Raw genomic sequence first — 113,073 nt, forward strand, 5'->3', positions numbered from 1 at the left:
CATAGCACGCGTGAACCACCTGATCCCTTGCCGAACTCAGCAGTGAAACCGCTTAGCGCCGATGGTAGTGTGGGGTCTCCCCATGCGAGAGTAGGTCATCGTCAGGCACCTATACCACGAAAAACCCAGCCACCCGGCTGGGTTTTTTGTTTGTGTGAAAGAAAAGCAGCCGATAAAAAAGGCGGCTTGCGCCGCCCAGGTAAAGACTTACACATGAAGAGGTTAAACGCAGATCGTCTCTAACGCTTCAATTAGGCTGTCCATTTCATCATCGGTGCCGATGGTGATACGTAGGAAGTTACTGAGGTCTGATGTATTAAAATGGCGCACCAGAATGCCCCGCTCGCGTAGGCCAGCAAATAGCTGCGCGCCCTCGTAGTCAGGGTGTTGGGCAAGCACGAAGTTAGCTTTAGAGGGCAGCACTTCAAACCCTAACGCTTCGAGGCGTTGGCGAGTACGTTCACGAGTAGTAATGACATGCTCGCGGCAGGCTTCGAAATGCTCGACATCTTTCAGAGCGGCGATGCCTACTAAGCTTGCCAGGCTATCCACTGGGTAAGAGTTGAAAGAGTCTTTTACCCGCAGCAGGCCATCAATCAATTCCTCAGAGCCCATCGCATAACCCAACCTCAATCCCGCCAAACTGCGGGACTTAGAAAACGTACCGGTGACAAGCAGGTTAGGGTATCGATCAATCAGCGTTACAGCACTCTCTGCGCCGAAATCGACATATGCCTCGTCCACCAGCACTACTCGATCTGTGACACGCTTAAGCAGCGCCTCTATTGCTGCGAGCGAGTGAGCGTGTCCGGTAGGGGCATTTGGATTAGCGAAAATAACGCCGCTTCGGTTGGTATTCGCCGCCAGCGCATCAATATCGACTTCCCACTGCTTATTGAGCGGATGCTTACGCAGCTCAACGCCGTAAAGATTGGCGTAAACAGGGTAAAAGCTATAGGTGATGGCAGGCACATCAAGCGGCGCTTGATGGCAAAAGAAGGCCTGAAATGCGAACGCCAACACTTCATCGGAACCGTTTCCGACAAACACTTGGCTGCTGGCTACCTTAAGTGTCTCCGCGAGCGCTTCACGTAGTGCTGTAGAGGTAGGATCAGGGTAGAGGCGCAGATGGTCTGTTGCATAATCGCGCAGCGCCTTACCGACGCCTGGAGCAGGTGGGTAAGGGTTTTCATTCGTATTGAGCTTAACAAGCTTCTCTTGTGGTTGCTCACCGGGCACGTAAGGCGTAAGTTCGCGAACGGCCGGACTCCAGTATTGGCTCATGAGGGTAACCTGATTATCCTAGCAAGGTATGCCATGGTCGCTTGAAGGCCAACTCAGCGCAAGCATTCGCGTCGCTAGGGGTGTGCGTCGCACCTTGTAGCGGTTATGCTGTCACAAGTGCGCGTAAATAAATGCCCAACACGAGATGAAGGAGACACTCTATGCAACTTAAGAGTTTGCTAGCCGGTTCGGCTATGTTGGCACTATTAGCTGGCTGTGCAAGCGGTCCGATGGAACAGCAGCAAGAGGAAGCAGCGACCGCACAGGCTAATTACCAAGGATCGCTACCTTGCCGCAACTGCGATGGTATCGATCTGGATGTCACGATGATGGGTGAAGAGATGAGCGCAGCGGAAGAGCGCACTTTCACACTGAACGCTACCTACCGTAATCACCCCCAAACACCCCCGGATGAAAACTATGCGGGTAACTGGGAAGTGCTGACCGGTACGCCGTCTGACCCAGACGCCACCGTTTACGAGCTGACACCGGATGGCGATGGCCAAATCTATTACTTCATGCGTATTGATGAGAGCACGCTGGAATTGATTGACCCAGAACGTCGTCGTTTTGAAAACGGTGAAATGCTGCAGCTAAAGCGCCAATAAAGCGCTAGTCAGCAGTACCAAAGGCGGCCACTGGCCGCCTTTTGTGTTTGTCGAGACAGACCTGAAGGGAGTGGGAATGGGCAGTGGCTTTGAGTGCAGGTGGCAACGTAGTGAATGTTGTCAAATAGCGATAGCAACAGTAGGAGTGTAATGGCAGTGGCCAAAGCTAAAAGCGCTTTTGTATGCACTGAGTGCGGCGCTGAATATCGCAAATGGCAAGGGCAGTGCAGTAGTTGCCAAGAGTGGAACACCCTAAGCGAGGTGCGTTTAGAGAGTATACGCCCTGGTGGCGGAGCAGCCTCTGGGCGCTCAGGCTACACAGGTGATCTCTCGCGAGAAGTGATCGATCTTGGCAATGTTGATCTCAGCGAGGTTCCTCGCATGAGTTCCACGTTCGCTGAGTTTGACCGCGTGTTAGGCGGCGGGCTGGTACCCGGCTCGGCGGTTCTGTTGGGCGGAAATCCAGGTGCAGGTAAATCAACGCTGCTACTACAAACGGCCTGTAAGCTAGCCCAGCAGCGCCGTATCCTCTATGTAACAGGTGAGGAGTCGCTCTCTCAGGTAGCCATGCGTGCGCACCGTCTGCAACTGCCCACCAACGGTTTGAAAATGCTGGCCGAGACCAGTGTGGAAACCATTCTGGCGGTATCTGAGCGTGAAAAGCCGGAAATCCTGGTAATCGACTCGATCCAAACCATGCATCTGGAAGACATTAGCTCAGCGCCTGGTGGCGTTGCTCAGGTGCGCGAGTCAGCCGCCGCGTTAACGCGCTTTGCCAAGAAGACCAATACCGTTCTGTTATTAGTGGGACACGTGACCAAAGACGGTTCGCTGGCGGGTCCTAAAGTCCTTGAGCATATGATTGATGCGTCGCTGTTATTAGAAGGCGGCGCAGACTCACGCTTTCGCACCCTACGTGGTCAGAAAAACCGCTTTGGTGCCGTTAACGAACTGGGTGTCTTCGCGATGCTTGAGCAGGGCCTTAAAGAAGTCAAAAACCCCAGCGCGATTTTTCTCTCCCGCCAAGAGGTGCAAGCGCCCGGCAGCTTGGTGATGGTGGTTTGGGAGGGCACGCGGCCAATTCTGGTCGAGGTGCAGGCACTGGTAGATGAGTCTGCGCTTGGCAATCCCCGCCGGGTAGCTGTCGGCGTTGATCAAAATCGCCTGGCCATGCTGTTGGCAGTGCTCAACCGCCACGGTGGTCTGTTTACCGGTGACCAAGACGTATTCCTGAACGTTGTCGGTGGTGTCAAAGTGCTTGAAACCAGCGCCGATTTGGCAGTACTGCTGGCAGTAGTATCTAGCCTGCAAAACCGCGCGCTGCCCAAAGAGTTAGTGGTATTCGGTGAAGTTGGGCTTTCCGGCGAGATACGCCCAGTACCCAGTGGCCAAGAGCGTATTGCCGAGGCGGCCAAACACGGTTTTCTGCGTGCCATCGTGCCGCGGGCCAATGCACCCAAGCAGGCGCCAAAAGGCATGGAAGTGATCGCCGTAGATAAGCTCAGCGATGCGCTGGAAGCACTGTAGCATGTGCCATACTGCGTTAAACTGAAGATATCCCCTAAGTGCCAAGGAGAGACACGATGAGTTCGATTCGCTTGACCCAATATAGCCACGGCGCCGGCTGCGGCTGCAAAATTGCCCCGGACGTGCTGGATGGGATTCTAGCCAAAGCGGGGCCAGCTGCGGGCCATAAGCGGCTTATTGTCGGCAATCAAGGACGCGAAGATGCTGCCGTGTATGATCTGGGCGATGGTCGCGGCATGATCGCCACCACGGATTTCTTCATGCCGATTGTCGATGATCCCTTTGATTTTGGGCGTATCGCGGCGACCAATGCGATCAGCGATGTTTACGCCATGGGCGGTACGCCGGTAATGGCGTTAGGTATTCTAGGCTGGCCGTTGGATAAGCTTAGCGCTGAAGTGGCTGGTGATGTCATGGCCGGAGCCCAGGCAGTATGCCGTGAATTAGGTGTTGCCCTAGCAGGCGGTCACTCCATTGATGCGCCCGAGCCGATTTTTGGGCTCGCTGTGAACGGCTTGGTGGATCTAGACAAGCTCAAGCTTAATAGCACCGCCAAACCCGGTGATCTGCTGTTCTTAACCAAGCCGCTGGGTATCGGTATGTTAACCACCGCAGAAAAGCGCGGCTTACTGGAAATGGGCCACCATGGCCTTGCCCGCGAAACCATGCTCAAGCCCAACAGCATTGGCGTGAAACTTGCCGATGTGAAAGGGATAAACGCCATGACTGATGTGACCGGTTTTGGCTTGGCCGGCCATCTTGCGGAAATGTGCCAAGCCAGTAATGTGATGGCCCAGATTGATTTTCGTAAGCTGCCGCGCTTAGCCGAGGCAGAGTCCTACCGCCGCCAAGGCGCGGTGCCAGGCGGTACGCTACGCAACCGTGATGCGCTAGGAGAGAGCTTGCCCGCCATGGATGAAGCCCACTGGCAGTGGCTGTGTGATCCACAAACTTCTGGCGGACTGCTCATTAGTGTCGATCCTGCCTGGGAAGATGACGTTGAGCGCATTGGCCGCGAATTCGGTCTGTCGTTACAGTCATTCGGGGTAATGACAGCGCGCCAAGGTAAAGCCTCTATTGAGGTGGTCGGGTGACACTGTCGACCACACCGGCAGTATTAGATTTACTCAAAGAGGAGCGGCCGCTTATTGATGTGCGCGCCCCGGTAGAGTTTGCCCAGGGTGGGCTGCCGGGGGCCGTCAATCTGCCGTTAATGATTGATGATGAGCGTCATCAGGTAGGTATCGCCTATAAACGGCAGGGCCAAGCCGCGGCGATTGCGTTAGGCGAACGCTTAGTCAGCGGTGAGGTCAAGCAAACTCGAATTGCAGCGTGGCAGGCTTATTTAGCCGAGCATCCAGATGCATTGATTTACTGCTTTCGCGGAGGGCTGCGCTCACAAATTGCTCAGCAGTGGTTAGAAGAGGCAGGCATCTCAAGACCACGCTTGGAGGGCGGTTGGAAAGCCATGCGCCAAGCGCTATGTGAGCGTATTGAGACGGCTGCACTGCAGCCGATGTTGGTGGTCGCAGGGCTGACTGGGTGTGCAAAAACCACGCTGATTAATCAGCTCGATAACGGCGTTGATCTGGAAGCCTTCGCGCACCATAAAGGCTCCGCCTTCGGGCGCAGGCCCGAAGAGCCTGCCACACAAATCAATTTTGAGCATGCGCTGGCTAAACGATTAATCAGCTTAACTGAAGGGCTGGTTATCGAAGACGAGTCCCGCCAGATTGGTAGTGCCAATATTCCCTTGAGCTTCTGGCGAGCATTGCAGCAAGCGCCTCGTGTGCGTATCGAAATGCCGCTGGATTGGCGCCTTGCTCAAATTCAGCAGGATTACATTATCGATTTAGAGCAGGCCTATGCTGCTCGCTATGGTGCCTATCAGGGCTGGCAATTGATGCAGGCGCAGTTAAGTAATGCGCTGATCCGTCTGGGCAAGCGCTTGGGTAATGCACGGCTGCAGCGTTTGCAGCGGCTTCAGGCACTGGCGTTTAACGAACATGCCCACGGCAACCCTCAGGCCCATGAAGCTTGGCTCGCGCCACTGCTGACCGAGTATTACGACCCACTCTACCGCTATCACTTAGACAAGCAGCGTGAGACTGCCCCGCCGGTAATTCATGTCGGCGATTGGGAGAGCTGCCTGGCGGTTGCCAGGCAGTGGAACCGATAATGGCTGCATGCGCTGCTGTTAGTCCGTTCTTAACCACTGGGTCATCACGCGGTCAAGCAGCGGTGCTAGATGAATAAAGCGATTGGCATCCTCAAGAATTTCCGCATCGTCCTGAACATAGCGGGCGGCGGCAGGGGAGGCGCTGGGCCGCTCGGTCTTGCTCAGCAGGTGGTTAACGCTGGCAGGCGTGGCTTCCAAATGGCATAGCAGGCTGACGACGCGGCCTCTATCCCAGGTAAACCCCTGTAGCGGTGCTGCTTCACTGCCCCCCAGGGAAAAGGCATCATCGGGCAAGCTGAAGACATAACGATGCCACATAAAGGCGCTGAACGACTCGGGCAAATCCAGTGAGCTTTCCGGTGCCAGGGTGACCGTATGCCAGCCTGTTTCAGCGTAAGTGCCGGGGGCTACCACTGCGCCGAGTGCTTGCGCTATCCAGTGAGCGCCAATGCCAATCCCCAATAATGGTTTTTGTCCATCCAGGTAGCGGTTGATCAGTTTATCTTCAGCTTTAAACCACGCTGGTGGTTGGCTGAGTAGCGTCTCAGGCCCATCAAGTACAATCAATGCATCAGATTCGTTTGGGCGGGGCGTTAACTCGCCAGCATAGAGATGAAAAACGGTGTAACTATGGCCCATACTGGTTAGCCAGTCGGTTAAACGGGCGGGGCCATGGTCAGGGCCGTGCTGTAGCAGATGAATATGCATGGTAATCTCCTCGCCGGCCGTACAATCATCAAAGCGTTAGGGGATCGCCCCAAGCGCAGAGAGACGATAACGTACCCGCTACATTTCACCAATATCCCACGTAAAGCGATCCAGGAAATCAGTATGGTGCCGAAACCTCAGGGCTTTTATTTACGGCTGCAAGAACTCCCACTACCGGCCCAGCAAGCCTTTATGGCGGCGCTGTGTGAGCGTTTGCTGCCTAACTATGTGCTGTATGAGCAAACCACAGGACAGGGCGATAGCCATACGCTGCGTACCGTGCTGAGTTTGGTGTGGGAACGGCTTAATGTGCCCAACGCCAGTATCGACTTTGCCCGCCAGGCGGAGAAGCTCGCCGAATGTGAGCCTTCCGAAAAGGATGACAGCTTTGGTGCTCGGCGTGCGCTGGATGCTGTGGTATCGGTCTCGGCGCTGCTGGACACCCTGCAAGGCGATTCCCCAGAGGCCGTGTTGGATGTTAGCCGCACATCCCGAGCGGGCGTGCGCGCTTTTATAGAGCTCACTGAAGGCGAAGTTGACGCACAGAAACTGGCGCTAATTATTCGCGACCACCCGTTGATGGCCGACGAGAACGACTTTCAGGATGCGGTATTGGAAATGGTCAGCGAACCGTTGGATAAAGCGGCACTAAAAGAGGTGCGTGAATTAGGGCGCAACGGTGGGATCAGTAATCTTGGCTTATCGCTTGAAGATACCGGGGCTTAAAGCCCCGGCAGGCTTACGTCTTAAAGGCTATGTTCTCAAAGACATGCTCTTAAAAACTAAAGCCGCATTTCGATACCGCGTTCGGCCATGTAGCGCTTTGCTTCAGGGATGGTGTATTCGCCAAAGTGGAAAATACTGGCGGCCAGCACGGCGTCGGCACCACCTTTCAGCACGCCATCCACCAGGTGATCCAGGTTGCCTACACCGCCAGAGGCAATCACCGGCACGCTCACTGCTTCTGAAATCGCGTGGGTCACGCCCAGGTCAAAGCCGATCTTGGTGCCGTCGCGATCCATGCTGGTGAGCAGCAGTTCGCCCGCTCCGAATTCCACCATCTTCTTCGCCCACTCAACGGCGTCGAGGCCCGTTGGGCGGCGACCACCGTGGGTGAATATCTCCCAGCGGGGCGTTTCGCCCTCTTTCGAGACCCGCTTGGCATCGATCGCCACCACAATGCACTGGCTACCGAAACGCTCAGCAGCTTCGCGCACAAACTCAGGGTTGGTGACCGCGGCGGTGTTGATGGAGACTTTATCCGCTCCAGCGTTCAGCATGGTGCGAATGTCATCACAGCTGCGAATGCCGCCGCCGACGGTCAGTGGAATAAACACTTCGCCCGCAATGCGTTCAACCATCTCTACCGTCGTATCACGGTCTTCGTGGCTGGCGGTAATATCGAGAAAGGTAATCTCGTCGGCGCCCTGCTGGTTATAGCGCTGGGCAATCTCTACCGGGTCCCCGGCATCGCGAATGCCGACAAAATTAACGCCTTTGACCACGCGCCCGGCGTCTACATCCAGGCAGGGGATAATGCGTTTGGTAAGGCTCATGAACCGCCTCCCGTCAGTTGGTCGCTTAACCGCTGTGCTTCGGCGACATCCAGGCTGCCTTCGTAAATTGCCCGGCCAGTAATCGCGCCCAGTATACCGCTATCGGCAACTTCGCAGAGTGCTTTGATGTCGTCCAGATTGGTCACTCCCCCTGAAGCAATCACCGGTAGACCACCTTCGCGGGCTAGGGCCGCGGTGGCCTCTACGTTAACGCCTTGCATCATGCCGTCGCGAGCAATGTCGGTGTAGACGATGCTGGAGACACCATCGTTGGCAAAACGCTTGGCTAGTTCGGTGGCTTTGATCGTGGAGACCTCTGCCCAGCCGTCGGTGGCGACATAGCCATCTTTGGCATCAAGCCCAACAATCACATGGCCGGGGAAGGCGCGGCACATTTCACCCACGAAGTCGGGCTCTTTTACTGCTTTGGTACCGATAATCACGTAGGAGACACCGGCACTTAAATAGTGCTCGATAGTTTCCGCACTGCGAATGCCACCACCAATTTGAATCGGCAGATTTGGGTAGGCGCGCGCGATAGCTGTCACGGCATCGCCATTAACTGGCTTGCCTTCAAAGGCGCCGTTTAAATCGACTAAATGAAGGCGGCGGGCACCAGCCTCTACCCAGCGTGCGGCCATAGCTACTGGGTCATCACCGTAGGAGGTCGCATCTTCCATGCGACCCTGCTTCAACCGGACACACTGGCCGTCTTTGAGATCAATAGCGGGAATTACCAACATACAAAATCCTCTCAGGGCGTCCAGGTGACAAAGTTTTCAAGCAGGCGAAGGCCCGCGCGGGAGCTTTTTTCCGGGTGAAACTGCACCGCGAAGGTCGAGTCACGACCAATCGCGACATGGGCGCTTACCTTGCCGTATTGGGTCGTACCAAACACCTGGGCGTCGTCGTCCGCATTCACGTAATAGCTGTGCACGAAGTAGAAGTGTTCACGATTATCAATACCTGCCCACAGTGGGTGGTCGTGATGCTGCTCGACCACATTCCAGCCCATGTGCGGTACTTTCAAGCGCTGCTCGTGGGTGTCGCGCATATCACCAGGGAAACGGTCTACGCTGCCTTTAAAAAAGCCCAGGCACTCAACGCCACCATTCTCTTCGCTGCGCTCCAGCAACATCTGCTGCCCCACGCAAATGCCCAGTAGTGGCTTAGCCTGGCGGGTTAAAATATCGTCTACCAGCCCGCGTAACTCGGTGCGCTCTAGTTCACCAACGCAGTCACGAATGGCACCTTGGCCTGGTAGTACCAGACGCGTCGCGCCAAGAATGCGTCGCGGGTCACGGGTGATGACTACATTCTCATGCGTCACATGCTCCAGCGCCTTGGCCACGGAATGCAGGTTGCCCATTCCATAGTCGATCACAGCAATGGTCATGAAGCGCTCCTTGTGGAGATAGAAGGAAAGTTGCTAGAGGCATAGCTCATCACATAGCGCAGCATTACAAGCTCCCTTTGGTGGAAGGCATTTGGCCTGCCATGCGTGGGTCTTCCGCCACGGCCATACGCAGCGCCCGGCCAAAGGCTTTGAAAATCGTTTCCGCTTGATGGTGAGCATTAAAGCCTTTGAGGTTGTCGATATGCAGCGACACGCGGGCGTGATTCACGAAGCCTTGGAAAAACTCCCAGAACAGCTGGGTGTCCAAGCTACCGATGGTATCGCGGGTGAACTCAACATTCATATAAAGGCCTGGTCGGCCGGAAAAGTCGATCACCACCCGAGAGAGTGCTTCATCAAGGGGTACGTAGGCGTGACCATAGCGGTAAATGCCGCGCTTATCGCCAATGGCTTCAAAAAAAGCCTGGCCTAACGTAATACCCAGGTCTTCTACGGTATGGTGGTCGTCAATATGCAGGTCGCCAGTGGCATTGATGTCGAGATCGATCATCCCATGGCGGGCAACTTGATCAAGCATATGATCCAAAAACGGAACGCCGGTTTGGCAGCTAAGACGGCCTTCGCCGTCGAGATTGACGCTGACCTTGATCTGGGTTTCGTTGGTGTCACGGCTAACCGTGGCAATACGCGCTGACATGTTGCATCTCCTGCGCTAAGGCGCACTCTGGGGGATTACCCTGAGGAACGATCCTGTGAAATGGCCGGTGGCTTTGTATCAACTTACCACTGTGGATCAGGGCATAACCTGTGGCGAAGCGACCATTATAGTGAATTGGCGCCCTCATCCGCTACAATGCGCGAAATGTAGCTGCAATCAATTGCGGCAGAAATAGCAGCCAGGCTGCTTTGGCGAAGAGGATTTCACCATGCCGGTGACACTGCACCACGTCGACCAGGCCCGTTGGGAAGCCGATGAGCAAGTGCGCCTTGACCTAATGCGCATTTATGAGGATGCGCCCCAAGAGCGCATGCCCACCCCAACGGTTGAGCCATTTATTGAACAACATTTTAAAGGTCAGCATTTTTTTGCCTGCGCCCATTTCAATGATCGGCTGCTGGGGGCTGTCGCCGTGCAAGAAGGCGAAGACCGGGCGTGGTGGCTATCTGAGCTCTGCGTGCGCAAAACCACGCGCCGCCGTGGCGTCGGTTCGCGCTTAATGGCGCTGCTTGGCGAGCAAGCCAAACAGGAAGGCCGTGTGTTGCGGATAGAAACTTCCACCTTGCCATTGGCTGACCGCGTGCTGCTTTCCAAATTAGGCTACCGGCCTATGACCAATCCAGAAACGCCAGTGCCGGGAATGCCCGCCACCAGCGATTTTGTTGAGTTAGACCCACAAGGGAAAGGGTAAATGAAACAGCTATTACGTATTTTGCTGGCAGCGGTCGGTATTCTTGCCATCGTCGCCGTCGCCGCCGTGGTGTATGTCACCACTTTCCTGGATCCAGAAGATTTCAAACCGCGTTTAACGGCCGTTGTAGAAGAGCAGACCGGGCTTAACCTTGCCCTGGAAGGCCCGATCACCTGGTCATTCTACCCCCGTATTGGCGTGAGCGTGGAGCAGGCCCGCGCCTGGCTGCCCGAGCAAGCTGAAGAGAGTGCCGCCTTCGCCGCCATTGATCGTGCCGAAGTCAGCGTTGCATTCGGCCCGCTACTGCGGGGCGAAATTGCCGTCGATGGCCTAACGCTTGACGGTATGCGCCTTAACCTGGAGCGCGATGCCCAAGGCGAGGGTAATTGGGAACCCTTGCTAGAGCGGCTTTCCGAGCAAAATGAAAGCACCGCAGAAACGGTGCTGGCGCCTGCCAGTGCGGGACCCAACGCCGATGCCGGTAGCTTGGCGGTGGTGCTAAGCATTGCTAGTGTCGAAGTGAAGAACGCTGACATTCGCTTCCGGGACGCACAAACCGAAGCCTTATGGCGCATGCAGCAACTAAATATCTCCGGCAGTAACGTCAACCCAGTGCGCCCCTTCCCGCTTAAGGCCATGTTTACGCTGACCAAGCATAACCGGCTGGATGCCGAAGTGCTGGAGCGCACCCCTGACCTGAGCAGCGAGATCAATCTCGAAACCCGCGTGCGGCTTGGTTTGGCCGATGAGCTTTTCGTGCTGGAAAATATGGCGCTAACCACGCGAACGACGCAAGGCGCAGAGAGCGAACCACAACAGCTCAGCTTAAAAGCGGCTGAACTGGTCGCCCGCATGGGGGAGCAACAGCTTTCGATCACAGAAGGGGTGCTTGAAGCTGGTCTTCGCAATGCCGACAATTGGCAGGGCAGCCTGGCGCTGTCACTGGCCTTTGGCCTGGAGAGTGATTGGCAAGCACAAACGGCGCAGTTAAAAAACCTGCAGCTCACCGGGCCGGATGGCCTAAAAGTTAGTGGTCACCTCAATGTTGAGCAACTGCGTGATGCCCCACGCTATCGCGGCCAGTTAACCGCGGCCCCGTTTACGCTGCGCCCCTGGCTGGCTCGCGCTGGCGTTACGCTCACCACAGCGGGCGAGGCCGCACTTAGCGATGTGGCCATGACCAGCCCTATTGAAGGCGATGTTGAGCAACTCTCTTTGCCGAGCCTCTCGTTGGTGGTCGATGACAGCACCTTTACTGGCGAGCTGACCGCCGCTTTGGATGGCTCGCGGCTGGCGTTCGATTTAGCCGGTGATCAATTGGATCTGGATCGCTATCTACCCGGTGCCGCTACCGCCGAGCAGGCTAGCCGTGGCCTGCTGCGTAAAGCCTTTGCCCAGGATTCCAGCACATTAGTGCCGCAATCGCTTCTTACTCGGTTGTCACTTGAGGGTGATTTAAGCGTCGATAACCTCGTCTTGGCAGGATTAACGTTCAATAATCCTAGCTTACAACTGCGTGGTGACAACGGCATTCACCGGCTAACGGCATTTGAGTCGGGCTTCTACGAAGGTGAACTCAGCGCTACCGGTCAAGTCGATGCCACGGGCTCTATTCTGGAATGGGCGCTTTCGCCAACCATTAACAGCGTTCAGGTGGCACCGTTGATAGAAGCCATCAGCGAAGGAGAGGAGCCGTCGCCACTGCGCGGTCGCTTTAATTTATCTGGCGGCCTTACGAGTCAAGGCAATAGCCGCGAAGCGCTCATCAGCAATCTTAATGGGGAGCTGACGGCTCGCCTGAACGATGGGGCTATTTTAAATACCAACATTTCCCAGCAAATGTGTGAACTGGTAGCCCAGTTAGAAGGCGAGGGCACGCTGCGCGAATGGCACACCGATACCCGCTTTGAGCGTTTCGATGCCACCTTCCAAATCAGCAATGGTTTAGTCGAGAGCGACGATCTAATGATCACTCTGCCCGGTATTGATGTTCAGGGAGAAGGCGAACTCAATCTTACCAGTATGAATTTCAACACCCAGGCGAATGCCCGCTTAGTAGACACCGCCGACGCGGCTTGTGAGGTGAATCCCCGCTTGGAACAACTGCCGCTGCCCGTTCGCTGTGAAGGACATTTAGGCGGTGAACGCACTGAGTGGTGCCGTTTTGATCGTGAAGCATTCCAGGCGGCGGTAGTCGACCTGCTGCGCAACGAAGCTGGCGAGCGCGTCAATGAAGAGCTGGAGGAGCGTTTAGGCGATACATTGGACCAGTTGGATGAGCGGTTAGGTGAAGGCGCTGGGAAGGAGCTGCGTGACGGGCTACGCGGCCTGTTTAACTGAGCATTCTCACCGGAACCGATAAGTGCTGCGCCGGCCTAACCGCCGGCGCTTTTTTATTAGTCCCTTTGATACCCCTTTCTGTTTAAGGAGCGTGCATGGCAGATATGCCCAAACCGCGGCTGGCGGCAGACGAATTTCAACAACGCCTACTGGCTTGGTTCGACCGTTATGGCCGTCACGACCTGCCGTGGCAGTCGCCGCGCAGCGCCTATCGCGTCTGGGTGTCGGAAATCATGCTGCAGCAGACCCAAGTCACCACCGTCATTCCTTACTTCGAGCGTTTTATGGCGCGCTTTCCCACTCTGGAGGCACTCGCTACTGCGCCGCAGGATGAAGTGCTGCATCTCTGGACAGGGCTTGGCTACTACGCCCGTGCGCGCAACTTGCATAAAGCCGCCCAAGTTGCGTTGGTGGAGCATGATGGCGAACTGCCAACAGACAGTATTGGCGAATTGGTGGCACTGCCCGGCATTGGCCGTTCCACCGCAGGCGCTGTCATTGCGCAAAGTACAGGGGAACGGGCCGCGATCCTGGATGGCAACGTAAAGCGCTCGCTCACCCGGCTGCATGCGCTGCCCGGCTGGCCGGGTAAGCCTGCAGTTGAACGGCAGCTTTGGGCGCTGGCCGAGTACTATACGCCAACAGCGCGGCTGGCGGATTATACCCAAGCGATCATGGATTTTGGCGCCACGCTATGCAAACGCAGCAAGCCGGATTGCCCAAGCTGCCCGTTTAACGATGTCTGTTTGGCCTATGCGCGCGGTGAGCCCCAGCGCTATCCGGAATCCAAACCGAAAAAGGCGCTGCCGACCCGGCAGACCATCATGCTGATGCTGCGCGATCCGGAAGGCCGGGTGTGGCTGGAAAAGCGCCCTCCTAGCGGTTTATGGGGTGGGTTATGGGGCCTACCGCAGTTTGATAAGCACAGCGAGCTCAACGACTGGTTGGAAACTCATGTCGTTAACCCCGCGCGCGAACGTGCGGCGCCCAGTTTTCACCATACATTCAGCCATTTTCGCCTGGAAATTACCCCGCAGCCCGTGACCTGCGATAGGCTGGGTGGTGTACGCGAAAGTGGCGTATGGTACGACATCAACCATCCGCCCGCGCTAGGCTTGGCAGCCCCGGTTAAAGCGCTGCTCAGCCAGCTAACGCCATTTACCCTCAATCCCACCCCAGGCCACGCCTAAGCGTTATCTGGGGCTATAAGTAGCCAGTCACTGCAAGAGGAGTACGTTATGAGTAACACGGTTTTTTGCCGCAAGTACCAGAAAGAGCTCGAAGCGCTGCCATTCCCGCCCTTGCCGGGCAAGCAGGGCCAGGAGATTCAGGCGACTGTTTCCAAGCCCGCCTGGGAAGCCTGGCAGTCGCTGCAAACTCGTTTGATCAATGAAAAACACCTCAACATGCTCGACCCTGAATCCCGTGCGTACTTAATGGAGCAGATGCAGCGCTTCCTGGACAATCAGGAAACCGACCAGGCCGAAGGGTATGTACCGCCCACTCAGGCATGACTTTGAAGGTTGGCTGTCGCTTTTCTGCCATGTGAAAAGCAGGACAACTGACTTGTAATGAGTAGGGCCAGGCCTAGGTGGGAAAGGCCCGTAGCGTATGCTTCTCACCGCGCCGGGTGTAGAACAGAACACCCCTAAGCATCCGTATCGCAAGAAAGTTTCACAAAGGTGTTGACGAAAAGCGGCGTTTTTAGTTTAATACGCACCGTTGGCAGCGGCCAGATAGCTCAGTTGGTAGAGCAGGGGATTGAAAATCCCCGTGTCGGCGGTTCGATTCCGTCTCTGGCCACCACACTGCTGGGGTATCGCCAAGTGGTAAGGCACCGCTTTTTGGTAGCGGCATTCCCAGGTTCGAATCCTGGTACCCCAGCCATTGCCAACAAGATTTCTTGTTGATTGCAAAGCCTAACAGCGAAGCAATCATGTTCTCAAGAAAACGTGAAGCGCCGACATAGCTCAGTTGGTAGAGCAACTGACTTGTAATCAGTAGGTCCCGGGTTCGACTCCTGGTGTCGGCACCACTGAAAAGTGGTTAAAAGTTAAGCGTTAGAGAATTAGATTAAGCCGTCCGAAAGGGCGGCTTTTTCGTATGTGCCTACAAAGTGTCTACGCGTAGGTTATCCACACCTTCTGTCTTTATCAGAGTGGGGATAAAGGGCTATACAGCGGTGTGTTTCTGTCAGGGTCTGTGCCTTAGCAGTCGTGCGATTTATAACTTTCAAAATAACACTCGACTTACCGTTCATTAATTTAATAAAGATGCACCGCTTCAAAGCTAGCCAGCAGGTTATTCTTATCATCCATTAATACAAGCCTTGCGCCCTCCACACGCCATGCGGTTGTCTGCTTGAGGGCGGCTAGAAAATTGCGTTCAGTTTCCATTTGAGGCGCCGGGCAGGCTCTTTTGGTGGTGGCGACTTGGTTGAACGTGATGTGTTCGTTCTCTACTTGATAGCTGCCCATTAGTGTATTACAGCCGGTGGCACCTGCTAAGCGCGAAGCATCTTGGTGTAGCACCATGTGCGCTTCTCGAAAGTTCTCTTTGGCGATGACCGGCGCGCCATCAAGTTTCATCAGCTTCCAATACGTATTGATTAACGATTCATCCGGCTGCTCCATTGTCTCGTGGTTGCCAATCGTCCTTGATGAGCAGCCAGCGGCTACAAAGAGAATACTGATCAATACGTAAAGTGTTAGCTGCCGAATCAACGCATTACTCCTTATTCAGGTGGATGTATTTGGGTGTCGCTTGATTAGGTTGATAACCTATTGGGCTGTCCACCCTATGAATCATCGATTTCATTTCAGTCGCTGCATGCGCTAAGCACCCCTTCCATTCTCTGTTTGCCATACATCCTGCCACTGCCAGCCGTCCTTATGAACAAATGCCACCAAGATTTTCTGGTAGGGCAGTGAGGCTAAATAGTCCTGGATCTCGGTGTTCGATGCCTCGACGCCTGGTAAGTCGGCATAGCCATTAAACGCAGGAATATCAGGGATATGTTGGCTAGGATGAATGAAAGCACTACCGAGCGTATCCAGGAATTGCTCAATTGCTTTTCGTGTGATCAATAACTGCTCACGCGAAGTGGGATCTAGCCTGGTGCTGGCAAAGCAGGCAATGACAATAGCTTGGTATAAGCGTGCTATGGCTAGCGAAAGCGCTTTGCTGCTGCTCTCACTGTGATAATAGTGCAGGATTGGATAGGCTAAATGCTGCTGGCCTAAGGTACTGATGGATTGTTGTAACGGCTGAAGTTGGCTGATCAGTGTTGCAAATTTTCCGTCGCCGTTCGTAGACGCGAGTATTTGCCGTGGATTTTCGCCCAGCGCACTGATGGTGAGGGATGTTTGGCGCTTTTGAATAACATTGGTGATGATATTCAAAATATAAGTAATCGATATCGTAAAAAGGAAAAAACCGTTAGCCGCAGCCAAGACAGGTGGAAGACGCCAATTATCATTACCGGCAACAAAGTCACCATAGCCCAACGTCGTGAGTGTGTAGCCCGTATAGTAGGCGCGCTCAACTAAGCTAGCGGTGGCGTTTGAAGAAGACAGCACCACGGCCTGAGGTGAACTACAAAATAGTAAAAACCAACCCAGCCAAGCGACTAGAAACCATGTCAGCAGTAACGTCATCGTTATCCATGGGCCCGTAGAGGACAACATGGTATGGCTCTTTCGTCGCTGATGAATACCTAGCAGCATAAACCATAGCCCACTGACCAACCGGTTAGTCAGCGGACCTGAACTAGATACCGATAAAGTGGTGCGAATAGCGTCGTAAACCACCAGTAAAATAAGTAAGGTGCCTATGACCCCTATTAACGTGCTTCCAATCACTAACAATGCTCCTTTGGTGTTAATGTGCCGCTACCTTGCGGTGGCTAGTTCCCCATTAATCTAGTTCACCATTAATATCGCTATTCCCGCCAAATAGAGGCCGATAATGACCATGCTTTCAAAGCCAATACGGCCAGGCCCTTGCTCTTGGCGATGCAACAGGCCAAGCATTAAAACCCCTGTCATTAACACCGCGAGAGCAACCCATAACATTACCTGATCGGGAATGACGTGGTAAATCGAGCCGCCTCGGTAAGCCACATCTGATGCAGCGGCAAACAGGGTATCAAACGCATTGCCGCCAATAATGCCTGCCACCGCGAGTGTGAGTGCCCCACGGCGCACCGCCGCAACCGTTGTTACCAGCTCAGGTAGTGATGTCACTATTGAGGTCAGCAGAACGCCGACAGCCGCTTGGCTAAGGCCGGTTTCTGCCGCAATCACCGTAGCGCTGCGTTCCAGTAACCAGCCGGTAATGCCGATCGTAAGCGCGAGACCCACAAATAACAGCCATAACCGCACCAGCGTTAGCTTTCCAGGCGACTCATCAGGCTGGTCTTCACGCGTCTCATGCGTACGAGTTGGGGACCACATCGGGCGGGTTTGGGCATTTTTAACCAGCTTTAGCCCAAACAGGTAAGCAATAAATAGCAGCGGTGTGATGAGGTGTACTTGCCAGAAAGTCCATTCGGGCGTAAAGCGACCTAACAACAATAGGCTGAGTAAGCACAGCAATAAGGCGCCCTGAATCAGATTGCCAAGGGAGGCCGCGGCGTGTTCGAGGTTAGCGCGCCGATATACCATGTCAGCGATCGTTAAAAATAGCGTTTGAACAGCGATACCGCCCAGCGCATTACTCATTGCCAGTTCAGGTTTATCGGTCCAGGCGGAAGAGACCGATACCACAATGCCTGAGAGTGAGGTAGCCATCCCAAGTAAGACAGCACCAGCTATCGCCTCACCTAATCCGGTACGATCAGCGAGGTCGTCGACAATCCGCGCAAGCCGGGTGCCAATGATGCCAATAACGACTGCGCAAACGCTGAACAGTGCAAAAGCGGCGGTTAGCGACATATTACTAAGTAATGTGAGCATAAATGAACCCGGTCAGGGTATCTCGTCTCGGGATTTCGATAATGGTGAAAAGCTTCACAATATCGGCAATTCGATTCAGTTTTCACTGGGCCAAGCCGTCACCACTACTTCATAAATACGCCAATCGTAATGGTTTAAAAACTGAGCAGCGTCGCGTAAGTGTTGTGCCAAATTCTCATCGCTATGGGGCACCACAAACGCTTCTCCGCTAAAAATGTGCCCTTCCTCACGTAAGCGCACGGCGGCACTGGCGACCCACCCCATGGCACATAATTGTTCTTCCAGTTCTTCAGCAAGGTGTTCCGGCTCCGCTTTAGAAGTAAAACGGGGTCTTCGGTCGAGAAGGTCACCCACCGCCTCCTTCACATTAGTCACGCCATCCTTGGTGACATCAAGCGCGATAAGCGCGCCCGCCAACGCGTCCGCCCACCATAGGCCAGCGCCAACGCCGACGATTCCGGCGATAGCGGCAAGCCCAGTCATCCAGTCCGCCTTGCTCATCTTGCCATCAACAAACACCGTTTTTTCATGCACTTTTTTGGCGGCTTTCATCTGTAGATGACCGATAATGACGGGAGGTATGACGCTATAAATCAGCGCACCAATCATTAACCACCCCATCCAGAAAGTGGTGCCGAAGAGCTCGACGGCGCCAATGCTGGGATGTTCCATCTTGGCGAGCTTTAGTAGCGAATCAAGTAACAGAATACCGCCGAGTAGCGCCAGGGCGGTGGCTGCACAGAGGAAGGCGATACTCGTGGCACGTTGATACCCATATGGAAAGATCGCATTAGGGGCTCGGTTGCGATAACGCATTGCGATCAGAAAGGCGATAGGAGGGATTAAAGAGAGCATATCTTCAAACCAAGCCACTCTCATGGCCTGACTACTACCCAACACTAATGCCAATACGCCGACGATTGAAATGCGAAACCCCAGGTTCCACCATTCAAGCCGTACCAGGTAATCAAGGTCTTTCTGTTTATCAGGGGGCAGTTGATACACTTGCCTTATTTTCATTGCGCCGCCTCCAGTTGTTGCAGTTGCTGCTCAATGTTGGAGTAGCCATTAAGGTGGCGTTGCAATGCCAGCATCCAAGCGTTCTCACCTTTGGGCAGCGCCATCACATGCTTATCGATAATTATCTCCCAAGGACCGGCAATCAACCCATGGGCCGATAACCACCATGTAGGCGCGGCGATGGGGCTTTCAGTACGAGTAACCTCGGTAACTTTGACCGGCTTGGCATTTTTTTCTTTGAGCGCTGCATGCATGTGATTTACGGGAGGAATGGCGACTTCCAACCCATTTAAAGAACTGGGCAAAGGCACCCCCGAGGGAAAGCCGACAGTATAGCGGCTTTGATAATAAGGGCGTGTCAGCGCCGCCTGTTGGCTCAGGCGAGAGCGATTAGTTAATCCTCCTATCACCAAGTCAAGTTGGTGATGCTGCAGAGCGGCTAGCAAATCATCTTCACTATCCCAGTGCCAGCGGATTTCCGAATTCAACTGTTCAGCCAGTGAGCGGATAATATCCGGTTCGAGTCCAGCAGGGCCATCGTTGGTACGTATCACCCAAGGCGAATTCTCAGTTAGTCCTACTTCCAGCACACCATGTTGAATTCTTTCCATCGTATGTTCTATATCGCTAGGATAGCGGCATCCTAGCAGGGCCAACGCAGGTAATATCCCTAATACAATGAATAAGAGTGCGCGCTTAGACCAAAAAGAGTTCTGATCTTTTTTGGTTTGCATTTGCAGCTCCCTGGTAATGGCGAAGTTGGCCAGCATTGATTAACTAGCAAAGCAGTAGCTTGTGATAATAGGTGGCATGTTGGTCCCGTTGTTAACTAATCACATTAGCTAAAAATAACTGCTAGACTAAGCAATTGGCTTCATTTTATTTAATTGAATCAGCACAAAATGCTTTCTAGCAGTCAATTTAAACTAGTATTCCCTGCCTATTGATTAAGTCCATTTTTTCCTAATGTGAAATCCGGTGGATCGCTTGCAGGAAAGCTTTCATCGCTCAGCTCATCGACATGCTCCTGTTGTTTTTGATAAGTAGACAGCTTTACATACTCACTCAACGGCTTGGCCAGTATCCAGTGGTCATCTTGGCGGGTTAATTCCTGGGTAGGAATGCTGTACGTATTCCCATCGCTTGCTTCAAGCGCTACCCGTTTCAGATATTTATCTTTAACAAAGTGCCCTATAAGCTGCTGTTTATCATCGTAAACTGGGTTTTTCACGGTAACTGCCTCGCAAAATTAAGTTTAATAATAGTGGCCTAAACGCATCAATAGCACGCTATCATTTATGCTATTCACTGCTTTTGGGATCGGCCTTGGCTGATTTTTGATCAATATTGTCTTTATGCTTTTTTTTCTCCTTAGTCAGTTGGGCACCCGGGATAGGTGCTTCCTTAATAGAAGTGTTATGACCTGGTGATGATGGAGACTCCTCAGCTTTCTGATTATCCACATTCTCGTCTGGCCGAAAGGGTTTGGGTTCTTGATGGTGAGAGCTCTTATGGTCAGTATTTTCATCGACATCGGGAATGTCCTTGTCGATGAGCTGTTCTGCTTTTTTGGTTTCGTTACTCTTTATGTCGTTTGATTGATGATTCATGGCTTTTCTCCTGCGTTATTAAAAAAACAATGCCTTAAAAGTGCTCTTCCTCAGCGCTGGGCTGAGAAGAATTAATAGAGCGAATATTAGAAATGATAAAGCCGCTTCGTGGGCGAGCCGGTATTACATTGAGATCGACCGTAAGATCCTGCCACGGTACGTCATAGCGAAGCTGGTGAATGAATTTCTCAATTGCCAAGTCGATTAGTGCCAGTGTGATCCACTCACCGGGGCAGCGATGCTGAGTAGCATGATCGCTACCGCCTTGAGGAATCATTGCAAAGCGATGCACATCAACCTCTTCCTGCTCGAAACGTTCAGGATAGAACTGGTCGGGTGCTTCCCAGCGATGGGCGTCATGATTGGTACCGTAGAGATCAAGAATCGCTTGCCGACCGCGCTTAAAGCGATAGCCTTGCCAAGTAAAGTCAGCGTTAACGCGAGCGGCTAGAAATGGAAAAAAAGGGTAATAACGCCTGACCTCTTGAATGAAGTGCCGACGATAATGGCTTGACCCTTGGTGCTTGAGTTTTTCATAACAGTCCGGGTGTTCATGCATCGCCAATACGGCAAACACCATGTACCTTGCCACAGCCACGATGGGTCGGATTATATTAAGCAACTCCACGGCAACAATGCGATTGGGTAGAGGCTTGCCCTGGGCGTCACGAAAATCAACAAACGTAGCGAATGGTAATACGGGGTCGACTTCATGCAGCCCTTGTCGGTACTGCTTGATTAAATCTAGTAACGCATTTTCAGTTTGACGCCGTGCCCGGCGGCTTGCCCAATGCTTGGGCCCGATAGCAGCGCCGCCTTCAATCATGAGTACTAATTGCTCGGCCATCTCTGGAGCATCTACATTGTGTAGCGGAATACCGCACCAAGCGCAGGCTGCCCGGCATAAAATGTGATGAAGTTCATCAAGCAGGGTGATCGATGCTTGCGCCTCCCAATAATTGAGGCGCAATTGCCAATGCTGCTCGACCAGCTGCATGAGTTCATCAATGCGCGACTGAGACATTAATGAAAGAAACAGGGCTTTGCGTTGATGATGCGCCTCTCCTTCCAGCCCTTGGATTCCCCCTTCACCAAATAGCGTCTTTTTCAACCGTGTGGGCGCCGCATTCTCACGGCTGAAACGTGCATCATCGTAAAAGAGCTCGGCGGCCTCTTCGCCCCTCATAAATAGTGTTTTTTTAAACATTAAGCGTGAGCGGAAGAGGTTTGTTCCTAACCGCTCACATTGCGCCGAAATATAAGGGTAACCACTGCGTGCTAATGGATACGTACACTCCCACCTCGCCAGCGGCGGCTCATCATTGCGGCCCATTAATGCCTCCCGAGGCGAGGCGCTTTAGCAATAAAGCTTTTGGAAAACTGCTTTAAGGACGCTTTAACGGTTTCTAGTGCATCAGGGTCCCCATGCAGCATTGCTGACATATAGGCCTTTGCCTGCTGTTTGGAAAGATGAGGAGGGATAGGGGGAATGTCAGGATCTGTATGAAAATCAATAACGGTGGGGCAGTTATTGGCAATGGCCTGATCCCAGGCACTACCAATCTGCTCTGGATTGGTTACCTCAATGCCTTTCAAGCCAACCAGTTCGGCATACTGAGCGTAGGAAAAGGCAGGCAAGTCCTGCGATGCTTCATATTTAGGGTCGCCATCCTGGACACGCATCTCCCAGGTGACTTGGTTAAGATCGCGGTTATTAAGAACGATCACAATGAGCCGTGGATCTTCCCAGCGTCTCCAGTATTTACCAATAGTGAGCAGTTCAGCATTGCCGCTCATTTGCATGGCACCGTCGCCCACAAAAGCGATCGAAACACGCTCAGGGTAAGCAAATTTGGCTGCTATGGCGTAGGGTACCGCGTTTCCCATGGTTGCCAGGCCGCCTGAAACCGAGCCGCGCATACCCGCGCGAAACTTAAGGTCGCGCGCGTACCAGTTGGTTGCCGAGCCGGAGTCACAACTGAGTAAGCAGCGGTCTGGCAAGCGCGGGGATGCTTCCCAAAATACGCGTTGAGGATTGATGGGGTTTGCGTCGCTCATGGCACGTTCACGCAATAACTCCCACCATTCAGCGACGGCTGCTTCAATAGCCTGCCGCCAATCTCGATCACTTTTATGCTTCAGCAGCGGTATGAGCGCCTGAAGCGTACTGCGGGTATCACCGGTGAGGTTAACGTCCATTGGGTAACGCATGCTGAGCATGCGGGGTTCAATATCTATCTGTACACCGCTTGCTTGTCCCTCTTGGGGTAAAAACTCCGAATAGGGAAAGCTTGAACCAATCATTAATAAGGTGTCGCACTCAGACATTAGGGTCCAACTGGGGTTGGTGCCCAATAGTCCAATCGACCCCGTGACGTAAGGTAAGTCATCGGGCAGTACATCCCGTCCAAGCAGGGCTTTAGCAACACCCGCGCCAAGAAGGTTCGCCACTTCTTCTACTTCTTTTTCAGCGCCTCTGGCCCCAGCGCCGATCAAAATGGCGACCCGCTTGCCAGCATTCAATACGTCAGCGGCATGAGCAAGGGACTGTTCATCAGGCATGACAGTTGCTGACGTATAACCAACGCCAGAGTGAACTGTGCCGTGGGCGTGTGCAGGCGTCTCAACCGCTTTTTGGGACTGTAAATCGTTAGGAACCACAATAGCGGTAACGGTACGCTCACCGGCGGCGATGCGCATGGCGCGATCAATTAGGTGTCGAACTTGCCCCGGGCTAGTCGCCAGATGTACAAAATCACCTGCCACATCCTTAAATAAAGAGACCAAGTCCACTTCTTGCTGGTATTCACCACCTAACGCTGTGCTGGCCTGCTGGCCTACGATAGCGACGACCGGTACGTGATCTTTTTTAGCGTCGTAAAGGCCGTTAAGTAGATGGATCGCGCCAGGCCCGGAGGTCGCCATGCAAACGCCCACCTCGCCGGTATATTTTGCATAACCACAAGCCATGAATGCTGCCATTTCCTCATGCCGTGGCTGTACAAAGGTAATCGAGTCGTCAGCGCGATTGAGCGCGCCCATCAATCCATTATTACCGTCCCCGGAATAACCGAAAATGTGCGATACCTTCCACTGTTTCAGCCTATCAATGATGAAGTCGCTGACTTCTTGTGTCATCCCTGACCTCCTATCTCATGCCGTGGTGGTTAGTTCAGGTAACCGTTATTTAAAAAATGTTTGAAATTAAAAGGCCTTCTTTGATGGTGGTAACAGGCAGAAAGGAAATGATGCTGCTACCTATGTCTTTACACAAACGACAAAATTTTCTCTATACCTTTCTCTATGAAATGGCGCAAGCTAAACAGCCAATATAGTGGTAAATATGCTTTGTTAGTCACCAGCCTCAGCTAAAGAAATATGCGTTATTGTTCAATCCTTTAAGCCGACTATTACACATATTTAAGGTGAGTTAGATGCTAGTTGAGAGCTTGAAGTCATACCTAAAATACTGTAGGCATTAGGTGGGTGTGACGTCCAGTTGCTGGGTAAGTAAAAGTTATTTTTAACATAAGTAGAAGATTTTTTACGGTTTTATTGCTACATGCCTCTCCCTGCCATGCTCCCTCAAGAAAAGTGCTTAACCTTTTACATCGGTGAGCTGGTAGAAGCAGAGGTGGCTTTCCAGGTAGCGGTGCAGTAGGTGAGCAGTAACCCCTTCAGTAACGCTATTATAAAGCTAAAAAACAATAACTAATTAGTTTTGCTGCTAAATAGTTGGTTTATAATGTATGTTATTAAATATTATTTAATTTTAAGTCATTGTTTTTAAATTGAATGAGTGGCACTTTTGTTTGACTTATATTAAATGTTCTTTTTGATAAAAATTAAAAAGCACTATTTAAAGTTCAGGTGGCTTGAAGTGCTCAGCTTGGTGACTATTCTCCATAGTGCTCGGTTAGAAAAGGCGAGTGATTAAGACGAAAGGTTTTAATTGTTCCACTAAAGGAGTTTTATCATGGTTGATAAACGTAAAGACCAAGGAATGTCACGTGAGGAAGCAGGCCACAAAGGCGGCCAAGTAAGCGGCGGTAATTTTGCCAATGACCCGAAACGCGCTTCTGAAGCCGGTAAGAAGGGTGGTGATGCGACTGCTGACTCCCATAGCCAAGAATTTTATGAAGACATTGGCCATAAAGGTGGCCAAGAAAGCGGAGGTAACTTCGCTAATGATCCGGAACGCGCTTCAGAAGCAGGCAAGAAAGGCGGGAAGAACAGCCATGGCGGTAATGGACAAAGCTAACCACTTCTCTTTAATGAAGTGATTTAGTTAAGTTCGCGTTAATTTCGCGACTGTCGTAGGAGACCGCTATGAGCAATCCCATTAAGGATAAAGATTTTGATATGGTCAGTACGCTATATCACGCTTCGCAAGGCGCTAATCTTTGTTCACAGTTTTCTCGCGATGCCGATAGCAGTTCGGATCAAGAAGCTAAGGCGTTTTTTGATCGAGTAGCACGCCAATACGATGACATTGCTCAGGAAGCAAAAAAAGTTGCTTAAAGACAAGCTGTAAGTTGAAAGCCAAGGATGGCGTTTCCTAGCAGCCCAGGCAAAGGACGCAATGAAAGTGCTCAAGGATGAGCGGAAGTTTACCAACAAGGGAAGGAACCCTTAATGGTTATTGCATTGGAAGCTACCCAGCTACTTAAGGAAGAGCCTTAAGCACACTGTCAGGGGAAGGAATTCCTGACAGTTTACCTACAAGGAGTGCAACCTATGTTTCATCATTCCGGTAAATTGCAGTATCCAGTGAAAGTCGATAAGCCAAACCCTGAGTTTGCGATGCTGCTTCAGCAGGCCATTGGTGGTATCGAAGGCGAAATACGCGTTGCGATGCAGTATTTCTTCCAAGCGATGGGCGCGCGCGGTGATGACCGCATTCGCGATATGCTGATGTCGACGGCGACAGAAGAGTTATCGCATATCGAAATGTTGGGACACGCGGTTGCGCTTAATTTAGAAGGGGCACCTGTTTCATATCAAGAAGCAACTGCTAAAGATCCTGTCATGAATGCCATTCTAGGCGGTGCCAATCCACGCCATTTGTTATCTTCTGGCCTGTCCGCGATGCCGGTCAACTCCAATGGTGTGCCGTTTGATATGAGCCACGTATACGCGACCGGTAATATCGGGGCTGATATGTTGGCAAACGCCACAGCAGAAGCGGGTGGCCGAGTACTTGCCTCACGTCTCTATAACTGGACGGACGATCATGGCATGAAGGATTTCCTATCTTTCCTTATTGCCCGTGATACGTATCACCAGCAGCAGTGGCTGGCGGTCATTGAGGAGTTAGGCGGCATGAAATCGCAGTTGCCTATTCCCAACTCGACGCCTGAAGACCATGAGAATATGCAACACTCCTACTACTACCTTAATACGCTGCTCGACAAAGAAGCACCGAAAGGACGGTGGGCTGAAGGTCCTTCTTTAGATGGTAAGAGTGAGTATACAGTGGTTAATCAACCTGCCCCTGAAGGTCAGGAACCAACGTTAGGAAAAGCAAAGCCGGGCTCAGGTGCTCAAAAAGAGCAACTTTGAGTTCAGGAATCGTATGCTAACGGTGGTGTCATAAGGAGAGTCTGCAATGGAAAGCAAGCACTTAGTCGATTGGCTGCGAGATGCGCACGCTATGGAGAAGCAAGCGGAGAAAATGCTGCAATCTCAAGCGCATCGGTTAGAGCATTACCCGCAGTTGCAGCAGCGTATTGAAGAACACATTGAAGAGACAGTAAATCAATCGAAAAAGCTTGAACACTGTTTAACGCTGTTAGGCGCTAATGCATCATCTATTAAAGATATGGGCGCTGAGTTAACCGCATTTGGTCAGGCTGTCGGCGGCATGATGGCTGAAGATGAAGTGGTCAAAGGCGGTATTGCGAGTTTCGCATTCGAAAATTTTGAGATAGCGAGTTATAAAGCCCTTATCAAGGCAGCTGAAATGGCGTCACAACCTGAGGTCGCCCAAGTCTGTAAAGAGATTCTTCAGGAAGAAATCGCCATGGCCGATTGGCTGAGTAAGCACTTGGACGATACTACTCAGCAATTTTTAGAGCGTGATAAGGATGACGATTTGCGCGCTAAGACCTAGCCTTTGCTAAGGCCTAGCTTTTGAGACATGGTTTTTGAAACATAGCTTTTGAGACATAGTTTTATTTGCTCTTTCTCCCATCAGAGCAAAGCCCATTCCCCAGCTATAATGCTGGGGTTTTTTTATGCCAGCCGAGTCAATGCGTCAGAAGGCGGCTCAGGTCGGCCATCACAGCCTCTTTAGGGTCATCTTCGCGAATCAGTAGCTGAGCGTCGCCATCACGGCCGAAAGCGAAGACAGCGTTGGAGTGCGATACATCGTAATTGCCAGCATCGTCTTTCTCACCATAACCGTACGTCACGCGGTAGCGGCGCGTCAGAGCCTGTAAAGCCTCTTCATCACCGGTCAAACCGGTGAACTCAGGGCCGAATGCGTCGGTATACTCTCGCAACGTGGGGGGGTCGTCGCGCTCAGGGTCGACAGACACAAATAGTACTCGCAAGTCGTTTTGGGCTTCTTCCCCCAATTCCTGCGAAATCGCTGCCAGATTCGCCAGGGTGGTGGGGCAAATATGCGGGCAATGAGTAAATCCGAAGAAGAGCAGGGTGACATCACCGGCATAGTCGGCTTCAGTTACCGAGCGGGCTTCTTCATCGACTAGCTCGAACTCCAATGGTGGCATAAGCTCGGAAATATCCTTGGTTTGCCAGCTTGGGTCAGAACAGCCGACCAGCCATAGCATCCCTGACAACAGCGCGGTTTTACATCCTGTCTTATACATAGCGTTACCCATAGCGATACATGGTCGAACGTTTACCAAGCAAACGACCGATAATGATCAACACCGCCAGCACACTCATCATGGTCGCTGGGATCCAGGTGATCAGGCCGCCGAGCCGCTGGTCCGTTAATGGTGCCAGTGGCCAGGCACGGCCACAAACGGCATACACGTCAAACAGCACGTTATGGCTGAAGGTGAGGTAGGCGCCCAGCAACATCTGGGGCGGCACCACGGCAAGCAACAGGGTAATGCGTACGCCATAGCTGAGCCCGCCACTTGCGGGCGACCGGGAATCGAGTATTAACCACCAGAAGAGTAGCCCATCAACCAGCATGCTCCAGTTCATCAACTGGTAGAGACGATGACTCAGCATCGCGTCGAAATGAACCTGGGGAATTAACCAGAAGTAAATCAGGCCCACGAACAGCAGTGGAGCGATTACCGGTTGCTGCAAAAGTCGATAACCGGGCTTGAGCATCTGCGCAGCGAAAGTAACCGTTGGCAAATTTCTCACCCGATGCGGTATACCTGCGGTGAGTATTGCCAGCGGGGCCGACAAGGCGATCAGAAACGGCGCTAAATGATGAAGCACTAGATGCTGGCCGCGGTGGACGAAAAACATGTACTGCGCTAAATAATCGAAATGTGTCTGAGACACCGTATAAATAGCCACGATACCCAAGAAAAAGGCGAAAGGGCGCCAGAATCCTTCATGCAGACCACAGCGCCGCCGATGAAGCAGGCCGCGGACATAGAGACCTGCGCCAGCCAGGCAGGCGAGAGTCCAGCTAGGGGAGAATTCCCAAGGCAGCAGATAAGCAAGGCTACTGTCGAACTCCCCCATTACACCTCCTAAATAGCAGCACAGTGGTAAGGATAGACACTACAGAAAAACTTTCCCGATTCATCGTGGTCAGTCCCCTCTTTTTGTCTAGACTGAAACAAGCCATTTGACGTTTTGCTCGAGCCTTGTATCTAAAGGAGGCAATCATCATGTCGTGTTTTATCAACGGGAATTGAGAAGTCATGCACTCACGGAAGAGTTCCTGGCTGCCTGTCGTGGCTGGCTTGCCTTTAATCTCACTTTTATCCGCCTGTTCTGGCGTTCAATCGTCTCTTGATCCTGCTGGCGCTGCGGCCGAACTAATCGCTGATCTCTGGTGGCCAATGCTACTCGTTGCCAGTCTGGTCACTGTGCTGGTTCTTGTTCTATTACTGATGGCTGTATCCCGGGCGTTTAGGCACCGCTCGGCGCGCCCGCTCAGTAGGCGACAGAGTCGTAATCTGGTGATTGCTGGAGGCATCATTCTCCCTCTCACGGTAACCATTCCCTTTGCGCTATCCAGCTTTACCATTGGCCGTACCCTCTACGCCCCACCCCCTGATAATGCTCTAACCATTGAAGTGATAGGAAAGCGCTGGTGGTGGGAGATACATTATTTGGATCAGAGTGGAAACCGCATTGCCACCACTGCCAATGAGCTCCACGTGCCGGTAGGCGAGCCGATTAAGCTGCTGCTGAAGTCAGATAACGTTATCCATAGTTTTTGGGTGCCCAATATTCAGGGCAAAACAGACATGATGCCGGGTCAAGTCAATGTCACCTCGTTGGTAGCAGATGAGCCAGGCGTTTATCGGGGGCAGTGCGCAGAGTACTGCGGTGCCCAACATGCGTTGATGGCGTTTTTGTTCGTGGCTGAACCCCAGGAGGCGTTCGACGCTTGGTTGGAACAGCAAGCCCAGCCCGCCGTGGCGCCGGATACGGCACAGGCAGTACACGGGCGCGAGGTGTTTTTCGATTCAGGGTGCGCTAGTTGCCATACTGTCCGTGGCACCCGAGCAGCGGGGGATGAGGGGCCGGATCTAACCCACTTGGCTGGTCGCCGTACGCTCGCTGCCGCTACCGTCCCTAATCGTATCGGCCACTTGGGGGGCTGGATCACCGATCCTCAGCACATCAAGCCAGAGAGCTTGATGCCACCGACCGAAATGTCTCCTGATGATCTTCAGTCTCTGCTCCGCTATTTGGGGGGCTTGGAATGACACATCCAACCAGCCTACAACACGAAATACATGACACGCCCGAAGAGACTGAACAGCTAGCGCGCACCTGGCACTCTCCGCGTGGCTTTCCTGGCTGGTTCACCCAGGTGAACCAGCGAATGATTGGTCGGCGCTTTATTATTACCGGCTTTATCTTTTTTCTACTGGCCGGTGTGCTGGGCTTGTTGATTCGGACGCAACTGGCCGGACCCGAGCAGCAGTTTCTCGACCCAGGGCTCTATAACCAGTTCTTCACCATGCATGGCACGGTGATGATGTTCTTCTTCGCTATTCCCGTCATGGAAGGGTTTGCCATCTACGTGGTGCCACTCATGGTCGGCACACGGGATATGGCTTTCCCGAGGCTCAACGCCTTCGGCTACTACATTTACTTGATTGGCGGAATCGTTCTATTCGGCTCGCTTCTGGTGGGCATGGCGCCAGATGCCGGGTGGTTCAACTATGTACCGTTGGCGGGGAAAGAGTACTCCCCTGGCTACGGGGTCGATATCTGGACCACCATGATCACTTTTATCGAGGTGTCAGCACTGACGGCAGCGGTGGAGTTGATTGTAACGATTCTTCGGTTACGGGCGCCTGGCATGGCCTTAAACCGCATGCCGCCGTTTGTCTGGGCGGCATTGGTGATGTCGTTCATGATTGTCTTCGCCATGCCCGCCGTTATCGTCAGTAGTACCCTGCTAATTCTTGATCGCCTAGTCGGCACTCAGTTCTTTCTTGTCGAAAGCGGCGGGCAACCCCTGCTCTGGCAGCATCTTTTCTGGTATTTCGGCCATCCAGAGGTGTACATCATCCTGGTGCCCGCGCTGGGTATGATTTCAACCATTATTATTACGTTTACAGGGCGGCCTATTTTCGGCTATACGGCACTGGTGCTGTCGGTGGTGTCGATCGGTTTTGTCAGCTTCGGCCTTTGGGTACACCACATGTTTACGACCGGGCTGCCGCAGCTCGGCATGAGTTTCTTCACCGCCGCCAGTGTCACCATTGCTATCCCCAGCGGCGTGCAAATATTTTGTTGGATAGCCTCTTTATGGGGAGCCAAAATACGCTTTGCTACTCCCATGCTATGGGTACTAGGCTTCTTCGCCATTTTTGTTATCGGTGGCCTCACCGGAGTGATGATTGCCTCGATTCCGTTTGATACCCAAGTGCACGACACCTTCTTCCTGGTGGCGCATTTCCATTATGTATTGATTGGCGGCGCCGTTTTCCCACTGATCGGCGCGCTCTATTACTGGTGGCCCAAGTTCACCGGCCGCTTGATGAGCGAGAAGGGCGGAAAATGGAGCTTTTGGCTGGCATTCATCGGTTTCAATGTCACCTTCTTTCCCATGCACCAACTTGGGCTGGAAGGCATGCCACGGCGTGTCTACACCTACACGGCGGAGATGGGATGGGGCGATTTAAATCTACTGTCGACGCTTGGCTCCTTCGTGTTGGCGGCAGGGTTTGTCGTCACACTGAGCAATGCGATTTGGAGCCTGTACCGCGGCCAGCACGCGGGAGCGAACCCCTGGAACGCCCCCACTCTTGAATGGTCGACCGATTCGCCGCCACCTGCTTACAATTACCGTCATATTCCCGTGGTGGAAAGCCGTTGGCCCTTGTGGGACTGGCAGCGGCGCGGTGAACGCCGCGTGGTTACCGGTTTAAGTCACCAACGCCGTGAGATCGTCATTACCAGTATTCTGGATGCTGATCCAGTGGGTGTACAGGTATTGCCCCACCCTACTATTTGGCCTTTTATCGCCGCAGTGGCTGCCTCTTCTGGGTTTATCGGCCTTATCTTCCATCCTATCTTTTTTGTAATGGGGTTCTTTCTGGTCTTCTGTGCTCTGGTCGGCTGGTTTTGGCCCAGACGCCCTTGGAAGGAGGCGATATGAAAGTCATCAAAGGGGTCGATGTGACCGATATGCCCCGCTTACACCCCGACCAGCGGGCGCCATTGTGGTGGGGCATTCTCGGGCTGATCACCATTGAGTCGGCGGTCGTGCTGGCATTTTGTGTCAGCTACCTGTATCTGGCTGCGCATGCCGAAGCTTGGCCGCCATCGGGGGAGGCGCCGCCGCTGTTATGGCCCAGCATTAATCTGGGGCTGCTATTACTGAGTTGTATCACCATGTATGCCGCTGGTCAGGGGATCAATCGCGGTAACAAGCGTTGGTTGGCGATAGGCGTCACTACCAGTGTGCTGTTGGCTTCTATCGTACTGGTGCTGCGCTCATTGGAACTGATGGCTTATGACTTCAGTTGGCAGGATCACGCCTACGGCTCCATCGTGTGGACCATCTCCGGTTTTCATTACGTGCATGTCACTTCAATGGTCTTGGGCAGCACCGTTATTGCGATTTTGGCATGGCGCGGCTATTTCACCCGTGAGCGGCAGATTGGCGTGGTGGTCGATACTAATTATTGGTATTTCGTATGTTTTGCCTGGGTGCCTTTTTATCTTTTGCTTTATTGGGGGCCCCGGTTCTATGGCAGTTGAAACGTCTACTAAGCGAACGCTGCAGCCTCTGCTGTTATGGGCTGGGTGGGTGGTCGGCCCGATGGCCTGGGCGTTGCACCTGCTCGGCAGTTATATGCTTGTCCCTTGGGTGTGTGCGACCGGGCATCACTGGACACTACATGCGAGCACTCTGGTGGCCTTGGCGATAAGCCTTATCGGCGGTTGGATTGCATGGCGGCAGTGGGGGGTAGTGGGACGACAGTGGCCGGGGGGAAGTGATCGCCGGACATCACGCATCCGCTTCATGTCAGCCGGCGGCTTAATCCTCAGCGTATTGTCGGCCCTGCTTATCGTGGTCGAAGGCATTCCCAATTTTTTTCTGGGGGCATGCTTATGAACGCAAAGGTGCTTGTTTGCCTAGCACTGCTATTCCCCATTGCTGGGTGTAGCAACGACGAAACGCCAGACTTGCCAGGCGACCCAGTAAAAGGGAAAGCAGCGATTACCGCGTATGGATGTGGCAGCTGCCATACCATCCCTAATGTGCCGGGAGCAAACGGCCGTACCGGACCACCCTTGGAGCGTATTGCTACGCGTACTTACTTGGCGGGGGTACTGCCCAACACGCCCGAAGAAATGGAGCGCTGGATTCGTGCTCCCGAAACGATCGACCCGCGCACGGCGATGCCTAATATGGCTGTCAGCGTTGGCGATGCCCGTGATATCACCGCTTACTTGTATACGTTGAAATGACTATTCGAACCCGGAAACGTTTAATTGAAAGGATCCGCAAGCGGCTGCTGATTCGCCTAGCGCTAGGTCTTGTCGGCGTGGTGGTCGCCATGGCGGCGGGCGCGGTCATGTTCGTCCTCTGGGGGATATATAACGTCTCCGCGTTACAGCAGCATACCGAACCTGTCTATTCCGTTCTTACCACTGCGTTGGATCGCTCCATTAGCCAGCGAGCCGAAGAGGTCGATGTACCACCGCTTGAAGACCCGGCCATGGCGCAGCAGGGGCTATTGTATTATCGCGACAAGTGCGTTCAGTGCCATGGCGCTCCTGGCGTGGCGCGCCATGATGTAGGTAAGGGCATGACACCGGTGCCGCCAAACCTGGCCCATACTGCACGCAATCGCTCCCCCGCTGAAATATTCTGGGCGGTCAAACACGGCATTAAAATGACGGGCATGCCGAGCTGGCAGTTTATTTTCACCGATGAGGAAATCTGGGACATTGTTGCCTTTATGAGACAGATGGCTAACTTATCGCCAGCGGACTATCAGGCAATTGCCGCTAGGGCGGCGGACGGTCAAGCAGAAGCAAGCGAGATAGAAGTAAGCGAGATAGAAGCAAGCAATACGTCCCTCAAGTTTCCCAATGCCGAACGAGGGCGTCTAGCGATGTATGGTTATGCCTGTATTGCCTGCCATCGGATTCCAGGGTTAGTTGGGCCACAAGCCGATGTTGGTCCACCTTTGGCGGGAATGGGAGAGCGCCGCTACATCGCAGGGGTGCTTTCCAATAACAACGATAATATGGTGCGTTGGCTTCGTCATCCCACCCAAGTGGACCCTCTTACTGCGATGCCAGACCTGGAGGTCACGGAGCAGGACGCCAGGGATATAGCGGCGTATCTTGAAACGCTCACTGAATAGGCCTAAAAAATTACGCCGCCCTTTAAGGATGTAATCGGGCGGCGAGGTGGGAAAGCAACGGCTTGTGAGCCTGGCTATTAGCTTTAAATATAAGCTCTTAAGAATAAGCTTTTAAATATCAGCTTTTAAATTCATACATTGTCTCGGGGAATCACACTTTCCCAGTTTTTAGAAAACACGCGATGCTCATTTTCGTAAGCATCTAACTGGGCATGGACAATGAAATTTTCCGTCGTGCAGCTTAGCGTGGTCCTTGTGTACACTTCGGTATTCCAGTCGCCCCTCTTAAAACAGGATTCTGTGAATGTTTCACCCCGGGCGGAAGTGAAATCATCATCAACGGTGCGGTAATACTCGCTGGCGCTGCGATGTATTTCGGTACCTATATCATTAATACGAAAACGGCCCTGGTTGTTAATCACTTCAAGCGTGGACGCTTTGCTTGCCAGGTCGCGATGCAACAGCCAGTTATGTTCGCTAGGTTCCAGTAACGTGGTATCAAGTGGAGGTGCCGATTGTGGTGTATCAAAAGGGGAGAGGTCGGCATCGTTCGTTTGTGGCTCCCTAACGGGAAGCGTTAGCTGACAGTTTTCTAAATGAACAGTGACCTTGGCAGGCTCAGGCGGCAGCCATGCGAGAGGCCAATAAGAGGTGGAGACAGACACCCTTACTTGGTGACCCGCTGGAAATTGCTGAGCGATACCGTTTAGCGGAATGGTAACGCGGTAGCGCCGATGCGGCTCAAGCGGTTCTGGGTGTGAGTCGCCATCCCGATGGGTAAGGTTCAGTAACCCATAGGAAACCCGTGTTGCCTTCCCATCAGGGGCTACGTCTGAAAGGCGAACTGCCAACATTGCCTGGGGCTTGTCACTTGATACCTCTAACGTTAATTCAGGCATGCCGAAGATGCAGAGAGGTTCGGTTAAGCTTGGGCTGCTAAAAATAAGCGAGCCGCCATCCTCTTCTCGTTGATCGCCAGGAAGGTCCGGGGTGGCTGAATAAGAGCACCATTTTCCCGCTTCCAGCCCAACGCTAAGCGGTGACTGTAACTCCATTGAAGCGTATTCATGAGCGTCACTAAGCGCCTGCTGGCTTTGTGAGTCAGCTATTAGCTGGTACGGCAATAAAGCGTAACTGCGCTCTTGAATGTTATTGCTTGGCCATTGGCGCTCGCCTATCCAGCGGCCAGGCCTATCATCATAAGAGTTGTCGGGAGGCACGCTATCTTGTTGCCAAGCACGTAGCATCGGTTCATCCATGATCCCGTTTGGCTCATCTTTCAACCAATAATCCCACCAGCGCAGGGCTTCTTGTAAAAAGCCTATTGCTGGCCCTGGCAGCCCTTGGTGGGGATATTTATGGCCCCAAGGGCCAATAAGCCCCTTACGTGGCACCTCAAGGTGTTCCATTAACCTAAAGACGGTATTGGTAAAGCCATCGGCCCATCCGCCGATTGCGTAAACCGGACACTGGATAGCGGAGTAATATTCACACACCGAGCTGGTTGACCAATAAGCGTCGCGACGTTGATGCCTAAGCCACTGATCAATCCATAAACCACTTTTCTCCATGCGCTCAAACCACATGTCGCGCCAGTCAGCGCCGACAATCTCTGGGTCAGGTGGCAACGCATTAAAAGCAAACATGACGGTTGCTTCGGATAAGTTATCGCCCAGCAAGCAGCCGCCCATATAGTGCATATTGTCCGCGTAAAGGTCGTCGCTGGCGCAAAGGCTGATAATGGCTTTAAGCGCGGCGGGCTGTTTGGCCGCCACTTGCAAGCTATTAAAGCCGCCCCACGAGATGCCCATCATGCCTACTTTGCCATTGCACCACGCCTGCTTGGCGATCCATTCAATAGCATCAACGGCGTCTTGTTGCTCCTGCTGAGTATATTCATCCGTCAGCACGCCATCTGAATCGCCACTGCCGCGCATATCAACACGTACACAAACATAGCCATTGCCTGCTAAATAAGCATGGTTGGTCGCGTCTCTTGCGCGTGTGATATCCCGCTTTCGGTAAGGAATATATTCCATGATGGCCGGTAGCGGTGAAGTATCCGCTTGCTCGGGCAGCCAAATGCGGGCGGCTAATCTTTTTCCGTCCCGCAGGGGTATGAATACATTCTCGATTTCACGGACTGAATAAGGGAATGATTCTACTATTTGCATGATCGCCTCTTATTTGCTCATTCGTCTACGTGCTCGATGTCAAATTTGAGAGCTTTCAAGCAGTACTGAAACTGCTCCTCAATTTGGTCATGATTGTCGGCGGCCAAATAAAGCGTGCCTAACCGATAACAAAAGTTGTCTTGATGCATTAAGTCGCTTAAGCGTTGACCTGTCTCGACATCAATTTTCACTTCTGTGTGCGGGTAGAGCGATTTGATCTCGTTAATCTCCACATCGCTGGGGATTTTTCTAACAATGCCATCCTTGTGTTCATAGGGAATAAAGCACTTGGCAGCGACAGGTGCTACGCCCTGGCGATTAAGCAGAGAAGGGCGATTGCCCAAGGCAATATCAACAGCGACTTCGTGGTTCGACATACCATCGACCATCACGAATATCTCGCTATGCGACTGTGAAATGCGCGTATTGAATTCTACTAACCAGAGCTTATCTTCTGCCTCATTCCACATAAATTCAGCGTTGAAACACCCATTGTTGTAACCGATGTGTTCAAGGAATTTTCTGGAAGCCTCGATCATTTTATGATGCACATGCTCAGGCAAATTGCTTGGATACTCTAAGCGGTCAAACAGCGTTTCTGTCAGTTTGGATTTTGGCTGTGAAATAATGCCATGCACATTGAATTCACCTTGAAACATGGTGCCTTCAGGCGCACCTTGTACACCACTGATGATTTCCTCTGCGATACAAGCATTGCCACCTAATTGCTTAATTTCTTCAGGGGTATCAGCGTATTCCAGCGCCTCATTAAATGGATCGCCTAGCTGGTTAATATTTTCTCTTATCTCTTCTATCGCTGCTTCAAACTGCTCGAAATTTTCAATTTTAAAGCCGAGGTGAGAGGAGAAAGCTTTTACAGGCTTAATCCAGAAGGGGTAGTTCAAGGTGACTTGATCAAATGGCGATTCTGCGAAGGGGTCAACGCCGCAAAAGCGAGGCACGACTTCTGGAATAACTTTTTGCTGCTCTATTCGGCTCCAGAGTTTATGCTCGCACTTTAAAACACTGGTCACAGAAGGTGAGGGAATTCCATACTCTTTGCATAGAATGGGTACTAAAACACTGGTAGGAAAGTCCCATTGTGCAATAATAGCGTCTACAGTGCCTGGAAAACTAGCAAGTTGCTCTCTTGCGGCTTCCAGTACTTCATTAAAAGAGAACTGTTTTGCTTCAACCGCTGTATCGACCGTGAGCAGGCCGTGTATCTCCAGCTCTTTTGACTGGCGCAACGTTTCAAGCATGGCTTTCTGCTTATCTTCTAAGGCTACTATGAAAATATTCCTTTTCATGATGACGTCCTTGAAAGTTAAAAGTAGCAATAAAATAATGATCTAACTAAGCACTAATTCGGTATAAAGAGTGCATAAGGAACCATAGAGCTTCAAGATCATTTCTTTTTGCATCAATAACATATGTTATAAACGACTCGGTTGTTTTTATATTTAATAAACATCAACTCTTACTTGTATTAACAATCCCTAACCCTATATTACTATTTTTATTAGCCTGCTAATATTTTGTGTGCTTTCTATTAATGTATGTTAATAAATGGCCTTTAAAAATGTTGGCTAAGCTTGTGGAAACGCGAGGTGTTAACTATTATTCTACCTCTCGATTAACTCTTTATATGTTCGTAGATTGTAAGGATTTTTTTATAAATCAGGTTTTGTCTAACTACAAGGGAGTGTAGAGAAAATGAGCAACGCATTTGATGTGCACAGTGAAGTTTTTAAAGGGAGCGATCATTATGCTCAGTTGCCCAGCGTGACAGGCTTGCAAGCCAAGGAAGTTAATCTTGGTAATATACTCAGCCATTATGCAGAGATTGGATCTGAATCTATAGATCATTTGTCGAGTGTTAATGTTAAAAGTATGGAGTTAAAAAGGAATCAAAAGCTATACTCTTTGTGCCAGGGAAGGGCAGAAATATTTATTGTAAAACAAGGCTGGGTAAGCTTGTGTCATACTTTTAAAAGTCATGGGCAAGATATATGTAATGTCTACATGCCGGGCGATATTGTTGGATTGCGAGAAAGTTTTTTCGATAATCATGATATTACAATATTGGGGTTGCAGAACTGTCAGTTAGATAAGGTTTCTGTTAACGAAGTGCATGATTCATTTAAAGAAAATGCAGATATAAAAAGAGCTGTCGTTTCTTATATTATGGTGAATGACAATATTACTATTGAAAGGCTTAGAAGTTGTACTCACCATAAGGCTGAAGAGCGCGTTGCGCATTTTTTACTTGAAATATATGCAAGGTATAATTTTAAAAAACTGATTGATTCAAATGTATTTTCTTTTCCTATTACTCAAGAGGTAGTAGGTGAACTGTTAGGTATTACCAGCGTTCATGTTAGCAGATGCATGACTTCTTTAGAGCAAAAAAAGCTGATTAGGAAGAGTAGGAATAGTATTAAGCTATTGGAGCCAGAGTTGTTGGCAGAGTATACTGGTTTCGATGAAAACATTATTTACGGGCATCTCCGCTTGTTTTGAATTCTTTTGTTTTAAATAAGTGGAATAATATGATAGAGAATTATTACGAATTGGTGATGGCGTTTGTTGAGATAGGCACTTTTTTAATCTGGGTGGTTTTTGCCCAGCTATTTTTTCTAACGTTTAAGCGCCAGCGGCGAGCTCGTTTTATCATTCATACGGAAGGCTACGATTGTAGCAGTATGAAGCTTGCATTTACGAATATGGCGGCTGAGCCCGTTTATATAAGAAATGTGTTTTTTAGTATTGAGTGCGGTGAGAATAAAAAAGTTTACAATCTTGATGATTTACATGGAGAAGGGCTTTTTAAAAAAGAAGTTGACGGTATCGATAAGTGGGAATATCAAGGCACTATTCTTCCTGGAAGCTGTGTCAAGCTAGAGGTGGGCGGTATATTTTACCCTTGTCTTTCAAAGGAGAAAGAAAAAACTGAACAAGACGTCATTCAAATTGAACCGGGTGACGTCGTTAATGTTTTCGTTGTCTTTTTTCATGGAGCCGATAAGAGGTTGTTAGGCGCTTCCAGGCATTTTAAGTTTTTTAAATCGTCAGTAGGCGTTTTTTTTAACCCGTTAAGTTGGAATACAACCTCTTGGTCTACTGTTCATGAGCGGAAAAAACTAATGCGAACCTTAAAGCAGGAGAGAGAAGATTACCCAGGGTTTAGCTAACGTAGAAGGTTTAACTAGCGCAGATAAGCGCATATAAAGGAAGCTTCAATTTTTTTCACATAACACACGTTATGAAAAGCGTTATTAACCCTTGCATGCTGATTTTGTTTGTCTACGCTATCCCCAGTAACATCATTCGATCTGAAACCTAATCATACAAGGAGTGGATTAGATGACAGTCAAAAGCACACCGCTAAATGCGGTAAACGCCCATAAGCAATATAGCGAAATGGCCGATACCCCTAGTGTTCAGCGTACACAGGTTCAAAGTAAACAGGTTCAAAGCGAACAGGTACAGGATGCCTACCCGTCGCGTTTAACCAATACACCTGAGAGAACCTGGCTGCCGCGTCAAGAAGCGGTCGTGAAAGGTCGTCAGCTTTCCGGCCCTTTAAGCCAGGCGCAGCTTGATGAGTTCGAGCGCAAAGGGTTTCTGTTTATTCCCAACCTCATTGAAGGCGCGGAGCTTGATGAGCTGCGTCAAGAAATGACGGCGTTGATGAGTAACGATGAGTACCGCAATAAAGAATTCAGCGTGACAGAGCCAGAAAGCCAGGAAATCCGCTCACTCTTTGCGGTGCATTTCCTCTCTGAACGCTTGGGTGAGCTGGCCAGCGACGAACGGGTAGCGGGCGCTGCGCGTCAAATTATTGGCGACGACCCCTACGTGCATCAGTCGCGGATCAATTATAAGCCGGGGTTTGCCGGTAAAGGCTTTAACTGGCACTCCGATTTTGAAACCTGGCACGCGGAAGATGGCATGCCAGCGATGCACGCGGTGAGTGCTTCGCTGATCTTGACCGACAACCACGAGTTCAACGGGCCGTTAATGCTGATTCCCGGTTCACACAACAAGTTTGTGCCGTGCCTGGGGGAAACGCCGGAGGATAACCACAAAAGCTCGTTGAAAGCGCAGGAAGTGGGCGTGCCAAGCCCTGAAGCGCTAACCGAGCTAGTGGCTGAACACGGTATTGAAGCGCCGAAGGGTAAAGCGGGCGGCTTGCTGCTGTTCGATTGCAATACGCTACATGCGTCGAATGCCAACCTTTCGCCTGACCCACGTAGCAACGTGTTCTTTGTTTTTAATCGTCGCGATAACCGTTGTGAGGCGCCCTATGCAGCAGCTAAGCAGCGCCCTGACTTCTTGGCTCACAGCCTTGACCAGCAGGCGCAGCAGTATCGCTAACGAGTGGTGGGGGAACAAATTGATGGCTGAAGGTTGTGGAACCTTCGTCTAGGTGGGGTAAACTGTTGCGCCTGTCGTTGCGAATGCGGCACGCATAATGAGAAGGAGAATACCCGCCATGCGTTTTGTTCTACAGTTCACCGATGGCCAGGAGTTTCCCCACGCGTTGGGCAAAGTTGTCTGCATCGGCCGCAATTATGCCGACCATGCGAAAGAGTTGGATAATCCAGTTCCTACAGAGCCGTTGCTATTTATTAAACCGGCTACCAGCGTCGTGGATCTAAGCAAGCCCTTAGATCCGCCGTTTTCACGGGGGGATGTTCATTATGAAGCAGAGCTTGCTCTGTTAGTGGGCGAAACCTTAACCCATGCCACGATGGATGAAGCCGAGCGGGCGATTGTCGGTATCGGCTTGGCGATGGATTTAACCCTACGTGATGTGCAGACGACGCTTAAAGAGAAAGGCCATCCTTGGGAAATCGCCAAAGCCTTTGATGGCGCCTGCCCGCTTTCGTCGTTTTTGCCATTAAGCCGGGTGCCCAACTGGAATGCGCTGGCTTTCACGCTTGAAATTGACGGTGAAGAGCGCCAGCACGGCGAGGGGGCTGATATGATTTTTGCTATCCCGTCCCTGGTGGCCGAAATGAGCCGCCACTTTACCTTAGAGCCGGGTGATGTGATTTTGACCGGTACGCCATCAGGCGTTGGTAAACTCGTTCGCGGCTCGTCACTGCGCTTAACCTTGACCGGTGGTTTGGAAATTGAAACCAGCGTAGTCGAGTAGTTAAACAAGTGGCGAGACCATTGAGGTATATGTTGAGTACGCCATTACCAAGGTTATTGTAAATTGTGACGACCAAAAGAAGCGCCACCCCGCAAATTCAGGGTGGCGTTTCTTGTTTTAGCCGACAAAAACGTTCGCAGCCAATGTTCGCTATAGGGCCAAGTGGCTCAAACCGCGTTACTCAAGATACGTGTAGCCTTCTAGCCCTTCGCTCAAGCTTGCCGCAAAGCGGGCTTGTTCATCCGCCGTAAAGCCGCTGGCGGCTAGCTGGTCGGTGAGCTTTTGCTTAAGGACGTTGGCATTGAAGTTGACGTAGGCGAGCACTTGGGCCACTGAATCCCCCGCCAGCGGGTTGGAGAGCGTCCACTCGCCATCGGCATTAAGCGCGGCATCGACAGAGTCGGTATCGCCAAACAGGTTGTGCAGATCGCCAAGAATTTCCTGATAGGCGCCTACCAGAAAGAACCCTAACCAGCGCTCGTCATCAGATGCCCACTCGGGCAGTGGCAGGGTACTCTCTACGCCCTGGCCATCGACATAGCTGTCGATGCGGCCATCGGAGTCGCAGGTAATATCTTGAATCACTGCACGGCGCGTTGGTGCTTGATCCAGTCCGCTGAGGGGCAGCACCGGGAAAATCTGCTCAATGCCCCAAACGTCAGGCACCGATTGGAACAGCGAGAAGTTGACGAACAGCTTGTCGGCCAGCTTCTCCGCGAGCTCATCCATAATTTCGCGATGGGCACGGTTGCGAGTGTCAAGCTGAGTGCGCAGCCGCGCGCAGGCAGCCATGTAGACGCGTTCGCCTTCCGCGCGGGCGGTAATGTCACTCAGGCCCATCACAAAACGATCCTGCAGTTCGCTTACTGCCTGAAGCAGGTCGTGCCAGGCTTCCACTAGCATGCGTGGCTCTTGGTGCGTTGCCAACTGCTCAAATACCCGCCAGAGAAGCTCTACTTGGGCATCTTCCTGGCTCTCTTCTTGGCCCTCTCCTAGGGAATAGCGATCAGGCGGCGTGTCATCAATACGCTCTTCGCCAATCACGTTGGTGATCAGCACCGCGTGGTGGGCGGTTAGCGCACGGCCGGATTCGCTGATCAGATGCGGCTGGGGCAGGTCGGCCTCTTGGCATAGCTGGGCAAAGGCATTAACGACATTGCGCGCGTATTCGCGCATCGAGTAGTTGGCCGAGCAGAAGCTGCGCGAGCGGGTGCCTTCGTAGTCAATTCCTAAGCCGCCGCCTACGTCCACGGTATCGATGGGCGCGCCCAGCTGCATCAGGTTTTGATAGAAGCGGGCACACTCGCGCAGACCACGCTGAATATCGCGAATATTGGCGATCTGGGAGCCCAAGTGGAAGTGCACCAACTGCAAACTTTCCAGGGCGTCCTCACGACGAAGGGTGTCTACCACCTCGAGAATTTGGCTGGCGGTCAGCCCGAATTTGGATTTTTCACCGCCGGTATTCTGCCATTTACCTTTGCCCACCGAGGCAAGGCGGGCGCGCAGGCCAATACGCGGGGTAACGTCGAGCTCGCGGGCCTCTTCCAGGATCATCTGCAGCTCGGAGAGCTTCTCGACCACCAAATAGACCTTATGGCCGAGCTTCTCCCCCAGCAGCGCCAGGCGCACGTACTCGCGGTCTTTGTAGCCATTACAAACAATCAGCGAGGAGCCGCCATCGGAAAGCGCCAGCACCGCCAGTAGTTCCGGTTTGCTGCCCGCTTCCAGCCCCACGCGGCCACTCCCGCGCTCGGCGGTGGCCAGAATCTCTTCCACTACGCGGCGCTGCTGGTTCACTTTGATGGGGTAAACGGCGGTGTAACCACCTTGATAGTCGCAATCACTCATGGCGGCATCAAAGGCGCCGCACAGCTGTTCGACCCGGTCATGGAGAATATCGCTAAAGCGAACCAGCACCGGGAGGCGTAGACCGGCGCTTTGTAGTTGACGCACCAGCCCACTCAGCGGCAGCGCCGGGCCTTCTGCATCGCTACCCAGCGGACGGACCAGGGCTTGGCCGTGGTCATCGACATCAAAGTAGCCGCTGCCCCATTGATCGATATTCCAGGTGCGCCGAGCGCGCAGCGCAGGGCTAGTTGTGGCCGTCACACTCATGCAGTTACCTCAGGCAGCGGCAGCGCACCGTGGGCGATGCGCGCCGTTAAAATAGTACGGAAACGCTCCGGGTCGTGGGGCGTTAAATCATGCGCTGGCGGGTCAACGTAAACCACCAGCAGGCGCGATAACCAATAACGCAGCGCTGTCATGCGCAGCATGGTGGGCCATAGCTCGCGCTCATCCGTCGTTAATGGTCGGCGTGCCAGATAGGCGCTCAATAGCGTGCCGTAGCGCTCTGCGTTAAGCGTGCCGTCGTCGTTGGAAGCCCAGTCGTTGATCACAATCGCCAAGTCGAACAGCAGGTCGCCTGTGCAACCGTTATAAAAGTCGATAATACCGCCCAACTGATCACCCTCAAAGAGGGTATTGTCGCGGAAAAGGTCTCCGTGCAGAGCGCCTTGCGGCAGTTCATCGTGCTGAATAAAGGCGCCCTCAAAATCGTCGACTTGATCCTTCATCAAGGTTTGGTCTGCCGGGCTTAAATAGCTCAGCACCTTGTGGTGCATTACATGCAGCCAGTTGAGATCCCGCGGGTTCGGGCGGTGGCCGGGAAAGCGTTTTGAGACCACATGCAGGCGGCCCAGGGTATCGCCCAGGGCGTGGCACTGCGCCAGGTTGGGCGCTTCCGGATGACGACCGGGCAGGCGCGGAAACAACAGCGCCGGTTTACCTTCCAGGCTGTGCAGCGCGATACCTTCGCGGTCATGTACCGTGCCGGGCACCGGCAGGCGGTGCTCGTCTAAATAGTCCAGCAGTTCCACAAAGAACGGCAGCTCTGCGTGCTCGCCCTGTTCGAACAGGGTCAAAACCAGCTCGCGACGGTCAGTGGTCACAAAAAATGTCGAATTTTCTGTGCCGCCCGCCACTCCCTGTAGGGAAACGAAGCTGCCAACATCAAATTTTTCTAAGAACGCGGCGACCTGTGCGTCGCTAAGCGGGGTGAATACAGCCATGAATGTCTCGCCCAGGTTGCTAAGCCCATTATTGTAGCGGCTTGGTAGCTCAGTTGGCAGCGTTGTTGTCACTGTAAATGTGGCAGCACCAGTTTGGCCCTGCAGGCAGCCCGCGCAACGCGTATTATGTGAGCAACTATTTTCAGTACTCTTTTCGACACTCTCTTCAGCACTTTTTCAACAATGGAACTTGGTTATGGCTCGCGCTCCGATCGTTCTCGTCGATGGCTCCTCTTACCTTTATCGTGCGTTTCACGCGCTGCCGCCGCTTACGACCTCTAATGGTCAGCCTACCGGCGCGGTGAAGGGCGTGTTGAACATGCTCAAACGGCTGATCAAGGATTATCCGCAAAGCCCGATGGCGGTGGTATTCGATGCCCCAGGCAAAACCTTCCGCGATGACATGTACAGCGACTACAAAGCGCATCGCCCGCCCATGCCGGATGACCTGCGCAGCCAGATCGCGCCGCTGCACGCCTGTGTAAAGGCGCTGGGCCTACCGCTGCTATGCGTTGAAGGCGTCGAGGCAGACGATGTGATTGGCACCCTGGCGCACCACGCGACCCAGGCAGGGCGCGATGCGGTGATCTCTACCGGCGACAAGGACATGGCGCAACTGGTCAATGCCCACATCACGCTGGTCAACACCATGAAGGATGAAACCCTGGACGAAGCGGGCGTGGAGGAAAAGTTCGGCCTGCCGCCTGCGCTGATTATCGATTTTCTCGCCTTGATGGGCGACAAGGTCGATAACATTCCCGGCGTACCCGGCGTGGGTGAAAAGACCGCTATTGGTCTGCTGCAAGGGATGGGCGGCGGGCTGGATACTATTTATAGCGATTTAGAGCGGGTAAAAACGCTCACCTTCCGCGGGGCGAAAACCCTGCCCAAGAAGCTTGAAGAGCATCGCGATCAGGCGTTTCTCTCCTATCAGCTGGCGACCATTAAGGTCGACTGCGATCTGCCGGTGGGCCTGGATGACCTGGATATTGCTCATCCCGACCGCGAAGCGCTAGTAACGCTGTATAAAGAGATGGAATTCCGTCAGTGGTTGGGTGAACTGCTGGAAGGCAAAGACGAAGGCGTCGATGACGTTAAAGGCGGCGAGCCTGCGCCCGCCAGCGCTGAAGCGACAGAGAGCGATGCCGAGGGTTCGAGCGCTGTTGCTAAAGGGGCTGCTCGTGTAGATCACGTCATTCTCGAACAAGCGGAATTTGAGCGCTGGCTGGAACGGCTACATGGTGCCGAGCGCTTCTGCTTCGATCTTGAAACCACCAGCCTCAACTACATGGATGCGGAAATTGTCGGCATCGGCGTGTCGCTGGAAGCGGGGGAGGCTGCCTATATTCCGGTTGCCCACGATTACCTGGATGCCCCCCAGCAGCTTGACCGCAAAGCGGTGCTGGCCGCGCTAAAACCACTGTTGGAAGACCCAACCAAAACCAAGATCGGTCAAAACCTCAAATACGATATTTCGGTGCTGGCGAACTATGACATTGCTGTCGTCGGCCCGTTTGCCGACACCATGCTGGCCTCCTATGTGCTCAACTCCACCGCCACGCGCCACGATATGGATTCGCTAGCGCTGAAGTATCTGGGCGAAAAGACCATCTCCTTTGAAGACATCGCCGGCAAGGGCGCCAAGCAGCTGACGTTTAATCAGATTGCCCTGGAACAAGCCGTGCCTTACGCCTGCGAAGATGTCGATATCACCCTACGACTGCAACAAACGCTGCGCCCCCAGGTCGAAAACGAAGGGCGCTTGGCGGAAGTGCTGGATCATATCGAGCTGCCGTTGATCAAGGTGCTCTCGCGCATTGAGCGTAACGGTGTGGCCGTGGACGCCGAGCGACTTCACGAACAGAGCCAGCAGCTGGATCAGCGTATTCGCGAACTGGAGCGCGAGGCCTTTGAACTCGCCGGGCGTGAATTCAACCTGGGCTCGCCCAAGCAGTTGGGGGAGATTCTGTTTGAAGAGCAGAAGATTCCGGTACTCAAGAAAACGCCTAAAGGCGCGCCCTCCACCGCTGAAGGGGTGCTGGAAGAGCTGGCGCTGGATTACCCGCTGCCCAAGGTCATCATGCAGCACCGTGGCCTTGCCAAGCTTAAATCCACCTACACCGATAAACTGCCGCGGCTGCTCAATAAAGCCACAGGCCGGGTGCACACCAGCTACCACCAGGCGGTTACCGCCACCGGGCGGCTGTCGTCATCAGACCCGAACCTGCAAAACATCCCTATTCGTACCGAAGAGGGGCGCAAAATTCGTCAGGCATTTATTGCCCGCCCTGGCTATCGGATTGTCGCCGCCGATTACTCGCAGATCGAGCTGCGCATCATGGCCCATCTTTCCGAAGATAAAGGCCTGCTGGAGGCGTTTGCCGAAGGACGCGATATCCATACCGCAACCGCGGCGGAAGTCTTCGGTACCTCCCTTGAAAAAGTCTCCGGCGACCAGCGACGCAGCGCCAAGGCGATCAACTTTGGCTTGATTTACGGCATGAGCGCCTGGGGGCTGGCGCGCCAACTGCGTATCGAACGTAATCAGGCCCAGACCTACATCGATCGCTATTTCGACCGCTACCCTGGCGTGGCGCGCTACATGGAGCGCATCCGCTCCCAGGCAGCGGAAGATGGCTTTGTTGAAACCGTGCTAGGTCGGCGGCTTTACCTGCCAGAGATTCAGTCACAGAACCGCAACCGTCGCCAAGGCGCCGAGCGCACCGCGATCAACGCGCCGATGCAGGGCACGGCTGCCGATATCATTAAGCAGGCGATGATCAACGTGGATGCGTGGCTGGAAGAGGGCGAGTTCGACGCACTGATGGTGATGCAGGTGCACGATGAACTGGTGTTTGAAGTGGCGGAGAAGCAGGTCGAGGCGTTTATCAAGCAGGTGCAAACACGCATGCAGGGCGCAGCTGCGCTAAAAGTGCCGCTGATTGTCGAAGCGGAGAGCGGTGCCAACTGGGATGAAGCCCACTAACGCCCCAGTGTAACTATTGCCATAAACAAAAACCCCGCAGCCAGTGGCTACGGGGTTGGGCTAATCGGGCTGGTTAGGCTTAACGCCAGCCGACGCGATCAAAGATGCGGATAGCTTCAGGGTTATTGGTACCCAGTACGCTGATGTTAACGTCGTCCGTTTTGAAGTTGCCCCAGGATTCCAGCACCGGGTCTTTCTTCACGCCTTCAACCACCGGGAACTCATTGTTGCCGGAAGCAAAGATCTCTTGAGCGGTGTCTGAGGCCAGGTACTCAAGGAAGCGGACGGCGTTTTCGCGGTTAGGCGCGCCTTCCACAACCCCGGCGCCGCCTACGTTCACGTGGGTGCCGCGGTCATCCTGGTTGGGAAAGATGATCCCCACTTTGCGGGCGGCTTCGCGCTCGGCATCGTCGTCAGATTTCAGCAGGCGCACATAGTAGTAGTGGTTCGCGACCGCGATATCGCACTCGCCGCTGGCCACACCCAGAATTTGGTCGGTATCACCACCTTCCGGGTCGCGCGCCATATTATTCACCACGCCCTGGGCCCACTCTTCAGCACCCTCTGCGCCGTGGTGCTCAATCATGGCCGCCAGCAGTGACTGGTTGTAAATGTTATTGGACGAGCGGATGCACACCTTGCCTTCAAACTGCGGGTCGGCAAGATCTTCGTAGCTGGTAATCTGGCTAGGGTCGAAGTTTTCGCGGTTGTAATAAATCGCCCGGGCGCGCTGGCTAAAGCCAAACCACAGGCCGTCAGGGTGGCGCATGGCTTCGGGCAGGCGCTCATTAAGCACATCGGACTCGACGCTCTGGAAGATGCCTTCGTCTTCCGCGCGCCACAGACGGCCTGCATCGACGGTAAGCATCACATCTGCGGGGCTTGCCACGCCTTCGCGCTGAATGCGCTCGATCAACTGGTCGGAGTCGCCTTCCAGGATGTTGACTTCGATGCCGGTCTCTTCGGTGAACGCATCGTAGAGACGTTCGTCAGAGTCATAGTGGCGCGCGGAGTAGAGGTTGAGTTCATCTGCAGCGACCTGACCAGCAAACGTAGCGCCCACCATCATCGCTGCCATTGGAGCAACAAAGCGTACAGTTTTCATCAAGCACATCCTTATTTATTGAATGATAATAAGTTGCATTATTAACATCGTTATTGAAGCGTTTTGACTGCCTGACGTCAAGGCTTAGCATCTACGTAAAAGGTGTTACGTGCATAACCAGTGAATAAAAAATAGAATGCAAACAACTTTCAAACGTATTAAATCCGCGTTTAGGTTTTGACAAGCGCGGTTTGCGTACCTGAATCGTGTTAATTAACTGTGGTGATATATGACAGCAACCCTCAAGGTCGCCCCGATGGCGCCCAGTACAACGGCGTTGTCCCTTCACAATGTGTGCCATGCCTATGACGGCCATGCGGTTGTCAAAGGGGTGGATTTAAGCGTTGCACCGGGTGAAGTGGTTTGCCTGCTGGGCCCCTCCGGGTGCGGCAAGACCACGCTGCTGCGCATTGCAGCGGGGCTGGAAGTACTGCAAGAGGGCAGCGTAGCGCTGGAAGATATGACGATTGCTGCGCCGGGCCAGCGCCACATGCCGCCGGAAAAGCGCAATGTAGGGCTAGCGTTTCAAGACTCGGCGCTGTTCCCCCATCTCACCGTGCTGGAAAACGTTACCTTTGGGCTTAAGCACTTGGCCTCCGCTCAGCGCCGCGAGCGGGCCAAGCAACTGCTTGAACAGCTGGGCATGGCTGGGTATGTCGATGTCTACCCCCACATGCTCTCGGGCGGGCAGCAGCAGCGGGTAGCCCTGGCGCGTGCGCTGGCGCCGTCACCGCGTCTGATGCTGTTGGATGAACCCTTCTCAAGCCTGGACGCGCGCCTGCGCGACCGTATCCGCGACGATACGCTGCACGTATTGAAAAAGGTCGGGGCGGCGACGCTGCTGGTGACCCATGACCCTGAAGAGGCCATGTTCATGGCAGACCGCATCGCGCTGATGCGCGATGGGCGAATCGTGCAGACAGGAACACCGCGAGAGCTTTACTGCGCGCCGCAAGACCCCTTTGTGGTGACCTTTTTCGGCGATGTGAATGAGCTGCAGGGCAAGGTACACAACGGCATGGTGAGCACACCGGTAGGGCGGGTGCCTGCGGTGGGGCTAGCTGAAGGCAGTGATGCTCAGGTAATGATTCGCCCCGAGGCACTGCGTATTGTAGAGCGCGACCTGCCGGCGGATGCTCATCGCCATAGCCATGTGGTCATGGCGAAGCTGCTGGGGCGCACTAGCCTATTGCACCTGTGTGCCCATGGCGAGAATGGCCTTGAAGCCCACCTGCACGCCCGTGTACCTGGGGTATTTCTACCCGCGGAGGGGCAGCCGGTGGATATTCACCTCGATCTTTCCCAGGTGTTTGTTTTTCCGCTCTCTACCTAGGGTTTCGTCAGGAGTTAGCGCCGGGGCGCGAACGTCGCATGGCCATGCTAAGCAGAATCACCGGCAGGATGCCGACAACCACAATCGCCAGTGACGATGTCGATGCCTCGGCCAGCCGCTCGTCGGAGGCCAAATTGTGCGCCCGAACCGCCAGCGTGTCGAAGTTAAAGGGGCGCAGAATGATCGTGGCTGGCAGCTCCTTCATCACGTCGACAAAGACCAGAATTCCCGCCGCCAGCAGGCTGCTACGCATCATCGGCGTATGAATATGGCGCAGCGTGCCACCTGCCGTCTGGCCTAGGGTGCGTGAGGCGGCATCCATGCTCGGCGTTACCTTGCCCAAGCTGGCTTCAACCGCATTGAACGAGACAGCCAAAAAGCGCACCACATAGGCGTACAGCAGAATAAACGCCGAGCCACTGAACACCAGGCCGATAATGTAGCCGTAGTGATTATTCAGCCAGGTATTCAGTGCATTATCCAACCAGGTAAACGGAATCAGAATACCCACTGCGACAACCGAGCCGGGAATCGCGTAGCCCATGGAGGCGACTCTGGCAGCCACCCGAGCAAACGTCGTATCGTGCATGCGCACGCCATAGCTCAGTACGACTGCCAGGCCCACGGCGATTAGCGCAGCGACGGTTGCCAATCCCAGGCTGTTCCAGGCGTAGCCGATAAAGCGCGAGCCCCACAGCGAATCGCCCCCCTGCAGCGCTAGATTAAGTAGAATGCCGCTGGGCAGTAAGAAGCCCACCAGCACCGGTAGCAGGCACGCAAGCGTCGCCGCCACGGCGCGCCAGCCGTGCAGCGCATACTCAGGCAGTTGCTGATAGCGGTTGGTGGTATGGAAATAGCGGCGCTTGCCCCGTGACCAGCGCTCCAGCAGCACTAAAACAATCACGAAGGTAAGCAGGCATGCTGCCAACTGCGCCGCCGCGACTTGTTCGCCCATGCCGAACCAAGTGCGGTAAATGCCGGTCGTAAAGGTATCGACGCCAAAGAACTGCACAGCGCCAAACTCGTTAAGCGTCTCCATCAATACCAGCGATACGCCGCCCACCAGCGCCGGGCGTGCAAGCGGTACGGCGACGCTGGCAAACAGCCTCCAAGGGCCGCGGCCAAGCGTGCGGCCCACATCCAGTACACATACCGACTGCTCCAGGAATGAGGCGCGAGCCAGCAGGTAGACGTAGGGGTAAAGCACCAGGGTAATGACCGTTGCCGCGCCGCCCAGCGAGCGCACATTAGGAAAGTAATAGTCGCCATACTCCCAGCCAAACGTCTCGCGTAGCAGGCTCTGGAGCGGGCCAGCGAATTGGAGGAAGTCGGTGTAGGCATAAGCGATGACATAGGTAGGCACCGCCAGGGGCAGCAGCAGCCCCCACTCGAACAACCGTTTGCCGGGAAAGCGACACATCACCACCAGCCAGGCGGTGCCGGTGCCGATAACCAACGTGCCGAGGCCCACGATCACCACCAGCCAGAACGTATTGTTCAGGTAGCGACCCAGCACCGTGCTAGCCAGGTGCTGCCATACGCCATCGGTAGGCATCGCGATATGGGCAAACACCACCAGCACTGGCAAGGCAACCACGAACGCCACCGCGATCAAGGCTATCGACCAGGGGCTAGCACGACGGCGAAGCGAAGAGGTGGCGGCGGATAGCCCGCGATAGCTGGATCTGAACAAGCGAACACTCCTTGCATTGACGGAAAGCAGTAGTGGAAAGCCGGAAAGTAGCGCAGCAAACATCTAATGCGAATCACTGGCGGGCGTGAATAGTAGCATTGGCGCTGTTCTACTGCAGCTTTGCAGGTCAGTCGCCAATGCAAAAATAAGCCCGCCGAAGCGGGCTCATAATGGTTGAACGTTACACTTTAATGTAGGACGGCTTAGTAACCACCTAACATCATTCTAGGCAGCCCGGTAATTAACCAGGGGAAGAACGCCATCAACGTACACGCCAGTACAATCAACGCCACGAAGGGCACGACCGCTTTGTACAGATCGACGATTTCTACCCCCGGTGGCGCCACGCCTTTCAGGTAGAACAGTGCATAGCCAAAGGGCGGGGTGAGGAACGAGGTCTGTAATATTACTGCTACCATCACTACGAACCAGAGCATATCGACGCCCATGGTTTCGACGATGGGCAGCATGATCGGAAAGCTCAGCAGTACGATGCCGGTCCAGTCCAGGAACATACCCAGCACGAACACCAAGAACAGCATTAGGATCAGCGCGCCCACCGTGCCACCAGGCATCGCCAGCACCAGCTCGCTGATCACGGTCATGCCGCCGCCGCGGGAGAACACGCCGGTAAAGGCGGTGGCGCCGACTAATACCAGCATGACCATGGTGGTGGTTTTGCCGGCTTCTATCATCGTCCAGAAGCAGGTGCTTATTTTGCGATCACCAAAAATCAAAAACAGAATGAACGCGATAAACACGCCGATGGCCGAGGCCTCGGTCGCCGTGGCGATACCGGTAAACAGTGCACCCAGCACGCCCAGAATCAACGACATGGGGGGAACCACATACTTGGCCAGCATGATCAGCAGCTGTTTGGTACTGACTTCGGCGCGCTCTTCCGCTGGCACCTTGGGGCCGTAGTGGGGTTTGAGATAGCAAATGATCAATACGTAGAGCGCATACATGACACCGAGCAGCAGGCCGGGAATCAACGCACCCGCGAACAGCGCACCCACCGATACCGGCGAATAGCTAGCCATCAGGATCAGCATGATACTGGGCGGAATCAGAATGCCCAGGCAGCCGCTGGCCATAATGACGCCCGCGCTCAGCTCCTTGTTGTAGCCATACTTGAGCATCGGCACCAGGGCGATCATGCCCATGACGGCAATCGAGGCGCCGACAATGCCGGTGGTGGCGGCGAGCAGCACCGAAACGATAACCACGGTAAGTGCCAGGCCACCGCGCAAGTTAGCCAGCAACAGCCGCATGGCATCAAACATCTTCTCGGTGACGCCGGAGTCGTTCAGGAACCTTGCCATCAAAATGAACAGCGGTATCGCCACCAGGACATAGTTGTCCATGGCGTTACCGAAAATATTGTTAATCAGGGTGCCGAGGATACGCTCCCCAGGGCCTAGAAAGGCGCCAATAACCGCGACACCACCCAGCACAAATGCCAGCGGATGGCCCATAAACAGGCCCACCATCAGGCCGCCAAACATCACCAGCGTGAGCATTTCAGGACTTAGGTTCATGCTGATGTCTCCTCGCGAAGCTGCATGATGGCACGCAGTACAATGGCAATTGCCTGTAGCAGAATCAGGATAGCGGCGACCACAATCACGCCTTTAATCGGGTAGACCGGGATTGAGACCATGCCATAAGTGGTTTCACCGCGGCTCCACGCGCGTTCAAAAAAGCTCCAGCCCAGGGTGATCAGCATCCAGATAAACGGCACAAAGAAAATTAGATAACCGAGCACTTCAAGCACGGCTTGCTTTCTACGCGATAGCAGCCGTTTCAATACGTCGACTTCCACGTGGGCATGGTGGCGGAGTCCGTAAGCCGCCATCAGCATGAAATGGGCGCCAAACAGCATCTTGGTCACGTCAAAAGCCCAGTCGCTAGGGCGCCCAAACAGAAAGCGTGACGCAATATCGTAAAGAACAATCAGGGTAATGATGGCAATCAATGGCGCGATGACGCGCCCAAAAGCTTCATTGATAGCATCGATCGCCTTGGCAATCGCATTCATGGAAGATCTCCGCGGTCAGCACAAAAAAACCGCCCCGGTAAAAACCGAGGCGGCACAGAAGCGCCTTACAGGCAGGCTTCGATCTCTTCCAGTGAGGGCAGATTGTCCATCACGCGGCTCATATTGTAAGGCGCGGAAACATCGCGCCACGTCGCGTAGTGCTCAAGGTAGGCAATCATGGATTGGTAAACCTTGGCGTGGTCAGGGTCTTCGCAAGCACCGCGCAGAATGACGTCATTGGTGACTTCCTGAATGCGCGCCAAGTCCTCTTCAGAGAACTGATTGATCGTGACACCGGCGTCAATAAACTTCTGCGTGGCTTCGGTGGACTGACGTTCAGACCAGGCTAGCGACCATGCCATGGTGGCGTCCGCCGCAATACGCAGGGTTTCTTGGGTCTCTTCTGAGAGCGCGTCCCACGCATCTTTATTGATCATTACGCCAAATACGCTGGCCGACTGGTGCCAGCCCGGGGTTGCCCAGTAGTCAGCCACTTCGGAAAAACCGGCGTTAAAATCAACACCAGGGGTCGAAAACTCACCCGCATCGATAACGCCGCGTTCAATGGCTTGGTAGACTTCACCACCTGCCAGAGTGACCTGTGAGCCGCCTAGCTCTTCGAGTACGCGGCCCTGATCACGACCCGAAAGGCGCAGACGCTTGCCTTCTAAATCGGCAATGCTTTCAATCGGGGTGCGGCCCATAAAGCCGGACTCATTGTTGGTAATGCCGTAGGGGAGATACACCATGTTGAACTGGCCATAGATCTCTTCATACAGCTCACGGCCGCCCCACTGCTGAATCCAGTTAAGGTAGTCAACGCCATTAAACAGGCTGGTAGTGGTGGCCAGTGGCGAGAAGGCGGGGTTTAAGCCTGCCCAGTAGCCCGGCCAGTCGCCTGCGGCTTCGATGCTGCCCGTTTCTGTGGCGTCAAATACTTCGGTGCCAGGCATTAGTGTGCCGCCTGCGCGGAAATTGATCTGTAGCTCTTCGCCCGCCAGTTTATTGACCAGTTCCACCCAGTGCTGGTCAATCTTGATTAGATCAAGGTTTTCCGGCCAGGTAGTGGTCATTGTCCACTCTTCTTGTGCTTGTGCGGTGGTTGTTAACGTAGCGAAAGCAATACCGGCAGCCAGGCCGGTGAGGGCGAATTTGGTCATTTTTTTCATGATGTATTTCCTGGTTTGGCTTGTGGCGTTATTAGTGTTGGTTACCTGAAGTCAGGAAAGTGCAGTGCTACAGGGTTACGTTTACGTAAACAAGGGAATTTAAGCGCTACAGAGCTAAACTAGCACACCAACCCCGCTGCAGCGCAATATCAGTAATGTAAGAAAGCTCTTCCATAGTTTATTAAGTAAATTTTATATATGTAAATAAAACAGACAGTTATAGGGTTTTTGAATGTTGAGATGAGTCGTAAAGTAGTACAGAAACGTTGAAAGTAGTTAAATTGTTCAACCAAAGTTGTAAGCAGAAGGCTCACCATAAGAGGCTCAGCGGCACACTTTATAGGGTAACGTGATGGGAAACAGGCGCGCCGGAGTAGGCAATTATTTGCTGAATAATCAGCTGTCAAAAAGCCAACACCCACCGCGAAGGGTGGCAGCGTTAGTTCATCATGCACAGCGTCTCAACCGCCGCGGCTGGCGCCAGTTGGTGTGGTTAAGCGGTGAGGCAGCACTGTGTCGCTCAATCGCCCAGGACGTATGGCAGGCCTTCTCCTGGCAGGCGCCTCTGTGGGTGACCAATGAGAACACCGCATTGCAGTTTTCCGCGCCTATTCTCTCACCGCGCAAGGCACGGGCACGACTGGGGGCTGAGCATCAACTGGTCGTGATCGATACACACAGCGCAGGGTTTGACCCTGAAGCGTTGGGGGCGCTGGCGGGAACGATCACGGCGGGTGGTTTACTGATATTGCTCACACCCCAGCCGTGGGGTGAAGCACCTGACCCGGACTACGCGCGTTTTGCTGATCACCCCTGGCACTGGTCGCAACTGAGCTGCCATTACCTAACGCGCTTGGCGCGTCAACTGCAGGCCTCAACTCAGGTAGTGCGCTGGCGTGCTGGTCAGGCGTTGCAGCTGCCTCAATTGCCTCAATTAGCTTCGCGTGGAGCAGGTGATCCCCGCGCTGGTGATAGCGACTGCCTGACCTTAGATCAAGCAGTCGCCGTAAAGCAATTGGTGGGCCTAAAGCGGCGTCGCCCGCTGGTAATAACTGCCGACCGTGGGCGCGGCAAAAGCGCCGCCTTGGGTATCGCTTGCGCCCGGCTGCTAATGGACAAAGCCCAGCGCATCGTGCTGACCGCGCCGCACCTAAGTGCGGTGGAGAGCGTTTTTGAACGGCTGGCTGCGCTCTGCCCGGCAGGCCGTCGGGTCGCCCAAGGTCACTTTGTGCTGGCCGAGGGCCGCGAGCTGATTTTTTTATCCCCGGACGACTTGACCGAACAGGTCAATGCGCAGCTGCAGGGTGGCGATGGCAGTTATTTATTGGTGGATGAGGCGGCGGCAATTCCCGCTACGCTTCTGGGGCAGTGGCTGGTGGCTTTTCCGCGCATTGCCTTTGCCACGACGGTGCATGGCTATGAGGGCTCCGGTCGCGGATTCGCGCTGCGCTTTCGCGACACCCTTGACCGGCTGACGCCCCAGTGGAAAGCGCTGGCGCTTGAGTCGCCCATTCGCTGGCAAGGTGGCGACCCGCTGGAAGCGCTGGTCAATCAACTGCTGCTGTTAAAAGCAGCGCTGCCCATGGCTCAACCGAATGACAGCGACGTAGCTACAAAAGTGGTTGATCGTGCCTGGCTTGCCGAGCAAGACGCGGCATTGGAAAAGCTGTTTGGACTGCTGGTGCAGTCGCACTACCGTACTTCCCCCAACGACCTGCGCCAATTGCTTGACGGCCCCGGTACGGCATTGCGCGTGATCGAGCAGGCGAGCGAGCCTCAGGCGGTTTTGGTGACACGGGAGGAGGGCGGTTTTGAGGCCACCCTTGCCCATCAAGTCGCCCGCGGTGAACGTCGGCCCCAGGGACATTTGTTGGCGCAGTCGCTGGCCACTCACGCCGGTAGCCGTGAGGCGTTGACCGCCCGCTGGCGGCGGGTGGTGAGGATCGCGACGCACCCTGAGCGTCGCCGCGAAGGCTTGGGGAAAGCGCTACTGCATGATGATATGGCCGCCGCCAAGCAGCAGGGTGTCGCGCTGTATGGCGCCACCTTTGGTGCGGAGGCGTCGCTGTTACGGTTTTGGTTGGCGCAGGGGTTTACGCCGGTGCGTTTAGGCATTACCCGTGAAGCCTCCACCGGTGAGTTTGCGGTGATGGTGGCGAAAGCGTTAAACGCACAGGGTGAAGCGGTGCTTGCCGACCTGAATGAGCGCTTTCAGGCGGCATTAGCGGGCCTGTTGGCGTTTGAGTTGAAGGCGTTGCCTGCTTCGGTTGTCGTGCTGTTGCTCGGTCAGATGCCGAGCATTTCGCTTAATGCGCGCGATTGGCAGGATATTGAAGATGTGGCGACAGCTCATCGAGATCCTGTTCTTGCTCGCCCGGCCTTGCAAGCCTTGGCCCGGCAAGCCAGCCACTGCCCCTTAACTGAAGCGCAACAGCAGTCACATCGACAAGTGGCGGCGTGGGCGTTTCAAAATATACCCCTGGCGACGGCACACAATGACGCGTTGAAGGCCCTGCGCCTCGCCGTGAATAACCTCATTGAGGTAAAGTAGGCCGATTGCCGATAACGAAGAGTCTTTAATGAACGAACATCTTGAAGCGCTGGAGCCTTCCTTAGTTTGGCGCCACTTTCGAACCCTTTGTAATACGCCGCGCCCCTCTGGGCATGAAGCGGCGCTTGTCGCCATCCTCGAAGCGTGGGGCGATGCCCAAGGCTTAACGCACGACCGCGATGCTTTTGGCAATTTACGACTACGTAAACCGGCTTCCCCCGGCTGTGAACAGGCACCCGGCGTGGTGCTTCAGGGCCACCTGGACATGGTGGCCCAGGCCAATAGCGACCACGCGCACGATTTTACTCGCGACCCGATCAGCACCTATGTCGCCGACGGGTGGCTGCACGCCGAAGGCACCACCTTAGGCGCTGATAACGGGTTGGGCGTGGCGGCAATTCTCGCCGTATTGGAAGATCCCGATCTCCGTCATGGGCCGCTGGAAGCGCTGTTTACCCTGGAAGAAGAGACCTCCATGGGCGGCGCGCTGAACCTGGCTGAGAACTGGCTGGAAGGCTCGTTGCTGCTCAACCTGGACAGCGAAGACCGGGGGCAGGTCTATATTGGCTGTGCAGGCGGGGCTGATGTAGAAGTCGATGCCCAGCTGCCGAGCGCCGCTGCTGGCGACCATGAACAGGTCATTGAGATTGCCTTGACTGGCCTGAAAGGCGGTCATTCGGGTATCGATATCCACAAGCCGCTGGGCAACGCTAACCGGCTACTGGTTAGGGTGCTGAGGACGTTAGAAGCCTTTGATGCACGCTTGATCAGCTACCACGGCGGCACGTTGCGTAATGCAATCCCCCGTGAAGCCTTTGCCCAGGTGGCGCTGCCTTCCGATGAAGTAGACGCCGCGCTGGTGGCCATCGCCGGGCTGGAAACCATTCTTTTAAGAGAGCTGGGCAGTGGTGATAGCGGCCTTAAAATCAGCGCCCAACGATTGGCTGAGGTGCCCGAAGCAGAACCGCTAACGCTGGATGCAAGCGTCATGCTGCTGGCCGCGCTTCACGCGGCCCCATGTGGGGTCGAGCGGATGAGTGCCGATGTGCCGGGCGTGGTGGAAACATCCAATAACTTGGGCGTATTAAGCCTGGAAAATGGGCGGCTGCATCTCTGCGCATTGGTTCGCTCGCTGCACGACAGTGCCGTGGTCGCAATGGCGGATCGCTTTCAAGCGCTGTTTGGCTTGATTGGCGCGCGGGTAAAAGTGGAAAACAGCTACCCAGGTTGGGCGCCCAATCCCAATGGCAAGTTATTGGCGACCTTTAAAGCGCGCCACGCGGCGCTGCTGGGCCGTGAGCCTGAAGTGAAGGTGGTTCATGCCGGGCTGGAGTGCGGTATTCTGGGTAGCAAGTATCCGCATTTGGATATGATCTCGTTTGGCCCGCTAATTTGCGGTGCTCACTCGCCGGATGAGCGGGTGGAGCTTGAATCGGTTGAAGAGTTTTGGGCGATGCTGAGGGCGTTGATCGAGGATCTTGCCGATCAGCGCTAGTCCTCGTCGTGTGAATGGCCGCGCATAAAAAAACGGCACCCACAAGTGGGTGCCGTTTTTACGCTAAGCGAACGCGCTAGTCTGCTTAACCCTTATTTGCTCAAGTAGGCGTTGAGCATCCAGATGGTTTTTTCCTGCTCGCGGATGTAGTCACCGGCTTGTGCCGCGGTGCCTTCATCATCAGCGTCAGAGGCGAGCGCCAGCAGTTCGCGCTGTAGCTCAATGATCGTTTGATAGCCTTTTAACACGCCTTTAACGCAGGTGGTGCCGTCATGAACGTCTTTATCTTCCTGGATGCGCGATAGCGTGACGTAATCGCTGTAAGCGTGTACCGGTTTGTGCCCCAGGGTTAGAATACGCTCGGCCACTTCGTCCACTTTGGTCAGCAGGTCGGTGTAGAACTCTTCAAACTTGGCGTGCAGCTCAAAAAAGTCGCTACCGCGAACGTTCCAGTGGTAGCCGCGCACGTTCATGTAGAAAATTTGGTAGTTGGCTAGCAGGTGGTTGAGCTTTTCGGCGAGTTGACTAGCGCTACCTTCGTGTAGGCCAATGCTATTAGTGTCAGTCATATCCTGCTCCCTCTTTATGCCGCAACGTGCGGCGGTTAATGCGTTTTCAGCACAAATCTTGAGAATATCTGTTCAGAATAGGGCGTCTTTGGTGCAGTGCAAAACAGGTTTTTTGCATCGCTGCCATAGTGCTAAGACATTAGATGCCTGCCGTTACCCTTTGACTACTGTTTAAATGCTGGCGCTAAGAGCTCTTTTCAAGGCCTGCATGCTTTTCAACGCTTATATACCTCAACGTTTATGCGCCCACAGTCGCAGCAGATTTTCACAGCGCGCTTCGAGTAGCTCGGCGGTGCGCGGTAGTGCATCAGCTAACGTCATGGGGCCGTCGGCTAACGCGAAGGCGGCCGTGACACCTTCATCAAAACAGGCTTGCCAGCCATCGCCTAGGCTGCCTGCTAACACGATAACGGGTTTGTTAAGGCGCTTGGCGGCACGGGAAACGCCGATGGGCGTTTTACCCGCCAGGCTCTGGCCATCCAGGCGGCCTTCACCGGTAATCACTAGATCCGCGTTGGCCAAGAGCGTTGCCATGTCAGCCTGCTGCATAATCATTTCGATACCGGGTTTTAGCGTGGCGTTTAAAAAGGCCTTGGCCGCAAACCCCATGCCGCCTGCCGCCCCGGCGCCCGGCAGCGTTCGGTAGTCGTCGCCGAGTACCTGAGCGCTAATATCAGCAAAGTGCCCCAGCGCGCGGTCTAGCTGTTCGACTTCCTCAGGTGAGGCGCCTTTCTGAGGACCAAATACTGCGGTAGAACCGCGCACGCCCAGTAACGGGTTATCAACATCCACGGCCGCCTCAAGGGCGAGCCCAGCCAACCGCGGGTCTAGCCCATCCAGTGTTAAACGGGCCAGTTGGCTAAGCGCCGCACCGCCAGGAGGTAACGGTTCGTCGTTTTGATCCAAAAAGCGAGCACCCAAGGCCTGCAGCATACCGGCACCGCCGTCATTGGTAGCGCTGCCTCCGAGTAGCAGTAGCGCTTTTTCAGCGCCTTGATCCAACGCTGCCAGCAGCAGTTCACCCACCCCGAAAGTAGAGGTATGCAGCGCGTTGCGCTCGTCGGCGGTAAGGTGCTGTAAACCGCTGGCTTCTGCCAGCTCAATAAACGCGGTACGCTGGTCGCTAAGCCAGCCCCAGGTGGCTTCTCTCGGGCGCCCCAGGGCGTCGTGAACATCCAACTGGCGGCGCTCGGCACCTGTCGCTGCGATCAGTGCATCTAGGCTTCCTTCGCCACCGTCAGCCAATGGGCAAGCCTGCACTTGGGCACTTGGTATGGCGCGCTTGACGCCCCGAGCCATGGCGGCGGCGGCGTCTTGGGCGCTCAGCGCATCTTTAAAGCTGTCGGGGCAAAGCAAAACATTCATTAGCACGATCTCCGCAAAACGGTGTCTTCAATACGATGTCTTTAATACAGTGTCTTCACTACAGTGTCAGTTAAGTATGCCCCCGTTGGCGAGATCAGCGCGCTAGCCTGCGCCAAACCAGCGGCCTCGTCCGTTAGAGGATCTAACATGAAGTCGATACCCATAAGCTTAACCTGCCTGCTAGCGCTTGCTGGCTGCCAAGTGACTCCAAGTAGCCTGCCTCAAGCCGAACCAGCGCCTGCTGCTGCGTGCTATTTTCCTGCAACGGATGCGCGGGCGCTTGAAACCAGTGTAGATATCCTGACCGAGTGGGGGTTTACTCTGACCTCTACCGATACCACATTGGGCTTAATTAGCGCCAGTCGTGAACGTGAACTGCACGGTTATTATGACCCTTACGATAATGCGTATGGCTATGGGAGTGGCATGCGTATGTTCGGTGGCTTGGGCATTGGTGGTGGTTCCAGCATCGGTTTTGGCGGTGGGATAGGTTTTGGTGGCGGAATAGGTCAGCAGCCTGTGGAGGTAGAGCGTGTCTCGATTTTTGTGAACGACGCGCATATACGTATCTCCCGTGATATTCGCCGCTTTGATCACATGGGCGATTTACGCGAATCCTATAGCGCCAGCAATGATGATTTCTGTCAGCGCTTTCAAACCGCTTTCGAGCAGAGCGTGCCTGCCGCTGGGAGCCCGTTATGAATCTTCGCCACTGGGTATTAATAGCGCTACTGGCGGGGTTGGCTGGCTGTGCCACCACAGCGCCTTTGGAACCTCGTGAGTTAGTTTACACAACGCCGTCAGAGGAAACGTTTCGCAAAGCAATAGACTTGATGGTTGAGCAAGGCTATGTGGTGCGCCATGCGGATATTGCCTTGGGGCGTGCGGAAGCATCGCTTGCCCGCTGGCCGGGGTATCAGCTGCAGCTGCAGGTGAGTGAAGAGGGCAGCGGTAGTCGAGTAAGCGTATCGGCCTTGAGGGGTAGCCAGCCGTTGCCACCCTATTTACTCGACCCATGGCTTGTCGCCTTGCAGCATAAGTTGGGAGTCGCGCCATGAGGGGGGCGGGTATCGCCGTGGCGTTTGTCTTGGCAGGAAGTAGTTTGCTGGTTAGCCCGGATGCGCGTGCCCACCCTCATGGCTGGATCGACGTGAGTGTGCGGATCATCACCGATGACCAGGGCATGGTAAGTGGCTTGCATCAAACGTGGCGGATGGACCCTTTTTACAGTCTGGTGGTTTTTGAAGAGCTGCAGCAGGTACAGAATGCCAGCCTTGAGCAGGGCCTTGATCAGCTTGGTAAAGAGATTCGCGATAATCTTTCCGGTCAACACTATTTAACCGAAGTACGCATCAACGACGAGCCGCAGGCGTTGGGCGAGGTAAGTGAATATACTGCCCTGGCGCGCGATGGTCGGTTGACCTTTATGTTTATTCTGCCGCTGGAAACGCCCCAGCCGTTGGCAGATTCTCTGCTTCGCTATCAAGTATTTGACCCCACTTACTACATCGAAGTTGTCCATGAAGAGGAGGGCGGTCAGCCACGGGATGATGCGCTGATACTTAACGGCGAGCTTGCCTGTGAGCTCTCTATTCTGCCCGCAGATCCTGACCCAGAAGTGGTGATGGAAGCCGCGCTGCTTGATAAAGATGAAAGCGGTGAGCCAGGGTTGGGGCGCTACTTTGCCGAGACCGGCCAAGTAGATTGCCGCTAGGCGCTATTTGTTAACAATATTAATTGATAATTTTTACACGATGGAGCGACAGATGGCCTTAACGCGGCCTTTTACACGTCACTTAGGACTAATGCTGGGCCTTCTGTTAGCCGCGGTGGTGCTCGTCATTGTTTGGCAAGGTGGGTTTCAGGGTGTGAGTTACCAACTGCTCGGCTGGCAGCGTGATCTGCATCGCTCGCTGGCGCTGGCGATTACCGAACTCTCCCGTACTCCCAGTATGGCCACGTGGGCGACCCTGCTGAGCGTTAGCTTTGCCTATGGCGTGTTTCATGCCGCTGGGCCGGGGCATGGTAAAGCCGTACTGGCGACCTATTTGGCGACGCATGGCGGAGCTGTTAAGCGCGCCTTAGGGCTCTCGTTTGCCGCCTCCTTGCTTCAGGGTATGACTGCCATAATATTGGTCGTGGTGCTGGTATACGGCCTAGGCTGGATAACCCGGCAAGCCATGGGCAGTGTTGTTTGGGTAGAGCAAGCTAGTTTTCTGTTGGTAGCGGCGTTAGGCGCGTGGCTATGCTGGCGAGCAATCAAGCAATTACGCGCAGCCTATCAGGCCCACAGCCACAGCCACGATCATGACCATAGCCACTGTTGTGGCGGTGCTCATCATATTGAGCCGCAGCAGGCGTTAGATTGGCGCACAGCGATAATAACGGTCGGTGCTATTGGCATGCGGCCCTGTAGTGGGGCGGTATTGATGCTGGGGGCTGCCAGCCTGCTGGGCCAGTTCGAGGTGGGAGTGGCATCCGTGGTGGCGATGTCGCTGGGCACGGGCATTACCGTCTCGGCGCTCGCGCTGGCAAGTATCCTCGCCCGTGGTTGGGCGCAGCGGCGCTTGTCCAAGCAACAACATAGTCAGCGCAGTGTACAAAAAGCCACCGGCTGGCTGGCCTTGGCCGGTGGTGCGCTGATTGTCATGCTGGGTATTTCGCTGTGCGTCGCGGGCGTTGCGCAGCCCGCGAGTGGGCCGCTTTTGAATGAACCACCCACTCGGCAAAGTCATCCTCTGACGGGGTAACGCCCAGGCTATACATCAATACTATCAATAAGCGCTAAAAGTTGGTGACGTAACTGCGCTTGGCCATCCAGGTCGTAGGGTTCGGGGGAGCCATTGCCCCATACCGGTGCAGGCCAGGTGGCATCCGAGTGGCGCCGTAAAATGACATGGACATGCAGTTGGTTGACGACATTACCTAGCGCGGCAATGTTGACTTTGTCACCTCCTAGTGCTGTTTTCATGGCCTCGCCAAGCTGGGTGGCTTCCCGCCACAGCTGCTGCTGATCGTCGAGGGAAAGCTCAAACACCTCGCTGATAGCGCCATAGCGGGGTACCAGAATAACCCAAGGATAGCGCGCATCGTTCATAAGCAGCACGCGGCTGAGGGGAAGGTCGGCGATAGGAAATGTATCAGCCGTTAGGCGTTCATCTAGCTCGAAATTGTTCAAGTCATGGACTCCAGACAGCAGTTTAAATAATTGCTAGCATAGCAGTCGCAAAGTGAAGTAGGGAAAGCGAGCATGATCATGAAAACGCTGTTACCCTGAAAAAACTCCCAAGCGGCAATGAGAGTTGCCAGTGGAGTTTCCCGATGTTGAATGATTCGTTAAGGAGAACGGAAAATGAAAAAATTATTAGCCATGAGCTTTATGCTGTTGATGACCGCGGGTGTTCTTACCGGTTGTAACACCATCTCTGGTGCTGGCCAGGATGTGGAAGAGGGCGGCCAAGCTGTCCAGGATGCGGCCAGTTAAGCTGCACTAGTAAGCTGATGTTCTCCACCGGGCCGGGCGTTTGCTCGGCCCGGTGGTGTTTAGCACTTATTTATTCATAATCTGCTATTTGGAGATTCAAGGATGAAGCCCCGTATGACTCTGGCTAAATTCGCCCTAGTTAGCGCTTCTACGATGTTGCTGACCGCTTGCGTCAGCTCACAGATGCCGATTTCCCCAGCCAGCGACGATGTCGACGCAGCACCACCGCCGCCCACGATAGCGCCGAATGACTCCAGTGATGATCAGGCGACTGCCTGTGACCTGGAGGCTATTCAACACGCGATAGGCGAGCCATTCGATGAAGCGAAGGTATCGCAGTTGCAAAGTGATAGCCGCGCTCGCCAAGTGCGTGTGCTTCGACCTGGTGATGCAGCCACGATGGATCACCGTCCGGATCGTTTGAATATCCACCTTGATGATCAAGATGTTATTGAGGACTTACGCTGCGGCTAACGCCTCTAGCGTAAAATCAGCACGACGCAGGCGGCGGTCAATATCCCCATCGTAATGTTGAACGCCCGCCATGCGCCGTCGCTTTTGATCCACTGCCCAATGGCCGTGCCAAAGGCCGCCCATAAAGCAATACACGGCAGTGCTACCACCTCAGCAAAGCCAGCAAGTACCAGCGCATTGAACACCGGCTGACCACTTTCGGGTAGAAAGCCCGCCATTAGCGCAAGACCCATCACCCATGCTTTAGGGTTGGCAAACTGAAACGCTGCCGCCTGCCAAAACGTAAACGGTACGCTATGTTCGCGTGCCTTCAAATTCGGCGGTGGCGCGCTGGCAATTTTCCATGCCAGATAGAGCAAGTAGGCGCTGCCTATCCAGCGAAGCGCGGTTTGAACAGCGGGATAGCGCTCAAATAGCACGCCTAACCCCAGTGCGATGCCAGCAAACAGCAAAAAGCAGCCGCCTAAAATCCCCCACATATGCGGTAGCGTGCGCTTAAAGCCAAAGTTGGCGCCTGAGGCGGTGAGCATCACGTTGTTCGGCCCTGGCGTAAGCGTCATCGAGATCATATAGAGCGCGGCAGGACCGAGGATTAACCATTCGCTGTTCATTTAAGTGTATCCATACAAGGCGGTTGTGCTGAGTGGTTATGTAATGAACGCGCCATGACTAATCATAGCGGTCTTTCCAGCGTTGGCGATTGACCTGCTCCTTAAGCATTTCGAGAATGTCATACAGCATCTGTTCGGTAACCCGATTGCTGCCTTCGTCAACCGTTAGCCAGGTGTCAAAGCCGCTGTCGGCGGTGCGCTCAACTAATTCCTTAAACTCATCCGAGTGAATACCAAGCAGTAGTTCATCGACTAGTCGCTGGGCAACACCGCTTAGGGAGGCCTCCATTGCACTCGTGGCCTGCTGCCCCATGGGTAGCCGGTTAAAGCGCTGAATCTCTGGGCTTTCTCTTAGTGTACGGCTTACTAAGTCACTGATCGCCGCCATGATAGAGTGGCGGTTATGCTGGTAGGCTTTGCCAATCGTGCTCTCTAACCGCTGGGCTATCTCATGAATTAACTGCGCTTTGCGGGGCATGATCACTCGGTCGATGACACGTTCGGTGAGCGAGTCACTGGCGCGGATCTGGTGCTGAACATTTCCCAGCAGTTTTAAGGCGATACGGTCAGAAAGCTCTTCAAGCAAGATGTCGTAATACTTGGCAAAAAATAGGTAAATATCCCAGCGGGTGACGTCAATTAATCCCAGCCGGTGCAGACGATGGAGCAGCGATACGACACGCAGAATACGCAACAGGCGGAAGCCTGCCAGGGGAATACAGCCCAGCACGTCGTACCAGTGCACGAATGGGTAAAAAAACCAGCGGTGGTAGCGCCGTTCGGCAATCGCAATGGACCAGCCAAGCAGTACATCGGCAATAAAAAAGCTTACAAACACCAAGTCGATGGCGATAAAGCGGCTATGAATGGTGTCATCGTAGAACGCGTGAAAGCCAGGCGCGATGCTGGCGATACCTTGGTTGATAGGGCCAAGCAGAAACAGTGAATCAAACAGCAGTAGCGAGAGGTTAATCACCACGAGCGTTAAAATGAAAAAATCCCAACCGATATGGGCGTATTCGACCGCTTTAGGCAGGTGCGGGTAGCGTTCCCTGGCGGGCATGCGAACTCCTTATGGTGGGACGTTGCAACATCTGTTACTAGGCCTGGGATTGATGCTGCTGTTGGGTCAGCAGCTCTTCTCGCTCCGCCTGTTTGCGTAACTTTTTGCGCAGCGCTGCTTTTTCAAAGCGTAGTTTCTGCAGAGGTGTTGCCAACGTGAGTGGCGGTACGCTGGCGGGCTTGCCCTCAGCATCAATCGCGACCATGGTGAGGTAGCAGCTATTAGTATGGCGGATTAGCTTATTGCGAATATCTTCGGCTACGACCTTAATGCCGATTTCCATTGATGAGCGGCCAACATGATTGACGCAGGCTAAGAAGGTAACCAGTTCCCCCACATGGATAGGTTGTTTAAACAGCACTTGATCCACCGACAGTGTCACCACGTAGTGACCTGAATAACGGCTGGCACAGGCAAACGCGACTTCATCGAGCTTTTTAAGAATAGCGCCACCATGCACTTTGCCGCTGAAATTCGCCATGTCAGGTGTCATTAATACCGTCATGGAGAGTTCGTGCTGCCCAGGCAGGGCAGTATTGATAGCGGTACTCGCGCTGGTTTCCGTCTCGGACATACGGTGTTCCTTCTGTTATCGCTTCCCGCCGCCCAGATGCTGGGCAAATTGGGCGGCGGGCAGTCATTAGCTGTTTTTTAAAACTAGGTCTTTTTTAAAACCACATTAGGCCGACTGAAATGATAATACCGGTAATAAACAGTTGAATCAGGCAGAAGCCCATAATGTCTTTTGCCTTCAGCCCGGCAATAGCGAGTACCGGTAGCGCCCAGAAGGGTTGCAGCAGGTTGGTCCAGGCATCACCCCAAGCGACTGCCATGGCCACCCGTGAAATGTCGGCACCTAACGCTTGAGCCGCAGGGATCATCACCGGTGCTTGTACGGCCCATTGGCCGCCGCCAGAAGGGACAAACAGGTTCACAATCCCGGCGCTGATAAATGACCAGAAGGGCAGTGAGCTGGCGGTGGCAAATGAGATCAGCCACTCAGACATGCTTTCAGCCAGCCCTGATTGAACCATGATGGCCATGATGCCAGCGTAGAAGGGGAACTGAATAACAATACCCGCGCCGCCTTTGATCGCTTCGTTCAAACTATTGAGAAGGTTGCGTGGCGTGCGATGTAGAACAATAGCCAGGAACAGAAACAGGAAGTTAACGACGTTAAGGTTCAAGCCACCGCCGCGCAGCAAAAAGTGATCAAGCAGAAACAGCACCCCAGGCACCCCTACGAGTAGGGAAAGGGTCAAACTGTTTTCAAGACGCTCTGCCGGACGAGTAATGCGTCCTACCGGCTCTGGCTCGTCGTTCAGTACACCGGGGTCGACGTAGACGCTATCCTTCTCATCCGGCAGCATCATACGGTTCACCAGTGGGATGGCGATAAACAGGCAGACCACAATGGCGAGGTTGAAGAAGGCGAAAATCGTTGAGCCGGTGCTAATGACGCCAATCTGGTCAGCGGTAAAATGGCCTTCGGTGGCGATGGTCAAGGGGATCGAACCTGCCAGGCCGCCGTGCCACACCACAAAACCCGAGTAGGCACTGGCAACGAGTAGCCGATAGTCAACGCGAATCAGCCGGGCCAGCTCTTTAGCAAACAGCGCGCCGACCACAAGACCAAACCCCCAGTTAATCCAGCTGGCCGCCAAGGAAACCAGCGTCACCAGAATGATGGCGCCACCGGGCGTTTTAGCCGTACCAGCGATTTTTTGCAGAATACGTTTTACCGGCGGGGAGCTAGCCAGCATAAAACCGGTAACCAACACCAGCAGCATCTGCATAGAGAACGTAAGTAAACCCCAGAAGCCATCGCCCCAGAAGCGCAGCACCGCCAGCGGCGTTTGGCGCTCTATAGCGATCGCGGCAACCGACGCGATTAACGTCAGCAGCAGAACGAAAATGTACGGGTCGGGTAGATAGCGCTCCACCAGCTTTACGGCCGGTTTTGAGATCATTTTAAGCATGGGATGCTCTCTTTATTCATTATTAGAAAGTGCCTAGTCAGTGTCTTGCTAGTCAGTGCCTAGGAAGTGCATGGCTAATATACGGGGGAGCGCGCTGTTTTTCACGTTGAAGCTGCCCGCTTCATTTCACATTAGCTCAGTTGCTGCTCAACGTGGTTGTTTTAGCGCCAGCGTCAGTGTCTTAACCGGTAGCGGCGGTGGTAGTAAAGACGATAGTAGTGAATGAGTACCGCCGAGCGAACCAGCGTAAAGAGCATAAACGCAAGCCACAGGCCATGATTGCCCAGCCCCTGGGTTAACCACCAAGCGGGCAGGTAGACGGCGAGGCCGATAAAGATGCTGTTACGCATTTCACGCACGGCGGTGGTGCCAATAAATACCCCATCAAGCAGGTAGCTCCATACCGCAATCAGCGGCATCGCAACCATCCACGGCAGGTAGTGCGCTGCGGTCTCGCGCACCTCTTCAAGACCGGTGAGCAGGGCAATAAGGCCGTTGCCGCCTAGCGCAAACAGAAGAGCCGCTGCGCCCGCGGTCCAGAAGGAAAAAACGGCAGCGGCGCGAACGGTGGCTGCAAACTCACGCCAATCCTTGCGCCCATAAGCACGTCCGACCAATGATTCCGCGGCATGGGCAAACCCATCCAGCGCATAGCTGGTGAGCATAATGAACTGCAGCAGTACAGCGTTGGCGGCAAGCACCGTATCGCCCTGGCGGGCGCCCTGGGCGGTAAAGAACGCCATGGCAAACAGCAGGCCGAGAGTGCGCACAAAGAGGTTGGCGTTGACGTTAAACAGCGCGGTGTAGGCCGCCAGAGCCAGCAGGCGCTCGCGCAAAAAGTGGCCGTTCAGGTTGGCTAATTGGCGCAGCACCAGGTAGCTGCCGAAGGCTAAAGCACTGTAGTCGGCGATGACGCTGGCCCAGGCCACGCCATTACTGGTCATCCCCAGCCCCACTACAAACCATAAATCCAGCACGATATTAACGCTGTTGGTCAGCAGTAAAATCATTAGCGTGACGCGGGAATTTTGCTGGCCTAAAAACCAGCCCAAAATGGCGTAGTTGGCAAGTACCGCGGGCGCAGACCAGAGACGGATATGGGCGTACTCACGCGCTAAATCGGTGGCTACTTCACTACCATCCAATAGCCACAAGCCTAACGTAATCAGCGGCGAGGCAAATACAATCAGCAGGCAGCCAATCACCAGCGCCATGATCAGCGACTGCCCCAGCAGGTTGCGCACATCCGTGTCGCTCTCGCGGCCCATGGCTTGTGCGACTAATCCCGTGGTGCCCATGCGCAAGAAACCAAAGCCCCAATAGAGAAAGCTGAACAGAGTCGCACCCAGGGTGACGCCCGCCAAATAGCGAGAGTCGGGCAGATGCCCGACCACGGCGGTATCGACCAACCCAAGTAGCGGAACGGTGATATTAGAAAGAATGATTGGCCAAGCGAGGGCCCAGATACGCATTAGGCTTAAGCGGCCGTGATGATGCGGTACTTCTTCATCAACTGCTCTTGGCTTTCGTGGCGCTCTGGGTCAAGCGGGATACAATCCACCGGACAAACCTGCTGACACTGAGGCTCGTCATAGTGACCTACGCATTCGGTGCATAGGTTGGGGTCGATGACATAGATCTCCTCGCCTGGGGAGATAGCATCATTAGGGCATTCGGGCTCGCAGACGTCGCAGTTAATGCACTCGTCGGTAATCATCAGGGCCATGGGCATACCTCGCGTATACGTTCACACTCGGGCTGTCTAATACCCGAGTGTTTTACTCAACAATGGCGTTGGCTAGCTAGTGTAGTGCTTACGTAGCGCTTCGGCGACCTGTGGATGCACCAAGCGAGAAACATCGCCGCCCAACTTGGCAATTTCGCGCACAATGGTCGAAGAAATATATGAGTTTTCGACCGCTGGGGTTAAAAACACGCTTTCCAGCTCTGGGTTTTGCGCCCGGTTCATGTTGGCAAGCTGCAGCTCATACTCAAAATCGGAGACCGCGCGCAGGCCACGCAGAATAATCGTCGCTCCCTGCTCATGCATCATCGTAGTCAGCAAGGTGGAAAAGCCGATAACTTCTACGTTGGGTAACGACACACAGACCTTTTTGACCAGCTCCATGCGCGTTTCCAGGTCGAGATTGGGGCTTTTGCCAGGGCTCGCCGCCACTGCGATAACGATTTTGTCGAACATGCGCGCGCCGCGCTCAATGAGGTCGAAGTGGCCATTGGTGATCGGGTCGAAAGTGCCTGGATAGACGGCGATATTGATTTTGCCGCTGCTCATCACGATGTCTCCTCGTCCAAACGGCCAAACGGATTGTCACTGGTGAGCGAAACCGCGTGGTCGTAACCGGGAATATGAACCCGGTCGGCATAAATATCCAACTCTGGGCCTTCCAGCACTGCTTCACCGAACTGATAGCGTGGCGCGTAGTGGCCATGGTCAGCTTGAGCGAGGTAGCTTGCCGCTGCTTCGCGGGTTGCCTCACGACGTGCTTTCCAGGCACGGATCGCCGCTGCGCCATGGCGCTGGGCAAGTAAGCGTTCGGTCACCGCAGGCGAAAGTACAACACCGGTGGCATTATTGCCGCCGAACCCTTTGGCATTGATAAAAGAGGCATCAGCACGGAAGGCCTGGGTGGTTTGCGAAAACCGTAACCGCTCGGCATAGACATCGTCGGCTACAGCATCAAGCGTAGGAATGCCAGGCAATAGGTCGTGGGCAAAGCTGCCCAGGGCACTAGCCAACTGATCACCCGCCGCTGAACCTTGCGAATGGCCGATAAACGCTTTAATCGCCACGACTGGCCAATCGCTGATACCGTTGGCGCGGGCAATCTCATCGAACACATGGGACTCGGTAATGCGGTTTTTCGGAGTACTGGTGCCGTGGGCGTGCAAAAAGCTGCGCTCTTTGAGGGCTTTTTCACCGAGCATATCGCGCACCAGTGCAGCCGCTTTACCGAGGGTAATGTAGTTGCCGATACCCGGCGCCGAAATCGAACGTTTATAACCGTCGGCGTTGACGAATACCTCGGGTACCGCGCCCAAAATATCTGCACCGACCTCCAGCGCCAGGGAGTCGTCCATCAGTAGTACAAACTGGCTGGCTTCCGCCATGGTAAAGCCACAGTTGCGGGCAAACGGGCGGCAGGCGCGCTGGTAGTCGCTGTCAGTCAGTAGCTCAAGCGCGTCCAGCGCTTTTAACCCAGCATCGTCAGCCAGGGCGCCCATCGCCCGGAAGCCTTCGATGATTTCCGGCGTAATCGGCGCATCTGCCGTGCCGACCATCACCACGCGGCGACGCCCTGCACGAATGTCGTCAATACCCAGGCGCAGGTTGTAGAGAAAGCTGGCGCAGGCGCCTAGCGCCGCGCCGGTCCCGCCGACGCTGCCGAGTACATAGGCATTCAAAAAGTCGGCGGGCATCTGGCCATAGCCTAGCGGCATCTGCTTGGAGGTAGCGCGCTGGCCGGTCACCAGGCTTTTGAGCAAGCCGCCCCAGCCTTGGTCATCCAACTGGCCGATGGAGTTGCCAGCGTACACGGCAATATGGTCTGGATTCAGCTGTTGGCGGAGTGTTTCCCAGGAGAAACCGCTGGCGCCCAGGCAATCACTGGCACCAAACACCGCTAGCGAGAGACCGCGCGGGTGATGCACGCTGCGATAAAGGCTGGCGGGGTCAAAACCCCTAGGCAACTGCGCCGCTGCGCGTACCTTGGGTACCTGCGCGTCGGGCAGCAATACCTCTAGTACGCCGGCGGGCACGCTAACCTCTACCTCGCGGGCATCAATATCGCGCACCTGCCAGTCGGCCGGCAGGTTGTCGGGCAGCTGACGACGGCGCAGGGTAAAGCGCATCGGCTCAGCAAACTGCATGCTGGCCTGGCGGTTAGACGGTAGGCCAGGGGCGAGAAAACGCGGGTCTTCGTTGCGACGGATCAGGGTATGGTTCAATACCTGATCACGCAGCGACAGAGCCGGGGCGTCTACGGGCTGGCCTTGATTGTCCTGCCACCCCTTTTCGGAGTGCTCTACTAGGCGCATAAGCGCCGCCAAGCCTTCCAGTGTCTGGCGTTGCTGGTCAGCAGGGAGGGCATCAAGCACAGTGCGGCGGAAGGCCTGATGGCCAGAGGTTCTGCCAGCAGGGTTGATGCCGCCCATGCCGACAATCACCGGTAAGTGTGACAAGCCGGGTTCCTCGTGATGCGGTGGTGGTAATAACAATTATTGACAACGCTCTAAGTCAATTATAGCTAATTAAATTATGACAAAGTCAATTATAACTAGCTCTATGATGACCAAAGCGATGCGCTTAATAAGTACCTAATGCGTGATCATAGCACCGGCCACGCAACGGCGTCATGCCGCAAGCGTTTGAGACTGATAGAATCACGCTTTTCAGCCGAGAGATGGCATGCAGCATAATTCTCGACCAGTGACGTCTAATCAGCCAGGCCCGCATCAGGATTTGGCGCGCAGGGTCAACCGAGCGCTCACGCACCCATTACGTAAACCGATCGCCGAACACACGCAGCGCAACTTTGCGCAGGCGGCTGAATGGTTGGCGAGCCGTCAGGCGCCGCTGATATTTGATTCCGGCTGTGGCGTCGGGGTATCGACACGCCAACTGGCGGCGCAGTTCCCCGGCCATGCCGTGATTGGCATTGATCGCAGCGAGGATCGTTTGGGGCGTGATCACGGCGAATTGCCACATAATGCACTGCTAGTGCGCGCGGATCTGGTCGATTTCTGGCGTTTGGCTTATCAGGCAGGCTGGGCGCCCGAATATCACTATTTGCTTTACCCCAATCCTTACCCCAAAGCAGGGCATCTTAAAATGCGCTGGCATGGCCATGCGGTTTTACCCACACTGTTGGCGCTTGGCGGGCACCTTGAGCTGCGCTCAAATTGGTCGCTTTACGTTGAAGAGTTTGCCTTGGCGGTGGCGCAGGTAACCGGCAAGCAGGCGATAGTGGCTGAATTTGCACCTGAAGGTGACTATTTAACTCCGTTTGAGGCGAAGTATGCTCAAAGTGGCCAAGCGCTGTGGCGGTTATGGGTTGATTTGGAGCGAAAATGACGTTTGTTTATTTAGTGTTGGCGATTGTGGCCGAAGTCATTGCTACGAGTGCATTAAAGGCTTCTATGGGCTTTACACGTCCATTGCCGAGCGTTGTGGTGGTGGTTGGCTACGGGCTCGCTTTTTATCTGCTCAGCCTAGTGCTGCGCACGCTGCCGGTGGGGGTCGCCTATGCGATTTGGGCGGGCCTGGGCATTGTGCTGGTCACCTTGGTCGGCATTGTGGTGTTTGGTGAAAAGCCCGACTTACCGGCGGTACTGGGGATTAGCCTGATTGTGGCGGGTGTGGTTCTGCTGCAAGTGTTTTCCAAAATGAACGTGCATTGAGGTAATTTAATGGGTTGTTTTTTTACTGTTAAGCGTCTGCGGCGCTGGGCGCTGGTGTCCGGGGTTGCCTCGCTGGCACTGTGCGCCAGTGCCAGCCTGTTCGCTGATTTCAGCCGCCTGAGCCAACTGCAGAACAAAGGTTTCTCGATCAGTGCTGAAGCGCGCCTGCTTGACGCCGACACAGGCGTCAATGCGCTGCTGGGCAGCATTAATCCAGAGCGCCAGTTATCGCCCGCGTCTGTTACCAAGGCATACCTGGCGGCGGCGGCGCTGAACCGTTTTGGTCCTCAGCATCGCTTTACCAGCCAGCTAGTTAGCTCGGGCAGGGTTGAGGATAGAGCTGAAGGCGGTGTGCTGCGTGGCGATTTAGTGTTTGAGGGCGGTGGCGACCCCGGCCTGACCACGGAAAACCTATGGCGCTTGGTGCAGCGTTTGCACTTAGCCGGGGTGCGTGAAATTGATGGCGCTTTGGTGGTCAGCCAGTGGCGGTTTGGGCCGGTTGACTGTATTACTACCGACCGCTGCGATGCCCTCACTCGGGTCGCCAACGCCTACAGCGCGCCGCTTTCGTCCGCTGGCGTTAATTTCGGCAGTTGGTGTGTCAATGTCGCCCCCGCTGCAAGCGCAGGTGAGCCAGCCCGGGTGGGACTGTGCGACAGCCAGACCTCGCTGATCACCATTGATAATCAAGTCGTCACTCGCCCCGCCAATAGCGGCACAGAGATTAGCGCTGAACGTATCACCGATGAACGTGGTGATGTGATGCGCCTGACGGGACAGATTTCGACTAATGCCACTGCCCGGGATGTTTATCGTGGCGCGGGCGATGCGGCCGAGAAAACCGCACAAGTGCTGATGGGGATGCTCAATCAGGCGGGGATTCAGGTGCGCGACCCGTGGCGCGTCAGTTCGGCCCAGCCGCCCAGCACGGCACAGCGCTTGGCTGCCGTCGATAGCCAGCCTCTGCAAGAAATATTGCTGCGCATTATGAACTACTCGAATAACTACATGGCCGATGTGCTGGCGCTTGATCTGGTCGAGACGCCCCAGGCGCAGTTACGCCAGGCAGGCCAAGCCATTGAGTCTTATGTGCAGCGTCTTCCCGGCCATGGGCCATTAACGTTGTATAGCGGCAGTGGGCTGACTACGGAAAACCGCACATCGGCTCAGGGGGTTAACGTGATGCTGGAAGACATGTTTCGGCAGAGCGCGCTGTTTCCAAGCTTTGTGGCCGCCTTCCAATCGCCAGCCAACGGCGTGATGCGCTTTATTCGGCGTGGCTCAACCACGTTTCAAAACAATGTCATGTTAAAAACCGGTACCCTGAATCAACCCTTTGCTGTGCGCGCCGCGGCGGGCTATTTTCGCACCGCGCAAGGACGCTGGGGAGTATTTAGTGTCATGGTCAATGGTAGTGGCAGTACGCCGTACTTAAGCTGGTCTGAGGTGCTGGATCCCTTATCACTGGATCTGGACGCCATGATTTTAGCGAACTGATTTCCCTTTACGCTCACAAGGTGAGGCGACCTGCATGAAACCAGGGCATACCGGTTTAACCCATTTGGTCCACTCCACGCGCTATTCGTGGAAGGGGCTTAAGGCAGCGTTTAGAAACGAGGCAGCCTTTCGCCAAGAAGTAGTGATTACTGCGTTGTTACTCCCCTTCGCCTGGTGGATAGGGGACAGCATCATCAGTTGGCTACTATTGGTAAGTAGCCTGTTTTTTGTGCTGATCGTAGAGTTACTTAATAGTGCCATTGAAAACGTGGTTGATCGCATTGGTACTGAGCACCACGAGCTTTCTGGCCGGGCCAAGGATATTGGCTCCGCCGCTGTTATGCTGTCACTGATGATGGCCGGCCTTACTTGGGGTCTATTAGGTTGGGAAAAGTTTTATAGCTAAGCTGGTTTAAGAGCTAAATATTTTTAACACGCTGGACAGCGAGGTAGTTATGCAAGTGAACGACGATTTTTTACCGTTGTCGACGCTGCCAGCGTCGTTACAAAAAACTACCCAGGCCGCTTGGCAGCGCTTAATTGAGGCGCTGACCCAAGCCGATAATATTGCTGAGATGACCCAGCAAGAACTGCCTTCAAGCAGTTGGCAGGGGCTTTCTGAGCAGCGCCGCGAGGCGCTTGCTAAAGTGTTAGCCATTTCAACCTTCGCGCTGGATACCCTGGCCCGCTACCCCCAGTGGTTGGCTGAGTTGGATATTGCCGGTGAATTGGACATAAACCCCGGGCGGGATGAACTGGCTAGCTGGCTGAATGAGTTGCTTGAGAGCGCCGACGACGAAGAGGCCATGCAGCGGGTTATTCGCCGTTTTCGCCGCAAGCGGATGGTCGGCATTATCTGGCGTGACCTTAATCGTGCGCCCGGCCACGTTATGTGGGATACCGCCAAGGCGGTGTCTGAGCTTGCCGAAATCTGCCTGGAAGCCGCGTTGAGCTGGCTTGAGCAATTTTACGCGCCGCGCTGGGGTGAGCCCGCGCCACGCAAAGACGGCTCGCCCCAGCGCTTGGTTGTGCTGGGTATGGGCAAACTGGGGGCGGGTGAGCTGAATCTCTCCTCCGATATTGATCTGATCTTTGCCTTTCCTGAAAAAGGCGAAACCCAGGGCGGGCGCAAGCCCTTAGAGCATCAAGAGTACTTTACCAAGCTTGGCCAAAAGCTCATCGGCGCCCTAGATGCTATCACGGCGGACGGTTTCGCCTTTCGCGTAGATATGCGCTTGCGGCCTTTAGGCGACGGCGGGCCGCTGGTGGGCAGTTTTTCCATGCTCTCCAGCTACTACCAGGATCAAGGCCGCGAGTGGGAGCGCTACGCAATGCTGAAAGCGCGTCCTGTGGCAGGTGATTTAGACGCAGGCGATGAATTGCTCGCTGGGCTACGCCCCTTTGTGTATCGCAAATATCTTGATTTCGGCGCGATTGAGTCGCTGCGTGAGTTGAAAGCGATGATTAATCGCGAAGTGAAGCGCAAGGGTATGCAGAGCAATATCAAGCTCGGCCCCGGCGGCATTCGAGAAGTTGAATTTGTGGTACAGGCGTTCCAGCTGATTCGCGGCGGCCGTGATACCGAGCTGCAGGTGACATCGCTGAAAACCGCGCTCAATCGCTTGCCCGAGCTGGGCCTGTTGCCGCAAGAAGTGGTTGATGAGTTGTTGCCCGATTACGCTTTTCTGCGCGACGTTGAACACGCCCTTCAAGCGCTGGAAGACCGCCAGACGCAAACCCTACCCAGCGATGACAGCGACCGTGAGCGGGTAGCCTTCGCCATGGGCCATGAAGACTGGCCGGGGCTGATTGCCCAGCTTGATGAAGTGCGCGAGCGCGTGCGCCAGCACTTTGATGCAGTGATCGCGGACCCTGAAGAAGACGTGGATGAGGCCAACGACGACAGCCAGCTTGGCTTGGCCCAGTGGCGACTGATTTGGCGCGGCGAGCTAGAGGCGGAGGAAGCCACTGCGCACCTTGCCGAGGCGGGCTTTAATGCGCCGGAAAAAGCCTTAAAGCGACTGCAGAGTCTTTACCACTCCCGGCAAGTGCAAAGCATGCAGCGGATTGGCTTTGAACGGTTGGATGCGTTAATGCCGCTACTACTGGATGCCGTGGCCGACAACGAGGCTCCGGATACTGCGCTGGCGCGGGTGCAGCCGCTGATTGAGTCCGTCTTACGGCGTACCGCTTACCTTGCCCTGCTGCGCGAAAACCCTCAGGCGCTTGAACACCTGATGCGCTTGTGTGCTTCCAGCCCCTGGATCGCCGAACAGCTGGCACGTTACCCCATCCTACTCGACGAACTGCTGACCCCGGAAACGCTCTACACTCCAGCCGATAAAGCGCGCCTAGCCGATGAGCTACGTCAAACGCTGAACCGCTTGCCAGAGGATGACGAAGAGGCGCAACTGGAGGCGCTGCGTGTCTTTAAGCACGCGCAAACGCTTCATGTGGCGGCGTCAGATATCATGGGCACTCGGCACCTAATGAAAGTAAGTGATTACTTAACGTTTATCGCCGAAGTCATCCTTGATGCTGTGCTGGCCATGGCGTGGAAACATATTACCCGTAAGCATGGCGTGCCTGAGGGCCTGAACACCCGTGAGGCAGCCTTTCTGATTGTCGGCTACGGCAAGCTGGGCGGCATTGAGCTGGGCTACAGCTCCGATTTAGATCTTGTTTTCCTGCATGATAGCGATGGCCAAGGCGCGACGGATGGCCCACGGCCCATTGATACCCCCGTATTTTTCACCCGCTTGGGCCAGCGTATTATTCACCTGCTTACCGCGATAACCCCCACCGGCACGCTTTATGAAGTGGATATGCGTCTACGGCCTTCGGGGAATTCAGGGCTATTGGTAACATCGCTTAAAGCCTTTGCAGACTATCAGCGGCAGAACGCCTGGACGTGGGAACACCAAGCGTTAGTGCGCGCCCGTGTCGTGGCGGGTAGTGATGTGCTGGCCGAAAAATTCGCCCAGCTGCGCGGCGATATTTTAGGCAATGAGCGTGATAAAGCCGCGCTGCGCGAAGAAGTGGTCAAAATGCGCCAGAAAATGCGCGACCATCTGGGCAGTAAAGCGACCAGTGATACGTTTAACATTAAGCAAGATGCGGGCGGTATGGTGGATATTGAGTTTCTCTGCCAATACGCGGTGTTAGCGCTCGCTCACCAAACCCCAGCGCTACTGACGTATAGTGACAATATCCGTATTTTAGAGAGCCTGACGGAGAGTGGGCACTTACCTTATGAAGAAGCGGAGCGACTGAGAGAAGCTTACTTGGCCTATCGCAGCGCTACCCATCGAGCGGCGCTCACCGGTGAAAAAGCGCTTACCGATGGTGAAGAGTTTAGGGAACATCGCGATATCGTCACCGCGCTCTGGCAGCGCTTTCTTGAGCCACCCGCCACTGATAATAACTAGCCCGGCAAACGGGTCACTCTGACTAGGAAGGAACAATGAAGCCATGGAGTCAGGCGGGATGGCCCGCATGATTGGACATATCCTGGCCACGCTATTGCCCGTGTTTTTAATTACCGGTTGTGGCGCTGCCTATGGACGCTACCGGACACCCGACATTCGCAGCCTTAATACTCTCAATATGGAGCTGTTCGTTCCCCTACTGGTATTCGCCGTGCTGGCTGACCGCCAGGCGCCACTTGCTGAATACGCCTGGCTTGCTACGGCAGCTGTTGCGGTGGTGCTGGGGTCGGGGATTGTGCTGTTGCCGGTGGTTAAGTGGCTTAAGCTGGATATTAAAACCTTTCTTCCCCCTATGATGTTCAACAATTCAGGCAATATGGGGGTGCCGTTACTAGTACTCGCATTCGGCCCTGACGCGCTGCCTGCCGCCGTAGTGGTGTTTATTGTTGAGATGCTGCTGCACTTCTCGGTAGGGCTTTATATGCTAAACCCGCGTACTTCGCTATGGCGGATGCTGCGCATGCCTATCGTGTTGGCGAGCTTGGCGGGGCTTTCGGTGAATATCAGTGGATTGCCACTACCGGGCTGGCTGCTGGAGGCTATGCGTATGCTGGGCGAAGTATGTATCCCCTTAATGCTGTTTGCGCTAGGGGTGCGGCTGCTGGAAATCGACTTTAGCGATTGGCGCACGGGGATGCTGGGGGCGGTGCTCTGTCCGCTGTCGGGGTTAGTGATTGCGTTGCCATTAATGTGGCTACTGCCACTTAATGACATGCAGATGGCCGTGCTGCTGGTGTTTGCAGCGTTACCCCCCGCGGTATTGAATTATTTGGTGGCAGAGCAGTACCAGCTTGCGCCACAGAAAGTGGCGTCGCTGGTCCTGATTGGCAACCTGGGGAGTTTGGTGGTAATGCCGCTAACGCTAGCGGCAACATTTACGTGGATACATGCGCCGCTTTAACAGGCGGCGCAATCAGTGACTACCTACTTAACGACCATTTTTAACTTCACTGTCTTTAACTTTATAGTGACCTTCTAATGCATCCTGATGACCTGGGCGGCTGTTCGTAGAGGTATTTCCGTGAGAATAACCGCCGCCAATATCCTGCGCCTGCTGAGCACGCATTTGCTCCATACGCTTTTTCATTTTATGACGCATAAACGGCATCATTGCCCAGCCAATCAATAAGAAAAATAGGCCGAGTACCACACCTACTATCATCAACGCGCCAAAAGCCAACCACGTAAACAGCAGCTTTAAGCTACCTGCTAGGCCGGTGGGTTGGGTTTGCGCTGCACGGGCGCGCCATTGGTTTGCCGCTTGCCATGCTGCGTTGCGTTGGTCGCGATTCATCTGTGGCATGAGAGCCTCCATCGGTTATTCGCACCCATTGGAACACAGTTGGTCTAGCAAGTTCACTGCATGGCAATAGGACGCAATGCGTCGTCGGCGGCGCCGGGCCATGCACTACTGACAGTGCGATTAGGTTTTTCAACTGTTACCATTAAACTGTACAAAACAAGTTTAGTTGTACAAGCATGCGCTTAGTAGGCAGTGCTTATCTAAACATGGCTCATCTAACAGGACGGTTATATGGCTAATCATGGAGGCAAGTCGGTTTTCATCGCATCGGTGGTGATTATCTTTGGCTTGGTAGTGGTCGGGGCGTCATTTCCTGAAGGATTTGCCAACGCGGCAGAGGGGGCGCTGACGACCGTTACCGAGCTATTTGGGTGGTTTTATCTATTTTCTGTTTTTGGGTTTGTGATTTTTCTCTTTGGCTTGGCGCTGAGTAAATACGGTAAAGTTCGCTTGGGGCCACAGGATAGTAGCCCCAGCTATACATTTTTTTCGTGGATAAGCATGCTGCTGGCCGCGGGCTTTGGTGTCGGTCTGGTGTTCTATGGCATGGCGGAACCCATGTTTCATTATATTGAGCCTCCTTATGGGGATAGAACCGCCGAATCCGAAGCGGCAGCACGCTATGCTATTCAATACAGCTATTTTAACTGGGGCATACACCAGTGGGCGGCCTTCTCCATTGTGGGGCTGATCATTGCCTATTTTCAGTTCCGCAAAGGGCAGGCGGGGCTTGTTTCTTCGGTGTTGTCGTCAATAACGGCTAAAAACCCTAAGGTACGTCCCTATGCCTCTTGGTTGGACGTGTTTGCAGTGGTGGCCACGGTAATGGGGGTGGCTACTTCGCTCGGCTTGGGTGTCCTGCAAATGAACGGCGGTTTGAATGCCGTGTTTGGCCTTCCTGAAAACGGTCTTTGGCAGTTTATTATTTTGTTTGTCATGTTCTGTGCTTACATGGCATCCACCTGGTCGGGGTTGGACAAAGGCATCAAGCGCCTTTCTAATCTCAACATGGTGCTATGCATTGGGTTAATGCTGTACGTACTGTTCACTGGCCCTACCGTTGCGATACTCGAAACGATTACCGTGGGAATTGGCGATTACCTGCAGAATTTCATCGGTATGAGCCTGCGTATTTCGCCGTACAGTGATAATGAGTGGGCGAGCAGCTGGACGATTTTCTACTGGGCCTGGGTAATCGCTTGGTCGCCGTTTGTGGGTACCTTTATTGCCCGCGTATCCCGCGGACGTACCATCCAAGAGTATGTGTTTGGGGTGCTGTTCGTACCGCCGCTGCTCGCCTGTTTGTGGATTGGCGTGTTCGGTGGCGCGGCATTGCACATGGAGTTGAATGGTACCGATATCGGCCTAGCTGCCGCGACTCAGGACAATATAACGGTCGCACTGTTTGAGATGTTTGAGCTGATGCCCTTTACGGGCGCGCTGTCGGTTGTCGCGATGATGTTGATTTTTATTTTCTTGGTCACGTCCGCTGACTCGGCCTCGTATATCGTGGCGCAAATGACCGATAATGGTTCGATCAATCCGCCGCTCTATAAGCGCGTCATTTGGGGTGTGCTGATCGCTGCCATCTGCCTGACACTGATTGCATCCGGTGGTTTAACGGGGCTGCAATCCGCATCGGTGCTGTCGGCACTGCCTTTCACCTTTATTCTGTATATGATGGTGTTTGTTTTAGTGCAGGAACTGCGCGCGGACCGCAAGGCGATGCTGACGCAGCTTTATCGCCGCCATGGGGAAACGCCAGTGGGGGCTGACGCCTTTGAAGCCGAGCTATTAGGGGAAGAAGAGCGTCTTCGTCGTGCCCCCAATGTGGTCAACCGGCGCATTAATAGCTAGCATCGCTAGGGACAGGCAAGCTTTTTTGTTGCGGGAGCTTGCTATTACAGGAGCACGATACATGGAGCGAACAGGCTAATGGCTCGGCAAGGACGCCATGGCGCAACGCGAAGGCAGCCCAAAGGGGTTGCCTTTGATCGTTGGCTTGACCGGGTAGTGACCGTAGCCGTACTGACGGCCATGGTCATTGGCTTGGCCGCGGTGGCTGCCCACTGGTTGCTCTGACGCTGTTAGCTCTTTGCTAAGCTAGTTCTTCGCAAGGGTCGTGTCACAACGCCCGGCTTTTTTAAGCCGGGCGTTTGCGTGTCTCTACCCGGTTCCGGCCTAGCCGTTTGGCGCGGTAAAGATGTTGGTCAGCGTGTTCAATCAATGCTTCAGCGCTAACCAAAACACCCGCGGACATGCTAGCAACACCCATGCTAACGGTGAGGTCTGAATGAGCGCTTGAAAAAGCGTGAGGAATGGCCAGCGACAGCACGGCTTCGCGCAAGCAGTGGGCAACGTCTACCGCGTCATCATGGTCTTGGCCTGGCAGTACACAAACAAACTCCTCGCCGCCATAGCGGGCGAGTAAATCCCGTGTAGGGTCAATACACTGATTGAGTGCATTGGCGACCGCACGCAGCGTCTCGTCACCCATCGCATGGCCATAGTGGTCGTTAAACTCTTTAAAGTTATCGATATCGATAAAAATCACCGATAGCGGCTGCTGCGTTTGCTGCGCCAAGTACCAGTGTTGTTTATAAAACTCATCGAAGTGGCGGCGGTTAGCTACCCCTGTTAGGCCATCCATGTTGGATAAGTGATGTAACTGGTCGCGCTGTTCCAGTCCTTGTTGAAAGGCTTTCAACAGATGATCCAAACTATCTACTAGGTGTCCTAGTTCATCATGGCGGTGGCCGCGTAACGCTGGTTTGGGCCAATGACCAGGGCGATTGGGATCGGTTTGGGCAATCGCCGCATGTACTTTGAGCAGTGGTCGGGTAATAAACACGTGGAAAAATGCGATGACCAGTATGCTTAAAATAAACGCTTCCAGAATACTGAAGCCAACCACTGCATAAATCCGCGCCAGAAACTGCTGGGTTAAATAGCCTTCTGATAGCACCAGCTCAATCTCGCCGACAATGGCTTCCGGCATGTCACTGCCCATGTAATAGTGGAGGGCGGTTTGGTGATGCAGTATATCGCCAAACAGGCGCTGGCTGAGCCAGGTCGATTCCGCCTGTTCGGGGGTGTTAAATTCAGCCAGCGCACGGCCAAAATCGTCGCGAATGGAGACCCACGTCACCTCATCATCACTAAACAGCCCGTAGGCGATTTGGTGGGCGAGGTCGGGGTTTAGTTGGAAGGCGGCTTCGGCGGCGGCCCCATTAACAATCGCCAGTTGCTGGGCAACACGCAGTTGCACTTCTTGGCGCATATTGGTGGCGTGGCTGAGCAGCTCAATACTCCCCGCCACGCTACTAATCAGCAACGCAATGAGCAGGGTAAGCAGCGCTTGCTTAGTGGTTAAGCTGCCTTTTTTAGGGGCGGTGACAGGGGCAGAGAGAGGAAACCGCGGGCGAGGGCTTATCACTGGCTTTCCTCCTGCCTATCGCGATGCAGGGTATCCAGCTGCGTTTGCAGACGCGCTAGCAGGGCTTCAGAAACGCTGGGATGGCAGGCGAGATAAAGCGGCGCACGGTGAAAGGTAAACAAATGTTCGAGCGCTATGTTCTGTTCTTGTGCCATAGACTCACCGGTTGCTTTACCTGTCACAATGACATCAAGCAGGCCCGCCTTTAAGCGTGCGATATTTTCTCGCTCTGAGGGGGCAAGTAGAACATTACTGCCGCTAGAGGCAACGTAATCGCCTACCGCATCTTCCCGAAAGCTTCCTACACGCCAGTCGCGCAGCTCAGAAAGCGATGTAACATCAAGCTCGCGGTCGGCTAGACTGAACGCAGCCCACTCATTAACTACCAGCGGTCCCACCCATTGAAACAACGCTTCCCGCTCATGCGTACGAGTCGTGGAATAAACGCAGTGATTGTCGCTTAGGCGTGCTTCGGTGTAAGCGCGGGCCCAAGGCAGTAACCGAAAATATGCCTCAATGTCCGCTTGGCGTAGCGCGTTGCGAAGGAGCATCGTCGCGCTGCCGATGATTTGCCCTTGGTCGTCCGCATAGTTAAACGGCGGGTACTCTTCCGTGTTGATAGTGAGCGGCATCGCTTGAAGCGGCAGACTACAGCTACCCATAGCGCTGAAAAGAGCAACGCTCATGCGGTATCGCCATTGGTGAATTACGTCATTAGCCACCATCAACTACCTCTGAGACCGCTCTGCCTGCACTCTGTCTAATGCTTGTTGCATCAGCGCTACCAAGCGCTGATCTGTAGCTTGGTTTATGGCAAAGTATAGCGAAGATTCACTGAGCGTGTGTACCGGGATTAAATTATCTTTAGTGTAGCCTCTGGATTTAGCTATCCAGGCAGCTACATCCTCACTATAAGCCCATAAATCAACCCGCCCGCGGGTCAGCATATTGAGCGCGCTGCGGTTATCAATGGCGGGTACTAGCAGGTGGTCAGGATAACCTGCTTCCATTAGTGCCTGGGCACCAATATCTTCACGAATTACTGCCACGGTTAGTTCGCGATCAATGGCTTGAGCTAACGAATCAATCGTGATTGGTGTGTCACGATGGGCGAGCAATACGACTCGATCTTGAGCAATCGGCCCCACCCAGTGAAAACTGGCCTCCCGTGCAGGTGTGCGAGTGGTTGAAAAAAGCACCGTATTAGGCTGGCTTAGCGCCATCTCATAGCCGCGAACCCACGGGTAATAACGAATGTCCTGACGACTAAAAGGCGTTTTGGTCGCCGCAAACATCTCCTCCAATAACTCAATTGATAGACCGGTTAGCTGTTGATTGTTGACGTTACTACCGACATTACCAGCGATATAGTTGTAGGGAGGGTACTCTTCAGTGATAAAGGTTAATGGCGCCAAGGTGAGGGGCGCTTCAGCATATGTGTTAGAAACTATTGCTAGGCAAAGACACAGCACGACCATCAACCTTTTTAAAAGGCATGGACATAATATCCGTGAAGGTGGTGGGACTAATCCCATTGCTGTCTACCCATATGATCTATCAGTCAATCAAACTTAGAGCAACGCTGGTCATCTGTCACCTCTAATATGCCAACGCAAGCCGTGGCATATTGCTGGCTCCACCTGCTAGGCTTACGACTTCCTCTGTGAGAGTAAACTAATGCTGCCTGCTACTACTGCTAAGGCGATGAATGGCTACGCATCGCGTCGAGAGATTTTCGGCTGGGCGATGTTTGATTTTGCCAACCAGGCTTACACGCTACTGATAATTACCGTGGTCTTTGGCGAGCTATTTACCACGGTCATCGTCGGGGATCGGGGTGATAACTTCCGACTTGCCAACTTCTTATGGAGCCTTGGTCTGGCTATCAGCTATCTGATGGTAGTGATCACGGCCCCCTTGTGTGGCGCGGTGATGGACTACCGGGCTGAGAAAAAGCGTTTTCTGCTCATCAGCTATCTTGCCACCGTGGTCACGACGGCCATGCTGTACTTTGTTGAACCCGGCTACGTCATTATTGGCCTGCTATTAATTGTGCTGTCTAATTACGCTTATTCCATGGGGGAGTCGTTTATAGCCGCCTTTTTACCTGAACTGGGGCCGCCAGAGTCGCTAGGTAAAATTTCCGGCTTTGGCTGGGCGTTAGGCTACATTGGCGGACTATTTGCAGCAGGCTTTACTCTGGTGGTGCTAGGTGAGGCAAGCGCGGATAATTTTGAACGTATACGCTGGGTGGGTCCCTTTGCCGCCGGCTTTTTCTTGATTACCGCCATTCCCACTTTTTTATGGCTAAAAGAGCGTGGTACGCCTCAGCCTCGTGGCGTCTCGTACCGTCATATTGCCTTGAAGCGGGTGACATCCACGCTGCATGAACTGCGTTATTTCAAAGACCTGGCCGTGTTTTTAATATCGCTGTTGTTCTCAATGGCCGGTGTTTACATCATTATCGCGTTTGCATTTATCTATGGTGCCCAAGTGATTGGCTGGGACGAGAGTGTACGCAATATCATGTTTATTATTGTTCAAGTTACCGCGGCGGCGGGGGCGCTGGGGTTTGGTTGGTTACAGGATCGGCTAGGTGCCAAGCACACTTACCAAATGACGCTGGCGCTCTGGGTGCTGGCGATTATTGCCATCTGGGCAACCCCGGAGCTTACCCAGTGGATCAACGAACAGTTTGAGGTGCAGTGGCAGGCCCAGTACGTATTCTTGGTTGTGGGTTGCTTGGCGGGGCTGAGCCTTGGTTCTAGCCAATCTGCCAGCCGGGCACTGGTTGGTCTATTTTCACCGCTGGAAAAATCAGCTGAGTTTTTCGGTTTCTGGGGGTTGGCCAATAAGTTGGCGGGGGTGTTTGGTATCGTCATGCTGGGTGTGTTGCAAACGCTCATTGGCTTGCAAGCGTCTATTCTATTATGTGTGGCCTTGTTCGTTATCGCGATGCTAATTTGCGCTAAGGTCAACGAGCGCCGCGGCCGGGAGGCTGCGCTTGCCTGGGAAAACACACAATAGGGATAGCTGGGTGCCCCTACGCCCCTACCTCTGCGAGGTGAACGATGGTGACGCAGACAGCAACGCCAATAGCACAGCGTGGTGGCATCGTCATGATGCTGTTGTTTTGGGTGCTGTTAATGGCCGTTGGGACGTGGTGGATACACGGTGGCCTGGAGGAGATGATGCGCCCCAACGCCAACATCGTGCATACCTTGCCTGCGGGTGAGCCGATTACCTTAAAGCGTAATCGTGCTGGTCATTTTGAGGCGCCCGGCCGAATTAATGGTGAGCCCGTCACCTTTTTGCTCGACACGGGCGCCACTTATGTAGCGGTATCGGCCGCTTTGGCCGATGAGCTGGGCTTGGCGCCGGGGCGCAGTGCTTGGTTTAATACCGCCAATGGCCGAGTAGAAGGTACCTTAACCGAACTGGATGAGGTTTCCCTGGGCGGGTTAAAAGTGCAAAATGTACAGGGGTCTATTAGCCCTGGCATGGATCGCGACACCGTCCTGCTCGGCATGAGTTTTTTGAACCTCTTGTCGATTGAAATACAGGCAGGTGAGATGGTGCTGAGCCTTCCAGAGTAGTGAGTTCAACTGGTGAAGGTGGAGTTAATAGCAAGAGTTAAACAGCTAGGTTTCAGAAACAGAGTGCCAACACGCTAAGGAGTTGCTATGGGCATTGAAGTAGGTGGATTGTTAGGACTAATTTGGCTTGTTATCGTTATTTGGGCCATCGTCAAAGTGGCCAAAAGCGATGCAGGTGGTTTTGCTAAACTGATCTGGATTCTAGTATTGCTGTTCTTCCCATTGATCGGTTTGATTGCGTGGTTCTTGTTTGGTCCGAAGGGATAGCAGCCTAGCTGAGTGCGATCAAATGAAAAAGGCAGGCCTGTGATGGCCTGCCTTTTTGTTAATTTGAGGCTTACTCACTGAATAAAGGACTACTCAAGAGAGCATTACTCAATTGTGTCGTTTCCTTCACCGGGTGGTGCTTTATAATGCCCGGGTATTTTTAACTTTTCCCCGTTGGGCAGGTCGCGCACTTGGGTTGGAATGTAAACACGTTTAATAACACTTTTCGTTTTGCTACTTCCCATGGCAGGTTCCTCTGTCAAATTGTCGACAGTTAGCGTTTCTACATTAGCTTCCGTTGCTGTGAGAATCAAGTGTCAGGCCTTCCGTATCCATCAATAAGCGCAATGGTAACGACAGAGGCGGGTGTTTTGATGGTTTTGAGTTATCCTGAGAGCCAACAATAGGACACCTGCGTTATTACTGGGTGAGCGGGTGAAAAAATAAACAGCCTAAGCGGAGTGCAAAAAGAGGATGGTAGATCATTTGGAACAGCAGTTTCAGGCGCTTGAGTCGCAAGAACCTGTCATGCCTGACTATCCCGATCAAGATCATGTCCTGATCATTGAAGATGATCAGCGCCTGGCGGAACTTACCCGCGATTACTTGGAAGCGAATGGCTTTCAAGTAACGCTGGAAGCTGATGGGGCGAAAGGGGTTGACCGTATTTTAACCCTGCAGCCCGATTTAGTCATTTTAGATCTAATGCTGCCAGGTGAAGATGGTTTGGCTATTTGTCGTCGCGTTAGACCTAACTTTGCTGGCCCGATCATGATGCTGACCGCGCGCACCGACGATCTGGATCAAGTCTTGGGGCTTGAGATGGGCGCTGATGATTATGTGCCGAAACCCGTTCAGCCGCGGGTACTGCTGGCGCGTATGCGAGCACTGCTACGCCGCGCTGACGGGCCTGCACCGGACGGTGAAATGCGGTTGCGCTTTGAAAACCTAGAGATCGATAACGCGACCCGCGAAGCTTGGCTCTCTGGGGAGCGTATCGACCTAACCAGCGCTGAGTTTGACCTGCTGTGGCTGTTGGGCCGTAATGCCGGTCGAGTGCTTACCCGTGAAGAGATATTCAGTGACTTACGGGGAATTAAGTACGACGGCCAGGACCGCTCTATTGATGTTCGTGTGTCGCGTATCCGGCCTAAAATTGGCGATGATCCTAATCAGCCTCACCGAATTAAAACCGTGCGCAGTAAAGGTTATCTCTTCGTTAAAGACAGTTGATCATGCATAGGGAAGGCATCATGCGGCGGGTGCTCAGTAACGGCTCGTTTTTACGCTTCTATTTGTTGCTGGGCGTAGCGTTGTTGGTGGTGTTTGTGATTGCGTTAGCAGGGCGTTCGTTTATCGAGCAGGTGCGCCGCGAAGATTACCGCGAGCAGCTAGCTGCGTTACCTATGTCGCTGATGACGCAACAATTAGCCGACCAGCCTGCAGGCCAGCGAAACGCTTTGCTTGCGCGTTTTTCCGAGCAACTTGAGTTGCAGTTGACCCTGCAGCCTATCAACGAAGCTGATCTTGGCTATTTTGAGCGATCACGTCTAGAGCAGGGCAAGATACTGGTCGCCGAGAGGCCGTGGTTATTACAGCAACGCTTACCGGGCGATACATGGTTACTGCAAGCTAGGCTTGAAGAGTGGAGTGAGCATCAGTGGCACGGCAGCATTGCTCTGTTGGGGGACTGGCTCGCGGCTGCGCCCGAAAATGAGCGAGAAAACCGCATCGCCCAGTTGCGCCAAGGCAGTTGGCCGCTTCAGCTATTGTCTACTTTGCCAGCCGAGCTATCGCCCCAGCAGCAGGCCCAGCTGGCGAGTGGCGGCGTCATCACTCAGTTAGTCTCTGATAAGCTCTCCATCACACTGATTTATCAACTGCCAGGCGAATCCCAGTGGCTGCAAGCGGGACCTATCTCGCGCGGCGATACACTGCCACCTAACTTGCACCTGCCGCTTCTGGTGGGGCTGATGATCGTGCTCAGCCTGATCATCTATTTAATTATGCGCAGTATTGAGGCCCGTATGGCGCGGCTAGAGCTGGCCGCGACGAGGATCGCCAGTGGCCGTTTGGAAACGCGGGTAAAAGTGGAAAGCGGTGACTTTTTAGGGCGGTTAGGCATGGCGTTTAATGGCATGGCCAATCAAGTGCAGAGCCTGCTGCGTGGTCAGCAAGAGATGATTCGCGCGGTCTCCCACGAGTTGCGTACCCCGGTCGCCCGTATTCGCTTTGCCGTGCAAATGGTCGAAGATATGACCGACCAGCCCGCTATTCGCCGTCAACTGCAGGGCATTGATGCGGATATTGCCGAACTTGATGAATTAGTCGATGAAATACTCACCTATGCACGCTTAGGCGGTGAAACGGTCAATGGCGCTGAACTTGAAACGTCACTGGTTGAGTGCCGTGCCATGGCGGAACGCGTGATTGATACTCTTTCACCGCTGCATAAAGAGTTAACGTTAACGCTGGCGGCCGGCCCTGAAATTGAGCTGTTGGCGGAGCCACGCTATCTTCAGCGCGCCCTGCAGAATTTAGTCGGTAATGCCTGTCGGCATGCCAAGTCTCAGGTGGTGATCCAGCTGTGGGACGAGCCCAACTTGGTGCGTATCGATGTCGAAGATGACGGCCCCGGCATTCCGCCTGAAGCGCGGGCGGATATCTTTAAACCGTTCGCCCGGCTGGATGACAGCCGCGCTCGCAGTTCCGGCGGCTACGGGTTAGGGCTTTCGATTGTGCAGAAAATCATGGCCGGGCACGGCGGCAGTGTGACCATCGACACCAGCCCCACCCTGTGTGGTGCGCGCTTTACGCTGCTGGTTCCCCGTCGCGATCCGCTGGCTTAACCCCCGTTAGCACCGCAAAGGAGGTTTCCCGCGCGGTGCGCAAAAAATCCTGCATCCACGGCGCTTCTCGGGTCTCTTCGCGAATCGCCGCATACAGCGTGCTCCATACCCCATGCTCGCCCAGCTTTACCGCGCTGACGTAATCGCGTTCTAAATACTCGGTGAGCGCCCAGTTGGGCAGCGCACATACACCTCGCCCACTGGCGACTAACTGCATCATCATAATCGTCAATTCGGCGGTGCGGATCTCCCGAGGGCGTACATTCGCCGGCTGCAAAAACTGAGTGAAAATATCCAACCGTGATTGCTCAACGGGATACGTGATCAAGGTTTCATCCGCCAGCGCCTGGGGCTCTATAAAGCCCTGGCCTGCAAAAGCGTGCTGGCGGGCGACGGCTAATAATCCCTCATAGCGAAACAGCGGGGCGTAGTGAATGCCGTCAAGCGGTTGGGGGTCGGCGGTGATCACTAGATCCAATTGCTCGCGAGCAAGCGCTGGAAGCGGGTCGAAGTGGTGGCCACCGGGAATATCGATTTCCACCTCGGGCCAGTGATCGCGAAAGTAATCCACCGTCGGCATTAGCCACTGAAAGCAACTGTGACACTCAATGGCCATATGCAAACGCCCCTGCTCGGTGCCTGCCAAGCGCGCCAAATCCCGCTCCGCTTTGCGTACCTCGGGCAATACTTGATCGGCTAAGGCGAGCAGCCGTAAGCCTGCGCGGGTAAATTCCACCGGGCGGGTTTTGCGCACGAATAGCGGGCTATCCACGCGGCTCTCCAAGTCTTTCAGCTGGTGAGAAAGCGCAGATTGGGTTAAATGCACGCGATCGGCAGCATCGACCAAAGAGCCGGTTTCGCGCAGAGCCAGCAGGGTGCGTAGATGTCGCAGTTCAATCATTGTGAGTATTTTTCATCTTTACTATTAGAAACTTTAGTTTGATTCACTAAGACGTGGTGCCCAGACTGTGTGAATTCATTCACGTTGGTAGGGTTCATCATGACAGTTTCTCATATTCTCGGCTATCCCCGTATCGGTGCTCAGCGCGAACTCAAAAAGGCCACTGAGGCATACTGGAAGGGCGAATGCACTCGTAGCGAACTTGAAAGCACTGGTCGCGAGCTTCGCTTGCGCCACTGGCAGGTGCAGCAGGATGCTGGGCTAGATTTTGTTAGTGTTGGTGATTTTGCTTTTTACGATCAAGTGCTTAATGTTTCAGTGGTGCTGGGTGCCGTACCTGCCCGTTTTAATGCCCAGCATGAAGTGGCTGGTGGCGATATCGACCTCGACACCACCTTTCGCATGGCCCGGGGCCGCGCGCCCAGCGGTGAACCCGCCGCCGCCTGTGAAATGACCAAATACTTCGATACCAACTACCATTACCTCGTCCCCGAACTACACGAAGGGCAAACCTTTAACCTGGCTTCGAACCGCCTGTTCGACGAGGTGGATGAAGCGTTACGCGCGGGTTTTACTCCGAAAGTAACGCTAACCGGGCCGCTAACGTGGCTATGGCTGGGAAAAACCAAGGGCGGTGATTTTGATCGCCTGACGCTACTAGACAGCGTACTCAACGTGTATGGCGAAATATTAGCGCGGCTCGCTACCCAAGGCATTGAGTGGGTGCAGCTGGACGAGCCCGCGCTAGTGCAGGATCTACCGCTTAACTGGCAGCAGGCGTATGAGCGTGCCTATCATCGTCTTCAGTCAGCACCGCTAAAGCTGCTGTTAGCCACTTACTTCGGAGGCCTGGGCGACAATCTTTCATTAGCCACCCGTTTGCCCGTCGCTGGGTTGCACATTGACGCCGTGCGCGCGCCGCAACAAGTCGAGAGTGTCATTGATCGTCTTGGTCCGCATCAGGTGCTATCAGTCGGTTTTGTCGATGGTCGCAATATCTGGCGAGCCGACTTAGCGGCATTGCGCGAACGCTTGTTGCCGTTAAAAGTGCGCCTCGGGCAGCGGCTTTGGTTGGCGCCGAGCTGCTCGTTGTTGCATGTGCCGGTAGATCTTGCGCAGGAAACAGAGCTCGGTGAGGAGCTCGTGAGTTGGCTGGCTTTTGCGCAGCAAAAGCTGGCGGAAGTGGTCACCCTGGCGCGGTTGATTGATAACCGTACCATGCCTGAGGATGAGCAGCGTTTGGATGAAGCAACCCGAGCGTTGGATGCCCGGCGTGAATCAACGCGTATCCACCAGGCAGCGGTTAGTGAGCGGCTGGCCGCGATTAGCCCTGCCGATAGCCAACGACAGGCGCCCTACAGCGTGCGTGCTGACGCACAACGGCGAGCGCTTAAGCTACCGTTGTTCCCGACGACGACAATTGGCTCTTTTCCGCAAACCGATGAGATCCGTGCTGCACGGCGCGCGTTTAAAGCCGGCGAGTTGTCATCAGCTGACTACGAAGCCCGCATGCAGGATGAAATTGCTTACGCGGTTGAGCGTCAGGAAGCGCTGGATATCGATGTGCCAGTGCACGGCGAAGCCGAGCGTAACGACATGGTGGAGTATTTTGGCGAACAGCTTGAAGGGTTTGCCTTTACCCGCTTTGGCTGGGTGCAGAGCTACGGTTCACGCTGTGTTAAGCCGCCGGTTATTTTCGGCGACGTTTCACGCCCTGCGCCCATGACCGTTCGCTGGAGCCAGTATGCGCAAACCCTGACCAGCAAGCCAATGAAGGGGATGTTAACGGGGCCGGTGACGATTCTGCAGTGGTCGTTTGTCCGCGATGACCAACCGCGGGAAACCACCTGCCGCCAGATTGCCTTGGCGTTGCGCGATGAGGTATTGGATCTGGAAAAAGCCGGGATCAATGTGATTCAAATCGATGAACCGGCGCTTCGCGAAGGGCTGCCACTGCGCCAACATGAGTGGCAGGCATACCTGGATTGGGCAGTCGAGAGCTTTCAGCTAAGTGCCGCAGGCGTTGCCAACACCACCCAGATTCACACCCATATGTGTTACTCGGAGTTCAACGACATCATCGGTGCGATCGCCGCCCTGGATGCGGATGTGATCACCATCGAAACATCGCGCTCGGATATGCACCTGCTGGACGCCTTTCAGGACTTCGCTTATCCCAACGAAATCGGCCCAGGGGTTTACGATATCCACACCCCGAATATTCCCGAGGTGAGCTGGATGGTTGATTTGATGGAGAAAGCGCTAGAAAAAATCCCTGCCGAACGGTTGTGGGTAAACCCGGATTGTGGCCTGAAAACGCGCGGCTGGGCGGAAGTAGAGCCAGCGCTGGCTAATATGGTCGAAGCTGCCAAAGTACTGCGCCAACGCTGTGCGTAAACGGTTGTAAATACTTTGATTAAGCCTTTCTGGTCAGAATCAACCCCGCTAAAAAGCGGGGTTTGGCTTAAAAACTAGCTTGTCGACACTTAGCTTTTCGAAGCATAGGCGTAGAGCAGGGTTTCCTGGGCGCTGATGGCATCGCTTTTACCTGGATCCTGAAGCTGGTAGCTGCCGTCGGTCTGTAGCAGCCAGCTCTGGCAGTTATCCACCATGTAGGTTTCGAGATCCTTGCGCACACGGGTGGCGAGCTTCTTATCCAGCAGCGGGAAGCAGGTTTCAACACGGTGAAACATATTGCGCGACATAAAGTCGGCGCTTGAGCACCAAGTTTCCGACTTGCCATCATTGTGAAAGTGGAATACGCGGGTGTGTTCAAGCAGGCGGCCGATAATGGAGCGCACACGAATATTCTCGGAAACCCCCGGCACGCCTGGCTTCAAACAGCACATACCGCGAATAATTAAATCGCACTCAACCCCCGCCTGGGAGGCACGGTAGAGCGCTTTGATAAGTTTGGGCTCGGTTAACGAATTGCATTTAATGATGATATGGGCGCGTTTACCCTTGCGCGCTATCTGCGCTTCACGGTCAATCATTTCCACTAGCCGCTCGTGCAGCGTAAACGGCGCATGCAACAGCGTGTCAATTTTGCGTGCGCGGCCCATCCCCGACAGCTGCTGAAACACTTTATGCACATCGGCGCACAGCGCTTTATTGGCAGTCAGTAGGCTGTAGTCGGTATACAGTTTGGCGGTTTTTGAGTGGTAATTACCGGTGCCGAGGTGCGCGTAGTAGCACAGCTCGCCTTTTTCGCGGCGTACTATATGCAGCATCTTGGCGTGAGTCTTGTAGGCCATAATGCCGTAGACAACGATTGCCCCCGCTTCCTGCAAACGAGAAGCCAGCTGTAGATTATCGGCTTCATCAAAACGCGCACGTAGTTCAATGACCACGGTGACTTCTTTGCCCTGGCTAGCCGCTTCTACCAGCGCGCTAACGATAGGCGAGTCTGAGCCCGTACGGTATAGCGTCTGCTTTATAGCCAGTACATGCGGGTCGCGGGCGGCTTCGCGCAGCAGGTCTTCAATCGGAGTAAATGATTGAAAAGGGTGATGGAGCAGAATGTCACTCTTAGCAATAGCATCGAACAAGCTGCCCGCTTTGAGCGCTTTCGGAATGCTGGGAGTAAACGGGCGATAGAGCAGTTCTGGACGGTCCACATCACCCAGAACTGACATCATGCGGGTTAAATTCACCGGCCCTTTGACCCGATATAAATCGTCGCTCTCAAGCTCAAATTGACGCAGCAGAAAATTAGTTAAGTCATCGGGGCAGCTGTCCGCCACTTCCAGCCGCACACCGCTGCCATAACGGCGTGCCAGTAGTTCGCCACGCAGCGCGGAAGCAAGGTCTGAGACTTCCTCAGGGTCAACGCTCATATCCGCATTGCGGGTCAAACGGAACTGGTAACAGCCGCGCACGCGCATGCCGGGAAATAGCTCATCGGCATGGGCATGAATCATCGAGGACAGGAACACATACTCGGAGAAACCCTCTTCGCATAACTCCTTCGGTAGCGCCATTAAGCGAGGCAGCGAGCGTGGTGCTGGTAGAATAGCCATACCTCCGGCGCGGCCAAAGGCATCTTTGCCTTCCAGCTCAACAATAAAGTTAAGACTTTTATTGACCAGACGCGGGAAGGGATGCGAAGGGTCGAGACCGATTGGGCTAATAACCGGCATAATTTCGTTATCGAAAAACGCTCGCGTCCAGGCCTTTTGTTGATCAGTCCACTGATCGCGACGGCGAAAGCGCAACCCATGAGTCTCCAGGGCGGGCAACAAGGTATCGTTGAGTATTTGATACTGGCGATCAATTTGCGTATGGGCGATCTGAGAAATCTCGGCCAATACGGCTTTAGGCAGTCGGCCATCGGCCGCGGTGGTGTCGTCGCCAAGGGCGATCTGGTGCTTTAATCCCGCTACGCGGATTTCGAAAAACTCATCCATATTGGATGAGAAAATCAGCAAGAACATCAAGCGGTTGAGCAACGGGTGGGCATCGTCTAGCGCTTGTTCCAGCACGCGGATATTGAACTGTAGATGCGACAGCTCGCGATTGAAGTAAAGCTGAGTGTCGTCAAGGTCGGTTTCAGGCAACGTGTCACGCGCTTGAACCCCAGTGGGTGTGCGGTTAATTCGTAGCGGCATATCGCCGTCGCTGCTGGTTTGATCAGTAGACGATAATGGTAAAGAATCTGTCGCTTGCTCGTCCATGGTGGATCTCCCCGCGTTGATGGCTCGAAGGTATCATAGCCTGATACTTGTATAGGAAGGCAGTATGCGGGGAGAAGATGACAAACAAGTGTCACCTTGTTGTCATCTTTGTCGCAGTAGTTTAGTGGCGCTGTAATAAACGCGCTGCGTCGAGAGCGAAATAGGTCAAAATTCCATCGGCACCTGCTCGTTTGAAGCACATCAATGATTCCAAAATCACCGGTTCCGCTTCCAGCCAGCCATTGTCGAAGGCGGCGCGATGCATGGCGTACTCACCGCTGACTTGATAAGCGAAAGTCGGCACTTTTAGCTCAGCTTTTACACGGCGAACGACATCCAGGTAAGGCATACCCGGCTTGACCATCACCATGTCGGCGCCTTCGGCGATGTCCATGGCTACTTCATGCAATGCTTCATCGCTGTTGGCAGGGTCCATTTGATAGGTGCGTTTGTCGGCTTTGCCCAAGTTGGTGGCTGAGCCAACGGCATCGCGGAAGGGCCCATAGTAGTGGGAGGCATACTTGGCGCTATAAGCCATAATCCGCACGTTGTGGAGATGTTCCTGTTCCAACACTTGGCGGATCGCGCCGATACGCCCATCCATCATGTCGGAAGGCGCCACCACGTCAGCGCCCGCTTCGGCATGGGAGAGTGCCTGTTTAAGCAGCGTATCCACCGTGCGGTCATTCTGCACGTAGCCGTGTTCATCAAGAATGCCGTCCTGGCCGTGGCTGGTATACGGGTCGAGCGCCACGTCGGTGATAATGCCGAGTTCGGGCAGGGCTGCTTTAAGGGCGCGCACGCTACGCTGTACTAAGCCGCTGGCGCTATAGGCCTCTTCGGCTAACTCAGTTTTGTGCTCAGGGCCGACAACTGGAAAAAGCGCCAACGCAGGGATGCCCAGTTGATAAGCTTCGCGGGCTTGCTCAATCAGTAGGTCGATCGAGAGCCGCTCCACACCGGGCATTGAGGCCACCGCTTCACGCTGGTTGTCGCCTTCCAGTACAAACACCGGCAGGATCAAATCTGACGGGCTAAGGCTGTTCTCCTGCATCAAGCGGCGTGAAAAATCATCGCGGCGCATTCGACGCATGCGTGTGGCGGGGAAGTGACGGGGGGTAGGTATGCTCAAGGGGTGTCTCCATTAAGGAACGCAAATGAGTGTGCCCGAAGGTCTGAATGGAGTATATCAGCCATGCCCTGCGGCGAAAGCCGTCTTGTGACAACAAGGTAGACTGACTAAAGTGAGCAATTGCTTTGCTGTATTGCGATCGGCAGACCCTGGGATAAGGAGATAGGCATGACCAAACAGGTGGCGGTGATTTTAGCTGGCTGCGGCGTTTATGATGGTTCAGAGATATATGAGACGACGTTAACGCTGTTGCGCTTGGATCAGTTGGGTATTGGTTACCACTGTTTTGCCCCGGATATAGAACAGCATCACGTTATCAATCACCTCACGCAAGAGGTGGCGGAAGGTGAACAGCGTAATGTGCTGCAGGAGTCTGCCCGCTTGGCGCGTGGAAACATCCGCCCATTGAGTGAGCTAGACGCTGATAACTTCGATGCAGTAATTGTGCCCGGTGGTTTCGGTGTCGCCAAAAATCTGTCGGATTTCGCCAGTGCCAGCGACAATATGCAGGTGCTGGAAGCACTAAAAGAGTCGCTGTTTGGTTTTCGTCAAGAGGCCAAACCCATTGGCTTGATGTGTATTTCCCCCGTACTGGTGCCCCGTCTATTGGGTGACGGTATTGCAGTGACCGTGGGTAATGATCCGGCGGTTTCCGGGGCGATTAGTGCCATGGGCGGGTTGCACCGCAGCTGTGCAGTAGAAGATATTGTCGTCGACCTTGAGCACCGCGTGGTGACCACACCTGCCTATATGCTGGCAAAGCGCATTAGTGAAGCGGCCACCGGTATCTTTAAATTGGTAGATCGTATTGCTGAAATGATGGATTAAGTACGCCGTTGCATTTTAGAACATCGTATTGCAGATAAGAAAGCCGTCGCCATGGTTAATGGCGACGGCTTTTTCAGTATCTGCGTGCTGCGCTGATCCGCTTAGAGATCGGCTTCTTGCTCTTCATCAGCCTCTTTCTCTTCTTTGCGTTTGCGCACCAAACGGCCAAACAGTAGCCCTACTTCGTAGAGCAGGTACATGGGGATCGCCAGCAGGCTTTGGGAAATCACATCCGGCGGGGTTAGCAGCATACCGATGACAAAGCAGCCTAAAAGAATATAGGGGCGTTTTTTAGAAAGGCTTTCCACCGTCGTAGCGCCAGAGAGGATAAGCAAGAAGGTCGCAATAGGAATTTCAAACGCCACACCGAAAGCAAAAAACAGCTTAAGAACGAAGTTCAAATACTGGTTAATGTCGGTCATTACGGCGACGTTTTCAGGCCCCGTTTGGGTGAAAAACTCAAACAGCAGCGGAAAAACCACGTAATAGGCAAACGCCGCACCGCCATAGAACAGCGCAATGCTTGAGACCAGTATCGGGATCGCCAGCGCTTTTTCATTGTCATAAAGACCTGGTGCGATAAAGGCCCATGCCTGATGCAACACAAAGGGAATAGCGATAAATACCGCTACGACCAAGGTGAGCTTAAACGGCGCCAAAAATGGTGAGGCCACTTCCGTGGCAATCATCTGCGAGCCTTCAGGCAGCAGGTCCATTAATGGATCGGCCACAAAGGTATAAATATCATTGGCAAAAGCATATAAGCCCAGAAAGATCACCAAAATCACGATCACGGCACGCATAAGCCGTGAACGTAATTCGATTAGGTGCTCAATGAGAGGGGCTTGGCTCTGATCTTCACGCGGCTCTTTTGAATCGCCAGACATACTCATTGGTGATTACGATCCTTATTTAATTCAGCCTTTTCAGGTGCAGCCACGTCAGTTTCCGCCTCATGATTAGCCGCCGACGTTGAGGCGGGCGGCTCTTCACGCACTGTTTGAAGCGCGTCATCCAAGCGAGCGCTGGCCTTGGCAACCCGTTGTTCCGTATCACGCTGGGCCGCGCTGGTTGCCGGTGCAGTACCCGAAGCAGAAGGGGAGTCAGCAATACTCTCTACGTCCAGCTTGGCTTTTTTCAAGCTATCGTCGAGCTTCTTCTGCTGTTCGTTAAGCTTTTGGCGTAACTCTTCTGCTTCAAGCTGAGCGCTAATTTCACGCTGCATGCCGGATACCGTGCGCTTGATTTTGCCAATCCACATACCCGTCGTGCGGGCGGCCCTAGGCAGCCGCTCCGGGCCAAGCACCAACAGCCCGACGATGCCAATGAGCATTAGTTCAAGAAAGCCGATATCCAGCATGGTTTATTTGCGCTCTTCGTTACGTTCGTTGGCGGCCTGTTTCTCTTCGGCTTGAACGTCATAAGTGTTGCCAGGTTCTTCATGGCTCACTTTGGCATGCGGTTGGTCAGCGTCTTCTTTATCCGTCTCTTTATTTTTCTCTTCATCGTGCATGGCTTTCTTGAAGCCCTTGACCGCCCCGCCTAGGTCGGTGCCCACATTACGCAGTTTTTTGGTGCCGAAAACCAGGATGATGATGCCCAGTACAATCAGCAACTGCCAAATACTAATACCACCTAACATATGCGTTTCCTCATGGGAGCAGGTTGACTATCTTTTTTCCAGCTTGGTTATCACTATACGACAGTTTCTGTGACCGCTATGGCTGACGAGACGCTTTTTCTTCGTGCCCGGAAATGCCAACGCGTCGCGCCAGTTCGTCTAAAACAGCCTGATGATCCATCCCCAGGTGCGAGAGCATCACCAGGCTATGAAACCACAGGTCGGCCGTTTCAGAAATAACCGCCTGACGTTCAGCCTCACCACCGTGCTCCGCATCTTTTGCCGCAAGCACTGTTTCAGTCGCTTCTTCGCCAATCTTTTCGAGTATCTTGTTCAAACCCTTATAATGCAAGGAGGCAACATAAGAATCTTCTGCTGCTGCGTGTCGCCGCTGCTTTAGTACCTCATTGAGAGTATCCAGCACAGACGCAGTATTTGTCGAAAAAGTGTTGGTTGGTAAATTGTCAGGCGATAATGAGTTGCTGTCCATGGGAATCCTTATAAACGTTTAATGCCCTACGTTATTGCCATACCAGCAGTAAGAGGCCAATCGCAGCGGCAGCCAGTATTGGCCATTCCTGGAGCTCAATCCAGCCGCTTAATGGCTGCCAAGCCAGTGCCAGTGCCAGCAGAGTCAGACCCAGCCGCAGGCGGTAAAGCCGCTTGCCCTGCCGCACCATCTGTGCGCGCATGGCGTTGATGGAGTCCACCTGCTGATGACGTTGACGATGCTCATGCTCCATGCGGCTGAGCGCTTGGTGCGCCAGTACAGGCAATTCAGGTAGCTGGTGTGAAAGCTCCGGTGCCTGTCGCTTGAGTGATTCCCATAAACCGCTGACACCCGCACGCTCTTTCATCCACTGCTCTAAATACGGCTTGGCGGTGCTCCAAAGGTCCAGGTCAGGATAGAGCTGGCGCCCTAAGCCTTCAATATTGAGCAGCGTTTTCTGTAATAGAACCAACTGCGGCTGCACTTCCATATTAAAACGTCGCGCGGTTTGAAACAGACCCAGGAGCACTTGGCCAAAGGAGATGTCTTTCAGCGGTTTCTCTAAAATAGGCTCGCAGACGGTCCGAATAGCTGCCGCGAACTCATTGGCACGAGTATTTTCACCCACCCAGCCGGACTCAATATGCAGTGCGGCGACTTCGTAATAGTCCTGGTGGAAAAAGGCCAATAAGTTGCGCGCCAAATAGTCCTGATCTTCTCGGGTCAGGCTGCCCACGATGCCGCAGTCGATAGCGATGTACTGCGGGTCTTCGGGGTTGTCGCAGTTAACAAAGATATTGCCGGGGTGCATGTCGGCGTGGAAGAAGTTGTCACGAAATACCTGAGTAAAGAAAAGCTCAACGCCGCGTTCTGCAAGCTTTTTCAGGTTCGTGCCACGAGCAATTAGCGTGTCTAAATCGGCGACTGGAATGCCGCGAATGCGCTCTTGAACCAACACGTGGCGGCGGGTGAAGGGCCAATAGATGGTAGGTACAAATAGCAGCGGTGAGTCTTTGAAGTTACGTTTAAGCTGCGAGGTGTTGGCGGCTTCTTTATAGAGATCCAATTCGTCAAACAGCGTGGCTTCGTAGTCGCGAATGACTTCCACCGGGCGCAAACGTCGCGCTTCGGGGATTTTGGAGAACACTTTGGCAACTTGGTACATCAGCGCCATGTCCTGGCGCATCACGCGATCAATGCCGGGGCGAATAATTTTTACCACTACGTCTTCACCGCCGTGCAGCCTTGCCGCGTGTACCTGGGCAATCGATGCAGAGGCTAATGGCACACGGTCAAACTCAGCAAAGGCCACTTCCAGTGTCATTTCCAGCTCTTTCTCGACGCGGGCAGCGGCAAGATCACCGGGAAAAGGCGGCACCTGATCCTGAAGGCGCTTTAGCTCATCGGCGATATCTGCCGGTAGCAGGTCGCGGCGGGTCGAGAGCATCTGTCCGAATTTAATGAAAATTGGCCCTAGCGCCTCTAACGCCAAGCGCAGGCGTTCGCCCCGTGATCGCTTGCCGATCGGCACCAAGCGTAACGGTGAAAACCACAGCAGCGTCCGCAGCCACCAGGGCAGGCGCTCCAGCGGCAGCAGCGTGTCTAGCCGGTGGCGCGTGATTACCCAGCTGATCCGTAGCAGGCGCAGGCTCATGGGCGTGGCTCCTGAGAGGCGCTCTGTGACGGTTGCGTCAGCTTGCGCTGCAAGCGGTTAAAGCGCGCTTCCAGTCGATCGGTGGCGATTTCCAGTTCGGTTAAGTGATCGCGTAGCACGTTGCGCTGTTGCTGTCCGGGTAGCAGGCGGGCTTCTTCAAAGACATATTCAGAAACATCCTGCATCAGTTCATCTTTGGCACGCAGCCCCCAACGCGCGGCGCGACGCAATCCTTCGGCCAGCGAGTGAGCGGGCATATCGCCAAGCCAGCGGGCCAGCTCGCTTTCCCAATCAATGTCTAAATCGAAAAGCAGCTCGCGGGTCGCTTCAAGCAGATGGATGCGCCCACGCACGGCCAGTTTGCCATCGAACATTAGCCGCTCAATCGAGGCGCCGCTGATCCACTCTGAAAATGTTTCCGGAGTTAGCTCGACGACCGCATCTACCTCGGTTTCATCAACACCTTCGCCACGCATCAGGTCTAAGCCTGCGTGGTGATAGTGGATCACAAGCTCAAGATGTGGCTGCTCCAGGCGTATAAGCAAACGGCTGCCCACCAGCGCTGCCAGCCGTGCGGGGGCTGCCGGGTCGCGGGCGAGTAGGGCATTGAGCGTGCGTTCACATCCGGCCAACAGCAGGGTCGGGGTTACCAGCATGCTGGCCTCTGGGTCTGTAGCGTCTGAAGTCTCATAGCTTAATGCCGCGGTGTAGTGCAACGATACCGCCCGTCAGATTGGTGTACTCGACCCGCTCTAGCCCGGCAGCTTCCATCATGGCTTTGAGCGTTTCCTGGTCGGGGTGCATCCGAATCGACTCCGCCAAATAGCGGTAACTTTCGCCGTCCCCCGCCACCAGTTCGCCCATTTTGGGCAGCAGGCGGAAGGAGTACTCGTCGTAAGCCTTAGACAGCAAAGGATTGTTGGGTTTGGAGAACTCTAATACCAACAGGCGCCCACCAGGTTTAAGAACGCGCGCCATAGAGCGCAGCGCAGCGTCTTTGTCGGTGACATTGCGCAGCCCAAAAGCGATCGTAATGCAGTCGAAGCTATTATCGGGAAACGGCAGGTTTTCGGCATTGGCTTGAACGTACTCTACGTTGCCGCCGACGCCGTTATCCATCAGCTTGTCGCGGCCGACTTTGAGCATCGAGGCGTTGATATCCGCCAGCACTACCTTGCCACGCGGGCCAACCAGGCGGGAAAACTTGAGGGTTAAGTCGCCCGTACCGCCAGCGATATCAAGCACGTGGTGGCCAGGGCGCACACCAGCGCGCTCAATAGTCATGCGTTTCCAAACCCGATGGATACCCATCGACATCAAGTCGTTCATTACGTCGTAGCGGGCGGCTACCGAGTGGAATACGTCAGCTACTCGTGACGCTTTCTCATCAACCGGTACTTCCTGGTAACCAAAATGAGTCGTGCGTTTTTCTGTGGGGCTCATTGGGCGGTAGCTCCCGAATTTTAGGCGATGGCAGATCGACCTTTGGTCTTTTGACTGAGGGCCGACGCGATTAAAAAGTTAGCGTCATTGTAGCCTTGTCCGCCCTGGCTTGTCTGCCTAGCGTCCCTGCCTAGTTTGTTGCAGGGGTGTGAGTCATGCCATCACAGTTGCTTGAATTGAATGCTGGCCGGCTCGCGCGAGGCACCGGCGTCTTCTAAGCGCTGTAAGTAATTGTTCCAGTAAGCTTCCTGGTGAGTAGCCAGATCGTATAAGTAGTTCCAGCTAAACAGCCCACTGTCATGACCGTCGTCAAAGTGAAGCTTCAGCGCGTAGTTGCCTGCCTGGGTAATATTCTGCAGGCCGACATCTTTTTTACCTACCTGGAGAACGGCGGTGTCGCCACCGTGGCCGCGCACTTCGGCAGACGGCGAGTAGACGCGTAAAAACTCAACCGGGAGGCGAAAACTCTCACCAGTGGCGTAGCCAAGTTCCAGCTCACGGGACTGCTTATGGTAGTGAACACGAGTGGGGGTAGGGGCGTTCATGATGAGACCTCATGGCTAAGTGTCCATGGCTAAATGTCATAGCAGCAAGCCCGCGAAGAGCGGGCTTGCTGTTGCTGACGATGCCAGCGCTGATAATAACCGCAGGCGCAGCTTACAAAATATACCGCGACAGGTCTTCGTCGACCGCCAGTTCGCCAAGCTGGGCATTGACGTAATCAGCGTCGATGACCAGCGGGCTCTCCATATCGCCGCCTTTGAAGGAGGCTTCTTCTAACAACCGCTCCATTACCGTGTGCAGGCGGCGGGCGCCGATGTTTTCAGTGCCTTCATTGACCTGCCAAGAGATCTGCGCGATGCGCTCGATACCGTCGGGAGTAAACTCCACATCAAGACCTTCTGTCGCCAGCAGCGCTTGATACTGCTTGGTCAGTGAGGCAGAGGGCTCGGTGAGGATGCGTTTGAAGTCGTTGGGCGTCAGTGCATCAAGCTCTACACGGATCGGCAGACGGCCCTGTAACTCAGGAATAAGGTCCGACGGGCGCGATAGGTGGAAGGCGCCAGAAGCGATAAACAGAATGTGATCGGTTTTGACCATGCCGTACTTGGTGGACACGGTGGAGCCTTCAATCAGCGGTAACAGGTCGCGTTGAACGCCTTCGCGAGATACTTCGCCGCCGCTAGACTGGCCGCTGCCCTTGGCCACCTTGTCGATCTCATCCAGGAAGACGATGCCGTGCTGCTCTACCGAGTAGACCGCGCGCGCCTTGATCTCTTCCTCGTTGACCAGCTTGCCCGCTTCTTCATCACGCAGCAGAACCAGCGCTTCTTTGACCGTTACGCGGCGATTCTCACGCTTCTGCTGACCCATGTTGGAGAACATGCTCTGCAGTTGGCTGGTCATCTCTTCCATGCCCGGCGGGGTCATGATATCGATGCCTTGGCCGTGAGAGGATATTTCAATATCGATCTCTTTATCGTCCAGCTGGCCTTCACGCAATTTTTTACGGAAGGACTGGCGAGTGCTGCCTTCTTCACGTGGCTTATCTTCCTGGCCACGGGGAGGCGGAAGAAGGGCATCTAGAACCCGATCTTCGGCGGCATCCGCGGCACGGTTGCCAACTTCTTCTTTCGCCTGTTCGCGCACCATCTTAATCGCGGCTTCCATCAAGTCGCGAATAATCGACTCAACGTCACGGCCAACATAGCCGACTTCAGTGAACTTGGTCGCTTCAACTTTAATAAACGGTGCTTTGGCCAGCTTGGCCAAACGGCGGGCAATCTCGGTTTTACCCACACCGGTGGGGCCAATCATCAGAATGTTTTTAGGCGTGACCTCTGGGCGCAAGTCATCATCAAGCTGCATGCGGCGCCAGCGGTTACGCAGGGCGATTGCAACGGCGCGTTTAGCATCTTGCTGGCCAATAATGTACTGGTCTAGAGCGTGAACAATTTCGCGGGGTGTCATCTGAGTCATATAAGTAACCTTTGTGGGCAATGAGCGGCGTTTGCGAGTCGCGTAAAGTGATTAGCGATCGTCAATCGACAGCTCTTCGAGCGTCACGTGATGATTGGTAAACACACAGATATCACCAGCGATCGCCAGCGATTTCTCAGTAATTTCACGCGCCGAAAGCTCGGTATTTTCTAACAGCGCTCGGGCGCTGGCCTGGGCAAAATTGCCACCAGAGCCAATCGCAATAATGCCGCGCTCAGGCTCGACCACATCACCGTTACCGGTAATGATCAGCGAGGCGCTATGGTCAGCCACGGCCAGCAGTGCTTCTAAACGGCGCAACGCTCGGTCGGTGCGCCAGTCTTTGGCGAGCTCGACCGCTGCTTTGGTGAGATGACCTTGGTATTTTTCCAACTGCGCTTCAAAGCGCTCAAATAGCGTGAACGCATCCGCGGTGCCACCGGCAAACCCGGCTAGTACTTTGCCGCGGTAGAGGCGGCGTACTTTGCTGGCGTTACCCTTCATTACGGTATTGCCCAGCGAAACTTGACCGTCGCCAGCGAGGGCGACCTGGTTACCACGACGAACGGAGACAATAGTGGTCATGGAGATAACTCCTTGGTGGGAGGCGCGCTCCCGATGACTGGCAGGTCACTTGCTCTTTAACATACTGCTTCTGGAAGCGACCATTGTGTAAGCGTTCACAACAAAATGCGGGCGGCTGATAAAAAATCAACCGCCCGCAGGGTATTCAAGATGGGATTATTAGTTCTGCAGCTGGATAAGTAGTGGTTCGATACCCTGGGTGTTCATTAAATCCTGAGCGCGGTTCAGCTCGCGGGTATCCTCGTAAGGCCCCACTTGAACACGGTGCCAGGTATTACCATCCGCCTGGACTTCGCTAACTTCCGCCAACAGGCTTAAGTTGCGCAGTCGGCCGCGCAGCTGTTCGGCGTCACTTGCTTCACGAAATGAGGCGGCCTGAAGCATATAACGCCCGGGAGTGTTGGTAGCCGCTTCACTCTCCTTGGCTGCTGAAATCTGGTCTTCAGGACGGGTGTTAGCGGCAATGACCTGGGCGATGGGGTCGTCGCTGGCCGCGCCAGAGGCGGTATCGCTCTCGGCCTCTTGCTCGGGAACTTCCGGGCGCACAACGCTTGACTGCAGCGTGACGCCAGGGGCAATGACCTCGGTTTCCGGTAGTAGGGTATAAAACTCAAAGGTCGGCATTGATGGCTCAGCGGCCTCTTCGGTTTCCCGAGCCGCAGCGCGCTCCTCACTACCCGCGGGCTTGGGCAGAACCGTGGCCTGAGGCGCTTCGCTCTGCTCTTGCCAAGGCGCGGTGCCGTGCTGGTGTTGAGCCAAGAAAAAACCTGCCGCCATGCCGACCAAGCCCCATAGCCAACCAGGAAGGCGAAAGCCGCCACCAGAGCTACGGGGGGATTTGCGCTGCGAAGTGGCTCCGCGGCGGGAGGCGGGCTTTTTACGCGGGCTAGCCATTGATTACATCTCCTCTGGGGCGCTAACCCCCATTAAATCAAGCCCATTGCGCAGCACTTGACGGGTAGCGAGGCCGAGTGCCAAGCGCGTGTTGCGTAGGGTGTCGTCCTCAACCATTACCTTGACGGCGTTATAGCAGGTGTGGAAGTCGCCGGAAAGATCGAGCAAATACTGGGCAACCTGCTGTGGTTCGCGGTTTCTAGCGGCGGTTTCCACCACTTCAGGGAAGCGCGCCAAGCGGTTAAGAACGGCTTTTTCCTGGTCGCTGTCCAGTAGGGCTAGATTGGCAATGGCTAATGCATGATCAAACGGCTGGCCGGCATCCTGTGCTTTGCGCAGCATGCTGCAGACCCGAGCATGCGCGTACTGAATGTAATAAACCGGGTTGTCGTTCGACTGCGAGCGCGCCAGGTCGATATCAAAGGTGAGCTGGGAGTCAGCGCGGCGGGCGGCGAGGAAAAAGCGTGTGGCATCGCGGCCGACTTCGTCGATCAAGTCGCGCACGGTGACATAGCTACCGGCGCGCTTGGAGAGTTTTACCTCGACGCCGGAGCGGGTGACCATCACCATCTGGTGGAGCACGTAGTCGGGCCAGCCTTGGGGAATGCCCACTTCCAGCGCCTGTAAACCAGCGCGCACACGGGTAACGGTGGAGTGGTGATCGGCACCCTGCTCATTAATCACGGTTTTGAAGCCGCGTTGCCACTTGTCCAGATGGTAGGCCACATCGGGTAGGAAGTAGGTGTAGCCACCGTCCTGTTTGCGCATCACGCGGTCTTTGTCATCACCAAAATCAGTGGTGCGCAGCCACATGGCGCCATCTTCTTCATAGGTGTGCCCAGCGTTCACCAGCTTTTCAACGGTGGCATCCACCTTGCCATCTTCGTAGAGCGACGACTCTAAGAAATAGACATCGAACTCTACACCAAAGGCTTTTAAGTCGAGATCCTGCTCACGGCGCAGCCACGCGACGGCAAACTCTTGAATGGCGTCTAAGTCGTCAGGATCTTTTTTGGCGGTGACTTCGCGGTCATCGGCGCTGACCGTTTTACCTGCCAGGTAATCGTTGGCGACATCGACGATATACTCACCGCGATAGCCGTCTTCAGGCCAGCTGGCGTCGTCAGGGCCCAAGCCTTTTACCCGCGCTTGTACCGAGCGGGCGAGGTTGGCGATCTGGGCACCTGCGTCGTTGTAGTAGAACTCACGGGTCACGTCATAGCCGGTGGCTTCGAGCAGGCGGCATAAACAGTCACCAATCGCCGCGCCCCGGCCGTGACCAACGTGGAGGGGGCCAGTGGGATTGGCGGAAACGAACTCTACCTGCACTTTTTCGCCTTTGCCGATCAAGCTGCGGCCAAAGGTATCGCCGCAGTCGAGCACTTGGGCAACGATTTGCGCCGCGGCATCGGCGGCAGCGAAAAAGTTAATAAAACCGGGGCCCGCGATCTCAGTATTCTGGATCGCGTCGCTTTCGGGGAGCGCGGCCACCAGCATAGTGGCTAATTCACGCGGATTTTTGCCTGCCGGTTTGGCCAGCATCAGCGCTAGATTAGTGGCGTAATCGCCGTGGGCTTTGTCTTTTGTGGGGTCGACTTTGATCGTGGGTTGAAGGTCGTTCGGCAGCACGCCTTGGTGCTTGAGCGCGGTAACCGCGCCTTCGAGCAGAGAAACTATGGTGTCTTTCATGTAGGTATCCGGGTGTCGTCGGTGGCGGCGTGTGCTAACGCGCAGCTGTAAAGGTGCGTCGATCAAGCGGCTATTATCAGCAATTGAGCCGCAGTTTCAAAGCCGCGTGATGGTGAGCCCATTCTAGGAGAGCGTTTGTGGGTCGATATCAATCGACCAGCGCACCTTGCGCGCCTCGCGATTCGCTTCCAACCACTGCACGAGCCAACTGGCAGCAGGGTGAAGTTGGCTACGCCTATTGGCCGCCAGCATGACATGTAAATGGTAACGGTTTTGACGTCTTTCCATGGGTGCGGGCACAGGGCCCAGGCAGCGTGTCGCCACGTTGGACTCTTTGAGCCACTGACGTAGAGCTTGAGCGGCCTGTTGCGCCATGGCCAAGGCGGCCTCCTCCTTGGGGCTTTCAATCCGAAGTAGCGCCATAAAGCAGAACGGGGGCAGTTGAGCGATACGCCGCTCTTCCAGCATGTTGCGTGCGAGCGCTCCATAACCGTGTTCAGCCAACTGGCCCAGATGCGGATCGTCGGGGTGCAGTGTTTGCACCAGTACTCGACCTGGATGAGCGGCCCGCCCCGCTCGGCCCGCCACCTGCTCAAGCAATTGAGCGCTGTGTTCCAGCGCGCGAAAATCAGCGGCGTACAGCCCGCCGTCGGCATTAACGACGACCACCAAGGTAACGTGGGGCAGGTGGTGCCCTTTGGCGAGCATTTGAGTACCGACTAATACGCACGGTTCACCGCGATGGATCTCTTTTAACACTTGCTCGAAGCTATCCTTGCGCCGTGTGCTATCGCGGTCAATGCGGTGGATGGTGGTCTTGGGAAACAGGGTCTGTAATGTCTCTTCCGTGCGTTCAGTGCCGCTACCCAATGCGCGCAGGTCGCCGCTGGCGCACTCGGGGCAGGCATCCGGCAGGGCACGGCGGCTATCGCAGTGGTGACAGGCAAGCAGGGCGGGCTGACGGTGTAGCGTCATGCGTGCATCACACTGGCCGCACTCGGCCATCCAGCCGCAGGCGTGGCAGGCAAGCGTTGGGGCAAAGCCGCGGCGGTTGATGAAGATCAGTACCTGTTTGCCCGCGCTTAAGGTGCTTTTGATCGCCTTAATTGCCCCCGGCAGCAAGCCGCCCTGGCGGCGCTGGTGGCGCAGGTCGATCAGTTCCAGCTTGGCCGGTGGGTGGCGGCTGGGGCGCTGGGTCAGGCGGAGGTGGCGGTAGGCGCCGCTAAGCGCCTGATGCAGGCTCTCTAAGGACGGCGTGGCACTGCCCATGAGCAGCGGGATTTTATGGTAATGCGCGCGTGCAACCGCAAGATCGCGAGCGTGATAGCGCAAACCGTCGTGCTGCTTGTAGGAGCCATCATGTTCCTCATCGACAATAATCGCACCGGGGTTAGCCAATGGCGTGAAAATGGCCGAGCGGGTGCCGATAATAATCAGTGCCCGGCCGCTAGCGGCGGCTTCCCATACATCTAAGCGCTCAGGGTCGGTAAGGCCCGAATGCAGCGCCACCACGGGCACGCGAAAACGGCTTCTAAAGCGGGCCAGCGTTTGCGGCGTTAAGCCAATTTCCGGCACCAGCACCAGCGACTGCTTACCTTTGGCGGCCACTGCTTCAATCAGCTGCAGATAGACTTCCGTTTTCCCACTGCCGGTGACGCCTTCGAGCAAGCAGGGGTGATAACCCTCTAGCTTTTCATGCAGCGCGGCCAGCGCCGTGGCCTGTTCACGGTTTAGGGGTAACGCGGGAGTCGCGAGTAAGTTTCCGCTGGGGGGAGTAGGCGCGGTGAGAATATGTTCCTGGCTAGTGGCCAAGCCTTTCTTCTCTAGCGCTAATAGCTGGTCGCGAGCAAAGCCATGGGCGCTAACCGCACGACCGGGTAGGCCATGGGGGTGCTGGCGTAAAAGCGCATGCAGCTCTGCTTGCTTAGGCGCTCGGCTGAGGGTTTCCTGCGCGCCGTCACCTTGGGCCATCCAAAGTGTTTGTGTGCGACCGGCCATTGCGTGTCCCTGGCGTAGCCGCGCGGGCATGGCGTGGTGCAGGGTGTCGCCCAGGCTGTGCTGATAGTAGCGGGCGGCAAAGCGGCATAACCAGAGCCAATCTGCTGGCAGCGGCGCGTCGTCCAGCGTCTCGCTGACCGCGCGCAATTGGCTGCGCGGTAGCTCGCTGTGGTCGGTAAGTTCCACGACCACACCGACGACTTCGCGGCGCCCAAAAGGCACCCGCACCCTCAACCCCGGCTGCCAACCGCAGGCTGGCGTCACGTTAGACGGCAAGTAGTCGAACAGGCGCCGCAGCGGTGAGGGCAGCGCTATTTTAAGTATTTGGTTAAGCACTTGAGGCGGTACCCGCGAAGAAACAGAATCAGGCAATTGGCCTCCGGCGTTAGTTTTGCTAGAATATGCGACCGCTCAATCTTAGCGATCTTATCGTAACGAAAGAGCGGCCAACCGGTTAGTAGTTTTTCCAAACCCGTATGCGGTGCCTGGCACGAGATCAGGTGGCGGCATATAGCTTCGTGAGGTTCGAGATGAGACAAGGTATCCACCCGAATTACAACACGGTCACCGCCAACTGTTCTTGCGGTGCTAATTTCCAGGTAGGTTCTACTTCAGGTCAGGACTTCTCTCTGGATGTGTGCTCCAACTGCCACCCGTTCTACACTGGTAAGCAGAAGCAAGCGACCACTGGTGGCCGCGTAGAGCGCTTCAACAAGCGTTTCGGCGCTGCTGTTAAGCGCGGCTAATCCACCTCGGATAGCCACATCGCAAGTACAGGTATTGCTTGCGCAAAACCCACGCCAAAGCGTGGGTTTTTTGTTGTCTCGCTAAAAACTGGCTATTTTTGTGGAAAAAATTTTCACAAATGCCGTGCTGATGTTGCGGTACAGCAATAAGCAAAGCGTTATGGCTAACGCCGTTTTGCATAAGTTTCAGCAAATATCTGCGAAATGTGGCGAATATGAAGGTAAAATTCAGTTAAACGGGCGTTTTGATATGAGTTGACGGCACGCTTGAGGCGCATAGGTTTTTTCTATATTCTCAAACGACTTATCTATTTTATGTTAACTGGACTCTGACCATGACGGATGCAAATAAGCAGGCTGCTTTGGATTATCACGCGAAACCGATTCCCGGTAAGCTGTCGGTGGAGTTGACCAAACCCACTGCGACTGCACGGGATTTGGCGCTGGCGTATAGCCCAGGCGTGGCTGAGCCAGTGCTTGAAATCGCCAGGGATGCGGAAAATGCCTACCGCTATACCGGCAAGGGTAATCTGGTTGCCGTTATCACCGACGGCAGCGCTATTCTTGGCTTAGGTAATCTGGGCCCACTGGCGAGTAAGCCAGTCATGGAAGGCAAAGGCGTGCTGTTTAAGTGCTTTGCTGGCATTAACTCGGTGGATATCGAGGTGGATGCGGAAAGCCCGCAGGCGTTTATCGATACCGTCGCGCGCATTGCCGATACCTGGGGTGGCATCAACCTTGAAGATATCAAGGCGCCGGAGTGCTTTGAAATTGAAAAAGCCCTGATTGAGCGCTGCAGTATTCCAGTCTTCCACGATGACCAGCACGGCACCGCGATTGTCACGGCGGCAGGCATGCTCAATGCGCTGGAGATCGCTGGTAAACGCATCGAAGACGTTAAGATTGTTTGCATGGGTGCAGGGGCGGCGGCGATTGCCTGCATGCGCCTGCTGGTTTCCTGTGGCGCTAGTAAAGACAATCTTGTGATGCTTGACCGCCGTGGTGTCATTCACACGGACCGCGAAGGCATTAACGAATACAAGGCTGAATTCGCCCGCGATACCGAGATGCGCACCTTGGATGATGCCATCGACAACGCTGACGTATTTATCGGCCTTTCCGGCCCGGGCCTGCTCTCCGCTGAACAGGTGAAGAAAATGGCGCCAGACCCGGTGATTTTTGCCTGCACTAATCCGGATCCGGAAATTCATCCTGACGTTGCCCGCGAAGCGCGCCCGGATGTGATCATGGCCACTGGCCGTTCGGATTTCCCGAACCAGGTTAACAACGTGCTGGGCTTCCCGTTTATTTTCCGTGGTGCGCTGGATGTTCGTGCTACACGTATTAACGAAGAGATGAAACTGGCGGCCGTGCACGCACTGAAAGACCTGGCCCGTGAGCCGGTTCCTCAGGAAGTGCTGAACGCCTACGAGCGTACCGAGATGAGCTTTGGTCGCGAGTACATTATTCCCACGCCTGTTGATATCCGCCTGTTGGCTAGAGTCACCTCGGCGGTTGCTCAAGCCGCGGTTGATTCTGGCGTGGCGCGCAAACCATTCCCTGCGCACTATCCGCTAACGTCTATCAACGACGTTTACGGCGGCTAATAAACCGCAGCACTCTGGTAACTATTTACGCCCGCTAATAAGCGGGCGTAAATGTTTGAGAGAGTGTCTAGTTAGTCTTGTGAATAACGCGTTAGCCCTTCTTGAGCGGTAGAGGCCACTAATCGACCGTCGCGACTATAAATATGCCCCCGCGCCAGCCCGCGAGCGCCGCCTGCCCAGGGTGAGTCGATAACGTACAGCAGCCAGTCGTCCAGGCGTGTGTCCTGGTGCAGCCATAAGGCATGGTCTAGGCTGGCGATGCGCAGTTTGGGGTCGCGGTACTCGATGCCGTGGGGAATCAGGCTGGTGGTCAGCAGGTTGAAGTCAGAGGCGTACGAGAGTAGGTGGCGATGCAGGGCCGGGTCGTCTGGCAGTGTGCCTGAAAGGCGAAACCACAAACACTGGCCTGTAGGCGTGCCGTTGCCGGGGTTGCCCGTGAGATGCAAAAACTCAATGGGGTGGCCGGGAAAGCGGTCATGTTTGGCATCGCCGCTCTCTAGCAGCGCCTCGGGGGTGGCGACATTCGGCATGTCGCGCTGATGGCTAAAGCTTGCTTCCTCGCTCTGAAAAGAGGCGCTGCAGAAAAAGATCGGCCGACCTTTTTGAATGGCAGTAACGCGGCGGGTGGTAAAGCTGCCGCCGTCGCGAATGGTATCCACTTGATAGACAACGGGGCGATGGGGGTCGCCGGGGCGCAGAAAGTAGCCATGTTGAGAGTGCGGGCGACGCTCGTCTGGCACGGTGCGCGCGGCGGCCGCCAGCGCTTGGCCAAGAACCTGGCCACCGTAAAGCTGAGGAAAGCCTAGATCCTGGCTCTGACCACGAAATAGCGTCTCTTCCAGCGTTTCTAGCTCTAGTAACGCTACCAATTTGTTCAGCGCATCTGTCATTCTCGGTATCCTTGCGGCTGTCTCTATTGAATGCGGTCGGTGAAAGAATGCTATCGGTAAAAGTAATATGCTGCCACGGCGCCGGGCACCCCTTTCATACGGTCGTTTAGCTACCTTAGCGGAGTTTACGTTTATGCGCAGCGATGAATTTTACATGCACCGGGCGCTCGACCAAGCGCACCTGGCCGCGGCGGC

Annotated in this window: 109 protein-coding genes, 3 tRNA genes and 1 rRNA gene (1 of these 113 only partly in view); 55 read left to right on the forward strand and 58 right to left on the reverse strand. The window is 54.4% G+C overall.

The features are described from left to right. A 5S ribosomal RNA gene (gene rrf, locus V8L71_RS06970) occupies nt 1-107 on the forward strand; the annotation flags it as partial. A 115-nt stretch (nt 108-222) separates the two neighbouring features. Here the strand turns inward: rrf and hisC are convergent. Continuing rightward, nucleotides 223-1,284: a histidinol-phosphate transaminase gene (hisC, locus tag V8L71_RS06975; RefSeq protein ID WP_336273621.1), complete on the reverse strand. Its 1,062-nt coding sequence runs from the start codon at nt 1,282-1,284 to the stop codon at nt 223-225. A 161-nt stretch (nt 1,285-1,445) separates the two neighbouring features. Here hisC and V8L71_RS06980 point away from each other — a divergent pair, with 161 nt between their 5' ends. The 4 genes from V8L71_RS06980 to mnmH all read left to right on the forward strand — a co-directional run bounded on the left by V8L71_RS06980 (nt 1,446) and on the right by mnmH (nt 5,598). Beyond that, nucleotides 1,446-1,892 carry a copper resistance protein NlpE N-terminal domain-containing protein gene (locus V8L71_RS06980; RefSeq protein WP_101146592.1) on the forward strand — a complete coding sequence of 149 codons (447 nt, stop codon included), beginning with the start codon at nt 1,446-1,448 and terminating at the stop codon, nt 1,890-1,892. Between the two features lie 156 nt (nt 1,893-2,048). Further along, nucleotides 2,049-3,419, forward strand: coding sequence for a DNA repair protein RadA (gene radA, locus V8L71_RS06985; protein ID WP_336273694.1), 1,371 nt, complete (start codon nt 2,049-2,051; stop codon nt 3,417-3,419). Nucleotides 3,420-3,475: 56 nt separating this feature from the next. After that, nucleotides 3,476-4,513 carry a selenide, water dikinase SelD gene (selD, locus tag V8L71_RS06990; protein WP_336273622.1) on the forward strand — a complete coding sequence of 346 codons (1,038 nt, stop codon included), beginning with the start codon at nt 3,476-3,478 and terminating at the stop codon, nt 4,511-4,513. Further along, nucleotides 4,510-5,598, forward strand: a complete 1,089-nt coding sequence (mnmH, locus tag V8L71_RS06995; protein ID WP_336273623.1) for a tRNA 2-selenouridine(34) synthase MnmH — start codon at nt 4,510-4,512, stop codon at nt 5,596-5,598. Before selD ends, mnmH begins: the two co-directional genes overlap by 4 nt. Nucleotides 5,599-5,616: 18 nt before the next feature. On the opposite strand, the gene V8L71_RS07000 is transcribed toward mnmH, so the two are convergent. Further along, complete coding sequence (locus tag V8L71_RS07000) at nt 5,617-6,306, reverse strand: type 1 glutamine amidotransferase (protein ID WP_336273624.1); 690 nt, start codon at nt 6,304-6,306, stop codon at nt 5,617-5,619. 123 nt (nt 6,307-6,429) lie between these two features. Here V8L71_RS07000 and V8L71_RS07005 point away from each other — a divergent pair, with 123 nt between their 5' ends. Then, entirely contained in the window at nt 6,430-7,032 is a 603-nt protein-coding gene (locus tag V8L71_RS07005; RefSeq protein WP_336273695.1) for a YjaG family protein, read from the forward strand. A 56-nt stretch (nt 7,033-7,088) separates the two neighbouring features. On the opposite strand, the gene hisF is transcribed toward V8L71_RS07005, so the two are convergent. The 4 genes from hisF to hisB all read right to left on the reverse strand — a co-directional run bounded on the left by hisF (nt 7,089) and on the right by hisB (nt 9,916). Next, entirely contained in the window at nt 7,089-7,862 is a 774-nt protein-coding gene (gene hisF, locus V8L71_RS07010; RefSeq protein ID WP_008957631.1) for an imidazole glycerol phosphate synthase subunit HisF, read from the reverse strand. Beyond that, on the reverse strand, nt 7,859-8,605 hold the full coding sequence (gene hisA / locus V8L71_RS07015) for a 1-(5-phosphoribosyl)-5-[(5-phosphoribosylamino)methylideneamino]imidazole-4-carboxamide isomerase (protein ID WP_035555800.1): 747 nt from the start codon (nt 8,603-8,605) through the stop codon (nt 7,859-7,861). Before hisA ends, hisF begins: the two co-directional genes overlap by 4 nt. Nucleotides 8,606-8,616: 11 nt before the next feature. After that, nucleotides 8,617-9,258: an imidazole glycerol phosphate synthase subunit HisH gene (gene hisH, locus V8L71_RS07020; RefSeq protein ID WP_336273625.1), complete on the reverse strand. Its 642-nt coding sequence runs from the start codon at nt 9,256-9,258 to the stop codon at nt 8,617-8,619. 64 nt (nt 9,259-9,322) lie between these two features. Next, the gene (gene hisB / locus V8L71_RS07025) at nt 9,323-9,916 is read right to left on the reverse strand and encodes an imidazoleglycerol-phosphate dehydratase HisB (protein ID WP_176304683.1); all 594 of its coding nucleotides are present in this window, start codon (nt 9,914-9,916) and stop codon (nt 9,323-9,325) included. Nucleotides 9,917-10,145: 229 nt separating this feature from the next. Here hisB and V8L71_RS07030 point away from each other — a divergent pair, with 229 nt between their 5' ends. The 7 genes from V8L71_RS07030 to V8L71_RS07060 all read left to right on the forward strand — a co-directional run bounded on the left by V8L71_RS07030 (nt 10,146) and on the right by V8L71_RS07060 (nt 15,003). Beyond that, entirely contained in the window at nt 10,146-10,628 is a 483-nt protein-coding gene (locus V8L71_RS07030; RefSeq protein ID WP_008957627.1) for a GNAT family N-acetyltransferase, read from the forward strand. Further along, nucleotides 10,629-12,968, forward strand: a complete 2,340-nt coding sequence (locus tag V8L71_RS07035) for an AsmA family protein (protein WP_336273626.1) — start codon at nt 10,629-10,631, stop codon at nt 12,966-12,968. It begins immediately after the preceding gene. A gap of 95 nt (nt 12,969-13,063) precedes the next feature. After that, a complete protein-coding gene (gene mutY / locus V8L71_RS07040) occupies nt 13,064-14,158 on the forward strand; it encodes an A/G-specific adenine glycosylase (RefSeq protein WP_336273627.1) in 1,095 nt (364 codons plus the stop codon). A 48-nt stretch (nt 14,159-14,206) separates the two neighbouring features. Continuing rightward, entirely contained in the window at nt 14,207-14,482 is a 276-nt protein-coding gene (locus V8L71_RS07045; RefSeq protein ID WP_008957624.1) for an oxidative damage protection protein, read from the forward strand. A 216-nt stretch (nt 14,483-14,698) separates the two neighbouring features. After that, nucleotides 14,699-14,774: transfer RNA gene (locus tag V8L71_RS07050), tRNA-Phe, on the forward strand. Between the two features lie 6 nt (nt 14,775-14,780). Continuing rightward, nucleotides 14,781-14,855: transfer RNA gene (locus V8L71_RS07055), tRNA-Gln, on the forward strand. A 72-nt stretch (nt 14,856-14,927) separates the two neighbouring features. Continuing rightward, nucleotides 14,928-15,003: transfer RNA gene (locus tag V8L71_RS07060), tRNA-Thr, on the forward strand. Between the two features lie 229 nt (nt 15,004-15,232). Here the strand turns inward: V8L71_RS07060 and V8L71_RS07065 are convergent. The 9 genes from V8L71_RS07065 to V8L71_RS07105 all read right to left on the reverse strand — a co-directional run bounded on the left by V8L71_RS07065 (nt 15,233) and on the right by V8L71_RS07105 (nt 23,691). Beyond that, on the reverse strand, nt 15,233-15,691 hold the full coding sequence (locus V8L71_RS07065; RefSeq protein ID WP_336273628.1) for an META domain-containing protein: 459 nt from the start codon (nt 15,689-15,691) through the stop codon (nt 15,233-15,235). A gap of 111 nt (nt 15,692-15,802) precedes the next feature. Continuing rightward, complete coding sequence (locus V8L71_RS07070) at nt 15,803-16,828, reverse strand: potassium channel family protein (RefSeq protein WP_336273629.1); 1,026 nt, start codon at nt 16,826-16,828, stop codon at nt 15,803-15,805. 60 nt (nt 16,829-16,888) lie between these two features. Continuing rightward, entirely contained in the window at nt 16,889-17,923 is a 1,035-nt protein-coding gene (locus tag V8L71_RS07075) for a sodium:calcium antiporter (protein WP_336273630.1), read from the reverse strand. A gap of 75 nt (nt 17,924-17,998) precedes the next feature. Further along, nucleotides 17,999-18,943 carry a cation efflux transmembrane domain-containing protein gene (locus V8L71_RS07080; RefSeq protein WP_176304629.1) on the reverse strand — a complete coding sequence of 315 codons (945 nt, stop codon included), beginning with the start codon at nt 18,941-18,943 and terminating at the stop codon, nt 17,999-18,001. Then, the gene (locus tag V8L71_RS07085; RefSeq protein ID WP_336273631.1) at nt 18,940-19,677 is read right to left on the reverse strand and encodes a transporter substrate-binding domain-containing protein; all 738 of its coding nucleotides are present in this window, start codon (nt 19,675-19,677) and stop codon (nt 18,940-18,942) included. The genes V8L71_RS07080 and V8L71_RS07085 overlap by 4 nt, the downstream gene beginning before the upstream one ends. Nucleotides 19,678-19,883: 206 nt before the next feature. Further along, nucleotides 19,884-20,174, reverse strand: coding sequence for a hypothetical protein (locus V8L71_RS07090; protein ID WP_336273632.1), 291 nt, complete (start codon nt 20,172-20,174; stop codon nt 19,884-19,886). 70 nt (nt 20,175-20,244) lie between these two features. Continuing rightward, nucleotides 20,245-20,553, reverse strand: coding sequence for a hypothetical protein (locus V8L71_RS07095; RefSeq protein ID WP_336273633.1), 309 nt, complete (start codon nt 20,551-20,553; stop codon nt 20,245-20,247). 34 nt (nt 20,554-20,587) lie between these two features. Then, nucleotides 20,588-21,886, reverse strand: a complete 1,299-nt coding sequence (locus tag V8L71_RS07100; protein ID WP_336273634.1) for a cytochrome P450 — start codon at nt 21,884-21,886, stop codon at nt 20,588-20,590. After that, a complete protein-coding gene (locus tag V8L71_RS07105) occupies nt 21,886-23,691 on the reverse strand; it encodes a thiamine pyrophosphate-requiring protein (RefSeq protein ID WP_336273635.1) in 1,806 nt (601 codons plus the stop codon). The genes V8L71_RS07100 and V8L71_RS07105 overlap by 1 nt, the downstream gene beginning before the upstream one ends. A gap of 838 nt (nt 23,692-24,529) precedes the next feature. Between V8L71_RS07105 and V8L71_RS07110 the strand changes: the two genes are divergently transcribed. From V8L71_RS07110 to V8L71_RS07125, 4 genes are all read left to right on the forward strand, one after another. Continuing rightward, complete coding sequence (locus tag V8L71_RS07110; protein ID WP_008959991.1) at nt 24,530-24,814, forward strand: con-10 family general stress protein; 285 nt, start codon at nt 24,530-24,532, stop codon at nt 24,812-24,814. A 68-nt stretch (nt 24,815-24,882) separates the two neighbouring features. Continuing rightward, complete coding sequence (locus V8L71_RS07115; protein WP_336273636.1) at nt 24,883-25,074, forward strand: hypothetical protein; 192 nt, start codon at nt 24,883-24,885, stop codon at nt 25,072-25,074. 216 nt (nt 25,075-25,290) lie between these two features. After that, complete coding sequence (locus V8L71_RS07120; RefSeq protein WP_336273637.1) at nt 25,291-26,115, forward strand: manganese catalase family protein; 825 nt, start codon at nt 25,291-25,293, stop codon at nt 26,113-26,115. Nucleotides 26,116-26,161: 46 nt separating this feature from the next. Continuing rightward, nucleotides 26,162-26,665 carry a ferritin-like domain-containing protein gene (locus V8L71_RS07125; RefSeq protein ID WP_336273638.1) on the forward strand — a complete coding sequence of 168 codons (504 nt, stop codon included), beginning with the start codon at nt 26,162-26,164 and terminating at the stop codon, nt 26,663-26,665. A gap of 136 nt (nt 26,666-26,801) precedes the next feature. On the opposite strand, the gene V8L71_RS07130 is transcribed toward V8L71_RS07125, so the two are convergent. After that, nucleotides 26,802-27,386: an SCO family protein gene (locus V8L71_RS07130; RefSeq protein ID WP_336273639.1), complete on the reverse strand. Its 585-nt coding sequence runs from the start codon at nt 27,384-27,386 to the stop codon at nt 26,802-26,804. 4 nt (nt 27,387-27,390) lie between these two features. Further along, nucleotides 27,391-28,230, reverse strand: coding sequence for a cytochrome c oxidase assembly protein (locus V8L71_RS07135; RefSeq protein WP_336273640.1), 840 nt, complete (start codon nt 28,228-28,230; stop codon nt 27,391-27,393). Between the two features lie 182 nt (nt 28,231-28,412). Between V8L71_RS07135 and coxB the strand changes: the two genes are divergently transcribed. Genes coxB through V8L71_RS07165 form a run of 6 tightly spaced genes read left to right on the forward strand, consistent with a single transcriptional unit; the run spans nt 28,413 to nt 33,560 of the window. Continuing rightward, nucleotides 28,413-29,429, forward strand: a complete 1,017-nt coding sequence (coxB, locus tag V8L71_RS07140) for a cytochrome c oxidase subunit II (protein WP_336273641.1) — start codon at nt 28,413-28,415, stop codon at nt 29,427-29,429. Continuing rightward, on the forward strand, nt 29,426-31,336 hold the full coding sequence (ctaD, locus tag V8L71_RS07145; RefSeq protein ID WP_336273642.1) for a cytochrome c oxidase subunit I: 1,911 nt from the start codon (nt 29,426-29,428) through the stop codon (nt 31,334-31,336). The genes coxB and ctaD overlap by 4 nt, the downstream gene beginning before the upstream one ends. Next, entirely contained in the window at nt 31,333-31,941 is a 609-nt protein-coding gene (locus tag V8L71_RS07150; protein ID WP_336273643.1) for a cytochrome c oxidase subunit 3, read from the forward strand. Before ctaD ends, V8L71_RS07150 begins: the two co-directional genes overlap by 4 nt. Then, the gene (locus V8L71_RS07155; protein ID WP_336273644.1) at nt 31,931-32,299 is read left to right on the forward strand and encodes a hypothetical protein; all 369 of its coding nucleotides are present in this window, start codon (nt 31,931-31,933) and stop codon (nt 32,297-32,299) included. Before V8L71_RS07150 ends, V8L71_RS07155 begins: the two co-directional genes overlap by 11 nt. Next, nucleotides 32,296-32,655 (forward strand): c-type cytochrome, encoded by a 360-nt coding sequence (locus V8L71_RS07160; RefSeq protein ID WP_336273645.1) that lies wholly within the window; start codon nt 32,296-32,298, stop codon nt 32,653-32,655. Before V8L71_RS07155 ends, V8L71_RS07160 begins: the two co-directional genes overlap by 4 nt. After that, nucleotides 32,652-33,560 carry a c-type cytochrome gene (locus V8L71_RS07165; RefSeq protein WP_336273646.1) on the forward strand — a complete coding sequence of 303 codons (909 nt, stop codon included), beginning with the start codon at nt 32,652-32,654 and terminating at the stop codon, nt 33,558-33,560. Before V8L71_RS07160 ends, V8L71_RS07165 begins: the two co-directional genes overlap by 4 nt. Nucleotides 33,561-33,691: 131 nt before the next feature. Here V8L71_RS07165 and V8L71_RS07170 read toward each other — a convergent pair whose 3' ends face one another. Continuing rightward, a complete protein-coding gene (locus V8L71_RS07170; protein ID WP_336273647.1) occupies nt 33,692-35,734 on the reverse strand; it encodes a CocE/NonD family hydrolase in 2,043 nt (680 codons plus the stop codon). Nucleotides 35,735-35,751: 17 nt separating this feature from the next. Further along, complete coding sequence (locus V8L71_RS07175) at nt 35,752-37,044, reverse strand: ATP-grasp domain-containing protein (RefSeq protein ID WP_336273648.1); 1,293 nt, start codon at nt 37,042-37,044, stop codon at nt 35,752-35,754. A gap of 406 nt (nt 37,045-37,450) precedes the next feature. On the opposite strand from V8L71_RS07175, the gene V8L71_RS07180 reads away from it, so the two are divergent. From V8L71_RS07180 to V8L71_RS07195, 4 genes are all read left to right on the forward strand, one after another. After that, on the forward strand, nt 37,451-38,257 hold the full coding sequence (locus V8L71_RS07180) for a Crp/Fnr family transcriptional regulator (RefSeq protein ID WP_176305057.1): 807 nt from the start codon (nt 37,451-37,453) through the stop codon (nt 38,255-38,257). 29 nt (nt 38,258-38,286) lie between these two features. Beyond that, a complete protein-coding gene (locus V8L71_RS07185) occupies nt 38,287-38,928 on the forward strand; it encodes a hypothetical protein (protein WP_336273649.1) in 642 nt (213 codons plus the stop codon). Between the two features lie 172 nt (nt 38,929-39,100). Further along, nucleotides 39,101-40,114, forward strand: a complete 1,014-nt coding sequence (gene thpD / locus V8L71_RS07190; RefSeq protein ID WP_336273650.1) for an ectoine hydroxylase — start codon at nt 39,101-39,103, stop codon at nt 40,112-40,114. Nucleotides 40,115-40,232: 118 nt separating this feature from the next. Then, nucleotides 40,233-40,898, forward strand: a complete 666-nt coding sequence (locus V8L71_RS07195) for a fumarylacetoacetate hydrolase family protein (RefSeq protein ID WP_101147605.1) — start codon at nt 40,233-40,235, stop codon at nt 40,896-40,898. A 177-nt stretch (nt 40,899-41,075) separates the two neighbouring features. On the opposite strand, the gene speA is transcribed toward V8L71_RS07195, so the two are convergent. Continuing rightward, complete coding sequence (gene speA, locus V8L71_RS07200) at nt 41,076-43,016, reverse strand: biosynthetic arginine decarboxylase (protein ID WP_176302286.1); 1,941 nt, start codon at nt 43,014-43,016, stop codon at nt 41,076-41,078. Then, on the reverse strand, nt 43,013-43,972 hold the full coding sequence (locus tag V8L71_RS07205; protein ID WP_336273651.1) for a homoserine kinase: 960 nt from the start codon (nt 43,970-43,972) through the stop codon (nt 43,013-43,015). Before V8L71_RS07205 ends, speA begins: the two co-directional genes overlap by 4 nt. A gap of 196 nt (nt 43,973-44,168) precedes the next feature. Here V8L71_RS07205 and polA point away from each other — a divergent pair, with 196 nt between their 5' ends. Further along, entirely contained in the window at nt 44,169-46,958 is a 2,790-nt protein-coding gene (polA, locus tag V8L71_RS07210) for a DNA polymerase I (RefSeq protein WP_336273652.1), read from the forward strand. Between the two features lie 79 nt (nt 46,959-47,037). Here polA and V8L71_RS07215 read toward each other — a convergent pair whose 3' ends face one another. Continuing rightward, entirely contained in the window at nt 47,038-48,063 is a 1,026-nt protein-coding gene (locus V8L71_RS07215) for a Fe(3+) ABC transporter substrate-binding protein (protein ID WP_101147601.1), read from the reverse strand. A gap of 229 nt (nt 48,064-48,292) precedes the next feature. On the opposite strand from V8L71_RS07215, the gene V8L71_RS07220 reads away from it, so the two are divergent. Next, entirely contained in the window at nt 48,293-49,396 is a 1,104-nt protein-coding gene (locus V8L71_RS07220) for an ABC transporter ATP-binding protein (protein ID WP_336273653.1), read from the forward strand. A gap of 7 nt (nt 49,397-49,403) precedes the next feature. Here the strand turns inward: V8L71_RS07220 and V8L71_RS07225 are convergent, their stop codons facing one another. From V8L71_RS07225 to dctP, 4 genes are all read right to left on the reverse strand, one after another. Continuing rightward, the gene (locus tag V8L71_RS07225) at nt 49,404-51,089 is read right to left on the reverse strand and encodes an ABC transporter permease (protein ID WP_336273654.1); all 1,686 of its coding nucleotides are present in this window, start codon (nt 51,087-51,089) and stop codon (nt 49,404-49,406) included. A 203-nt stretch (nt 51,090-51,292) separates the two neighbouring features. Then, nucleotides 51,293-52,630 carry a TRAP transporter large permease gene (locus V8L71_RS07230; protein WP_336273655.1) on the reverse strand — a complete coding sequence of 446 codons (1,338 nt, stop codon included), beginning with the start codon at nt 52,628-52,630 and terminating at the stop codon, nt 51,293-51,295. After that, the gene (locus V8L71_RS07235) at nt 52,627-53,130 is read right to left on the reverse strand and encodes a TRAP transporter small permease subunit (protein WP_008957595.1); all 504 of its coding nucleotides are present in this window, start codon (nt 53,128-53,130) and stop codon (nt 52,627-52,629) included. The genes V8L71_RS07230 and V8L71_RS07235 overlap by 4 nt, the downstream gene beginning before the upstream one ends. Before the next feature lie 65 nt (nt 53,131-53,195). Beyond that, nucleotides 53,196-54,299 carry a TRAP transporter substrate-binding protein DctP gene (gene dctP / locus V8L71_RS07240; RefSeq protein WP_336273656.1) on the reverse strand — a complete coding sequence of 368 codons (1,104 nt, stop codon included), beginning with the start codon at nt 54,297-54,299 and terminating at the stop codon, nt 53,196-53,198. Between the two features lie 352 nt (nt 54,300-54,651). Between dctP and V8L71_RS07245 the strand changes: the two genes are divergently transcribed. Both V8L71_RS07245 and V8L71_RS07250 read left to right on the forward strand, forming a co-directional pair. After that, entirely contained in the window at nt 54,652-56,850 is a 2,199-nt protein-coding gene (locus tag V8L71_RS07245; RefSeq protein ID WP_431313168.1) for a tRNA(Met) cytidine acetyltransferase TmcA, read from the forward strand. A gap of 28 nt (nt 56,851-56,878) precedes the next feature. Continuing rightward, nucleotides 56,879-58,345, forward strand: a complete 1,467-nt coding sequence (locus V8L71_RS07250) for an aminoacyl-histidine dipeptidase (protein ID WP_336273658.1) — start codon at nt 56,879-56,881, stop codon at nt 58,343-58,345. 92 nt (nt 58,346-58,437) lie between these two features. On the opposite strand, the gene V8L71_RS07255 is transcribed toward V8L71_RS07250, so the two are convergent. Then, entirely contained in the window at nt 58,438-58,914 is a 477-nt protein-coding gene (locus V8L71_RS07255; protein ID WP_027958621.1) for a Dps family protein, read from the reverse strand. Nucleotides 58,915-59,145: 231 nt separating this feature from the next. Then, a complete protein-coding gene (locus tag V8L71_RS07260) occupies nt 59,146-60,279 on the reverse strand; it encodes a glycerate kinase (protein WP_336273659.1) in 1,134 nt (377 codons plus the stop codon). 147 nt (nt 60,280-60,426) lie between these two features. Between V8L71_RS07260 and V8L71_RS07265 the strand changes: the two genes are divergently transcribed. From V8L71_RS07265 to V8L71_RS07280, 4 genes are read left to right on the forward strand one after another with little or no spacing between them, the layout of a single operon-like run. Next, on the forward strand, nt 60,427-60,981 hold the full coding sequence (locus V8L71_RS07265; RefSeq protein ID WP_336273660.1) for a hypothetical protein: 555 nt from the start codon (nt 60,427-60,429) through the stop codon (nt 60,979-60,981). Then, nucleotides 60,978-61,337, forward strand: coding sequence for a hypothetical protein (locus V8L71_RS07270; RefSeq protein WP_336273661.1), 360 nt, complete (start codon nt 60,978-60,980; stop codon nt 61,335-61,337). Before V8L71_RS07265 ends, V8L71_RS07270 begins: the two co-directional genes overlap by 4 nt. Beyond that, nucleotides 61,334-61,993, forward strand: coding sequence for a DUF1007 family protein (locus V8L71_RS07275; RefSeq protein WP_336273662.1), 660 nt, complete (start codon nt 61,334-61,336; stop codon nt 61,991-61,993). The genes V8L71_RS07270 and V8L71_RS07275 overlap by 4 nt, the downstream gene beginning before the upstream one ends. A gap of 52 nt (nt 61,994-62,045) precedes the next feature. Beyond that, nucleotides 62,046-63,029 (forward strand): nickel/cobalt transporter, encoded by a 984-nt coding sequence (locus tag V8L71_RS07280; protein ID WP_336273663.1) that lies wholly within the window; start codon nt 62,046-62,048, stop codon nt 63,027-63,029. An 8-nt stretch (nt 63,030-63,037) separates the two neighbouring features. Here the strand turns inward: V8L71_RS07280 and V8L71_RS07285 are convergent, their stop codons facing one another. Continuing rightward, nucleotides 63,038-63,457, reverse strand: a complete 420-nt coding sequence (locus tag V8L71_RS07285; RefSeq protein ID WP_336273664.1) for an HIT domain-containing protein — start codon at nt 63,455-63,457, stop codon at nt 63,038-63,040. A gap of 174 nt (nt 63,458-63,631) precedes the next feature. Here V8L71_RS07285 and V8L71_RS07290 point away from each other — a divergent pair, with 174 nt between their 5' ends. Beyond that, entirely contained in the window at nt 63,632-63,763 is a 132-nt protein-coding gene (locus tag V8L71_RS07290; protein WP_176302301.1) for an entericidin A/B family lipoprotein, read from the forward strand. 102 nt (nt 63,764-63,865) lie between these two features. Beyond that, complete coding sequence (locus tag V8L71_RS07295) at nt 63,866-64,237, forward strand: I78 family peptidase inhibitor (protein WP_336273665.1); 372 nt, start codon at nt 63,866-63,868, stop codon at nt 64,235-64,237. A gap of 5 nt (nt 64,238-64,242) precedes the next feature. Here V8L71_RS07295 and V8L71_RS07300 read toward each other — a convergent pair whose 3' ends face one another. The 8 genes from V8L71_RS07300 to V8L71_RS07335 all read right to left on the reverse strand — a co-directional run bounded on the left by V8L71_RS07300 (nt 64,243) and on the right by V8L71_RS07335 (nt 72,063). Continuing rightward, complete coding sequence (locus V8L71_RS07300; protein ID WP_336273666.1) at nt 64,243-64,848, reverse strand: LysE family translocator; 606 nt, start codon at nt 64,846-64,848, stop codon at nt 64,243-64,245. A 58-nt stretch (nt 64,849-64,906) separates the two neighbouring features. Then, a complete protein-coding gene (locus tag V8L71_RS07305; protein WP_336273667.1) occupies nt 64,907-65,911 on the reverse strand; it encodes an ion transporter in 1,005 nt (334 codons plus the stop codon). Between the two features lie 37 nt (nt 65,912-65,948). Beyond that, entirely contained in the window at nt 65,949-66,485 is a 537-nt protein-coding gene (locus tag V8L71_RS07310; protein ID WP_336273668.1) for an acyl-CoA thioesterase, read from the reverse strand. 94 nt (nt 66,486-66,579) lie between these two features. Next, the gene (locus tag V8L71_RS07315; RefSeq protein WP_176302306.1) at nt 66,580-67,890 is read right to left on the reverse strand and encodes a short-chain fatty acid transporter; all 1,311 of its coding nucleotides are present in this window, start codon (nt 67,888-67,890) and stop codon (nt 66,580-66,582) included. Between the two features lie 173 nt (nt 67,891-68,063). After that, nucleotides 68,064-69,362 (reverse strand): MATE family efflux transporter, encoded by a 1,299-nt coding sequence (locus V8L71_RS07320; RefSeq protein WP_336273669.1) that lies wholly within the window; start codon nt 69,360-69,362, stop codon nt 68,064-68,066. Nucleotides 69,363-69,367: 5 nt separating this feature from the next. Beyond that, entirely contained in the window at nt 69,368-69,616 is a 249-nt protein-coding gene (locus tag V8L71_RS07325) for a YfhL family 4Fe-4S dicluster ferredoxin (RefSeq protein ID WP_008957577.1), read from the reverse strand. Between the two features lie 72 nt (nt 69,617-69,688). Continuing rightward, nucleotides 69,689-70,183 (reverse strand): pantetheine-phosphate adenylyltransferase, encoded by a 495-nt coding sequence (gene coaD, locus V8L71_RS07330; RefSeq protein WP_336273670.1) that lies wholly within the window; start codon nt 70,181-70,183, stop codon nt 69,689-69,691. Further along, nucleotides 70,183-72,063, reverse strand: coding sequence for a beta-ketoacyl synthase (locus V8L71_RS07335; protein WP_336273696.1), 1,881 nt, complete (start codon nt 72,061-72,063; stop codon nt 70,183-70,185). Before V8L71_RS07335 ends, coaD begins: the two co-directional genes overlap by 1 nt. 253 nt (nt 72,064-72,316) lie before the next feature. On the opposite strand from V8L71_RS07335, the gene trmB reads away from it, so the two are divergent. The 6 genes from trmB to V8L71_RS07365 all read left to right on the forward strand — a co-directional run bounded on the left by trmB (nt 72,317) and on the right by V8L71_RS07365 (nt 79,194). Then, on the forward strand, nt 72,317-72,982 hold the full coding sequence (gene trmB, locus V8L71_RS07340) for a tRNA (guanine(46)-N(7))-methyltransferase TrmB (protein WP_336273671.1): 666 nt from the start codon (nt 72,317-72,319) through the stop codon (nt 72,980-72,982). Then, nucleotides 72,979-73,308: a DMT family transporter gene (locus V8L71_RS07345; RefSeq protein WP_008957573.1), complete on the forward strand. Its 330-nt coding sequence runs from the start codon at nt 72,979-72,981 to the stop codon at nt 73,306-73,308. The genes trmB and V8L71_RS07345 overlap by 4 nt, the downstream gene beginning before the upstream one ends. A gap of 9 nt (nt 73,309-73,317) precedes the next feature. Then, nucleotides 73,318-74,805 carry a D-alanyl-D-alanine carboxypeptidase/D-alanyl-D-alanine endopeptidase gene (gene dacB / locus V8L71_RS07350; protein WP_336273672.1) on the forward strand — a complete coding sequence of 496 codons (1,488 nt, stop codon included), beginning with the start codon at nt 73,318-73,320 and terminating at the stop codon, nt 74,803-74,805. A gap of 34 nt (nt 74,806-74,839) precedes the next feature. After that, nucleotides 74,840-75,211, forward strand: coding sequence for a diacylglycerol kinase (locus tag V8L71_RS07355; protein WP_008957571.1), 372 nt, complete (start codon nt 74,840-74,842; stop codon nt 75,209-75,211). A gap of 49 nt (nt 75,212-75,260) precedes the next feature. Next, the gene (glnE, locus tag V8L71_RS07360) at nt 75,261-78,233 is read left to right on the forward strand and encodes a bifunctional [glutamate--ammonia ligase]-adenylyl-L-tyrosine phosphorylase/[glutamate--ammonia-ligase] adenylyltransferase (RefSeq protein ID WP_336273673.1); all 2,973 of its coding nucleotides are present in this window, start codon (nt 75,261-75,263) and stop codon (nt 78,231-78,233) included. 67 nt (nt 78,234-78,300) lie between these two features. Beyond that, a complete protein-coding gene (locus V8L71_RS07365; RefSeq protein WP_336273697.1) occupies nt 78,301-79,194 on the forward strand; it encodes an AEC family transporter in 894 nt (297 codons plus the stop codon). A gap of 27 nt (nt 79,195-79,221) precedes the next feature. Here the strand turns inward: V8L71_RS07365 and V8L71_RS07370 are convergent, their stop codons facing one another. After that, entirely contained in the window at nt 79,222-79,596 is a 375-nt protein-coding gene (locus V8L71_RS07370; protein WP_336273674.1) for a hypothetical protein, read from the reverse strand. A gap of 231 nt (nt 79,597-79,827) precedes the next feature. Between V8L71_RS07370 and V8L71_RS07375 the strand changes: the two genes are divergently transcribed. Both V8L71_RS07375 and V8L71_RS07380 read left to right on the forward strand, forming a co-directional pair. Continuing rightward, nucleotides 79,828-81,453 carry a BCCT family transporter gene (locus V8L71_RS07375; protein ID WP_336273675.1) on the forward strand — a complete coding sequence of 542 codons (1,626 nt, stop codon included), beginning with the start codon at nt 79,828-79,830 and terminating at the stop codon, nt 81,451-81,453. A gap of 78 nt (nt 81,454-81,531) precedes the next feature. Next, a complete protein-coding gene (locus V8L71_RS07380) occupies nt 81,532-81,678 on the forward strand; it encodes a hypothetical protein (RefSeq protein WP_008957566.1) in 147 nt (48 codons plus the stop codon). A 61-nt stretch (nt 81,679-81,739) separates the two neighbouring features. Here the strand turns inward: V8L71_RS07380 and V8L71_RS07385 are convergent, their stop codons facing one another. From V8L71_RS07385 to V8L71_RS07395, 3 genes are read right to left on the reverse strand one after another with little or no spacing between them, the layout of a single operon-like run. Continuing rightward, a complete protein-coding gene (locus tag V8L71_RS07385) occupies nt 81,740-83,032 on the reverse strand; it encodes a GGDEF domain-containing protein (protein WP_336273676.1) in 1,293 nt (430 codons plus the stop codon). Then, nucleotides 83,029-83,718, reverse strand: coding sequence for a substrate-binding periplasmic protein (locus V8L71_RS07390; RefSeq protein WP_336273677.1), 690 nt, complete (start codon nt 83,716-83,718; stop codon nt 83,029-83,031). Before V8L71_RS07390 ends, V8L71_RS07385 begins: the two co-directional genes overlap by 4 nt. A gap of 42 nt (nt 83,719-83,760) precedes the next feature. Continuing rightward, nucleotides 83,761-84,447 (reverse strand): substrate-binding periplasmic protein, encoded by a 687-nt coding sequence (locus tag V8L71_RS07395; protein ID WP_336273678.1) that lies wholly within the window; start codon nt 84,445-84,447, stop codon nt 83,761-83,763. 262 nt (nt 84,448-84,709) lie between these two features. Here V8L71_RS07395 and V8L71_RS07400 point away from each other — a divergent pair, with 262 nt between their 5' ends. From V8L71_RS07400 to V8L71_RS07420, 5 genes are all read left to right on the forward strand, one after another. Continuing rightward, nucleotides 84,710-86,059, forward strand: coding sequence for an MFS transporter (locus tag V8L71_RS07400; RefSeq protein WP_035562045.1), 1,350 nt, complete (start codon nt 84,710-84,712; stop codon nt 86,057-86,059). 44 nt (nt 86,060-86,103) lie between these two features. Next, the gene (locus tag V8L71_RS07405; protein WP_035562048.1) at nt 86,104-86,628 is read left to right on the forward strand and encodes a retropepsin-like aspartic protease family protein; all 525 of its coding nucleotides are present in this window, start codon (nt 86,104-86,106) and stop codon (nt 86,626-86,628) included. An 87-nt stretch (nt 86,629-86,715) separates the two neighbouring features. Further along, nucleotides 86,716-86,895 (forward strand): PLDc N-terminal domain-containing protein, encoded by a 180-nt coding sequence (locus V8L71_RS07410; protein WP_008957563.1) that lies wholly within the window; start codon nt 86,716-86,718, stop codon nt 86,893-86,895. 474 nt (nt 86,896-87,369) lie between these two features. After that, nucleotides 87,370-88,128, forward strand: a complete 759-nt coding sequence (locus V8L71_RS07415) for a winged helix-turn-helix domain-containing protein (RefSeq protein WP_008957562.1) — start codon at nt 87,370-87,372, stop codon at nt 88,126-88,128. Between the two features lie 20 nt (nt 88,129-88,148). Beyond that, nucleotides 88,149-89,744: an ATP-binding protein gene (locus V8L71_RS07420; RefSeq protein WP_035562052.1), complete on the forward strand. Its 1,596-nt coding sequence runs from the start codon at nt 88,149-88,151 to the stop codon at nt 89,742-89,744. Here the strand turns inward: V8L71_RS07420 and V8L71_RS07425 are convergent. Further along, nucleotides 89,707-90,645: a LysR family transcriptional regulator gene (locus V8L71_RS07425; RefSeq protein ID WP_035562055.1), complete on the reverse strand. Its 939-nt coding sequence runs from the start codon at nt 90,643-90,645 to the stop codon at nt 89,707-89,709. The genes V8L71_RS07420 and V8L71_RS07425 overlap by 38 nt on opposite strands. A gap of 99 nt (nt 90,646-90,744) precedes the next feature. On the opposite strand from V8L71_RS07425, the gene metE reads away from it, so the two are divergent. Further along, complete coding sequence (gene metE / locus V8L71_RS07430) at nt 90,745-93,042, forward strand: 5-methyltetrahydropteroyltriglutamate--homocysteine S-methyltransferase (protein WP_035562058.1); 2,298 nt, start codon at nt 90,745-90,747, stop codon at nt 93,040-93,042. An 89-nt stretch (nt 93,043-93,131) separates the two neighbouring features. Here metE and ppk1 read toward each other — a convergent pair whose 3' ends face one another. Then, complete coding sequence (gene ppk1 / locus V8L71_RS07435) at nt 93,132-95,321, reverse strand: polyphosphate kinase 1 (protein WP_035562061.1); 2,190 nt, start codon at nt 95,319-95,321, stop codon at nt 93,132-93,134. 121 nt (nt 95,322-95,442) lie between these two features. Then, entirely contained in the window at nt 95,443-96,453 is a 1,011-nt protein-coding gene (hemB, locus tag V8L71_RS07440) for a porphobilinogen synthase (RefSeq protein ID WP_035562063.1), read from the reverse strand. 168 nt (nt 96,454-96,621) lie between these two features. Between hemB and elbB the strand changes: the two genes are divergently transcribed. Beyond that, nucleotides 96,622-97,281 carry an isoprenoid biosynthesis glyoxalase ElbB gene (gene elbB, locus V8L71_RS07445; protein WP_035562066.1) on the forward strand — a complete coding sequence of 220 codons (660 nt, stop codon included), beginning with the start codon at nt 96,622-96,624 and terminating at the stop codon, nt 97,279-97,281. A 101-nt stretch (nt 97,282-97,382) separates the two neighbouring features. On the opposite strand, the gene tatC is transcribed toward elbB, so the two are convergent. The 13 genes from tatC to V8L71_RS07510 form a co-directional block, all read right to left on the reverse strand. Next, nucleotides 97,383-98,174 carry a twin-arginine translocase subunit TatC gene (tatC, locus tag V8L71_RS07450; protein ID WP_035562070.1) on the reverse strand — a complete coding sequence of 264 codons (792 nt, stop codon included), beginning with the start codon at nt 98,172-98,174 and terminating at the stop codon, nt 97,383-97,385. Continuing rightward, a complete protein-coding gene (tatB, locus tag V8L71_RS07455; protein ID WP_035562072.1) occupies nt 98,171-98,641 on the reverse strand; it encodes a Sec-independent protein translocase protein TatB in 471 nt (156 codons plus the stop codon). Before tatB ends, tatC begins: the two co-directional genes overlap by 4 nt. Nucleotides 98,642-98,644: 3 nt before the next feature. Continuing rightward, on the reverse strand, nt 98,645-98,923 hold the full coding sequence (gene tatA / locus V8L71_RS07460) for a Sec-independent protein translocase subunit TatA (protein ID WP_035562075.1): 279 nt from the start codon (nt 98,921-98,923) through the stop codon (nt 98,645-98,647). 76 nt (nt 98,924-98,999) lie between these two features. Then, nucleotides 99,000-99,392 carry a phosphoribosyl-ATP diphosphatase gene (locus tag V8L71_RS07465; RefSeq protein ID WP_035562077.1) on the reverse strand — a complete coding sequence of 131 codons (393 nt, stop codon included), beginning with the start codon at nt 99,390-99,392 and terminating at the stop codon, nt 99,000-99,002. Between the two features lie 31 nt (nt 99,393-99,423). After that, the gene (gene ubiB / locus V8L71_RS07470; protein WP_035562079.1) at nt 99,424-101,046 is read right to left on the reverse strand and encodes a ubiquinone biosynthesis regulatory protein kinase UbiB; all 1,623 of its coding nucleotides are present in this window, start codon (nt 101,044-101,046) and stop codon (nt 99,424-99,426) included. After that, complete coding sequence (locus tag V8L71_RS07475; RefSeq protein ID WP_035562082.1) at nt 101,043-101,702, reverse strand: ubiquinone biosynthesis accessory factor UbiJ; 660 nt, start codon at nt 101,700-101,702, stop codon at nt 101,043-101,045. Before V8L71_RS07475 ends, ubiB begins: the two co-directional genes overlap by 4 nt. Before the next feature lie 31 nt (nt 101,703-101,733). Continuing rightward, nucleotides 101,734-102,489 (reverse strand): bifunctional demethylmenaquinone methyltransferase/2-methoxy-6-polyprenyl-1,4-benzoquinol methylase UbiE, encoded by a 756-nt coding sequence (gene ubiE / locus V8L71_RS07480; protein WP_035562085.1) that lies wholly within the window; start codon nt 102,487-102,489, stop codon nt 101,734-101,736. A gap of 161 nt (nt 102,490-102,650) precedes the next feature. Then, entirely contained in the window at nt 102,651-103,034 is a 384-nt protein-coding gene (locus V8L71_RS07485) for a gamma-butyrobetaine hydroxylase family protein (RefSeq protein WP_035562088.1), read from the reverse strand. 112 nt (nt 103,035-103,146) lie between these two features. Next, nucleotides 103,147-104,469: an ATP-dependent protease ATPase subunit HslU gene (hslU, locus tag V8L71_RS07490; RefSeq protein WP_035562091.1), complete on the reverse strand. Its 1,323-nt coding sequence runs from the start codon at nt 104,467-104,469 to the stop codon at nt 103,147-103,149. Between the two features lie 51 nt (nt 104,470-104,520). After that, the gene (hslV, locus tag V8L71_RS07495; protein WP_035562093.1) at nt 104,521-105,054 is read right to left on the reverse strand and encodes an ATP-dependent protease subunit HslV; all 534 of its coding nucleotides are present in this window, start codon (nt 105,052-105,054) and stop codon (nt 104,521-104,523) included. A gap of 159 nt (nt 105,055-105,213) precedes the next feature. Then, complete coding sequence (locus tag V8L71_RS07500; RefSeq protein WP_035562096.1) at nt 105,214-105,948, reverse strand: SPOR domain-containing protein; 735 nt, start codon at nt 105,946-105,948, stop codon at nt 105,214-105,216. Nucleotides 105,949-105,951: 3 nt separating this feature from the next. Further along, the gene (gene argS, locus V8L71_RS07505) at nt 105,952-107,637 is read right to left on the reverse strand and encodes an arginine--tRNA ligase (protein WP_035562099.1); all 1,686 of its coding nucleotides are present in this window, start codon (nt 107,635-107,637) and stop codon (nt 105,952-105,954) included. A 123-nt stretch (nt 107,638-107,760) separates the two neighbouring features. Further along, nucleotides 107,761-110,007, reverse strand: a complete 2,247-nt coding sequence (locus V8L71_RS07510; protein ID WP_336273679.1) for a primosomal protein N' — start codon at nt 110,005-110,007, stop codon at nt 107,761-107,763. 158 nt (nt 110,008-110,165) lie between these two features. Here V8L71_RS07510 and rpmE point away from each other — a divergent pair, with 158 nt between their 5' ends. After that, nucleotides 110,166-110,381, forward strand: coding sequence for a 50S ribosomal protein L31 (gene rpmE, locus V8L71_RS07515; protein WP_035562478.1), 216 nt, complete (start codon nt 110,166-110,168; stop codon nt 110,379-110,381). A 335-nt stretch (nt 110,382-110,716) separates the two neighbouring features. After that, a complete protein-coding gene (locus V8L71_RS07520; protein WP_035562105.1) occupies nt 110,717-111,988 on the forward strand; it encodes a malic enzyme-like NAD(P)-binding protein in 1,272 nt (423 codons plus the stop codon). A 71-nt stretch (nt 111,989-112,059) separates the two neighbouring features. Here the strand turns inward: V8L71_RS07520 and V8L71_RS07525 are convergent, their stop codons facing one another. Next, nucleotides 112,060-112,878, reverse strand: a complete 819-nt coding sequence (locus V8L71_RS07525) for an acyl-CoA thioesterase (protein ID WP_035562109.1) — start codon at nt 112,876-112,878, stop codon at nt 112,060-112,062. Nucleotides 112,879-113,011: 133 nt separating this feature from the next. On the opposite strand from V8L71_RS07525, the gene tadA reads away from it, so the two are divergent. Continuing rightward, on the forward strand, nt 113,012-113,073 hold the 5' end (the start) of the coding sequence (gene tadA, locus V8L71_RS07530) for a tRNA adenosine(34) deaminase TadA (protein ID WP_336273680.1). It continues 406 nt past the right edge of the window; 62 of the gene's 468 nt are visible here — the first part of the coding sequence; the start codon lies at nt 113,012-113,014; the stop codon falls past the right edge of the window.

This window comes from Vreelandella indica (genome assembly GCF_037070225.1).
GTDB classification, from domain to species: domain Bacteria; phylum Pseudomonadota; class Gammaproteobacteria; order Pseudomonadales; family Halomonadaceae; genus Vreelandella; species Vreelandella arctica.

What these genes read in the sequence shown, in the direction of transcription:
- V8L71_RS07080 (WP_176304629.1), bottom strand. Translation starts at nt 18,943, where the DNA reads ATGAAAATAAGGCAAGTGTATCAACTGCCCCCTGATAAACAGAAAGAC.
- V8L71_RS07130 (WP_336273639.1), bottom strand. Translation starts at nt 27,386, where the DNA reads ATGTATAAGACAGGATGTAAAACCGCGCTGTTGTCAGGGATGCTATGG.
- V8L71_RS07405 (WP_035562048.1), top strand. Translation starts at nt 86,104, where the DNA reads ATGGTGACGCAGACAGCAACGCCAATAGCACAGCGTGGTGGCATCGTC.
- polA (WP_336273652.1), top strand. Translation starts at nt 44,169, where the DNA reads ATGGCTCGCGCTCCGATCGTTCTCGTCGATGGCTCCTCTTACCTTTAT.
- V8L71_RS07390 (WP_336273677.1), bottom strand. Translation starts at nt 83,718, where the DNA reads ATGAGCGTTGCTCTTTTCAGCGCTATGGGTAGCTGTAGTCTGCCGCTT.
- V8L71_RS07185 (WP_336273649.1), top strand. Translation starts at nt 38,287, where the DNA reads ATGATAGAGAATTATTACGAATTGGTGATGGCGTTTGTTGAGATAGGC.
- argS (WP_035562099.1), bottom strand. Translation starts at nt 107,637, where the DNA reads ATGAAAGACACCATAGTTTCTCTGCTCGAAGGCGCGGTTACCGCGCTC.
- ubiB (WP_035562079.1), bottom strand. Translation starts at nt 101,046, where the DNA reads ATGAGCCTGCGCCTGCTACGGATCAGCTGGGTAATCACGCGCCACCGG.
- V8L71_RS07475 (WP_035562082.1), bottom strand. Translation starts at nt 101,702, where the DNA reads ATGCTGGTAACCCCGACCCTGCTGTTGGCCGGATGTGAACGCACGCTC.
- V8L71_RS07300 (WP_336273666.1), bottom strand. Translation starts at nt 64,848, where the DNA reads ATGAACAGCGAATGGTTAATCCTCGGTCCTGCCGCGCTCTATATGATC.
- trmB (WP_336273671.1), top strand. Translation starts at nt 72,317, where the DNA reads ATGCAGCATAATTCTCGACCAGTGACGTCTAATCAGCCAGGCCCGCAT.
- V8L71_RS07265 (WP_336273660.1), top strand. Translation starts at nt 60,427, where the DNA reads ATGAAGTCGATACCCATAAGCTTAACCTGCCTGCTAGCGCTTGCTGGC.
- hisA (WP_035555800.1), bottom strand. Translation starts at nt 8,605, where the DNA reads ATGTTGGTAATTCCCGCTATTGATCTCAAAGACGGCCAGTGTGTCCGG.
- V8L71_RS07165 (WP_336273646.1), top strand. Translation starts at nt 32,652, where the DNA reads ATGACTATTCGAACCCGGAAACGTTTAATTGAAAGGATCCGCAAGCGG.
- dacB (WP_336273672.1), top strand. Translation starts at nt 73,318, where the DNA reads ATGGGTTGTTTTTTTACTGTTAAGCGTCTGCGGCGCTGGGCGCTGGTG.
- V8L71_RS07215 (WP_101147601.1), bottom strand. Translation starts at nt 48,063, where the DNA reads ATGAAAACTGTACGCTTTGTTGCTCCAATGGCAGCGATGATGGTGGGC.
- V8L71_RS07365 (WP_336273697.1), top strand. Translation starts at nt 78,301, where the DNA reads ATGATTGGACATATCCTGGCCACGCTATTGCCCGTGTTTTTAATTACC.
- V8L71_RS07205 (WP_336273651.1), bottom strand. Translation starts at nt 43,972, where the DNA reads ATGGCTGTATTCACCCCGCTTAGCGACGCACAGGTCGCCGCGTTCTTA.
- tatC (WP_035562070.1), bottom strand. Translation starts at nt 98,174, where the DNA reads ATGAGTATGTCTGGCGATTCAAAAGAGCCGCGTGAAGATCAGAGCCAA.
- V8L71_RS07045 (WP_008957624.1), top strand. Translation starts at nt 14,207, where the DNA reads ATGAGTAACACGGTTTTTTGCCGCAAGTACCAGAAAGAGCTCGAAGCG.
- V8L71_RS07275 (WP_336273662.1), top strand. Translation starts at nt 61,334, where the DNA reads ATGAGGGGGGCGGGTATCGCCGTGGCGTTTGTCTTGGCAGGAAGTAGT.
- V8L71_RS07075 (WP_336273630.1), bottom strand. Translation starts at nt 17,923, where the DNA reads ATGCTCACATTACTTAGTAATATGTCGCTAACCGCCGCTTTTGCACTG.
- V8L71_RS07120 (WP_336273637.1), top strand. Translation starts at nt 25,291, where the DNA reads ATGTTTCATCATTCCGGTAAATTGCAGTATCCAGTGAAAGTCGATAAG.
- hisF (WP_008957631.1), bottom strand. Translation starts at nt 7,862, where the DNA reads ATGAGCCTTACCAAACGCATTATCCCCTGCCTGGATGTAGACGCCGGG.
- V8L71_RS07380 (WP_008957566.1), top strand. Translation starts at nt 81,532, where the DNA reads ATGGCTCGGCAAGGACGCCATGGCGCAACGCGAAGGCAGCCCAAAGGG.
- V8L71_RS07230 (WP_336273655.1), bottom strand. Translation starts at nt 52,630, where the DNA reads ATGAACCTAAGTCCTGAAATGCTCACGCTGGTGATGTTTGGCGGCCTG.
- V8L71_RS07160 (WP_336273645.1), top strand. Translation starts at nt 32,296, where the DNA reads ATGAACGCAAAGGTGCTTGTTTGCCTAGCACTGCTATTCCCCATTGCT.
- V8L71_RS07155 (WP_336273644.1), top strand. Translation starts at nt 31,931, where the DNA reads ATGGCAGTTGAAACGTCTACTAAGCGAACGCTGCAGCCTCTGCTGTTA.
- V8L71_RS07325 (WP_008957577.1), bottom strand. Translation starts at nt 69,616, where the DNA reads ATGGCCCTGATGATTACCGACGAGTGCATTAACTGCGACGTCTGCGAG.
- V8L71_RS07255 (WP_027958621.1), bottom strand. Translation starts at nt 58,914, where the DNA reads ATGACTGACACTAATAGCATTGGCCTACACGAAGGTAGCGCTAGTCAA.
- metE (WP_035562058.1), top strand. Translation starts at nt 90,745, where the DNA reads ATGACAGTTTCTCATATTCTCGGCTATCCCCGTATCGGTGCTCAGCGC.
- hisB (WP_176304683.1), bottom strand. Translation starts at nt 9,916, where the DNA reads ATGTCAGCGCGTATTGCCACGGTTAGCCGTGACACCAACGAAACCCAG.
- V8L71_RS07345 (WP_008957573.1), top strand. Translation starts at nt 72,979, where the DNA reads ATGACGTTTGTTTATTTAGTGTTGGCGATTGTGGCCGAAGTCATTGCT.
- V8L71_RS07125 (WP_336273638.1), top strand. Translation starts at nt 26,162, where the DNA reads ATGGAAAGCAAGCACTTAGTCGATTGGCTGCGAGATGCGCACGCTATG.
- V8L71_RS07370 (WP_336273674.1), bottom strand. Translation starts at nt 79,596, where the DNA reads ATGCCACAGATGAATCGCGACCAACGCAACGCAGCATGGCAAGCGGCA.
- V8L71_RS07295 (WP_336273665.1), top strand. Translation starts at nt 63,866, where the DNA reads ATGAAGCCCCGTATGACTCTGGCTAAATTCGCCCTAGTTAGCGCTTCT.
- tatB (WP_035562072.1), bottom strand. Translation starts at nt 98,641, where the DNA reads ATGCTGGATATCGGCTTTCTTGAACTAATGCTCATTGGCATCGTCGGG.
- V8L71_RS07195 (WP_101147605.1), top strand. Translation starts at nt 40,233, where the DNA reads ATGCGTTTTGTTCTACAGTTCACCGATGGCCAGGAGTTTCCCCACGCG.
- ctaD (WP_336273642.1), top strand. Translation starts at nt 29,426, where the DNA reads ATGACACATCCAACCAGCCTACAACACGAAATACATGACACGCCCGAA.
- V8L71_RS07085 (WP_336273631.1), bottom strand. Translation starts at nt 19,677, where the DNA reads ATGCAAACCAAAAAAGATCAGAACTCTTTTTGGTCTAAGCGCGCACTC.
- hisC (WP_336273621.1), bottom strand. Translation starts at nt 1,284, where the DNA reads ATGAGCCAATACTGGAGTCCGGCCGTTCGCGAACTTACGCCTTACGTG.
- V8L71_RS07520 (WP_035562105.1), top strand. Translation starts at nt 110,717, where the DNA reads ATGACGGATGCAAATAAGCAGGCTGCTTTGGATTATCACGCGAAACCG.
- V8L71_RS07030 (WP_008957627.1), top strand. Translation starts at nt 10,146, where the DNA reads ATGCCGGTGACACTGCACCACGTCGACCAGGCCCGTTGGGAAGCCGAT.
- V8L71_RS07000 (WP_336273624.1), bottom strand. Translation starts at nt 6,306, where the DNA reads ATGCATATTCATCTGCTACAGCACGGCCCTGACCATGGCCCCGCCCGT.
- V8L71_RS07420 (WP_035562052.1), top strand. Translation starts at nt 88,149, where the DNA reads ATGCGGCGGGTGCTCAGTAACGGCTCGTTTTTACGCTTCTATTTGTTG.
- V8L71_RS07355 (WP_008957571.1), top strand. Translation starts at nt 74,840, where the DNA reads ATGAAACCAGGGCATACCGGTTTAACCCATTTGGTCCACTCCACGCGC.
- V8L71_RS07175 (WP_336273648.1), bottom strand. Translation starts at nt 37,044, where the DNA reads ATGAAAAGGAATATTTTCATAGTAGCCTTAGAAGATAAGCAGAAAGCC.
- V8L71_RS07105 (WP_336273635.1), bottom strand. Translation starts at nt 23,691, where the DNA reads ATGACACAAGAAGTCAGCGACTTCATCATTGATAGGCTGAAACAGTGG.
- selD (WP_336273622.1), top strand. Translation starts at nt 3,476, where the DNA reads ATGAGTTCGATTCGCTTGACCCAATATAGCCACGGCGCCGGCTGCGGC.
- coxB (WP_336273641.1), top strand. Translation starts at nt 28,413, where the DNA reads ATGCACTCACGGAAGAGTTCCTGGCTGCCTGTCGTGGCTGGCTTGCCT.
- V8L71_RS07110 (WP_008959991.1), top strand. Translation starts at nt 24,530, where the DNA reads ATGGTTGATAAACGTAAAGACCAAGGAATGTCACGTGAGGAAGCAGGC.
- V8L71_RS07465 (WP_035562077.1), bottom strand. Translation starts at nt 99,392, where the DNA reads ATGGACAGCAACTCATTATCGCCTGACAATTTACCAACCAACACTTTT.
- V8L71_RS07260 (WP_336273659.1), bottom strand. Translation starts at nt 60,279, where the DNA reads ATGAATGTTTTGCTTTGCCCCGACAGCTTTAAAGATGCGCTGAGCGCC.
- V8L71_RS07400 (WP_035562045.1), top strand. Translation starts at nt 84,710, where the DNA reads ATGCTGCCTGCTACTACTGCTAAGGCGATGAATGGCTACGCATCGCGT.
- rpmE (WP_035562478.1), top strand. Translation starts at nt 110,166, where the DNA reads ATGAGACAAGGTATCCACCCGAATTACAACACGGTCACCGCCAACTGT.
- hslV (WP_035562093.1), bottom strand. Translation starts at nt 105,054, where the DNA reads ATGACCACTATTGTCTCCGTTCGTCGTGGTAACCAGGTCGCCCTCGCT.
- V8L71_RS07310 (WP_336273668.1), bottom strand. Translation starts at nt 66,485, where the DNA reads ATGTCCGAGACGGAAACCAGCGCGAGTACCGCTATCAATACTGCCCTG.
- V8L71_RS06980 (WP_101146592.1), top strand. Translation starts at nt 1,446, where the DNA reads ATGCAACTTAAGAGTTTGCTAGCCGGTTCGGCTATGTTGGCACTATTA.
- V8L71_RS07335 (WP_336273696.1), bottom strand. Translation starts at nt 72,063, where the DNA reads ATGGGCGGCATCAACCCTGCTGGCAGAACCTCTGGCCATCAGGCCTTC.
- V8L71_RS07320 (WP_336273669.1), bottom strand. Translation starts at nt 69,362, where the DNA reads ATGCGTATCTGGGCCCTCGCTTGGCCAATCATTCTTTCTAATATCACC.
- V8L71_RS07115 (WP_336273636.1), top strand. Translation starts at nt 24,883, where the DNA reads ATGAGCAATCCCATTAAGGATAAAGATTTTGATATGGTCAGTACGCTA.
- elbB (WP_035562066.1), top strand. Translation starts at nt 96,622, where the DNA reads ATGACCAAACAGGTGGCGGTGATTTTAGCTGGCTGCGGCGTTTATGAT.
- V8L71_RS07485 (WP_035562088.1), bottom strand. Translation starts at nt 103,034, where the DNA reads ATGAACGCCCCTACCCCCACTCGTGTTCACTACCATAAGCAGTCCCGT.
- V8L71_RS07280 (WP_336273663.1), top strand. Translation starts at nt 62,046, where the DNA reads ATGGCCTTAACGCGGCCTTTTACACGTCACTTAGGACTAATGCTGGGC.
- V8L71_RS07235 (WP_008957595.1), bottom strand. Translation starts at nt 53,130, where the DNA reads ATGAATGCGATTGCCAAGGCGATCGATGCTATCAATGAAGCTTTTGGG.
- V8L71_RS07270 (WP_336273661.1), top strand. Translation starts at nt 60,978, where the DNA reads ATGAATCTTCGCCACTGGGTATTAATAGCGCTACTGGCGGGGTTGGCT.
- V8L71_RS07525 (WP_035562109.1), bottom strand. Translation starts at nt 112,878, where the DNA reads ATGACAGATGCGCTGAACAAATTGGTAGCGTTACTAGAGCTAGAAACG.
- dctP (WP_336273656.1), bottom strand. Translation starts at nt 54,299, where the DNA reads ATGAAAAAAATGACCAAATTCGCCCTCACCGGCCTGGCTGCCGGTATT.
- hslU (WP_035562091.1), bottom strand. Translation starts at nt 104,469, where the DNA reads ATGACTCAGATGACACCCCGCGAAATTGTTCACGCTCTAGACCAGTAC.
- ppk1 (WP_035562061.1), bottom strand. Translation starts at nt 95,321, where the DNA reads ATGGACGAGCAAGCGACAGATTCTTTACCATTATCGTCTACTGATCAA.
- V8L71_RS07410 (WP_008957563.1), top strand. Translation starts at nt 86,716, where the DNA reads ATGGGCATTGAAGTAGGTGGATTGTTAGGACTAATTTGGCTTGTTATC.
- V8L71_RS07035 (WP_336273626.1), top strand. Translation starts at nt 10,629, where the DNA reads ATGAAACAGCTATTACGTATTTTGCTGGCAGCGGTCGGTATTCTTGCC.
- V8L71_RS07245 (WP_431313168.1), top strand. Translation starts at nt 54,652, where the DNA reads ATGGGAAACAGGCGCGCCGGAGTAGGCAATTATTTGCTGAATAATCAG.
- glnE (WP_336273673.1), top strand. Translation starts at nt 75,261, where the DNA reads ATGCAAGTGAACGACGATTTTTTACCGTTGTCGACGCTGCCAGCGTCG.
- V8L71_RS07150 (WP_336273643.1), top strand. Translation starts at nt 31,333, where the DNA reads ATGAAAGTCATCAAAGGGGTCGATGTGACCGATATGCCCCGCTTACAC.
- tatA (WP_035562075.1), bottom strand. Translation starts at nt 98,923, where the DNA reads ATGTTAGGTGGTATTAGTATTTGGCAGTTGCTGATTGTACTGGGCATC.
- V8L71_RS07500 (WP_035562096.1), bottom strand. Translation starts at nt 105,948, where the DNA reads ATGGCTAGCCCGCGTAAAAAGCCCGCCTCCCGCCGCGGAGCCACTTCG.
- V8L71_RS07180 (WP_176305057.1), top strand. Translation starts at nt 37,451, where the DNA reads ATGAGCAACGCATTTGATGTGCACAGTGAAGTTTTTAAAGGGAGCGAT.
- hisH (WP_336273625.1), bottom strand. Translation starts at nt 9,258, where the DNA reads ATGACCATTGCTGTGATCGACTATGGAATGGGCAACCTGCATTCCGTG.
- V8L71_RS07290 (WP_176302301.1), top strand. Translation starts at nt 63,632, where the DNA reads ATGAAAAAATTATTAGCCATGAGCTTTATGCTGTTGATGACCGCGGGT.
- V8L71_RS07005 (WP_336273695.1), top strand. Translation starts at nt 6,430, where the DNA reads ATGGTGCCGAAACCTCAGGGCTTTTATTTACGGCTGCAAGAACTCCCA.
- V8L71_RS07170 (WP_336273647.1), bottom strand. Translation starts at nt 35,734, where the DNA reads ATGCAAATAGTAGAATCATTCCCTTATTCAGTCCGTGAAATCGAGAAT.
- speA (WP_176302286.1), bottom strand. Translation starts at nt 43,016, where the DNA reads ATGAGTGTGACGGCCACAACTAGCCCTGCGCTGCGCGCTCGGCGCACC.
- V8L71_RS07250 (WP_336273658.1), top strand. Translation starts at nt 56,879, where the DNA reads ATGAACGAACATCTTGAAGCGCTGGAGCCTTCCTTAGTTTGGCGCCAC.
- ubiE (WP_035562085.1), bottom strand. Translation starts at nt 102,489, where the DNA reads ATGAGCCCCACAGAAAAACGCACGACTCATTTTGGTTACCAGGAAGTA.
- V8L71_RS07415 (WP_008957562.1), top strand. Translation starts at nt 87,370, where the DNA reads ATGGTAGATCATTTGGAACAGCAGTTTCAGGCGCTTGAGTCGCAAGAA.
- V8L71_RS07425 (WP_035562055.1), bottom strand. Translation starts at nt 90,645, where the DNA reads ATGATTGAACTGCGACATCTACGCACCCTGCTGGCTCTGCGCGAAACC.
- coaD (WP_336273670.1), bottom strand. Translation starts at nt 70,183, where the DNA reads ATGAGCAGCGGCAAAATCAATATCGCCGTCTATCCAGGCACTTTCGAC.
- V8L71_RS07315 (WP_176302306.1), bottom strand. Translation starts at nt 67,890, where the DNA reads ATGCTTAAAATGATCTCAAAACCGGCCGTAAAGCTGGTGGAGCGCTAT.
- V8L71_RS07100 (WP_336273634.1), bottom strand. Translation starts at nt 21,886, where the DNA reads ATGGGCCGCAATGATGAGCCGCCGCTGGCGAGGTGGGAGTGTACGTAT.
- V8L71_RS07095 (WP_336273633.1), bottom strand. Translation starts at nt 20,553, where the DNA reads ATGAATCATCAATCAAACGACATAAAGAGTAACGAAACCAAAAAAGCA.
- V8L71_RS07220 (WP_336273653.1), top strand. Translation starts at nt 48,293, where the DNA reads ATGACAGCAACCCTCAAGGTCGCCCCGATGGCGCCCAGTACAACGGCG.
- mutY (WP_336273627.1), top strand. Translation starts at nt 13,064, where the DNA reads ATGGCAGATATGCCCAAACCGCGGCTGGCGGCAGACGAATTTCAACAA.
- thpD (WP_336273650.1), top strand. Translation starts at nt 39,101, where the DNA reads ATGACAGTCAAAAGCACACCGCTAAATGCGGTAAACGCCCATAAGCAA.
- V8L71_RS07135 (WP_336273640.1), bottom strand. Translation starts at nt 28,230, where the DNA reads ATGGGGGAGTTCGACAGTAGCCTTGCTTATCTGCTGCCTTGGGAATTC.
- V8L71_RS07305 (WP_336273667.1), bottom strand. Translation starts at nt 65,911, where the DNA reads ATGCCCGCCAGGGAACGCTACCCGCACCTGCCTAAAGCGGTCGAATAC.
- V8L71_RS07375 (WP_336273675.1), top strand. Translation starts at nt 79,828, where the DNA reads ATGGCTAATCATGGAGGCAAGTCGGTTTTCATCGCATCGGTGGTGATT.